At 70.7% G+C, this 90,655-nt stretch carries 82 protein-coding genes, 2 tRNA genes and 1 riboswitch (1 of these 85 only partly in view); of the genes, 48 read left to right on the top strand and 36 right to left on the bottom strand.

The genetic code is table 11. From position 1 onward, the window contains the following. The 3 genes from ACSC1Q_RS14135 to ACSC1Q_RS14145 form a co-directional block, all read left to right on the top strand. Nucleotides 1-750 carry the final stretch of an FtsX-like permease family protein gene (locus tag ACSC1Q_RS14135; RefSeq protein WP_436759146.1) on the top strand. The gene continues 1,293 nt to the left of window position 1, outside the view, so 750 of the gene's 2,043 nt are visible here — the last part of the coding sequence; its start codon lies off the left edge, out of view; the stop codon is at nucleotides 748-750. Nucleotides 751-970: 220 nt separating this feature from the next. Beyond that, on the top strand, nucleotides 971-1,489 hold the full coding sequence (locus ACSC1Q_RS14140; protein ID WP_436759147.1) for an RNA polymerase sigma factor: 519 nt from the start codon (nucleotides 971-973) through the stop codon (nucleotides 1,487-1,489). Continuing rightward, the gene (locus ACSC1Q_RS14145; RefSeq protein ID WP_436759148.1) at nucleotides 1,486-2,835 is read left to right on the top strand and encodes a hypothetical protein; all 1,350 of its coding nucleotides are present in this window, start codon (nucleotides 1,486-1,488) and stop codon (nucleotides 2,833-2,835) included. The genes ACSC1Q_RS14140 and ACSC1Q_RS14145 overlap by 4 nt, the downstream gene beginning before the upstream one ends. Nucleotides 2,836-3,037: 202 nt before the next feature. Here the strand turns inward: ACSC1Q_RS14145 and ACSC1Q_RS14150 are convergent, their stop codons facing one another. Continuing rightward, nucleotides 3,038-4,057 carry an LLM class F420-dependent oxidoreductase gene (locus ACSC1Q_RS14150; protein WP_436759149.1) on the bottom strand — a complete coding sequence of 340 codons (1,020 nt, stop codon included), beginning with the start codon at nucleotides 4,055-4,057 and terminating at the stop codon, nucleotides 3,038-3,040. 111 nt (nucleotides 4,058-4,168) lie between these two features. Between ACSC1Q_RS14150 and ACSC1Q_RS14155 the strand changes: the two genes are divergently transcribed. Then, entirely contained in the window at nucleotides 4,169-5,662 is a 1,494-nt protein-coding gene (locus ACSC1Q_RS14155; protein ID WP_436759150.1) for a sulfatase family protein, read from the top strand. On the opposite strand, the gene ACSC1Q_RS14160 is transcribed toward ACSC1Q_RS14155, so the two are convergent. Then, entirely contained in the window at nucleotides 5,591-6,346 is a 756-nt protein-coding gene (locus tag ACSC1Q_RS14160) for a FadR/GntR family transcriptional regulator (protein WP_436759151.1), read from the bottom strand. The genes ACSC1Q_RS14155 and ACSC1Q_RS14160 overlap by 72 nt on opposite strands. A gap of 70 nt (nucleotides 6,347-6,416) precedes the next feature. Between ACSC1Q_RS14160 and ACSC1Q_RS14165 the strand changes: the two genes are divergently transcribed. From ACSC1Q_RS14165 to ACSC1Q_RS14230, 14 genes are all read left to right on the top strand, one after another. Beyond that, nucleotides 6,417-7,316 (top strand): (Fe-S)-binding protein, encoded by a 900-nt coding sequence (locus ACSC1Q_RS14165; protein WP_436759152.1) that lies wholly within the window; start codon nucleotides 6,417-6,419, stop codon nucleotides 7,314-7,316. Beyond that, nucleotides 7,313-7,486, top strand: coding sequence for a hypothetical protein (locus ACSC1Q_RS14170; protein ID WP_436759153.1), 174 nt, complete (start codon nucleotides 7,313-7,315; stop codon nucleotides 7,484-7,486). The genes ACSC1Q_RS14165 and ACSC1Q_RS14170 overlap by 4 nt, the downstream gene beginning before the upstream one ends. Further along, nucleotides 7,483-8,889 carry a lactate utilization protein B gene (locus ACSC1Q_RS14175; RefSeq protein ID WP_436759154.1) on the top strand — a complete coding sequence of 469 codons (1,407 nt, stop codon included), beginning with the start codon at nucleotides 7,483-7,485 and terminating at the stop codon, nucleotides 8,887-8,889. The genes ACSC1Q_RS14170 and ACSC1Q_RS14175 overlap by 4 nt, the downstream gene beginning before the upstream one ends. Beyond that, nucleotides 8,886-9,581 carry a LutC/YkgG family protein gene (locus tag ACSC1Q_RS14180; protein WP_436759155.1) on the top strand — a complete coding sequence of 232 codons (696 nt, stop codon included), beginning with the start codon at nucleotides 8,886-8,888 and terminating at the stop codon, nucleotides 9,579-9,581. Before ACSC1Q_RS14175 ends, ACSC1Q_RS14180 begins: the two co-directional genes overlap by 4 nt. A 490-nt stretch (nucleotides 9,582-10,071) precedes the next feature. Beyond that, on the top strand, nucleotides 10,072-10,614 hold the full coding sequence (locus ACSC1Q_RS14185; protein ID WP_436759156.1) for a GNAT family N-acetyltransferase: 543 nt from the start codon (nucleotides 10,072-10,074) through the stop codon (nucleotides 10,612-10,614). Nucleotides 10,615-10,987: 373 nt separating this feature from the next. Then, nucleotides 10,988-11,815 carry a sirohydrochlorin chelatase gene (locus ACSC1Q_RS14190; RefSeq protein WP_436759157.1) on the top strand — a complete coding sequence of 276 codons (828 nt, stop codon included), beginning with the start codon at nucleotides 10,988-10,990 and terminating at the stop codon, nucleotides 11,813-11,815. Nucleotides 11,816-11,954: 139 nt separating this feature from the next. Continuing rightward, complete coding sequence (gene cobT, locus ACSC1Q_RS14195; protein WP_436759158.1) at nucleotides 11,955-13,058, top strand: nicotinate-nucleotide--dimethylbenzimidazole phosphoribosyltransferase; 1,104 nt, start codon at nucleotides 11,955-11,957, stop codon at nucleotides 13,056-13,058. Nucleotides 13,059-13,211: 153 nt separating this feature from the next. After that, the gene (gene cobA, locus ACSC1Q_RS14200) at nucleotides 13,212-14,444 is read left to right on the top strand and encodes a uroporphyrinogen-III C-methyltransferase (protein ID WP_436759159.1); all 1,233 of its coding nucleotides are present in this window, start codon (nucleotides 13,212-13,214) and stop codon (nucleotides 14,442-14,444) included. Nucleotides 14,445-14,566: 122 nt separating this feature from the next. After that, nucleotides 14,567-18,388 carry a dynamin family protein gene (locus tag ACSC1Q_RS14205; protein WP_436759160.1) on the top strand — a complete coding sequence of 1,274 codons (3,822 nt, stop codon included), beginning with the start codon at nucleotides 14,567-14,569 and terminating at the stop codon, nucleotides 18,386-18,388. Continuing rightward, nucleotides 18,385-20,025 (top strand): GTP-binding protein, encoded by a 1,641-nt coding sequence (locus tag ACSC1Q_RS14210; RefSeq protein ID WP_436759161.1) that lies wholly within the window; start codon nucleotides 18,385-18,387, stop codon nucleotides 20,023-20,025. The genes ACSC1Q_RS14205 and ACSC1Q_RS14210 overlap by 4 nt, the downstream gene beginning before the upstream one ends. A gap of 247 nt (nucleotides 20,026-20,272) precedes the next feature. After that, the gene (locus ACSC1Q_RS14215) at nucleotides 20,273-21,211 is read left to right on the top strand and encodes a single-stranded DNA-binding protein (protein ID WP_436759162.1); all 939 of its coding nucleotides are present in this window, start codon (nucleotides 20,273-20,275) and stop codon (nucleotides 21,209-21,211) included. Between the two features lie 820 nt (nucleotides 21,212-22,031). Then, nucleotides 22,032-23,288: a GGDEF domain-containing protein gene (locus ACSC1Q_RS14220; protein ID WP_436759163.1), complete on the top strand. Its 1,257-nt coding sequence runs from the start codon at nucleotides 22,032-22,034 to the stop codon at nucleotides 23,286-23,288. A 60-nt stretch (nucleotides 23,289-23,348) separates the two neighbouring features. Further along, nucleotides 23,349-25,013: an energy-dependent translational throttle protein EttA gene (ettA, locus tag ACSC1Q_RS14225; protein ID WP_436759164.1), complete on the top strand. Its 1,665-nt coding sequence runs from the start codon at nucleotides 23,349-23,351 to the stop codon at nucleotides 25,011-25,013. A 143-nt stretch (nucleotides 25,014-25,156) separates the two neighbouring features. Next, complete coding sequence (locus ACSC1Q_RS14230; protein WP_436759165.1) at nucleotides 25,157-25,597, top strand: acyl-CoA thioesterase; 441 nt, start codon at nucleotides 25,157-25,159, stop codon at nucleotides 25,595-25,597. Between the two features lie 272 nt (nucleotides 25,598-25,869). On the opposite strand, the gene ACSC1Q_RS14235 is transcribed toward ACSC1Q_RS14230, so the two are convergent. The 4 genes from ACSC1Q_RS14235 to ACSC1Q_RS14250 form a co-directional block, all read right to left on the bottom strand. Next, nucleotides 25,870-27,411, bottom strand: coding sequence for a glycoside hydrolase family 13 protein (locus ACSC1Q_RS14235; protein ID WP_436759166.1), 1,542 nt, complete (start codon nucleotides 27,409-27,411; stop codon nucleotides 25,870-25,872). A 200-nt stretch (nucleotides 27,412-27,611) separates the two neighbouring features. Further along, nucleotides 27,612-28,010 (bottom strand): globin, encoded by a 399-nt coding sequence (locus ACSC1Q_RS14240; protein ID WP_436759167.1) that lies wholly within the window; start codon nucleotides 28,008-28,010, stop codon nucleotides 27,612-27,614. Between the two features lie 19 nt (nucleotides 28,011-28,029). After that, a complete protein-coding gene (locus ACSC1Q_RS14245) occupies nucleotides 28,030-29,055 on the bottom strand; it encodes a mechanosensitive ion channel family protein (protein ID WP_436759168.1) in 1,026 nt (341 codons plus the stop codon). 513 nt (nucleotides 29,056-29,568) lie between these two features. Then, nucleotides 29,569-29,853 carry a hypothetical protein gene (locus ACSC1Q_RS14250; protein ID WP_436759169.1) on the bottom strand — a complete coding sequence of 95 codons (285 nt, stop codon included), beginning with the start codon at nucleotides 29,851-29,853 and terminating at the stop codon, nucleotides 29,569-29,571. A gap of 341 nt (nucleotides 29,854-30,194) precedes the next feature. Here ACSC1Q_RS14250 and ACSC1Q_RS14255 point away from each other — a divergent pair, with 341 nt between their 5' ends. Both ACSC1Q_RS14255 and ACSC1Q_RS14260 read left to right on the top strand, forming a co-directional pair. Beyond that, nucleotides 30,195-31,766, top strand: coding sequence for an NsdA family TPR-like regulatory protein (locus ACSC1Q_RS14255; protein ID WP_436759170.1), 1,572 nt, complete (start codon nucleotides 30,195-30,197; stop codon nucleotides 31,764-31,766). Then, nucleotides 31,763-32,257: a GNAT family N-acetyltransferase gene (locus ACSC1Q_RS14260; RefSeq protein ID WP_436759171.1), complete on the top strand. Its 495-nt coding sequence runs from the start codon at nucleotides 31,763-31,765 to the stop codon at nucleotides 32,255-32,257. Before ACSC1Q_RS14255 ends, ACSC1Q_RS14260 begins: the two co-directional genes overlap by 4 nt. Nucleotides 32,258-32,584: 327 nt before the next feature. Here the strand turns inward: ACSC1Q_RS14260 and ACSC1Q_RS14265 are convergent, their stop codons facing one another. Next, a complete protein-coding gene (locus tag ACSC1Q_RS14265; protein ID WP_436759172.1) occupies nucleotides 32,585-33,043 on the bottom strand; it encodes an NUDIX hydrolase in 459 nt (152 codons plus the stop codon). 166 nt (nucleotides 33,044-33,209) lie between these two features. On the opposite strand from ACSC1Q_RS14265, the gene purU reads away from it, so the two are divergent. Next, nucleotides 33,210-34,064: a formyltetrahydrofolate deformylase gene (gene purU, locus ACSC1Q_RS14270; RefSeq protein WP_436759173.1), complete on the top strand. Its 855-nt coding sequence runs from the start codon at nucleotides 33,210-33,212 to the stop codon at nucleotides 34,062-34,064. Nucleotides 34,065-34,238: 174 nt separating this feature from the next. Here the strand turns inward: purU and ACSC1Q_RS14275 are convergent, their stop codons facing one another. The 7 genes from ACSC1Q_RS14275 to ACSC1Q_RS14305 form a co-directional block, all read right to left on the bottom strand. Further along, complete coding sequence (locus tag ACSC1Q_RS14275) at nucleotides 34,239-34,370, bottom strand: hypothetical protein (protein ID WP_436759174.1); 132 nt, start codon at nucleotides 34,368-34,370, stop codon at nucleotides 34,239-34,241. A 16-nt stretch (nucleotides 34,371-34,386) separates the two neighbouring features. Then, nucleotides 34,387-35,760: a hypothetical protein gene (locus ACSC1Q_RS14280; RefSeq protein ID WP_436759175.1), complete on the bottom strand. Its 1,374-nt coding sequence runs from the start codon at nucleotides 35,758-35,760 to the stop codon at nucleotides 34,387-34,389. A gap of 201 nt (nucleotides 35,761-35,961) precedes the next feature. Then, nucleotides 35,962-36,102, bottom strand: coding sequence for a hypothetical protein (locus ACSC1Q_RS14285; protein ID WP_436759176.1), 141 nt, complete (start codon nucleotides 36,100-36,102; stop codon nucleotides 35,962-35,964). 12 nt (nucleotides 36,103-36,114) lie between these two features. Continuing rightward, complete coding sequence (locus ACSC1Q_RS14290) at nucleotides 36,115-36,354, bottom strand: hypothetical protein (RefSeq protein WP_436759177.1); 240 nt, start codon at nucleotides 36,352-36,354, stop codon at nucleotides 36,115-36,117. Nucleotides 36,355-36,761: 407 nt separating this feature from the next. Further along, the gene (locus tag ACSC1Q_RS14295) at nucleotides 36,762-37,109 is read right to left on the bottom strand and encodes a VOC family protein (protein ID WP_436759178.1); all 348 of its coding nucleotides are present in this window, start codon (nucleotides 37,107-37,109) and stop codon (nucleotides 36,762-36,764) included. A 74-nt stretch (nucleotides 37,110-37,183) separates the two neighbouring features. Next, nucleotides 37,184-37,987 (bottom strand): helix-turn-helix domain-containing protein, encoded by an 804-nt coding sequence (locus ACSC1Q_RS14300; protein WP_436759179.1) that lies wholly within the window; start codon nucleotides 37,985-37,987, stop codon nucleotides 37,184-37,186. A gap of 211 nt (nucleotides 37,988-38,198) precedes the next feature. Then, on the bottom strand, nucleotides 38,199-40,271 hold the full coding sequence (locus ACSC1Q_RS14305) for a prolyl oligopeptidase family serine peptidase (RefSeq protein ID WP_436759180.1): 2,073 nt from the start codon (nucleotides 40,269-40,271) through the stop codon (nucleotides 38,199-38,201). A 318-nt stretch (nucleotides 40,272-40,589) separates the two neighbouring features. Here ACSC1Q_RS14305 and ACSC1Q_RS14310 point away from each other — a divergent pair, with 318 nt between their 5' ends. The 3 genes from ACSC1Q_RS14310 to ACSC1Q_RS14320 all read left to right on the top strand — a co-directional run bounded on the left by ACSC1Q_RS14310 (nucleotide 40,590) and on the right by ACSC1Q_RS14320 (nucleotide 42,543). After that, complete coding sequence (locus tag ACSC1Q_RS14310; RefSeq protein WP_329084484.1) at nucleotides 40,590-41,099, top strand: HNH endonuclease; 510 nt, start codon at nucleotides 40,590-40,592, stop codon at nucleotides 41,097-41,099. A 333-nt stretch (nucleotides 41,100-41,432) separates the two neighbouring features. Continuing rightward, the gene (locus tag ACSC1Q_RS14315; protein ID WP_436759181.1) at nucleotides 41,433-42,254 is read left to right on the top strand and encodes a GNAT family N-acetyltransferase; all 822 of its coding nucleotides are present in this window, start codon (nucleotides 41,433-41,435) and stop codon (nucleotides 42,252-42,254) included. 70 nt (nucleotides 42,255-42,324) lie between these two features. Beyond that, nucleotides 42,325-42,543 carry an FmdB family zinc ribbon protein gene (locus ACSC1Q_RS14320; protein ID WP_436759182.1) on the top strand — a complete coding sequence of 73 codons (219 nt, stop codon included), beginning with the start codon at nucleotides 42,325-42,327 and terminating at the stop codon, nucleotides 42,541-42,543. 137 nt (nucleotides 42,544-42,680) lie between these two features. Here ACSC1Q_RS14320 and ACSC1Q_RS14325 read toward each other — a convergent pair whose 3' ends face one another. From ACSC1Q_RS14325 to ACSC1Q_RS14335, 3 genes are all read right to left on the bottom strand, one after another. Continuing rightward, complete coding sequence (locus tag ACSC1Q_RS14325) at nucleotides 42,681-43,163, bottom strand: helix-turn-helix transcriptional regulator (protein WP_436759183.1); 483 nt, start codon at nucleotides 43,161-43,163, stop codon at nucleotides 42,681-42,683. A gap of 81 nt (nucleotides 43,164-43,244) precedes the next feature. Continuing rightward, entirely contained in the window at nucleotides 43,245-45,083 is a 1,839-nt protein-coding gene (gene ilvD, locus ACSC1Q_RS14330; protein ID WP_436759184.1) for a dihydroxy-acid dehydratase, read from the bottom strand. 469 nt (nucleotides 45,084-45,552) lie between these two features. Next, a complete protein-coding gene (locus tag ACSC1Q_RS14335; protein ID WP_436759185.1) occupies nucleotides 45,553-46,194 on the bottom strand; it encodes a nuclease-related domain-containing protein in 642 nt (213 codons plus the stop codon). 337 nt (nucleotides 46,195-46,531) lie between these two features. Here ACSC1Q_RS14335 and ACSC1Q_RS14340 point away from each other — a divergent pair, with 337 nt between their 5' ends. The 4 genes from ACSC1Q_RS14340 (at nucleotide 46,532) to ACSC1Q_RS14355 (ending at nucleotide 49,369) form a co-directional block, all read left to right on the top strand. Further along, the gene (locus ACSC1Q_RS14340; RefSeq protein WP_436759186.1) at nucleotides 46,532-47,953 is read left to right on the top strand and encodes an amidase; all 1,422 of its coding nucleotides are present in this window, start codon (nucleotides 46,532-46,534) and stop codon (nucleotides 47,951-47,953) included. Between the two features lie 39 nt (nucleotides 47,954-47,992). Next, on the top strand, nucleotides 47,993-48,292 hold the full coding sequence (locus ACSC1Q_RS14345) for a hypothetical protein (RefSeq protein ID WP_436759187.1): 300 nt from the start codon (nucleotides 47,993-47,995) through the stop codon (nucleotides 48,290-48,292). Between the two features lie 48 nt (nucleotides 48,293-48,340). Beyond that, complete coding sequence (locus ACSC1Q_RS14350; protein WP_436759188.1) at nucleotides 48,341-48,703, top strand: TPM domain-containing protein; 363 nt, start codon at nucleotides 48,341-48,343, stop codon at nucleotides 48,701-48,703. An 81-nt stretch (nucleotides 48,704-48,784) separates the two neighbouring features. Beyond that, nucleotides 48,785-49,369, top strand: a complete 585-nt coding sequence (locus ACSC1Q_RS14355; RefSeq protein WP_436759189.1) for a Pycsar system effector family protein — start codon at nucleotides 48,785-48,787, stop codon at nucleotides 49,367-49,369. A gap of 25 nt (nucleotides 49,370-49,394) precedes the next feature. On the opposite strand, the gene ACSC1Q_RS14360 is transcribed toward ACSC1Q_RS14355, so the two are convergent. Together ACSC1Q_RS14360 and pepN are read right to left on the bottom strand one after the other, a co-directional pair. Then, nucleotides 49,395-50,354, bottom strand: a complete 960-nt coding sequence (locus ACSC1Q_RS14360) for a hypothetical protein (protein WP_436759190.1) — start codon at nucleotides 50,352-50,354, stop codon at nucleotides 49,395-49,397. Between the two features lie 192 nt (nucleotides 50,355-50,546). Beyond that, the gene (gene pepN / locus ACSC1Q_RS14365; protein WP_436759191.1) at nucleotides 50,547-53,114 is read right to left on the bottom strand and encodes an aminopeptidase N; all 2,568 of its coding nucleotides are present in this window, start codon (nucleotides 53,112-53,114) and stop codon (nucleotides 50,547-50,549) included. A 223-nt stretch (nucleotides 53,115-53,337) separates the two neighbouring features. On the opposite strand from pepN, the gene ACSC1Q_RS14370 reads away from it, so the two are divergent. Both ACSC1Q_RS14370 and ACSC1Q_RS14375 read left to right on the top strand, forming a co-directional pair. Next, nucleotides 53,338-53,958 (top strand): mycothiol-dependent nitroreductase Rv2466c family protein, encoded by a 621-nt coding sequence (locus ACSC1Q_RS14370; protein ID WP_436759192.1) that lies wholly within the window; start codon nucleotides 53,338-53,340, stop codon nucleotides 53,956-53,958. A 141-nt stretch (nucleotides 53,959-54,099) separates the two neighbouring features. Next, entirely contained in the window at nucleotides 54,100-55,509 is a 1,410-nt protein-coding gene (locus tag ACSC1Q_RS14375; RefSeq protein ID WP_436759193.1) for an aldehyde dehydrogenase family protein, read from the top strand. Nucleotides 55,510-55,597: 88 nt separating this feature from the next. Here the strand turns inward: ACSC1Q_RS14375 and def are convergent, their stop codons facing one another. Beyond that, nucleotides 55,598-56,086: a peptide deformylase gene (gene def / locus ACSC1Q_RS14380; RefSeq protein ID WP_436759194.1), complete on the bottom strand. Its 489-nt coding sequence runs from the start codon at nucleotides 56,084-56,086 to the stop codon at nucleotides 55,598-55,600. Nucleotides 56,087-56,184: 98 nt separating this feature from the next. On the opposite strand from def, the gene ACSC1Q_RS14385 reads away from it, so the two are divergent. Next, entirely contained in the window at nucleotides 56,185-56,652 is a 468-nt protein-coding gene (locus tag ACSC1Q_RS14385) for a ribose-5-phosphate isomerase (RefSeq protein ID WP_436759195.1), read from the top strand. 11 nt (nucleotides 56,653-56,663) lie between these two features. Here the strand turns inward: ACSC1Q_RS14385 and ACSC1Q_RS14390 are convergent, their stop codons facing one another. After that, complete coding sequence (locus tag ACSC1Q_RS14390; protein ID WP_436759196.1) at nucleotides 56,664-56,861, bottom strand: hypothetical protein; 198 nt, start codon at nucleotides 56,859-56,861, stop codon at nucleotides 56,664-56,666. Between the two features lie 65 nt (nucleotides 56,862-56,926). Further along, complete coding sequence (locus ACSC1Q_RS14395; RefSeq protein WP_436759197.1) at nucleotides 56,927-58,156, bottom strand: GNAT family N-acetyltransferase; 1,230 nt, start codon at nucleotides 58,154-58,156, stop codon at nucleotides 56,927-56,929. 119 nt (nucleotides 58,157-58,275) lie between these two features. Between ACSC1Q_RS14395 and ACSC1Q_RS14400 the strand changes: the two genes are divergently transcribed. Then, nucleotides 58,276-59,391 carry a PP2C family protein-serine/threonine phosphatase gene (locus ACSC1Q_RS14400; protein ID WP_436759198.1) on the top strand — a complete coding sequence of 372 codons (1,116 nt, stop codon included), beginning with the start codon at nucleotides 58,276-58,278 and terminating at the stop codon, nucleotides 59,389-59,391. Between the two features lie 33 nt (nucleotides 59,392-59,424). On the opposite strand, the gene ACSC1Q_RS14405 is transcribed toward ACSC1Q_RS14400, so the two are convergent. Further along, nucleotides 59,425-60,030 (bottom strand): LuxR C-terminal-related transcriptional regulator, encoded by a 606-nt coding sequence (locus ACSC1Q_RS14405; RefSeq protein WP_436759199.1) that lies wholly within the window; start codon nucleotides 60,028-60,030, stop codon nucleotides 59,425-59,427. A 212-nt stretch (nucleotides 60,031-60,242) separates the two neighbouring features. On the opposite strand from ACSC1Q_RS14405, the gene ACSC1Q_RS14410 reads away from it, so the two are divergent. Together ACSC1Q_RS14410 and ACSC1Q_RS14415 are read left to right on the top strand one after the other, a co-directional pair. Then, the gene (locus ACSC1Q_RS14410) at nucleotides 60,243-61,550 is read left to right on the top strand and encodes a M50 family metallopeptidase (RefSeq protein WP_436759200.1); all 1,308 of its coding nucleotides are present in this window, start codon (nucleotides 60,243-60,245) and stop codon (nucleotides 61,548-61,550) included. 93 nt (nucleotides 61,551-61,643) lie between these two features. Then, nucleotides 61,644-62,165, top strand: coding sequence for a MarR family winged helix-turn-helix transcriptional regulator (locus ACSC1Q_RS14415; protein WP_436759201.1), 522 nt, complete (start codon nucleotides 61,644-61,646; stop codon nucleotides 62,163-62,165). A gap of 285 nt (nucleotides 62,166-62,450) precedes the next feature. Here ACSC1Q_RS14415 and ACSC1Q_RS14420 read toward each other — a convergent pair whose 3' ends face one another. Further along, nucleotides 62,451-62,957 carry a DinB family protein gene (locus ACSC1Q_RS14420; RefSeq protein ID WP_436759202.1) on the bottom strand — a complete coding sequence of 169 codons (507 nt, stop codon included), beginning with the start codon at nucleotides 62,955-62,957 and terminating at the stop codon, nucleotides 62,451-62,453. 751 nt (nucleotides 62,958-63,708) lie between these two features. On the opposite strand from ACSC1Q_RS14420, the gene ACSC1Q_RS14425 reads away from it, so the two are divergent. From ACSC1Q_RS14425 to ACSC1Q_RS14440, 4 genes are all read left to right on the top strand, one after another. Beyond that, a complete protein-coding gene (locus tag ACSC1Q_RS14425; RefSeq protein ID WP_436759203.1) occupies nucleotides 63,709-64,827 on the top strand; it encodes an FAD-dependent oxidoreductase in 1,119 nt (372 codons plus the stop codon). Nucleotides 64,828-64,861: 34 nt separating this feature from the next. After that, complete coding sequence (locus tag ACSC1Q_RS14430) at nucleotides 64,862-65,815, top strand: L,D-transpeptidase family protein (RefSeq protein ID WP_436759204.1); 954 nt, start codon at nucleotides 64,862-64,864, stop codon at nucleotides 65,813-65,815. Between the two features lie 276 nt (nucleotides 65,816-66,091). Beyond that, on the top strand, nucleotides 66,092-66,424 hold the full coding sequence (locus ACSC1Q_RS14435) for a hypothetical protein (protein WP_436759205.1): 333 nt from the start codon (nucleotides 66,092-66,094) through the stop codon (nucleotides 66,422-66,424). Between the two features lie 111 nt (nucleotides 66,425-66,535). Further along, nucleotides 66,536-68,134, top strand: a complete 1,599-nt coding sequence (locus ACSC1Q_RS14440; RefSeq protein WP_436759206.1) for a BTAD domain-containing putative transcriptional regulator — start codon at nucleotides 66,536-66,538, stop codon at nucleotides 68,132-68,134. Nucleotides 68,135-68,238: 104 nt separating this feature from the next. On the opposite strand, the gene ACSC1Q_RS14445 is transcribed toward ACSC1Q_RS14440, so the two are convergent. The 4 genes from ACSC1Q_RS14445 to ACSC1Q_RS14460 all read right to left on the bottom strand — a co-directional run bounded on the left by ACSC1Q_RS14445 (nucleotide 68,239) and on the right by ACSC1Q_RS14460 (nucleotide 72,022). Beyond that, nucleotides 68,239-69,216, bottom strand: coding sequence for a coiled-coil domain-containing protein (locus tag ACSC1Q_RS14445; RefSeq protein WP_436759207.1), 978 nt, complete (start codon nucleotides 69,214-69,216; stop codon nucleotides 68,239-68,241). Nucleotides 69,217-69,219: 3 nt separating this feature from the next. Then, nucleotides 69,220-69,356: riboswitch (cyclic di-AMP (ydaO/yuaA leader) on the bottom strand. Nucleotides 69,357-69,428: 72 nt separating this feature from the next. After that, the gene (gene galT / locus ACSC1Q_RS14450) at nucleotides 69,429-70,508 is read right to left on the bottom strand and encodes a galactose-1-phosphate uridylyltransferase (protein WP_436759208.1); all 1,080 of its coding nucleotides are present in this window, start codon (nucleotides 70,506-70,508) and stop codon (nucleotides 69,429-69,431) included. Continuing rightward, nucleotides 70,505-71,305 carry a DeoR/GlpR family DNA-binding transcription regulator gene (locus ACSC1Q_RS14455; protein WP_436759209.1) on the bottom strand — a complete coding sequence of 267 codons (801 nt, stop codon included), beginning with the start codon at nucleotides 71,303-71,305 and terminating at the stop codon, nucleotides 70,505-70,507. The genes galT and ACSC1Q_RS14455 overlap by 4 nt, the downstream gene beginning before the upstream one ends. 120 nt (nucleotides 71,306-71,425) lie before the next feature. Continuing rightward, the gene (locus ACSC1Q_RS14460; protein ID WP_436759210.1) at nucleotides 71,426-72,022 is read right to left on the bottom strand and encodes an HD domain-containing protein; all 597 of its coding nucleotides are present in this window, start codon (nucleotides 72,020-72,022) and stop codon (nucleotides 71,426-71,428) included. Between the two features lie 223 nt (nucleotides 72,023-72,245). Between ACSC1Q_RS14460 and ACSC1Q_RS43355 the strand changes: the two genes are divergently transcribed. Continuing rightward, nucleotides 72,246-72,317 (top strand): 50S ribosomal protein bL37, encoded by a 72-nt coding sequence (locus ACSC1Q_RS43355; RefSeq protein ID WP_389916033.1) that lies wholly within the window; start codon nucleotides 72,246-72,248, stop codon nucleotides 72,315-72,317. A 67-nt stretch (nucleotides 72,318-72,384) separates the two neighbouring features. Here ACSC1Q_RS43355 and ACSC1Q_RS14465 read toward each other — a convergent pair whose 3' ends face one another. Then, on the bottom strand, nucleotides 72,385-72,993 hold the full coding sequence (locus tag ACSC1Q_RS14465) for a TIGR03086 family metal-binding protein (protein ID WP_436759211.1): 609 nt from the start codon (nucleotides 72,991-72,993) through the stop codon (nucleotides 72,385-72,387). A gap of 211 nt (nucleotides 72,994-73,204) precedes the next feature. On the opposite strand from ACSC1Q_RS14465, the gene ACSC1Q_RS14470 reads away from it, so the two are divergent. Beyond that, entirely contained in the window at nucleotides 73,205-74,749 is a 1,545-nt protein-coding gene (locus ACSC1Q_RS14470) for a choice-of-anchor I family protein (RefSeq protein WP_436759212.1), read from the top strand. 294 nt (nucleotides 74,750-75,043) lie between these two features. On the opposite strand, the gene ACSC1Q_RS14475 is transcribed toward ACSC1Q_RS14470, so the two are convergent. From ACSC1Q_RS14475 to ACSC1Q_RS14485, 3 genes are all read right to left on the bottom strand, one after another. Further along, nucleotides 75,044-76,717 carry an ATP-binding SpoIIE family protein phosphatase gene (locus ACSC1Q_RS14475; protein WP_436759213.1) on the bottom strand — a complete coding sequence of 558 codons (1,674 nt, stop codon included), beginning with the start codon at nucleotides 76,715-76,717 and terminating at the stop codon, nucleotides 75,044-75,046. A gap of 44 nt (nucleotides 76,718-76,761) precedes the next feature. Then, on the bottom strand, nucleotides 76,762-78,348 hold the full coding sequence (locus ACSC1Q_RS14480; RefSeq protein ID WP_436759214.1) for a phytoene desaturase family protein: 1,587 nt from the start codon (nucleotides 78,346-78,348) through the stop codon (nucleotides 76,762-76,764). Between the two features lie 104 nt (nucleotides 78,349-78,452). Next, nucleotides 78,453-78,923 (bottom strand): TetR/AcrR family transcriptional regulator, encoded by a 471-nt coding sequence (locus ACSC1Q_RS14485; protein WP_436759215.1) that lies wholly within the window; start codon nucleotides 78,921-78,923, stop codon nucleotides 78,453-78,455. Between the two features lie 83 nt (nucleotides 78,924-79,006). On the opposite strand from ACSC1Q_RS14485, the gene ACSC1Q_RS14490 reads away from it, so the two are divergent. Further along, nucleotides 79,007-79,231: a hypothetical protein gene (locus ACSC1Q_RS14490; RefSeq protein ID WP_436759216.1), complete on the top strand. Its 225-nt coding sequence runs from the start codon at nucleotides 79,007-79,009 to the stop codon at nucleotides 79,229-79,231. Between the two features lie 23 nt (nucleotides 79,232-79,254). On the opposite strand, the gene ACSC1Q_RS14495 is transcribed toward ACSC1Q_RS14490, so the two are convergent. The 3 genes from ACSC1Q_RS14495 to ACSC1Q_RS14505 all read right to left on the bottom strand — a co-directional run bounded on the left by ACSC1Q_RS14495 (nucleotide 79,255) and on the right by ACSC1Q_RS14505 (nucleotide 80,569). Further along, a complete protein-coding gene (locus tag ACSC1Q_RS14495; protein ID WP_436759217.1) occupies nucleotides 79,255-79,665 on the bottom strand; it encodes a VOC family protein in 411 nt (136 codons plus the stop codon). A gap of 81 nt (nucleotides 79,666-79,746) precedes the next feature. Further along, nucleotides 79,747-80,106, bottom strand: coding sequence for a helix-turn-helix domain-containing protein (locus ACSC1Q_RS14500; RefSeq protein WP_436759225.1), 360 nt, complete (start codon nucleotides 80,104-80,106; stop codon nucleotides 79,747-79,749). 392 nt (nucleotides 80,107-80,498) lie between these two features. Continuing rightward, a tRNA-Gly gene (locus ACSC1Q_RS14505) sits at nucleotides 80,499-80,569 on the bottom strand. 89 nt (nucleotides 80,570-80,658) lie between these two features. On the opposite strand from ACSC1Q_RS14505, the gene ACSC1Q_RS14510 reads away from it, so the two are divergent. Further along, nucleotides 80,659-80,732 (top strand) — tRNA-Pro (locus tag ACSC1Q_RS14510). Between the two features lie 197 nt (nucleotides 80,733-80,929). Here ACSC1Q_RS14510 and ACSC1Q_RS14515 read toward each other — a convergent pair. Next, the gene (locus ACSC1Q_RS14515; protein WP_436759218.1) at nucleotides 80,930-81,439 is read right to left on the bottom strand and encodes an ATP-binding protein; all 510 of its coding nucleotides are present in this window, start codon (nucleotides 81,437-81,439) and stop codon (nucleotides 80,930-80,932) included. Nucleotides 81,440-81,682: 243 nt separating this feature from the next. Between ACSC1Q_RS14515 and ACSC1Q_RS14520 the strand changes: the two genes are divergently transcribed. The 6 genes from ACSC1Q_RS14520 to ACSC1Q_RS14545 all read left to right on the top strand — a co-directional run bounded on the left by ACSC1Q_RS14520 (nucleotide 81,683) and on the right by ACSC1Q_RS14545 (nucleotide 90,238). Further along, nucleotides 81,683-82,549, top strand: a complete 867-nt coding sequence (locus ACSC1Q_RS14520; protein ID WP_436759219.1) for a Sco1979 family transcriptional regulator — start codon at nucleotides 81,683-81,685, stop codon at nucleotides 82,547-82,549. Nucleotides 82,550-82,758: 209 nt separating this feature from the next. After that, on the top strand, nucleotides 82,759-84,138 hold the full coding sequence (tig, locus tag ACSC1Q_RS14525) for a trigger factor (RefSeq protein WP_436759220.1): 1,380 nt from the start codon (nucleotides 82,759-82,761) through the stop codon (nucleotides 84,136-84,138). Nucleotides 84,139-84,680: 542 nt separating this feature from the next. Next, complete coding sequence (locus ACSC1Q_RS14530) at nucleotides 84,681-85,325, top strand: ClpP family protease (protein ID WP_386161284.1); 645 nt, start codon at nucleotides 84,681-84,683, stop codon at nucleotides 85,323-85,325. An 11-nt stretch (nucleotides 85,326-85,336) separates the two neighbouring features. Next, nucleotides 85,337-85,981, top strand: a complete 645-nt coding sequence (locus ACSC1Q_RS14535) for an ATP-dependent Clp protease proteolytic subunit (protein WP_326642780.1) — start codon at nucleotides 85,337-85,339, stop codon at nucleotides 85,979-85,981. 192 nt (nucleotides 85,982-86,173) lie between these two features. Then, entirely contained in the window at nucleotides 86,174-87,454 is a 1,281-nt protein-coding gene (gene clpX / locus ACSC1Q_RS14540) for an ATP-dependent Clp protease ATP-binding subunit ClpX (RefSeq protein ID WP_329084422.1), read from the top strand. Between the two features lie 156 nt (nucleotides 87,455-87,610). Then, nucleotides 87,611-90,238 carry a valine--tRNA ligase gene (locus tag ACSC1Q_RS14545; RefSeq protein ID WP_436759221.1) on the top strand — a complete coding sequence of 876 codons (2,628 nt, stop codon included), beginning with the start codon at nucleotides 87,611-87,613 and terminating at the stop codon, nucleotides 90,236-90,238. Nucleotides 90,239-90,655: the final 417 nt, after the last annotated feature.

Here is a 90,655-nt window from a genome sequence, read left to right on the forward strand (position 1 = left end):
GTCGTGTTCGACGGCCCACGGGCGGAACTGCGCCTGGCCGTGCCCTCCGCGCGGGCGTCCGAGGTCACCGCCGAGGTACGCGAGCGTCTGTCCGCGGCGGACGTCCGGGCGGTGGTCGGTCTCGTGTCGAGGGGCGGGAGAGAGGGCGGCACCGATGGTGACACCGGCGACGGTGACGGTGGCCACAAGGTGATCATCGTCTCCGTGGGCCGAGCCGGCACCGTCGCCCCCGGCTCGGGTTCGGGTTCCGAGGGGCCGGTGGACGTGGCGGCCCTCGATCGGGCGCGTACCGCCCTGGAGGGATTGGTGCCCGGACACGGGGCGACCTCGGCCGCCGACGACGACCGGCTCTCCGCCCAGATCCTCGACGACGTCGGCACCGGTACGGTCATCGTGCTCGTGGTCTCGTTCCTGGTGGCGATCGCCGGCGCCGGGATCACCGCCGCCTCCTCGGTCCTCGACCGCAGGCAGACCTACGCGCTGCTCCGCCTGGCCGGTACGCCACTGGAGGTCCTGGACGCCGCCCGCCGGGCGGAGACCCTCATACCGCTGACGGTCATGGGAGGCGGCACCATCGCGGCCGGCGTCTTCTGCGCCCTGCCGTTCGCCGCCGTCGCGATGAACGTCACGGGCGCGGTCATCCTGCTGGTCTGCGTCGCGCTCGGATTCGCCGGGGTGATCGGCGCGGGAGCGGCGAGCGCTCCGCTCCTGCGTTCCGTCACCGCCAACCCGGCCCCCCGGCCGGACTGAGAACCGGTACGACGGCCCGGATCGGGACGTGGTACCGGGTGAACGCCGTACGAGGCGAACGTCGTACCGGGTGATGGAGGCGAGGGGGCGGGAGGGCCGGACCGGGCGGGAAGGGGAGAGGGGCCGGACCGGCCGGGGCGGGTGGGGTGAGAAAACGGGGCGCACCGGATAATTTTTTCCCCGGCCGGTGATCGGGGGGCCGGGAAAGGCACTCCTTGGTGTGGATGATCCAGAAGCGCGATTCACCGCGCTGTACGACCGGCACTACCGCAGCGTGCTCGGCTACACGCTGCTGCGCGCGGAGCGGCAGGCGGCCGAGGACATCGCGAGCGAGACGTTCCTGATCGCCTGGCGGCAGCTGGAGCGGCTGCCGGAGACACCGCTGCCCTGGCTGCTCGGCGTCGCCCGCAACCTGCTGCGCGGGCAGCGGCGTTCCGGGCTGCGACGGCAGGCACTGGTGGAGCGGCTGGCGGAGCTGTCCTCGGCGGGCGACACGACCGAGCGGGTCGCCGAGCAGGTCGCCGAACGCGAGGCGGCTCTCGCGGCGCTCGCCGGGCTGTCCGAGCCGGACGCCGAGGCGGTGATCCTGGCCAGCTGGTACGGCCTGGCTCCGGCAGACGCCGCCAAGCTCGCGGGCTGCTCGGCCAGGGCCTTCACCGTCCGCCTGTATCGCGCCCGCCGCCGCCTGTCCCAGGCACTCGACCTCACCCCGGCCACCACCCTGCAGGAGCAGCCTTGAACGACGTCGACGAACGTGTCCGCGCGCTGCGCCCGGACGCACTCACCGAGGACGCCTACCGGCGGCGCCGCGCCGCCGACCTCGCCCGTGCCTTCGCGACGGCCGTGTCCCGGTCCGGTCATGAGTCCGGTCACGCCTCCGATCCCGTGTCCGGTCACGGATCTGACCCCGTGTCCGATGTCGTGTCCGGTCACGCGTCCGATCCCGTGTCCCTCCGTGTGTCCACCGGCGCCCCCCGCCCCCTGTCCCGCCCCCGTCTCACCCCCGGGGTCGTACTGACCGGCGCCCTCGTCGGGCTGGCCGCCGCAGTGACGGTGCCCGCCGTCATGACGGGGACGGTCGGGCTGCGGGGGCCGGGCGGGGGCCGGACCGCGGCGATCGCCTCCCAGTACCCGGCCCAGGACCCGGTCTCGGCCTCCCAGGCCCCGGGCCCGGTTTCGGCCTCTCAGGCTCCTGCCTCGGCCTCCCCGGACCCGGCCTCGAACACCTCTCCGGACCCTGTCTCGGGTACCTCCCCCGTACCGTCCTCCAAGTCCGAGGTACGGCCCCCCGAGACCTCCGGCTCCCTCCCGGCGGCGACGCCCGGCACGCCGGTGGTCACGCTCGACGCCCGGTCGTTCCTGCTGGCGGGCGCGGAGACGGCGGCGCGCGAGACCTCCCCGGAAGGCCGGTACTGGTTCGAGCGCACCAGGACCTTCGAACCCGTCGGATCCGGCGCGACCGCCGCCCACACCGACGAGTCCTGGTACGACGGCCGGGCCGGGCGGACCGTGTCCAACCAGGATGTCGAGATCACCTTCGCGACAGAGGCCGCGAAGGCGGCGTGGAAGGCCAAGGGGTCCCCGGCACTGTGGCCCGGGCCGCGTACCGATGACTTCTCCCGGCTCTCGCTGAGGTGGCGGGTCGGGAGCGAGACGCTGACCCTGGACGAGGTGCGGGACCTGCCCGGCGACGCCGGGGAGCTGGAACGGTGGCTCCGCTCGGCACACCGGGACGGGCCGTTCCCGGCCTTCGCCTTCGCCGCCGCGCGTTACCTGCTCGCCTCACCGGCGAGCCCGGCCACGCGGGCCGCGACGCTACGCGTTCTCGCGGCCCAGCCCGGGATCGTCCTGGAGAAGGACGTCCTCGACCCGCTCGGGCGCCTCGGCTCCGCCGTCACCACGGCCGACGGCCACCACACCCTGGTCGTCGACGAGTCGGGGTCGCGCCTGCTGGCCTTCGCCTACACGGGCCCGGACGAGAGGCCCCGTACCGGCGACCGTTCCGTGCACGTCCCCTTCCGCGAGGGCCTCAGGATCGCGTACGAGGACTCCGGCTGGGTCGGGAAGGTCGGCGTCCGGAGGTGACGGCCGCTCCGCCGCGCCGCGCCGGGAAATCGACCGGTAAGCCGGACGGCAAACCGACCGGGGTACCGACCGGGAAGCCGACCGTGGTACCGGCCGGGAAGCCGGTCGGGGTATCGGACGGAAACCGGTCGGGGAGCCGTCGCACCGGCCGGACGGTCTTCGTGCGAGGACACGGGCAGGAGAGGCATCACCCGGGACAGGATCAGCCCAGGACCAGGTCCCGGATGGTCTTCAGGGAGGCCTCGTCGCGCGGTCCCATGACCAGGAGGTTGCTCACCGGGCTGTCGCGCCACAGCTGCAGGCGCTCGCGGATGCGGCCCACCGGGCCGACCAGGGAGATGCCGTCGGCCAGCTCGTCGGGGATCGCGTTGAACGCCTCGTCCCTGCGTCCGGCCAGGTAGAGGGCCTGGATCTCCTCGGCGGCCTCGGCGTAGCCCATCCTGCCGATGATGTCGGCGTGGAAGTTGCGGCTCTTGGCCCCCATGCCGCCGATGTAGAGGGTCAGCATCATCTTCACCCCGTCCAGCGCCGCCCTGACGTCGTCGGTGATCACGGTCATCACCATCGCGGCGATGTCGAAGCCGGGACCGGCCCCGGCGAGAGAGGGGCCGTACATCCGCCCGATCTTCTCGGGGAACACGAACAGCGGCAGCCAGCCGTCGGCGATCTCGGCGGCGAGCGCGACGTTCTTCGGGCCCTCCGCGCCGAGGTAGAGGGGGATCTCGGCGCGCAGCGGGCGGGTGATCAGCTTCAGCGGCTTGCCGAGGTTCGCGCCTCCGGGGTAGGGGAGGGGGTAGTGCTCGCCGTCGCTCGTCACCGGCTCCTCGCGGCGCAACACCTTGCGCATGATCTCGACGTACTCGCGGGTGCGGGCGAGCGGCTTGGGGAACGGCGTCCCGTACCAGCCCTCGACGACCTGGGGCCCCGACGCGCCGATGCCGAGCAGCAGCCGTCCGCCGGTGAGATGATCGAGCGTCATCGCGGTCATCGCGGTCGCCGCCGGGGTTCTGGCGGAGATCTGCACCACGGATGTGCCCAGTTTGATGCGAGACGTCCGCGCGCCGTACCAGGCCAGAGGGGTGAAGGCGTCGCTACCGTAGGCTTCCGCGGTCCACACGGACTCATACCCCAGCCGTTCCGCGGTCTGGACGAGTTCGGTGGCGTCGTCGGCGTTCCGCTGCCAGTAGCCGAGGTTCAGGCCGAGCTTCAGGTCGGTGCTCACGGGGGTCTCCTCGCGACGTGACGCCGGACAGGCCTCGCAATTAGAACACGTTCTACATTGGTCGGTCGAGTGTGAGGTGTCGAAATTCGGTCTCCCGGGAAGCGTGCACTTGTGCTCAACGCCGCTCGCAAACTCCTCTCCCTGATGTCGCTCCTCGCCCTCGCCGCGATGGGAACGATCCCGGCCGTGGCGCACGCGCAGGGGCGGCCCAACGTCGTCCTGATCCTCGTTGACGATCTTGACGCGGGCGATCTGCAGAAATTTCCCAACATCTGGAACCTGCTCGCCCGGGGAGGCACCAGCTTCGACAGGTTCTTCGTGCCCAACTCCTGGTGCTGCCCCTCGCGCGCGTCGATCATGCGGTGTCAGTACGTGCACAGCCACGGCGTGTACACCAACACCGCCCCCGAGGGAGGATTCACCAAGTACTACACATCGGGTCTGGAACGCTCCAATATCGCGACATGGATGAAGTCGGCCGGATATCGCACCGGACTGATGGGCAAATACCTCAACCACTATCCCGGCGGCACCACCTCCGCCACCCACGTGCCTCCGGGCTGGGACGAGTGGGACGTGCCGGTGCGCAGGCTGTACGAGGAGTACGGCTACACGCTCAACGAGAACGGCATGCTGCGCGACTACGGCTTCGCGCCGCAGGACTATCTGACCGACGTGCTCAGCGCGAAGGCCGGGGCGTTCGTCTCCCAGCCCAGCCAGGACCCGTTCTTCCTCTATCTCGCCCCGGTCGCCCCGCACAACCCGGCCAACTACGCCCCCCGCCACCAGGCCGCCTTCGCCGGGGTGGTGGCCCCGCGCACCCCGTCCTTCAACCAGCCCGACGTCGGCGCCGAGCCGCTCTGGCTCAGGTCGCTCCCGCCGCTCGACGCCGCGAAGATCCGCAGAATCGACCGGCACTACCGGGACCGGCTCCGGGCGATGCTCGGGGTGGACGACATGGTGGGCGCCCTCGTCGAGTCTCTCAGGGCCTCCGGCAAGCTGGATGAAACGTATATCTTTTTCGCTTCCGATAACGGGTTCCACCTGGGCCAGCACCGGCTCGCCCAGGGCAAGACCACGCCCTTCGACGAGGCGATCAAGGTGCCGCTGCTGGTCAGGGGGCCCGGTATACAGGCGGGCCGCGTCGTCGGGGACATGGCCGCGAGCATCGACCTCGCCCCGACGTTCGCCCAGCTCGCCGGGGCCGCGCTCCCCGACTTCGCCGAGGGCCGCTCCCTGCTGCCGCTGCTGCGGGGAGAGACGCCGCCCTCGTGGCGCCAGAACGTGCTGCTGGAGTTCTACCGCCCGACCAGTCCCGGCTCGGCCCGCCAGACCCCGGTCCCGGCGTACCAGGGGATGCGGACCGCCCAGCACACCTTCGTCCGCTACTCCACCGGCGAGTACCAGGTCTACGACCTCGTCAGGGATCCCTACCAGCTCCACAACCTCGCCGCGGAGACCCCGCTCCCCGTGATCGCCGAGTTCAACCGGCAGCTCGACGCGCTGGTCTCCTGCTCGGGCGCCACCTGCCGCTCAGCCGACTCGGTCAGACCGCCCCTGCTGCCTTTCAAGCCCCTCGTCGTCCTCAGCCCGTGGGGCACGTGAGATGCCGGGATAGGCCCGCCGCAGGTGGTCCTCGACGGCGGCCGAGGCCCCCGCCGCGTCCCCGGTGGCGACGGCCCGGTGGATGCGGCGGTGGTCGTCCATGAGCCCGGCCGTGCCGCCGAGGCGCCCGACCGCCTCGACCGCGTAGCGCCGGAGCGAGTCGCGCAGGGAGAGCATCATTGCGGTGGTCAGCCTGTTGCCCGACGCCTCGGCGATGGCCACGTGGAAGGCCGTGTCGTGCTCGACGAACTCCTCGGCCGTCGTCGTGGCGTCCATGCGCTCCAGCGCGGCGGTGAGGGCCGACAGGTCGGCCCCGTGGGCGGCGGCGTGCGCGGCCGACCACTTCTCGATCATCAGCCGGGCGTCGACGACCTCCTCCAGTGACAGGTTCGACAGTCCGAGATGGAGCCTCAGCAGGTCGCTCAGGGCCTCGGCGGGCCTGGAGATGAGGAAGGCCCCCGCGTCCGGGCCCCGCCCGACCTGCGACGACACCACTCCCAGGGTCTCCAGCACCCGCATCGCCTCACGTACCGACGACCGGCTCACCCGCAGCTGCTCGGCGAGCTGCCGTTCGCCGGGCAGGCGGTCGCCGACCCGGAGCCCGTCACCCGCGATGCGCCGCTCGATCTGGGCGATCACGTCCTCGAACGCCCGGGTGCGCCGGACCGGCTGCCAACCGCTCAAGAGGGCCTCCTCTTGTGGGGGAATGTGGTCAGACCATACTGTGGTCTGACCATTGAAAGGAAGGAGTGCCGTGCGCGTCGCCCTCTTCATCACCTGCGTGAACGACACACTGTTTCCCGGCACCGGGCGGGCGGTCGTCACGCTGCTGCGCCGCCTCGGATGTGACGTCGAGTTCCCCCGGGCGCAGACCTGCTGCGGCCAGATGCACGTCAACACGGGATACCCCGAGGAGGGCACGCGGCTCGCGCGGCACTTCGTGGACGTCTTCGCCGGGTACGACGCGGTCGTCGCGCCGTCGGGATCGTGCGCCGCGATGGTCCGCGAGCAGTACCCGCGGCTCGCCCGCGCATCCGCTTCTCGTACGTCCGCCACCCGCACGTCCGCCGCTCCTGTAATGGCCGGGTCCGGGACCCCCGGGGGCCTGATCGCCGGGACCGCTGAGACCGCTGAGACCGCTGAGACCGCTGAGACCGCTGAGACCGCCGGGGCCGTCGAGGGCGTCGCGGCGGGAGACGCGCCCGGTTCCCTCGCCGCCGAGGTGGCCGAGCTGGTGCCCAAGGTCTACGACCTCTCCGAGTTCCTCGTCGACGTCCTCGGTGTCACCGACGTCGGCGCCTACTTCCCGCACCGGGTGACCTACCACCCGACCTGTCACTCGATGCGCATCCTCCGGGTGGGGGACCGGCCCACCCGGCTGCTGGAGCAGGTCAGGGGGCTGGAGCTGGTCCCGCTCCCAGGAGCCGACGAGTGCTGCGGCTTCGGCGGCACCTTCTCGGTGAAGAACCCGGCGATCTCCGCGGCCATGTGCGCCGATAAGGTGCACAACGTCGCGACCACCGGCGCCGAGGTGCTGTGCGCCGCCGACAACTCCTGCCTGATGCACATCGGCGGCGCCCTGAAGCGCCAGCGCACCGGCGTGCGGATCATGCATCTCGCCGAGATCCTCGCCACCACGGAGGCCACCCGATGAGCGCCCCGGCCGTCGCCGAGAGGGCGGTCGGCGAGAAGACCGTCGCCGAGGGGGCCGCCGACCGGCGGGTCGTTGACGGGAGAGCCGTCGGCGGGCAGGCCGTCGGCGGGAGAGGCGCCGCCGAGAGGGCCGTTGCCGGAAGGACTCACGAGAGGATGGCCCGCCGGTGAGCGGCACGTTCCTGGGCATGCCCGCCTTCCCGGCGAACGCCGCGGCCGCCGTGCAGGACTCGCAGCTCAGATACAACCTCCGCAAGGCCACCCACACGATCCGCGGCAAGCGGGCCTCCGTGGTCGGCGAGCTGCCCGACTGGGCCGAGCTCCGCCGGGCGGGCAAGGAGATCAAGGACCACACCCTGCGCAACCTGGAGCGCTACCTCCTCCGGATGGAGGAGGCCGTCACCGCGGCGGGCGGCCACGTCCACTGGGCGGCCGACGCGGAGGAGGCCAACAGGATCGTCGCCGACCTGGTCAAGGCCACCGGCGAGACCAGCGTGGTCAAGGTCAAGTCGATGGCCACCCAGGAGATCGGCCTCAACGAGGCCCTCCTGGAGGAGGGCGTCACGGCGTACGAGACCGACCTGGCCGAGCTGATCGTCCAGCTCGGGGACGACTGGCCCTCGCACATCCTGGTCCCGGCGATCCACCGCAACCGCTCGGAGATCCGCGAGATCTTCCAGGACAAGATGGCCGACTGGGGCCGCGCGGCGCCCGAGGGCCTGACCGACGAGCCCCGGGCCCTCGCCGAGGCCGCCAGGCTCCACCTGCGCGAGCGCTTCCTGTCGACCAAGGTCGCGATCTCCGGCGCCAACTTCATGATCGCCGAGACCGGCACGCTGGTGGTGCTGGAGTCCGAGGGCAACGGGCGGATGTGTCTCACCCTGCCCGAGACGCTGATCAGCGTGGTCGGCATCGAGAAGCTGCTGCCGAGCTGGCGGGACCTGGAGGTCTTCCTCCAGCTGCTGCCCAGGAGCTCCACCGGCGAGCGGATGAACCCCTACACGTCCACCTGGACGGGCGCGGTCGAGGGCCAGGAGTTCCACCTGGTGCTGCTCGACAACGGCCGCACGAACGTGCTGGCCGACGAGGTGGGCCGCCAGGCGCTGCGCTGCATCCGCTGCTCCGCCTGCCTCAACGTCTGCCCGGTCTACGAGCGCGCCGGAGGCCACGCGTACGGCTCGGTCTACCCGGGCCCGATCGGCGCGATCCTCACCCCGCAGCTGCGCGGGACCGCCTCGGAGCTGGACGCCTCGCTGCCGTACGCCTCGACCCTCTGCGGCGCCTGCTTCGACGCCTGCCCGGTCGCGATCGACATCCCCGAGGTCCTGGTCCACCTGCGCGGCAAGGTCCGCCACGCGCGTGCCGAGCGTATGGGCATGCGCGCCGCCGGGTGGGTGTTCAACCGTCCCTCGCGGCTGGGACGAGCCCAGCGGCTCGGCGGGCGCCTGCGCAGGTTCGTTCCGGGGCGCCTGCCGGGGCCGTTGTCGGCGTGGACCGACACCCGCGACATTCCCGACATCCCCGCCGAGTCCTTCCGCGACTGGTGGAACCGTACCGACGGAGGTGCCCGATGACCGCAGGAGCGACCACCCCCGCGCCCGGCCCCGGGCACCCGTCCGGCGCGGGTGCCTCCGCCGGTACGGGCGGCGGCCCCGGTGCGGGAAGCAGGGAACGGATCCTGTCGAGGATCCGCTCCGCCGTGGCCGGAGCGCCCGAGGTCGAGATCACCCGTGCCTACCGCACGTCACCACCGGCCGATCCGGAGGGCACGGTGGAGTTGCTCGCCGAACGCGTGGCCGACTACCGGGCCGTCGTGCACGTGGTCGAGGAGACCGAGGTGGCCGCGACGATCGCGGCTGCGCTGGCCCGCCGAGGCGCCACCCGGCTGGTCGTCCCGGACGGCCTGCCACCGGAGTGGGCGCCGGACGCCCCGGTCACCGACGACCCCCCGCTGAGCGCGGCCGAGCTGGACGGGGCGGACGGGGTCGTCACCGGATGCGCGGTCGCCATCGCGGAGACCGGCACCATCGTGCTGGACGCCGGACCAGGCCAGGGACGGCGGGCGCTGACCCTGGTCCCCGACTACCACCTGTGCGTCGTACGGGCCGGGCAGATCGTGTCCGGTGTCCCCGAGGCCGTCGGCAGGCTCGACCCCTCCAGGCCGCTGACCTGGATCAGCGGCCCCTCCGCGACCAGCGACATCGAGCTGAACCGGGTGGAGGGCGTGCACGGCCCGCGCACCCTGGAGGTCGTCATCGTCCGCTGAGCCCAGGTCGCACCCGGCTTGAGCTCGGCCGTCGTTGCCGTCCACCTTCCTGCTGAGCCCGGCTTGAGCTCGCCACGGGCCTGGCGTGAGCCCGGCCTGAGTTCGACATGTGAGCCCGGCCTGAGCCCGACACAGGCCTGGTTTGAGGTCGGCCGTCGTTGCCGTCCGCTGGGTTCAAGCCGGGCCCGGCCAGGCGGTTCCGCTCCTCTGGATGCGGAAGACCGGCCGGCTGTGGAAGACCGGCCGGCCGTGGACGGCTGGTCGGACGCGGAAGATCAGCCGAGTGCGGAGAACCGGCCGCGCGCCTTCGCCGGATGTGGTTTTCCAGCCGTGCCCGCCCGGGATGAGACGAAGATCCGGGCTTGCGCGGGCGGGGGCACTGGGATGAGGTTGGGCCACACATTTCCCGGCCTTCCCGGCCTTCCCGATTTTTCCCGCTTCCCGGCTTCCCCGCCTCCCGGCTTCCCCGCTTCCCCCGCAAGGAGGGCGCGTGTCCGCGTTCGCACCCGATCCGCCGATCCTGACCGGCCGGCTCGTGATCCGGCCCTTCAACCCCGGTGACACCGCCCGCGTCCGTTCGGTGATCAAGGCGCGTGCCAGGTTCCTGCCGCCCGGCGCGCCCGGTCATCCTTCGGGGGTCTCCCAGTGGCTCTCCCACGGCGTGCACGAGCTGCGCCGCTCCGGTCAGGGCGTACACCTGGCCATGGAGGCCGAGGGACTGGTCGTGGGGGCGATCAGCCTCTTCAAAACCCTCTGGGGCGCCGGGACCACCGAGGTCGGGTACGGGGTGCACCCGCTGCACCGGGGCCGGGGCTACGCCACCGAGGCCCTGCTCGGCGTGGCGCGCTGGGTGTTCGAGACGACCGAGATGCGCAGGATCGAGCTCCGCGCCGACCTGGCCAACACGGCTTCCCTCCGGGTCGCGGAGAAGGCCGGTTTCGTCAGGGAGGGCGTGCTGCGCGCCGCCGAGCTGGCGGAGGACGGCCCGCGAGACATCGTGGTGTTCGGGCTGTTGAGGGGAGATCTGTCCTGACACACGCTGGTTTTTCGCCTCACGGGCGCCGCGACGAAAGACGTCCCTGGTCGGAAGGGGTGAGCGGAGGGGACAGGGCGCGCGGAGCGTGAGACACCGGCGTGGCCGTGCTGGACGTCTCCCGCGAGCCCGGCTACCGTGCCAGGGCGTGTGATCGAGCCCGGCCACCGTGCCACGGAGTGTGACCCGGATGGCGCACCCGGTGAAGGAGACGCGTCCGCCGTCGCCGGCCCGATTCCCGTCCTCCGTCATACCCATGAGAGAAAAGACAGAATTTACCGATCCGTTACCTGTCCATGTAGTGCCGTTATCGGATATTGTCGCGAGTCGCCACTGCGTAACCCCAGGTCAAGGTCATTGGAGTCCTGTTTCCATGAAACCGCCGCTGCTGCTCATCGGGCAGGGCTCGCACGACGACAATGGATCTGCTGAATTCGGTAGGTTCGTCCATCGACTCCGCTGCCGCCTGGACCAGACGGCCGTGGAGGTCTCCGGCGGCTACATCGCCAGGGCCAGACCGCGTCTCAGCGACTCCGTCGCCTCGCTGGTCGCACGCGGGCACCACCGGATGGTGGCCCAGCCGATGAGCCTCACCGGAGACGTGTGGCTCGGCGCCGACATCCCCGCCGCGATGGCTCGCGAGCAGGAGAGGCATCCCATGCTGACCTGCGACTACGGCCGCCCCCTGGGATCCGACCCCCGCATCCTCGCGCTGCTCGCCGAGCGTCTGGCCGACGCGGCGGCCGAGGTCGCCAGCCTCCGGCTGGTCCCGGCGGCCGCCGGAGTGTTCGACGACGAGCCCGAGCACATCGAGATCGGCGAGACCGCCGTGGTCCTGGTCGGCGACGGCTCCACCAGCCCCGAGACGAACGCCGACGTGCACCGGGTCTCCCGCCTCTTCTGGGAGACCCACGCCCACGAGTACATGACCGTGGAGACGGCCTTCGTCTCCCTCACCCCGCCGGGTGTCCCCGGCGGCATCGAGCGCTGCCGCCGCCTCGGCGCCAAGCGTGTGATCGTCGTTCCCTACCTGCTGTTCGCCGGTGGCCTGCTCGACCGCGTCTGGGCGCAGGCCATGGCCTACGCCGCCGGCCACGCGAACCTGGACGTCCGCTGCGCCGACGTCATCGGTGACTGCGAGGGCCTGGCCGACGTGGTCATCGAGCGCTACGAGGAGGCGCTCAGCGGCATCGCCTGGTGATCCCCCGCGGTCGCCCTCCGGTGCCACCGGTGATCACGTACGGCCATGCGCGGCCTTTCGGGCGCGGTTCCCTCTGATGGGTCATGTGCGGCTTTTTGGTGCTTTTCCCGAAAAGCCGTTTCCAAGGGAGACTGATCACATGACCATCCTTGAGGAGACCATCGCGGCGATCCGTCCCGCGGACCCGGCGGCCGTCGCCGAGGCCCGTGCCCACCAGGACCGCCTGACCAAGCCCCGCGGCGCCCTGGGAGCCCTGGAGGACGTGGCGGTACGGCTGGCGGGGGCCGCGGCGGTCAGCCCGCCCCCACTCCCGGCCCCCGCGGCCCTGGCCATCTTCGCCGCTGACCACGGAGTCCACGCCAGGGGCGTGACCCCGTGGCCGCGGGAGGTCACCCTGCAGATGGTCGGCAACTTCCTCGCGGGCGGTGCCGTGGCCAACGCCTTCGCCGCCCAGGTCGGCGCCTCGGTGACGGTCGTCGACGTCGGCGTGGCCGCCGACCTCGACCCCGCGCCCGGCCTGACGATCAGCAAGGTCGCGTACGGCACGGCCGACCTGTCCCGGGGGCCGGCGATGACCCCCGAGCAGGCGGTCGCGGCCCTGGAGGCCGGGATGGCCGTGGCCCGCGACCTCGTCGAGGGGGGTGCCCGCTGCCTGGTCACCGGGGACATGGGCATCGCCAACACCACCGCCTCGGCCGCGCTGATCTGCGCGTTCACCGGTCACGACGCGGCCGTCGTGACCGGCAGGGGCACCGGTGTCGACGACGAGACCCTGGCGCGCAAGGTCGAGGTGGTCCGCGAGGCCCTCCGGGTGAACGGCCTGGAGCCCGCGTGGGACGGCGCCTCCAGGACTCTCGCCCCGGCCTCAGGGGTGTCCGCCCTGGAGACGCTGGCCGCGGTCGGCGGCCTGGAGCACGCGGCGATCGCCGGGTTCGTCCTCGCCGGGGCGGCTCTTCGCGTACCGGTCATCCTGGACGGTGTCATCGCGGGGGCGGCGGCGCTGGCGGCGGCGGCGCTCGCCCCCGACGTCGTCGACCACTGCGTGGCGGGACACCGCTCGGCCGAGCCCGGCCACGCGGTCGCCCTGGAGCACCTCGGGCTGCGCCCCCTGGTCGAGCTGGAACTCCGGCTCGGCGAGGGCACCGGCGGCCTGCTCGCCCACCCCCTCGTCTGCGCGGCCGTCAGGGTGATGCACGAGGTCGCGACCTTCGATTCCGCCGGTGTGACGGACAAGGAAGCCTGATCTAGGGAAGTCTTAAGCCCGCAGGTCGACAGCGGTCAGCCCTTCCTTGACAGCTGTTAACACGGGAGCAGCGAAGAGGGCGCCGTTAGCCGGTAGGTTTACCTCTTAGCACGCCATGCTTCACAATTCCTCGCGAACGGGAGATCTGTCGCCATGTCGCCCTACCTGCTTGGCTTGCGCCTCTCCGGGCGACGAGTGCTCGTCGTGGGTGGAGGGCGCGTCGCCCAGCGGCGGGTGCCGGCGCTGCTCGACGCGGGCGCCCTGGTCACCATCGTCTCGACGAGTGTCACGCACGCCCTCGACGACCTCATCGCGACCGGCCGGGTGACCTGGGAGACCAGGCGCTACCAGGTCGGCGACGTCGACGGGGCCTGGCTCGTGCAGGCCTGCACGAACGACCGCGCGGTGAACGCCGCGGTGGCCGCGGAGGCCGAGGCCAAGCGGATCTGGTGCGTACGCGCCGACGACAAGGACGCCTCGGCGGCCTGGACCCCGGCCAGCGGCAAGGTGGACGAGATCAGCGTGGCGATCACCGCGGGCGGCGATCCCCGCCGCGCCGCCGGGATCAGGGACGCCGTCGTCGGAGCCCTCAGGGACGGCACGGTCGACGCCAGGCGCAACCGCACCAAGCCGGTGGGCGTCGCCCTGGTCGGCGGCGGGCCCGGCGACCCCGGCCTGATCACGGTCCGCGGGCGGCAACTGCTGGCCCAGGCCGACGTGGTCGTCGCCGACCGCCTCGCCCCGCAGGCCCTGCTCGACGAGCTCTCCCCGGACGTCGAGCTGATCGACGCCGCGAAGATCCCCTACGGCCGCTACATGGCCCAGGAGAGGATCAACGAGCTGCTGGTCGAGCACGCCAGGCAGGGCAAGTTCGTGGTCCGGCTCAAGGGGGGCGACCCGTTCGTCTTCGGCCGCGGTGGCGAGGAGATGCTCGCCTGTGCCCGCGAGGGCATCCCGGTCATCGTGGTTCCCGGCATCACCAGCCCGGTCGCGGTGCCCGCCGCGGCCAACGTGCCCGTGACCCATCGCGGCGTGAGCCAGGAATTCCACGTGATCTCCGTACATGTTCCGCCGGGCGACGAGAGATCCACCGTCGACTGGCCCAATTTGGCCAGATCCGGCGGCACGCTGGTGCTTATGATGGCGGTCGAACGGATCGGAGCGATCGCCGAAACGCTGATCCATGACGGACGTTCGCCGGAAACTCCCGTAATGGTGGTACAGGACGGTACCCTTCCGACCCAACGCGCTCTGTACGCCACGCTGTCCACCGTGGCGGAGCGCGTGAGCGCGGCTGGGATTCGGCCACCTGCGATCGTGATCGTCGGCGATGTCGTGAAGGTCGGCCAGGAGGTCGAGATGGTTCGAGCGGAGCGAGTACCGTGAAATCGGCGTCCAACAGGCCCCCTCACTCGGGTGGTGGCCGAGACCCTCGCCTTGCCGGCACCCCCCAGGAGCCACCCGACGACGCCTCGTCGGATGACAAGGAATCCCCCGGCGAGCAGACGGTGACCTTCGGCGCCATCCGCGCCGACGACGACGCGGCCTCCATCCGCGCGCGCGGCCAGTCCCCCGGGCCCCAGCCCGGGACGGCCGCTCCCGGAGCGGCCGGCGGTCCCACCTCGCCTCGGGGCAGGGCGGCGGGCCCCGCGCCCCAAGGTGGCGTGACCGGTCCCGCCACGCCTCCGGGCAGGACGGCGGCCACGCCCCCGGGCAGGACGGCGGGCCCCGCCGGGCCGGGCCGTCCCGCCGGTTCGGCTGGTTCGGCTGGTTCGGCGCCCCAGGCCGGGGCGAGCGATCCTGCCTCCCCGCCCGCCTCCGAGGAGGCGATGGCGGCCTTCCGCGCCGCCGCCGCCGCTGCCCAAGCCAAGATCGAAGCCATCACCACTTCCCGTGAGGCGGCCGCCAACCCCGCCGCCCCGCGTGTCCAGGGTGCCCGTCCGGCGGGCCCGTCCCGAGGCGGCCCCGCCGTAACCCCGCCCGCGGCTCCCCAGGGCGCTCCCGGCTCCCGTGGGGGAAGCCCGGCTCCCGGTCAGGGCGCTCCCGGCTCCCGTGGGGGGAGTCCGGGCGCGGCTTTCGGCCAGGGCGCTCCCGTTTCTCGCGGGGGCGGCCCCGTCGCGGCTCCCGGCCACGTTTCTCCCGCCTCCCCGAACGTCTCCCGCCCGGGTGCCCCCGTCCCGCCGGGCGTTCCTCGCACCCCCGGCCCCGCCGCGCTTCCCCCCGCCGCTCCCGATGCTCCCGGCGCCTCCCGGGGAGGCGCTCCCGGCTCTCGCGGGGGCAACCCCGGTGCGGCGCCCGGTCAGGGCGCTCCCGGGTATCCGCACGCCTCCCGTGGGGGCGCTCCCGGCTCGCCCGGTGCCGTTCCCGGTCCCGGTGCCCCCACCCCCCGAGGTGTCCCGGCCCCGCCGGGCGCGCCCCGTGGGGGCGGCCCCACCGCTTATCCGGGCGTTCCCCGAGGGCAGGGCACTCCCGGTCCTTCGGATCCTTCTCGCGGGGACACCGCTCCCGGTGCTCCCGGCGCGCTCTTCCGTCCGGGTGCCCCCGTCCCGCCGAGCACTCCTCGCACCCCCGGCCCCGCCGCGCCTTCATCCGGCGCTCCCGGCGCCTCCGCGGCCCCGGCCGCCGCCCCCGGCGCGGCTTTCCGCCCGGGCGCCCCTGTCCCTCCGAGCGCTCCCCGGGACGGGGACGTCGCCGACACCGCTCCCGGCGCGATTTTCCGCCCGGGCGCTCCCGTCCCCCCGAGTCCCCGTACAGGTGGCCCCGCCACGCCCCCGCCCGGCGGCTCCGGGCGTGGGACTCCGGGTCCCACCCCTCGGGAAGCCCCCGGTCCCGCCGCCGGGGAAGGCGCCGACGCCTCCCGTACGGCGGACGAGGTTCTTCCCCCCCGGCGCGGGAGCGGCGCACCCGGCGGTGAGGACGAGCGGTCCCGCGCCGAAGGCGCTCCGCCCCTTCGCGCGAGCAGGACCGCCGAGGAGCGGGAGCGATCCGAGAAGGACGCGGAACGGGACGAGGTCGTCGTCATCCTCGGCACGACTCCCGAGGAGCCACGCGACGGCTCCGGGGGCGGCGCGGAAAGTGACGGCAGCCCCGGCCGCGTCGAGCCCGAGGTCGAGCCCGAGCGGCCCCTGACCGACGGCGAGGACGGTGAGCCCCGCGCGGGCGGTGAGGCCGCCGGCACCACGCGGGCCGACGACGTTTCCCGGGCCGATGCCGGGAGCGCCGACGGTGTCCGGAGCGACGGCCGTGACGATCTCGCGCCCCAGGACGAGCCCGCCGAGATCGACGACGATGGCAGGACCCGCCTCGCCGCCGACCCCAGTGACACCGAGACCGATGGCACCGAGCCCGGCGACAAGACCCCGCGGGCCGTCGAGACCGACGACGTGTCCCGGCGCGACACCGGCCCCACCGGGATCGGTGACGACGCCGAGAGCGGTGACGAGGTCCGGCGCGACGCCGATGCCGCGGACACCGACGGCACCGTCGCCGCCCCCGCGAGCGACGCCGGGACGACGGGCCGGAGCGAAGACAGGGACGAGAGCGACGACGAGGCCGCCGCCGTAGCCCAGGACGAGACCGGGACCGCCGACGACGCGGAGGACGAGGGCGAGGACGGCGCGGGGGCGCCGGGTGGCCGGACGAAGGAGACCCCGCTTCCCGAGGCCGTCTCCGAGGCGCTGAGCAGCGCGCTCACCGCCGTACGCACCGGTGTCACCGACCTCAGCTTCGGCCTGGACCTTCCCGGCGCGGACGAGGCCAGGCGGGTCCAGAGCGAGATCCTGGCCCAGCTCGACGACTACGTGATCCCTCGTGTCCACACCAGCACCGCGCCCGCGCTCGTCGTGGTCGCGGGCTCCACCGGCGCGGGCAAGTCCACGCTCCTCAACACCCTGGCCAACGCCAAGGTCAGCGCGACAGGCGTACGCCGTCCGACGACCGGGACGCCCGTGCTGGCCTGCCACCCCGACGATCACGAGTGGTTCGCCGAGGGTGAGCTGCTCGGCAGCCTCCGGCGGCTCAGTGAGCCCGATCCCGAGGGCGCCTCCGGAGGACTCGTGCTCGTCTCCACCGAGCGTCTTCCCCCCGGCGTGGCCCTGCTCGACACCCCCGACATCGACTCGGTCGTCGAGGAGCACCACGAGATCGCCCACCGCATGCTCGACGCGGCCGATCTGTGGATCTTCGTCACCACCGCCGCCCGGTACGCCGACGCTCCGGCCTGGCGGCTGCTCCGCCTGGCCAAGGAGCGCGGAGCCCGGCTGGCAATCGTGCTCTCCCGGGTCCCGCCCAGGTCCCAAGAGGTGATCAGCAAGCACTTCGTCAGGATGCTCACCGAGTACGGCCTCGGCGAGGTCGACCGGTTCGTCATCAACGAGAGCAAGGTCACCGACGGGATGCTCCCCGACAACGAGGTGAGCGAGCTGCGTCTCTGGCTGACCGAGCTGTCGGTCGACGACCGGCGCCGCGCGCAGGCCGTACGGGCGACCCTGGACGGGGTGCTGAACAGCTTCCGCACCCGTGTCCCCGCGCTGGCCAAGCAATTGGAGATCCAGGTCGCCTTCCGGAGGGACCTCCGAGGTGACGTGGACGGCGCCTACGCCCGCGTGCTGGCCGAGATCGACAAGAGCACCGGCGACGGTTCGCTGCTCAGGGGCGAGGTGCTCGCCCGCTGGCAGGACTTCGCCGGGTCCGGCGACCTCATGCGTACCCTCCACCTGCGCAGGCCGAGCCGCTTCGGCGGCAAGGCGAGCCAGCAGGCGCCCGAGCGGCTCAGCGGCCTGAAGTCCGCGCTGCGGGCGGGGCTGGAGTCGGTGGTCGTCTCGGCGGCGCACCGGGCCGCGGAGGAGACCTCCTCGCGCTGGCTGAACCGTCCGGGCGCGCAGGAGGCCCTGGCGTCGGCACCCGGTCTCGGCCGCGCGTCCGACGAGCTCCTGCGCAGGACCGGCCGGACCATCGCGGCCTGGCAGGAGCACATCATCGAGCTGATACGCACCGAGGGGGTGACCAAGCGGTCGGTGGCCAGGGTGATCTCGTTCGACGTCGAGTCCCTGTCGCTGATCCTCACCATCGGGCTGCTCGGTTACGGCTCCTCCGACGCGCAGAACGGCACCGGGGCGCTACCGCAGCGGCTGGTGCACGCGCTGCTCGGCGCGGAGTCGCTGCGCAACATCGGGGTGAAGGCCCGGAGCGATCTCCGGGCCCGGATCGGCATGCTCTTCGACGACGAGATGGCGCGCTACACCCAGGCTCTCGACGGTGCGGGCATACCTGACGAATCCGCCGCCACCCGCCTTTACCAGGCAACGTACAACCTTGAGGTCGCCCGATGAGTGTTGGCACCACCCAGTCAGGCCAGGGTCTCGGCAGCCGGCTCGCCGCGCTGGCCCGGATCGTGGAACTGGGGCCGGGCAGGGTCGACCCCAAGCTCCTCACCGACTCGGGCCAGCTGTTGCTGCGCGCCGGTGACAGGCTCAAGCTCTCCTCCGACCACACCGTGGTCGCCCTCGCGGGGGGTACGGGAAGCGGCAAGTCGACGCTGTTCAACTCGATCTCCGGCCTGGAACTGTCGCCGACGGGGGTACGCCGCCCGACCACGGCCCGTACGCACGCCTGCGTCTGGGGCCTGGACGGCGCCGGGCCGCTGCTCGACTGGTTGCAGATCCAGTGGCGGCACCGCTTCGCGCGGGCCAGCGCCCTGGACCGGGGCGAGAGCCAGCTCCACGGGCTGATCCTGCTCGACCTGCCCGACCACGACTCCATCCGGGCGCTGACCGACACCGAGGCCGACCGGCTGATCCAGGTCGCCGACCTCGTCGTGTGGGTGCTCGACCCGCAGAAGTACGCCGACGCCTCCACGCACCGGCGCTACGTGACCGACCTGGCCGGGCACGAGGCGGTGACGATCTTCGTGCTCAACCAGGCCGACCGGCTCGACCAGGAGGAGCTGGCCGAGTGCGTCGCGGACCTGGACGGCCTGCTCCGCCGCGAGGGGGTCGAGCATCCCGTGATCGTCACCACCTCGGCGATCATGGGCAGGGGCGTCGACAACCTCAAGGGCGTCCTCGCCGAGACCGTTTCCAAGCGCAGGGCCGCCACCCAGCGGCTGGAGGCCGACCTCGGCCGGCTGACGCTCCGCCTCACGAAGATCATGCCCGTCGACGGCGCGTCCGCTCCGCCCTCCTCCATCGACGACGCCCGCAGGATCGGCCTCACCGACGCCCTCTGCGACGCGGTCGGCGTTCCCGCGGTCGGCGAGGCGATGGAGAACGTGTACGCCGCGAGGTCCGGCGAGTGGGTCGGCTGGCCCTACACCCGCTGGGCCGCCAAGCTCCGTCACGACCCGCTGAGCAACCTGCGTCTGGGCGATCTGCGGGACGAGATCCACGGCCTGACCGGCGGCTCGGTCAGCGCGCAGCCCGCCGAGGTGGACACCGCCGTCCAGGCGCTCACCGACGGCCTGAGCGCGGGCATGCACGAGGCGTGGCAGAACGGGATCAGGGACGCCGCGCGCTCCCGCTCCTCACAGCTGCCGGAGGTGCTCTCCGAGGAACTGTCGGAGGTCGCGCCGCGGCTGGACAGGGTTCCGGGCTGGTGGCGGCTGCTCCTGGCCTGGCAGTACTTCCTGGTCCTGCTCTTCGTCGCGGGCCTGGCCTGGGTCGGTACGGCTCTCACCTACGGCGTGTTCGGCGCGGGGAGCCCGCCGGAGGGGCTGGAGATGTTCGGCGACGCCGCCTCGCTGCCCTGGGTCGGATTGATGATCTTCTCCGTCCTGGGACTCGGCCTGCTCACCGCGATGGCCAGCCGCAACTTCGTCGTGCTCGGCGCGGGCAACGAGCGTGACGCGCTGGAACGCGAGATGCGCCGCAGGGTCGCCGGGGTCGCCGAGAGCATGGTGATCGAGCCGGTGGAGAAGGAGCTGACTCGCTATAACGAGTTCTACTCGGCCATGCGGGGCCTGCGGGGCTGATCCGTTTTCTTCTCCTCGCCCAGCGGCGAGTGAGGCCGGTTCTCCTCGCTCGGACTCGCTCGGACTCGCTCGGGCTCATTCGGGCTCATTCGGACTCGCTCGAAATGAGTGAAGCCGGGTTGTCCACAGTTTTCGCGCGTCCTCGGGCTTGTCCACAGAGCGCGATTCGGTAATCCGGGCGTGGGGTGGGCCGGGCCATCGTGTCTTCCATGCCGCCGGCACTCGGCCGGCTCTCATGGGAGGCACGATGAACGACATCTACGTCACGCTGACCGGTAACGTCGCGGCCCCGCCGCGCCAGCACACCTTCCCCGACGGTTCCCGGGTGACCTCACTCAAGATCGCTTCAACGAACCGTTACTTCGATCGCGAGAACCAGCAGTGGCGCAACGGCGAGACGACCTATTTCGGCGTCCGCTGCTTTCGCGGGCTGGCCGACAACGTCGCGCAGTCGGTCCATCTGGGCCAGCCGGTCGTGGTCCAGGGACGGCTGCGGATCCGCGAGTTCGCCCACGAGGGGGAGCGCCGCTTCATGCCCGAGGTGGAGGCCAACTCGCTCGGTCACGACCTGCGCTGGGGGCTCGGGAGCTTCACCAAGCCGCAGCGCGGCGGGCCGGTCGCGGCTCTCGGCAGCGCGGAGCGGATCGAGCTCGACAGGGAGACCTCCGACTGGGCGATGAGCGGTGGCGCCCCCGTCGCGGCCGGGGCCACCGGCGCCCTGTCCCTGCTGAAGACCGGCTTCGACGACCTGAGGGCCGGCCCCGACGGTGAGACGTCCGTGCCGCGCGAGACGGAGACGGAGATCACGCCGGGCGGTGAGGCCGCCGAAGACGGTGTGATGCTCGGGGACGTCACCCATCTCGGAGACATCATCGATCTCCGAGACACCATCGACCCCCGAGAGGACGCCGATCCCGGAGAGGTCGCCCAAGTGCCGCCGCGCGGGGCGGATCGCGAGCCTGCCCGGCAGGATCACCAGCCTGCCGGGAAGGAGCCGGTGGAGGGGGAGACCACGGCGAGGCGTGGAAGGGGTGGGAGGAGCACGACGAGGCGGCAGGACGCGACGGGGACGACAAGCTCGGGCACGGAGGCCGAGACGGCCGGGGGTGTGCCGGATGCGGTGAGGATCCACCCGGACGCGAGCGACGAGACGCCCTGGCCGACGCGGGAGAGTCTGGCGGCCTGAGCCGCTTTCCGCTGGGAGGTCCGGGCCGCGGGCCTCCCAGCGGAGCCGGTGTTCAGAGCCGTGCGAGGGCGGGTGGCCGCGAGCCGGAGGAAGACCGGGAGGGCTGACACCCGACTCGAAGGGCTGGGAGGAAGACTCGGAGCGCCGGGAGAAAGGAAAGTGGGCCGGAGGGAGACACGGAAGGCTGGGCGGGAGGCGAGGGGGCTGGATTCTTGAGGAAGGCGCGCGGAGCCAGGCGGGAGGCGAAGCGGGCTGGAAGGGCAGGACGGGCGCAGGGAAGCGAGACGGAGGGCACGGGGAGACCGAGGAGCGGAACGCGGAAAGACCGGGGAGCGGAACGCGGAAAGGCGGAGAAACGGGGGGTGGGAAACCTGGGGTGGGGTGGGAAACGTGGGAGTGTTGGGAAGCCGGGGGCGGGGGTTTCACATGGGGAGAGCGTCTGACGGAGCAGGGGCCTCGCGGAGAGGGGGCCTGGTGCGGGCTGAGTGAGGGGGCATCGGCCGGACGCGGTCGGTGTCTCGCCGCGGCAGCGCGGTGACGCCGAGATAACCGGCCGATGGTCTTGCCCGTGTCAGATGCCGAGACACCTGTTAGGTCCAGGTCACGCCCCGCAGCATGGCTTGCTCCTTTCCCACACGGCCCGCTCGCGAGCGAGCGGTTTCCAAGACGTGAGTCAACCGGTGGGCTGACTCACTCTGTCAAAGGTAGCGGTTACCATCGCGCGTCGCACACTCCGCAACTATTGTGTTACACATCGTTAGTCGGAGAGGGGGACGACATGGCGGCTCCCAGTCACACGTCGGTCAAACCGCGCGACGGCATGACACCCTTGGTCGATCGGTGGCCCCTGCTGGGGCAGCGTCGCCCGCTGGTCGGCTACCTCTGCGGGATAGTAGCGCTGGATCTCGCCGCGATCGCGTTTTTCTCGATAACCGGTGTTTTCCGCTGGTCCGATGTGCTGACCTTCACCGCGCTGATGGCGTGCGGGGCCGTGTGCATCGAGGCGACCCGGAGACTCGGCATGCCCGCGGGCGTCTACCGTGATCTGCTTTCCGCCTGGTGGCTGCCCGCCGCACTGCTCCTCCCGCCCCTCTACGCGCTCCTGGCACCCATCCCGCTCCAGTTCCTGTTACAGAAGCGGGTGCGCGCGACGGTGGTCTACCGGCGGGTCGTCAGCTCCGCGGCGATCGGCCTGGCCGGTTGCGCGGCCTCCCTGCTCTTCCACGCCGTGGTCGGCGACCTGAACGCGCTGACCAGGGGCGAGGGAGGGCCGATCCTCGTGGCCATCGGCTGCGCGGTCCTGTTCACGGTGATCAACACCGCGCTGATCGCCGTCGCCGCGCACACCGCCGACCCCGACAGCCGCTGGCGGGAGGTCCTTTGGAACCGGGAGAACCTGCTCCTCGACGTCGTCGAGCTCTGTCTCGGCGTCCTCGTCTCCATCACCTGCGGGCTCAACCTGGCCCTGCTGGTCCTGGCGCTGCCCCCGGTGGTGCTGCTGCAGCGCAGCCTGCTGCACGCCCAGCTCCAGGCGGCGGCCCGCACCGATCTCAAGACAGGTTTGCTGAACGCCGCGGCCTGGCAGCGGGAGGCCGACACTGAGATCGTCAGGGCGCGCCGCACGGGGGAGACGCTCGCGCTGCTGATCGTCGACATCGATCATTTCAAGAGGGTCAACGACACCTACGGCCACCTGATCGGCGATCAGGTGCTCGTCGGGGTGGCCGACACGATCCGCAGCCAGCTGCGCGACTACGACGTGGTGGGCCGGTTCGGCGGCGAGGAGTTCGTCGTCCTGCTGCCCAGGGCCGACGTGACCGAGGCCCGCAGGGTCGCCGAGCGGCTGCGCTCCCGGGTGGGGCGGATGGCGGTTCCCGCCGACGAGAACATGATCACCGTGACCATCTCGGTCGGTGTCGCGATCATGAGTGTGCACGGAGACGACCTGATCGAGCTGCTCGCCGCGGCCGACCTCGCTCTTTACCGGGCGAAGGAGCTCGGCCGCGACCAGATCTGCCTGCCCGCCACCGTCGTGCCCCCGGCCCGCAGGCCGGGATCCGAGGCCGCTCCCGGCTGAACTCCCAAGCCCTGTCCCGGGCCGCCCATAGCTGAACTCCCCAGGCCCTAAACTAAAGGCATGCCGGAGTACATCTACACACTGCAGCGCGTGCGCAAGGCGCACGGCGACAAGGTCGTCCTCGACGACGTGACGCTGTCGTTCCTGCCGGGCGCCAAGATCGGTGTCCTGGGCCCCAACGGCACCGGAAAGTCGACGCTGCTGAAGATGATGGCGGGCCTGGAGCAGCCGTCCAACGGCGACGCCCGGCTCATGCCCGGCTTCACCGTCGGCATGCTCCAGCAGGAGCCCCCCCTCAACGAATCCAAGACCGTCCTCGGCAACGTCGAAGAGGGTGTCGCCGAGACCAAGGCGATGCTCGACCGCTTCAACGAGATCGCCGAGCTGATGGCCACCGACTACAGCGACGAGCTCCTCAACGAGATGGGCAAGCTCCAGGACGCCCTCGACCACCGCAACGGCTGGGATCTCGACAGCCAGCTGGAGCAGGCGATGGACGCCCTCCGCTGCCCCCCGCCGGAGTCCGAGGTCACCCAGCTCTCCGGTGGTGAGCGCCGCCGGGTCGCCCTCTGCAAGCTGCTCCTGGAGCAGCCCGACCTGCTGCTGCTCGACGAGCCCACCAACCACCTCGACGCCGAGAGTGTCCAGTGGCTTGAGTCGCACCTGGAGAAATACCCGGGCACCGTCCTGGCCGTCACCCACGACCGCTACTTCCTGGACAACGTGGCCAACTGGATCCTGGAGCTCGACCGGGGCCGCTGCCACCCCTACGAGGGCAACTACTCCACCTACCTGGAGGCCAAGGCGGCGCGGCTCAAGCTTGAGGGCCAGAAGGACGCCAAGCGCAAGAAGCGCCTGGAGGAGGAGCTGGTGTGGGTCCGCTCCAACGCCAGGGCCCGCCAGACCAAGAGCCGGGCGCGTCTGGAGCGCTACGAGGAGATGGCCGCCGAGGCCGACAAGCACCGCAAGCTCGACTTCGAGGAGATCCAGATCCCGCCGGGCCCGCGCCTGGGGACCACGGTCATCCGGTCCGAGAAGCTCACCAAGGGCTTCGAGGAGCGGGTCCTGATGGAGAGCCTCTCCTTCGACCTCCCGCGTAACGGCATCGTCGGCATCATCGGCCCGAACGGTGTCGGAAAGACGACCCTGTTCCGCATGATCACCGGCAGTGAGACGCCCGACAGCGGCGAGATCGTCATCGGCGACACCGTCAAGCTCTCCTACGCCGACCAGAGCCGGGGCGGGATCGATCCGAAGAAGAACGTCTGGGAGGTCGTCTCCGACGGGCTCGACTACATCAAGGTCGGCCAGGTCGAGATGCCGTCCCGCGCCTACATCGCGGCGTTCGGGTTCAAGGGCCCGGACCAGCAGAAGAAGGCGGGCATCCTGTCCGGCGGAGAGCGCAACCGGCTCAACCTGGCGCTCACCCTCAAGCAGGGCGGTAACGTGCTGCTGCTCGACGAGCCCACCAACGACCTCGACACCGAGACGCTCTCCAGCCTGGAGAACGCGTTGCTGGAGTTCCCGGGCTGCGCGGTCATCACCTCGCACGACCGGTGGTTCCTCGACCGCATCGCCACCCACATCCTCGCCTGGGAAGAGGGCTCGAACTGGTTCTGGTTCGAGGGCAACTACGCCGACTACGAGAAGAACAAGATCGAGCGCCTGGGCGCCGACGCGGCCCGGCCGCACCGCGTCACCTACCGCAAGCTCACCCGCGACTGATCCCGGTCCCGGAGACCGGTCCGGTCTCCGGCCCGGGCCCGCCCGCGACGGGCGCGGTCCCGGCCGGAAGTGACCGGCGCGCTTGACGAGCCCCCGATGCCCCGCCGTGCGGCGGGCACCGGGGGCTCGCTACGGTTCTGGGTGTGTTTGGACAGAGAATCGCGGACGGCGTCGGCCGTGGTCACCGGCATGTGTTCCCCAGGGCCGTCAGGTTCGCCGACATCGACTCGCTGGGACACGTCAACAACGTGCGGTTCCTCGACTATCTGGAGGACGCGCGGCTGGCGCTGTTCCATGTCGACCCCCACCGCGAGGGCAACGAGCCGTTCAAGGGGCTAGTGGTCGCCCGGCACGAGATCGACTACCTGCGTCCCCTCACCTTCCGCCCCGATCCGGTCCGGGTGGAGTCATGGGTGACGGAGATCCGGCCGGTGCGTTTCACCCTCGCGTACGAGATCCGCGACGATGAGGAGATCTTCGTCAAGGCCCGCTCGGTGCTCGTGGCCTACGACGTGGCGAGGGCCTCCCCGCGACGGTTCGACCAGGATGAGCTCGCCTATCTGAGCAGGTTCGCCGACGCCTGAGAGACCGGGGAGCGGGGGCCGGGGGCGGGGTCGCGGAGGCGGGCGCCGTCCGCCGGTGAAGCACCCGCCCGGTCCTCCGCGCGGAACGGCTCGCGGAACCGTCGCCACCTCCGTGGCGCGTCCGCCTGTCCACCCATGACGCGTCCGCCCCGCCTGCCCGCTCGCGTCGTGCCCGTCTGTCCGGTACGCGGCACCTCCCGCCCGTGGCGCGTTCGCCTGTCCGGTGGGGGCTTGCCCCGCCCGTCATGGGGGGGCGGGGCGCACCGGGAGTCTCAGGCGCCGGGGGTGTACAGCCAGGCCGCGGTGTCCGGCAGGAGCAGGTGACCGTCCACCGGGGCGCTGCCGATCAGGACGCGCTCGTGCGGAGGCAGCTGCACCGGCTCGGAGCCGCAGTTGATGACGCAGGTCAGGGGACCCCGGCTGAAAATGAGGGCGTCCTCGGGGGCGTCCAGCCAGGTGATCTCGTCGGGCAGCGTGCCGCGCAGCTCGCGGCGGGCGCGCAGGGCCTCCTGGTAGAAGCTCAGCGTCGAGCCGGGATCGTTCGACTGGCGCTCGGCGGAGAGCACGACCCACTCGACCGGCTGGGGCAGCCAGGGGCGTGTCCCCTCGGGTGAGAAGCCGTACGGCTCGGCCACGCCGGACCAGGGGAGGGGGACCCGGCAGCCGTCGCGGCCGGGCAGCTCTCCCTTGGAACGGGCGAAGATGGGGTCCTGACGAGCCTCCGGGGGAAGATCCTTCACCTCGGGGAGGCCCAGTTCCTCCCCCTGGTAGAGATATGCCGAACCCGGTAGGGCGAGCATGGCGAGCAGGGCCGCACGGGCCCGGGAGAGGCCCGTCGTGGAGTTGGTGAGGCCGTTGCCGTACCGGGTCACGTGGCGGACCACGTCGTGGTTGGAAAGCACCCAGGTCGGAGCGGTCACGGCGGCCAGCGTGTCATCGATGATCTTCTTGAACGCGGGCCCGGACCAGGGCGCCTCCAGCCAGGCGAAGTTGAAGCTCTGGTGCAGCTCGTCGGGGCGGACGTACAGCGCGAGATCCTCGGCGGAGTCGGTCCAGACCTCGCCGATCGCCATCCGCTCGCCCTCGTAGGAGTCGAGCACCTTGCGCCAGTCGCGGTAGACCTCGTGCACCTCAGGCCGCCCCCAGATCGGCGACTCGGCCTTGAACGCCTGGCCCTCCGGCGGGGTGTCCGGCAGCCCCTCGGCCTTGTACAGGCCCATCGCCACGTCGATCCTGAACCCGTCCACCCCCCGGTCGAGCCAGAAGCGCAGCACGTCCAGGAACTCGGAGTGCACCTCGGGGTTGCGCCAGTTGAAGTCGGGCTGCTCCGGTGCGAAGAGGTGGAGATACCACTGCCCGTCGGGCGTCTTGCTCCAGGCCGGGCCGCTGAAGGTCGACTGCCAGTTGTTGGGCGGCAGGTCCCCGCCGTCGCGGAAGACGTAACGGTCGCGTCCCTCGCCCCGCAGCGCGGCCTGGAACCACTCGTGGGCGGAGGAGCTGTGGTTCGGGACGATGTCGACGATCACCCGCAGCCCGAGCCGGTGCGCCTCGGAGACGAGTTCGTCGAAGTCGGCGAGCGTGCCGAAGAGCGGGTCGACGTCGCGGTAGTCGGCCACGTCGTAGCCGCCGTCGGCCATGGGAGAGCGGTAGAAGGGGGTCAGCCAGATCGCGTCCACGCCGAGTTCGGCGAGGTACGGCAGGCGCTGCCTGATGCCGGGCAGGTCGCCGACGCCGTCTCCGGAGGCGTCGGCGAAGCTGCGAACGTAGATCTCGTAGACGACGGCGTCACGCCACCAGGGGGTTTCCATGTGCATGGGTTGCCCCCGCTCGGTGGTGTTTATGCGTCGCGGCCCCGGGCCGTGCGGTGTTTGTGCGCCGGGGACGTTGACACGCGCCGGTCCGCGCGTCATGATCCCCGGCCACGTTGTGACGCCGGGGACCTTGGTCATGCGGGGTGGTCCCCGCCTCCGGGGCCCTGACCGGGCCGTGGTTCACGAGCCGGTCGAGAAGCGGTTCACGCGTCGGGGGCGTTGACCATGCTGTGCGCCGCGTACACGAGATAGTCCCAGAGACGCTTCTCCAGGTCGTCGGGGAGCTCCAGGGAGAGCACCGCGTCGTGCATCAGCCGGAGCCAGGCGTCGCGCTCGGCCGAGCGGATGACGAACGGGTTGTGCCGCATCCGCAGCCGGGGGTGGCCGCGCTGCGTGCTGTAGGTGTTTGGACCCCCCCAGTATTGGACGAGGAACAGGCGGAGCCGCTCCTCGGCGCCTTCGAGGTCGTCCTCGGGGTACAGCGGCAGCAGGATCGGATCGGCCGCCACCCCCTGGTAGAAGTGGTGCACCAGACGCCTGAAGGCCTCCTCGCCGCCGACGGCGTCGTAGAAGGACTGGGATTCCTCGGGGGTAGCGGACACGGCTCCAGCCTAATTGACGTCAGGCGGCGATCGTGATGTCGGCCCGGTCGAGGGCGGCCTTGATCCGCAGGCGGAGCTCGCGGGCGACCTCCGCCTGCCGGGAGGGGATGGTCTTGGCGCTGACCCGGAAGATGATGGCGGTGTCGGAGATCTGCTCGATGCCCCAGACCTGCGGCTCCTCGACGATGATCGAGTCACGGAAGGCGGGTTCGTTCCACATCTCGTCGGCGACCTCCTTGAGCAGGTCGCGGACCACCGGGATCTCGGAGGCGTAGGCCACCGGCACGTCGACCGTGGCGCGCGACCAGCCCTGCGACTCGTTGCCGACCCGGGTGATCGTGCCGTTGCGGATGTACCAGACCCGGCCGTCGGCGTCGCGCAGGCGGGTGATGCGCAGGGTGACCGCCTCCACGGTGCCGATCGCGGCGCCCGCGTCGATCACGTCGCCCACGCCGTACTGGTCCTCCAGGAGCATGAACATGCCGGCGATGAAGTCCTTGACGAGCTCCTGGGCGCCGAAGCCGATCGCCACGCCCAGGATGCCGACGCTGGTCAGCAGGGGGGCGATGGGAACGGAGAGGCGTTCGAGGACGGTCAGCACGGCGGTGCCCAGGATGATGATCGAGGCGACGTGCCTGAGCACCGAGCCGATGGTCTCGGCCCGCTGCCTGCGCCGCTCGGCCACGATCGCGTCGAGGCCCTCGGGGGTGACCGTCTCCCTGCCGCGCAGCCGCCCCGCCAGGGACGCGCGCTCGGTGGACGCCCTGCGCACCACCCGGCCGATCAGCCGGTGCGCCACGTTGCGCAGGATCAGCGCGATGACCACGACCAGCGTGATGGCGATCAGGCCCGCGATCACGGGGGCCACCCAGTCGACGGCAGCGGGCACGAGCATCTTCACGAAGTCGCAGATTACCCCACCGCCGTTCCCGCACCCCTGTGTTAAGCCCGCGCTCATGTCGAGAAGGTTCTCGACGACGACTCCCGGACCTGAGGTCGAGGTGACGCTGGGGGCGGGGGTGGGCGTGGGGGAAAGCAGGAACACGGAGTGGATCCCTCTCGGATCGGATCGACCGGCGGACCGGATGAGTCGTGCGACCCATCCATATTGCCGATCGAACCGGCCTCCGTCACATCACGCCGGGGAAGACGGGGACATCCTGGTCTAGGGCCGCGGGGGCGGACCCGGATGCCCCGGTGACGGGACGACCCGGACGGGACACGCACCCGGAAGCGTGTCCCGTACCGTTCCCGAAAGGGATCCCTCCGGTCACCGCCCGGACGAGAGACCGGACGGCAGCCTGTGCTTTACAGCAGTTCGTGGACTCCGGCTCGCGGGAGCCTTCGCGTTCCGGCCGCGTTCCCGGCGTTCCCGGCGTTCCCGACATTTTCGGGAGGGGTTTCCGCGGGTGGGAGTTCGCGCGTGCCGGCCGGACGATTCGGAGCCGGCGGGGTGCCCAGCGTCCGAGGACGCTCCGCACCGGTCACCCCGCCGGCTCCGCCGAGCCGCGGCAGGCGCGGCACATCGGGCGGGTGAAGGCCCGCTGTGCCGCTCACCTCACTCTCCTACCGCGGCGAGTACGCGTGCGACCTTGGTCGCGGCACCGGCGGGATCCTCCGCCGTGTGCATTCGTTCACCCCAGGACCACCAGTAATACCAATCCCGATGGCTGGGGGTGGCCTGCGCCCGGCAGGTGACGTTCTCCGCCAGGCTGGTCGCCTTCGGATTGATCACGCGCACGAACGCACGGCCCGAGTGGGTCCGCACCACGCGGGCGTGCAGCCCGCGGCAGTCAAGCTCCGTCACCAGCCGCTCAAGGTGCCGGAAATCGTCTTCACCCACCTCGTCCCTCCTCGTGGTCTCGGCTTGCCGGCATCGAATCGTGTTCGTTCGATCACGCTTACGGTGCTGCTCGCCAAAGATGACTCACGGTGGCCCTACGGGTCAATTCGGGGAAAACCCAGTTCAGGGTGGGCGATATGCCAAGTAGGTTGAAAGAAACAGTCCCTCGGGGGACGATTCTTAGTCAGCGGCTTTATTAGCGCGTTCCGGATGAGTCAAACGTGGTCCATCATTCTCGGTAGGCGCAGTGCGACGGAAAGATCACACTGAGTCATAGGGAGAGAGGACCGGTCGGGACCAGTGTGCCAGCCAGCCCGGCTGGCCACGAGAGAGGGGCCGGTATGTCCGGCAGGCAGCACAGGGAGACAGAGTTAGCGCGGCAGGTCCGGGCCCGTGGCCTGGCCGCCGGGAAGTCCTCGGCGCAGATAGCCGAGGAAATCTACGAAAAGTGCAGTTCGCAATTCGGGACCACTCGCATTAAAGGTCACCGTCTCGCGCACGGAGTCGCTCTCGCGGACGTCATCGAGCAGATACGGGCGCTGTTCGAGCGCGACGGCAAGGCGGCCCCCGGCATCGGTGAGACGCTCCTGTCCGCGTACGAGAGCGGGCTGAAGCGGCCCGGCCCCGAATACCTGCACTACCTGTGCTCCGCCTACCGGGTCGAACCCGCCTCCCTCGGGTACGACGGCCCGTGCATCTGCGGCCACGGCCACAAGATGCCCGGTGTCGTCCGGGGGGATCTCCAGGACGGAAGACCCGACACTTCCCCTGGTCCGCGTGAGCTGCTGATCCAGCCGATCGGCTTCGATCATTCCGCGGACGGGGGTGAGGAGGACGAGAACGTGCTACGGAGGACGCTTTTACAACTCCTGGGCGGCGGCGCCATCGCACTGGACGGGCAGGTGCTCGGATCGGTGGAGAGCATGCGCAGGAGGATGGACGACACGCTGGTCTCGGCCACCGTCTCGCCCGCGATGCTCGACCAGTGGGAGGAGTCCACGATCGGCCTCGGCCGCCAGTACGCGAACACCGCCCCGCTCAGGCTACTGTGCGACGTGATGCTCGAATTCGCCGCGGTGCGCAAGGCCATGGAGCGGCGCCAGCCGGTCGACCTGCAGGAACGATTGTGCCGCATGGCGGCGCAGCTCGCCGGTCTGAGCGGCATGATCATGGTCAACCTCGGTGACCACCGGCTCGCCCGGTCCTTCTTCAGGACCGGCAGGACCGCGGCGGACGAGACCGGCGACCGGGCGCTGAGGGCGTGGGTCACGGCCAGGGAGGCCCTGGTCCCGCTCTACTACGGCGATCCGCGCGAGGCGCTCAACCTCGCCAAGAAGAGCCGTGACCTGGCCGGGCAGACGCCCTGCGCGGCCCAGGCGATGGCCCCGGTGGTCGAGGCCCGAGCGCTCGCGATGATGTCGGGCTCGGGCAAGAAGGAGGTGGTCGACCAGGCGAAGCGGGCGCTGTCGAGGGCGAGGGCGGCCTTCTCCCAGATGGCCGCCGCGGACCAGGACGACTCGACCTTCGGCTACACCGAGCGCCAGCTCTACTTCCACCAGGGAGACGCGCTGGTCAAGCTCGGGCAGGCGATGGAGGCCGACCTCATCCTGGAACAGGCGCTCACCAAGTACGGCCCGACCGACTGGCTCGACCCGACCTTCATCAGATTCGACCGGGCCCAGTGCAAGATCCTTGAGGGTGACGTGGACGAGGCGCTGGAGATCGCCCAGCGTACGGTCTCGGGTCTCGACGAGGCCTGCCGGCCCGACATCCTCATGCAACGCGCCCACGAGGTGGGCAAACAGGTCGAGGTGAAGGCCCCCGGCCATCCCAAGCTCAAGACCTACATGGAATCGCTGCGCAGCCGCAGCGCGTCGACGGAGGATCCGGTGGCCGACAGGAGTGGCAGTTGAAGCCGAGGCTTCGGCGTTATCGCTGGTCCGACCTCGAAGCCGTCTGGGCACTCCACCAGATATGCCTCGCCCAGGTCGGTCTCGCGCCGGGAGACGGTGTCTACTACGAGGACGACTTCCCGAGGATCCACGAGATCTATCTCGCCGACCGGGGTGAGTTCCTCGTGGGGGAGATGCCCGACGGGCGCGTCGCCACGATGGGCGGTCTCCGTCGCGTCGACGACCAGACCGCCGAGATGTGCCGCATGCGGGTCCATCCGGAGTTCCAGCGTCGCGGTTTCGGTGCCCAGATGGTCCTCGCACTGGAGGCTCGGGCTCTGGAACTCGGCTATGTACGCCTTCGTGGTGACACCACCCTGAATCAGCTCGCGGCGATGGAGCTCTATCGCAAGTTCGGATGGCGCGAGATTCGCCGGGAAGAGCGAGGGGGATCTGTGGTGATTTACGGAGAAAAGGACCTGGTAGCCGCTATGTCCTCTTTAACTAAATGATCTGAAATTTAGGCTGCTTTACCGATGAGTGTTGCTTATTTCGAAAACGTGAGAATAATTGTTCTTCGTACCTACCGCTATTCTCTGGTGAGTGCGATGAAAAAGATCATTGTCCACAAAACCGGCGTGTCCAGGCTCGGCGGCGTCGCCAGCGCCATCCACAAGGGATGAGATTCTTTCCGGCCGGAAGAATCGCCCTCTGACGGCAGGCGGTCCTCGATCTCGCGGATCGGGGGCCGTGCGGGCCTTTTGCGCCCGCTCATTCGGCCGCCCCCGTGTATTCGGTCCCGGCCGTGCCCTCGGTCCCGATCGGGGCCGGTGGCCGGGTCACCCCAGCCGGGTGATCCGGGAGACGACCTCCGGCAGGTCCGGAGGCTCCAGGAAGTCGGGGAGATCGGCCATCTCCGCCGGTGAGAACCAGCCGGACCCCAGATAGGTGATGTTCTCCTCCGCGGTGAAGGCCCCCGCGCCCACCTCGGGGGTGCCCCCGAACCTGGCCAGATAGAACCGCTCGGTCTTGACGTAGTGGACGCCGATCCAGCGGAAATCCCGGCGTACCGGCACCCACCGGTCCAGCACCGCCTCGCCCGGCAGGCCCGTCTCCTCGGTGAGCTCGCGCCGCGCGGCGGCGAGGGGGGTCTCACCCGGGTCGATCCCGCCGCCCGGCGGCTCCCACAGGCTCCGGCCGCCGGAGGGGTCGCGCCAGTGCATGAGCAGCACCCGGCCGGAGCCGTCCACACAGATCACCCGGGCCGCGGGCCTGTCGTTCGGCTGAGGGTCGTCCATGGGCCAGGGACGCTACCAGCCGCCGGGGCCGGGCCTCCGGCGACCTTGGCGGCTCCCGGCCCGCCACGTGCCGGACCGCCGGGTGTGGCGGGGGGATTCGCTGTACTCTGCCCACGTCAGGTGGAAGCATCGTACGATCCGACCTCTCAAGCTCAAGGGTGAAGGCATGAGTTCCAGGGCCGAGTTTGTGTTGACGCTGTCCTGCCCGGACCGTCCCGGTGTGGTGGCCGCGGTCTCCGGCCTCCTGGCCGGGCGGGGATGCAACATCATCGAGAGCCAGCAGTTCGGTGACGTCGTGTCCGAGCGGTTCTTCATGCGGGTGCAGTTCGCCTCGGCGCTGCCCGACGGGGAGCTGCGCGAGGCCTTCGCCGCGCTCGCCCCCGAGTTCGGCATGGACTTCAAGCTGCGGGAGGTCTCCGTCAAGCCGCGCGTGCTGGTGATGGTCAGCAAGTTCGGCCACTGCCTGAACGACCTCCTCTACCGGACGCGCTCCGGCCTGCTCGACATCGAGATCGTCGCGGTCGTCTCCAACCACCCGGACCTGCGGCCGCTGACCCAGTCGTACGGCATCGACTATCACCACCTGCCGGTCACCTCCGAGACCAAGCCCAGGCAGGAGCAGGAGATCCTGACCCTGGTCGACCACTACCGGGCCGATCTGGTGGTGCTCGCCCGCTACATGCAGGTGCTGTCGGAGGACCTCTGCGTGAAGCTCGCGGGCAACGTGATCAACATTCACCACTCGTTCCTGCCGTCGTTCAAGGGCGCCAAGCCGTACCACCAGGCGCACTCCCGCGGCGTGAAGCTGATCGGCGCGACCGCGCACTACGTGACCGCCGACCTCGACGAGGGCCCGATCATCGAGCAGGAGGTCGCCCGGGTCAACCACACCCACTCCGCGGAGGACCTCGCCGCCATCGGCCGCGACGTCGAGTGCCAGGCCCTGGCGCGCGCCGTCCGCTGGCACACCCAGCAGCGTGTCCTGCTCGACGGCCACAAGACGATCGTCTTTCCCCGCTAGCGCGCCGGTCGAGCGGCGCGTGCCGTTCGGCGGCTGCGAGACGGTCGTCTTTCGTACGCGGCACGTCCAGCGGCCGCGCGTCGACGAGGGATCCCGGCGCGGAGCCCGCCGACGGTTCGAGTGCGTACAGGGTGCCGGGCGGGCCGAGGATCGTGGTGTCATATCCTCCGCCGGTCAGCTCGTACGCCAGGCGGACCCCCGGATGCCGAAGTCACGCATCTTGACCCCGCCAGGCGCGTCGGCGTCGGTCAGGTGCCTGACCACCGCGACCTCGAAGCCGTCGTCGCCGAGGAAGACGTTTCCCACCCGGCCACCGGGATCCTCACGCGCCCACCTCCCCGTCGCCGAGCGGGCGGTCGTGCCGCGGACCTCCGGCCGATCCCTCGGAGGCCGACCTCTCCGTGGCCGCCTTCCTCGCCGATTCTCGGTCCGTGGCCGGTTCCCGGGGCGTGGCCGGTTCCGATTCTGCGGCCGATGCCGGAGCCGGTCCGTGCCCGGCGGGGTTGTCGGCGGCCGGTTCACGCCCGGCCACCCCGGCGACCGTCACGCTGCCGGTCTCGGGGGAGACCGCGGTGTCGTCGGCCGGATCCCAGTCGGCCGGATCCCACCAGGGCGCGGGCGCCTCCTCCCGGTCCTGGGGTTCTCCGGTCTCCGGGGGCGCGGGAGGTTGCCGCTCGCCGGCCGTCTCCACCGAGCGGATCGCGCCGTGGAGCCGTTCCAGCAGGTCGGGCGGCATGCTGCCGACCATGTCGATGAGCTCGGCCACCCGGGGGTCGGTCTCCCCGGTCTCCGGGGTCTCCTCGCCGGTGAGGGTGAGCGTGCGCAGGTGGAGCATCTCGTCGATCTCCGTGGAGTCGAACAGGGGGTCGGGGCTCTCCGGCGCGATGTCCGGGTGGTCGTAGAGGATGATCGGCGAGGAGAGCACGACGTCCCGGTGGCCGGGCTCGCCCACGAGTACCGGCCAGGTGCGCTCGTTGCGGCAGGTCTGCACGGCGGGCCGCGCCCATTCCGGCGGGTCGAGCAGGGAGACGAAGGCCCCGGCGGTCACCGCGATGATCAGGTGCGCCGAGACCAGCGAGTGCCGCAGCGCCTGCTCGCGCGGCGCGCCCAGCGGTCGCCAGTCATCGGTGTTCTCCACCCGGGCGCGCAACTTGACCAGGCCGTACGGTCCGGGCATCAGCTCGGCGGAGATCCTGAGCGCGGCGTGCAGCGGCAGGTGCTCGGAGACGAGACGCCCTATCACCTCCCCGGACGGCGCCACGATCGGCTCGACCACGCGGTCTCCGGGAATACGCACCTCGATCACCCGCTCGGGGGCGCCGAGGAGGCCGGCGATGGGGAGTGTCACCTCCGCCTCCCGCTCGGTCGCCTCGTCGAAGGTGAGATAGGTCCGGTGGCCGTTCCGCAGCTGCTGGACCGGCCAGTAGCCGTCGTCCTCGGCGCGCTCGACGCCGCGCGTCCTGACGTGCAGGAAACGCAGGTTCAGGTGCGCCACGGCGTACGTGGCCCCTTCGAGGAGGCATTCGGTCACGCTGGCCGGATGTTCGGCGGTCGCGGTGAACCCCGGTGGTACGAGCACCCCGAACTGCCAGCGCACCTGGTTCTTGGCCGACGAGGCGCGGTAGGGGTAGAGGAGGTAGCCCTCGTACAGCACCGCGTCCGCCACCCGCCGCGCGATGTCCATCGGAACGCTCATCGCCGGGTCTCCTTGAGCAGTAGTTCCGGGGTCTCGTCCCAGGTCGCCAGGGCGCGCCGGGACTCGAACCCGCTGAGTTCCCGCAACGTGTCGCGGCGCGGCCACAGCCGGGATCACCCTCGGCGTGACGCACATCTCGCGACCCCGGCGGCTCCTGTCCCGGTAGGCGAAGTCGCGGTGCTCGGGGTTCTGGAAGCTTCCTCAGCGGTCTAGCGGCACCCGCCCGCGGCCGGGCAGCGCCCGGCGGCAGAAGTCGAACGGGTCGTCGTGCGTGGGCACGACCCGCTTCACGAACCCGACGTGGCGCGTCAGCCGGGTCGGGGAGCCGGTGGACGGCCGCACCGGCGCGGCCGTTCACCGGTCCACCCCTCGCCCGGGCGTGCCGAGCCGGTCGCGGAAGACGTGGGCCGGCTCCCACGGCGGGTGGCCGGTGGCCGTGGCCCGGGCGGCACACGCGACGCGTTCCGCGTCACCCGCCAGGGCGTGCCCGGCGTGGTTTCGTCGTACGGAGGCCGCGACGACCGCCGCCTCCGTGACCGGTGTGACGACCGGTGGCGAAGGAGGCGTTGTTCGCGTACTCGGTGTGCCAGGCATGTCGACGCTCCGTATTTTTCACGGTAGTCGTCACATTACGATTGGCCGTTTCAGGCCCGACACCCTCGGCTCGACAATCAACGGCAAAGCTCTGATCATTGACGTAACCTTCCCGTCCAGATCATGCGAGCTCCGAGGCGTTCCCGCCGGTCGCGGGAAGGATGGCGGGATGGGCGCGGGTCCGGGTCGGGGCCCGTCACGGCGCGCGCTGGGACGAGGTGGTCGCGGCGGCCGAGACCCGGACGAATCCTCCGGAACCCCGGGGCCGCCTCTCCGGGATTCACCGTCCCGTGCCCCTCCGGAACCATCCCTCCGGGACAGCCACGTTGGAGCCACCCCTCCGGACCCCCTCCGGAACCACTGCTCCGGAACCGCCGCGTTGGAACCCGGGTGCGACGGTCGCCGGGTCAGGGGCGGTACGTGCCGAAGTACCAGTCGTTGCCCTCCGGATCCTTGCAGGCGTAATCCCGCGAGCCGTAGTCCTGGTCGGCCAGCCCCCTGGTGATCTCCGCCCCGGCCGTGACGGCCCCGGCGTGGTGGGCGTCGGGGTCGTCCACGACGACGTAGATCCCCGGCCCGCCAGGCTCGCCCGTACTGGTCATGATCATTCCGGTGCCGACGGTCAGCTCCCCGTGGCGGACGCCCCCGTCAGGGTCCGTGACGAGTTGGTGGACCTCGAAACCGAACGCCTGGACCAGCCAGTCGATGGCCTTGCCCGCGTCGCGGTAGCTGACCAGTGGATATACCGTTCGCATGTTCTCTCCTCCCGTGTGGTGACCACCACGATGTCACCGGCGGGAGTGATGGGGCTTGGAAAAATCTGACCTGATCACCCGAGGGCGGGCGAAGGCGGCACCAGCTCGCGGGGAGTGGCTCCGGCCATGGCCCGGAAATCGCGGTTCATGTGGGCCTGGTCGTAGTAACCGCAGGTGGCGGCGGTTTCGGCCAGGGACATGCCAGACCTCAGGCGGCTAGTGGCGTGCTCGAAGCGCAACACCCTGGCCACGACCTTCGGCGCCAGCCCGATCTGGTCGTGGAAGCGGGAGACCAGGTGCCGGTGGCTCCACCCCAGCTCGGCGGCGATCGAGGCCACCGACACCGTGCCGCGGGTGGCGACCAGGCGGCTCCACGCCCAGTCGACGCGCCGGTCCGGCCCCGGCGCCTCGGCGACGCGCCCGCTGAGCGCCTCGTCCAGCAGGGCGATCCGCGCGGCCATGCCGGGGGCCTCCGCCAGCCGCTCGACCGTGGCCGTGGCCCAGCCCCCGAGCACCTCCTCCAGCGAGACCATCCGGTTGGTCAGCTCCCGCATGGGCGTCCCGAGCAGCCGCCTCGCCCCGAGCGGTGTGAGGTTGACCTGCACCCCCTCGGCGACCCCGGCCGTGGTGGTGTCGACGTAGGTGTCGTGCAGGCCACCGGCGAACGAGGCCAGCCGCCGGACCCCCGCGGGCCCGCTCAGCGTGAGCGGCTCGCCGAACCCGAAGATCATGACGACCCCGGCGAACGGCGACTGCCGCCGGGGCGTGGGAGCGGCGCGACGCTCGGTGTAGGCCGACAGATGCGTGACATACGGCCGCAGGAAGGACCCCGGCTCGCTCTCCGTGAAGGTCAGGCCCTCGGCCGCCGCGTCGTCCACGCCCCGACCCTAGCCACCGCCACCGACAGTTCGCCGACCGGCCGCGAGGCCCACCCCGTCCGGTACGGCCATCGCGCCCCTCTCCCTCGATCTCCCTCGATCTCGCACGTCGCGCTCGAAGGCTCGGAAGGCTCGAAGGATCACGCGATGGCCGTCCTCGTCTCACGACGCCGGCCCGCCGCCGGGGAACCCGTACACCCTTCCCGGGTCCTCAGGAGGTGAGCCCGGTGTGGTAGGCGAGGAAGGTGAGCTGGTCGGAGGCGAGCTCGACGGTCTTGCTCACCGCGCGGGCCCCGTGACCGGCCTCCGCCTCGTTGCGGAGCAGGATCGGCCGCTCCGAGGCCTGGGCGTGCTGCAGGGCGGCGCACATCTTCCAGGCGTGCAGCGGATGGACCCGGGTGTCGGACTGGAAGACGGTGAACAGCGTCGCCGGGTAGGACAAGCCCTCCCGCACGTGGTGGTACGGGGAGTAGGAGTGCAGCCAGGCGAACTCGTCGGGCTTCTCGGCGGTGCCGTACTCGACGTTCCACGTCGCGCCCAGGCCGAACAGCTCGTAGCGGATCATGTCGAGCAGCGGCGCCGAGCAGACCACCGCGGCGTACAGCTCGGGGCGCTGGGTCAGGGCCGCGCCGACCAGCAGGCCGCCGTTGGAGCCGCCGGAGATGGCCAGCTGCGCGGCCGTGGTCACGCCGGTGGCGATCAGGTGCTCGGCCGCCGCGTGCAGGTCGTCGAAGACGTTCTGCTTGTGGGAGAGCATCCCGGCCCGGTGCCACTCCTCGCCCTGCTCGCCGCCCCCTCGCAGCTGGGCGATGGCGTACGTGCCGCCCGCCTCGACCCAGCTCAGGACGGACGCCGAGTAACCGGGGGTCATCGAGATGCCGAAGCCGCCGTAGCCGTACAGGACGGTGGGGCGCGGGCCCTCGGCGCCGGGGAGGGAGATCACCAGCATGTGGACCTCGCTGCCGTCGGCCGAGCGGTAGGTCACCTGCTCGGTTTTGACGGCCGGAACCTCGATGGCCCCGGGGGAGGCCGCCCAGAGCGTCGTCTCGCCGGTGCGGGCGTCGTAGCGCTGGATGCTCGGCGGCGTGGTGTTGTCGGTGTAGCCGAACCAGGCCTCGTGACCGCCCTCGGGGCGCTCGCTGATGCCGCCGATGGTGCCCAGCCCCGGGGTCGGCACCTCGCCGACGCGCTCGCCGGTGACCAGCTCGTGGACCGTGATCTCGCTGATCGCGTGGCGGGTCCAGCCGACGAGCATGACCGGCCGGTCGAGGCCGTCGAGGATCGCGAAGTCCGACAGCACGGCCTCGGGGTCCTGCGGGATCAGGTCGCGCCAGTTCTCGAACCGGGGGTCGGACGGGTCGGTCACGCAGACGCGGGCACGCGGGGCGTCCCGGTCGGTGAAGACGTACAGGCGGCCGTCGCGGCCGAAGTGCAGGGCGCTCTGGGCGTCGACGCCCTCTTGGACGACGACCAGGTCTGGCGAGGAGTGGGAGGACGCCTGGAGGTCGGCCACCCACAGGTCGTTGCGCGGCGCCGTACCCCTGGAGGCGGAGATCTGCAGCCAGCGGCCGTCGAGGGAGACCGCCACCCCGTAGTAGTTGGTCTTCTCCAGGCCCTCACCGAAGATCAGGACGTCCTCCTCGGTGGAGGTGCCGACCTTGTGCAGGTAGACCCGGCGGTGGTACTGCTCCTCACCCTCGGGCACCTCGGTGGCGGGCAGCCTGCGCACGTAGTAGAAGGCCTCGCCGCCGGGCAGCCACGCCACGGGGGAGTAGCGGCAGCGGTCGATCGGACCCTCGATCCGGTCGCCGTACGCGACGTCCATCAGGTAGAGGCTCGACTCCTCGTCACCGCCCACCGAGACCTGGTAGGCGAGCAGGCGGCCCTCCTTGTCGGGCTGCCAGGAGTCGAGGGTGGTCAACCCGGTCGGGTCGAGCGTCATCGGGTCGAGCAGCGCCCGCTCGGTGCCGCCGGGATCGACGGTGTAGAGGACGGCGTGCTCCTGCCCGGGGGTGCGCCGCATGAAGAACCGCCGCTCCCCGCGCCACGTCGGCGCGCCGATCGACCCCGAGCCGAGCAGCTCCGCGATCCGGGCCTTGAAACCCTCACGCCCAGGGAGGGCGTCCAGCCCGGTCTCCAGCAGCCTCTCCTGCCCCACCAGCCAGTCCTTCGTCGCCGGGTCGTCCGGGTCCTCAAGCCATCGATAGGGGTCGGGAACAGGCACACCGTGGAGCTCCTCGACGAGCTCGAGACGGCTGGCTGGAGGGTACGGCTGTCGCGTCATGGCAGGAACCCTACGACCTCCGGGCCGCGGGACGTGGTCATTGCGCGGGCGGCGTATCTGATCTGCGACGGGAGGAGTTAAGAACTGGTAATGCGGGCATAAAACGTACCAGGTGTCTCTCCAGTCATTTATGGGTGGCGAGAACCACGTTGAAACAGCCAAACTTGGTGAAGGACGGTGCCGTGGTGAGCATCCGCTGGGCCGTCCGGCGGAGGTCCTCGTGACGGAAGCGCCCGGGCCCCAGGAGGGGCCGCCAGCCGGGGCACGCATCGGCGTGCCCCCCCGATTGACGCGTCGTGCGGCGGGAGAGGCCCGCTGATGCGCCAGGTCCTGCTCTTGAACGCCACCTACGAACCCCTGACCACGCTCTCCCTGCACCGGGCCGTCGTGCTCGTGCTCAGGGAGAAGGCCGACGTCGTGCACCGTGACGGGCGGGGCGCCGTGTTCCGCTCGGCGAGCCGCACGCTCGACGTCCCCTCGGTGATCAGGCTTCGACGATATGTCCGGATCCCATACCGGTCGCGGATCCCGCTGACCCGGACCGCGCTGATGCGCCGGGACGACTACCGGTGCGCCTACTGCGGCCAGCGGGCGGAGACCATCGACCATGTCATCCCGCGTTCGCGAGGCGGCCCCCACACCTGGGAGAACTGCGTCGCGTCGTGCACGACGTGCAACCACAGAAAGGCCGACCGCATGCTGGAGGAGCTGGGGTGGACGCTCAACGTCGCCCCGGTGGTGCCACGCGGCGTCCACTGGCGGTTGATCGGCGCGCACATCGTCGGTGACCCCCAGTGGGCGCCCTACCTCGCGGAGAGCGCGGCCTGAGGGCCGGGACACCCGCGGGCCCGAGGGCCGGGATCCGCTGACAGGGCCGTCGCGGCCGCCTTCCCGAAGGCGGCCGCGACGGCCACGGCCGCCCTGCCCGCGCCGGGCAACTCGTCCCCGCGCTCCCCGCGTCAGGCGGTTCGTCCCCGCGCTCCCCACCCAGGCGGTTCGTCCCCGCGTTCACCGCTCGCGCACCTCCATCCGCGAACGCCCCCGCCCTGCCCACGTCAGGCGGCCCTGCCCCGCCCACCTCCGGCCGTGGCCGCCCTGCCCCGCCCGCGCGCCAGGCCCTGTCCGCTGGCGCGGAAGATCCACGATCGGCACAATCACCTCATGACATGGATCTTCACCTCCGATGTCGAGGCGTACACGGGTGTGGCGGAGCCCTGGCTGCTGCGGGACCCGGTTCGCAACACCGTCCCCCTCACGGTCCTGCGCGCCATACGCAACGGCCTGTGGGGCGATGACCCGCTGCTGGGGCGGCTGGAGCGCGACGGCCAGGTCGTGGCGGCGGCCATCCAGACTCCTCCCCACGCCCTCCTGCTCCCCGCGATCCCCGCCGACGTCGTGCCGGAGCTCGCCACCCAGCTGATCGAGGCGGAGAGGGTGATCTCCGGCGTGAGCGGCCCGCTCCCGCTGGCCGAGGCGTTCGCGGCCTCCTGGTGGCGGCCCGAGGCGGGGCGCCGTGCCGAGCGCCTCTACCGCCTGGACGCGCTCGCCTCCCCGGACCCCCTGCCGGGCGGGGCCTCCCGCGTCGCCGACGCCGCGGATCTCGATCTCCTGGTCCGGTGGAGCGAGGCGTTCCAGGCCGAGGCCGAAGGCGTCGCGCCCGTCGATCTGACCGCGCTGGTGGCGAGCCGGATCGCCAGGCGGGAGCTGGTCGTGTGGGAGGCGGGCGGGCGGCCCGTCGCGTTCGCCGGGGCCTCCGTGCCCCTCGGCGGGATGTCCCGGATCGGCCCGGTCTACACGCCCCCCGAGTCTCGCGGGAAGGGCTACGGCACCGCGGTCTCGCACGCGGTGAGCGCCAGGGTGGGTGCCGAGGGCGCCGCCGAGGCGCTGCTCTTCACCGACCTGTCCAACCCCACGGCCAACTCGATCTATCAGGCGATCGGCTATCGGCCGGTCAGCGACTACGCCTCCATCACCTTCGCGTGAGGAAGGCCGGTGACCACGCCTCCATCGTCTTCGCGTGAGCGATCCGGGCAACCTGGGTAACCTTGGGGGCATGCCCCGATACGACTTCCGCTGCCGCGCCTGCGGGTCCACCTTCGAGATCTCCCGACCGATGGCCCGCTCCGGCGAGCCCGCGCTCTGCCCCGACGGCCACGACGACACCGTCAAGCTGCTTTCCACGGTCGCCGTGACCGGCGGCTCCGCGGGCTCCTCCGCGCCCCAGCCCTCCGGCGGTGGCGGCGGGTGCTGCGGAGGCGGCTGCTGCGGCTAGGCGCCGCCATCGGAATCCCGGCGAGGAATCGTCGCGGCAGGAAATCCCCTCCGAGGTCTGCCACCCGGCCCGGCTAGCACCGCCGGGTGACAGATCGGACGAATCCCGCCGGCTCGCGAGGCCGGCGGGGGTGACGGTCAGGCGGCGCGCTTGCCCTGGAAGGGCAGGAACGCCTCGGCCCGGTGCGGGCGGGCCGGCACGAAGGTGGGCTCGGTGGCGATGATCCGGTCGAACCTGAACGCCCGGATCGCGCCGCGCAGGCGGCACATCCCGACGAGATACCAGTATTCGCGGTGGACCATGCAGGTCACCGGGTCGACGTCGCGGACGGTGACCCGGCCGGAGACGTCCTGGTAGTGGAGGCGGATGACGAGACCCGAGGTGATGGCGGTGGCGATCGTCCGGGCTCGGTCGGCGGTCGGGGCGGACATCGGCTCGGTGAGGGTCGCCAGGGTGGTGGCGACGATGTCGTCTTCGAGCTCCATCTGCTCGAAGGCGTGGCGCAGGCCGCTGCGGGCGGCGTTGGCCTGCGGACCCGACCCCAGATGCGCCATCGACAGGGCGAGGGCGGCGATCTCGGCGGTCGTCAGCGGGGCGGTGAGCTTCATGACATCAGCCATACCCTGATAATACGTCCGAGCACCGACATTTTTTCGAACTTCCTGTCGGGTAAGGCATCTCTACCCGACAGGAAGCCCAGGTCAGCGGGACAGCTGTGACAGGTCGCGCGAGGCGCCGGTCGAGGCGGAGGTCGTGAGCGCGGCGTACGCCTGGAGCGCGGCGCTCACCTGGCGCTGGCGGTCGCGCGGCCGGTAGCCGCCCAGGTCGGCGAGGAGCCTCTCGCGGCGGGCGGCCAGCTCGTCCTCGGCGACCTTCAGCTCGATCGAACGGCCGGGGATGTCGATCGCGACGAGATCGCCGTCCTCGACGAGGGCGATGGTGCCGCCCTCGGCCGCCTCGGGGGAGGCGTGGCCGATGGACAGCCCGCTCGTGCCGCCGGAGAAGCGGCCGTCGGTGACCAGCGCGCAGTCCTTGCCCAGCCCCTTGCCCTTGAGGAACGAGGTCGGGTAGAGCATCTCCTGCATGCCGGGCCCGCCCTTCGGCCCCTCATAGCGGATCACCACGACGTCGCCGGCCTTGACCTTGTTGTTGAGGATGCCCTCGACCGCGTCGTCCTGCGACTCGAAGACCACGGCCGGGCCCTCGAATTTCCAGATCGACTCGTCGACCCCGGCGGTCTTGACGATGCAGCCCTCGGTGGCGATGTTGCCGTACAGGACGGCGAGGCCGCCGTCGCGGGTGTAGGCGTGCTCGGAGTCGCGCACGCAGCCCTCGGCGCGGTCGAGGTCCAGCTCCTCCCAGCGGGCGCCCTGGGAGAAGGGCTTGATCGTGCGGGCGTTGCCGGGGGCCGCGTGCCACAGCTCCAGCGCCTCGGGCAGCACCTCGGGCGACCGGGGGTCCCAGTCGTCGAGATAGTCGCCCAGGGTGCCGCCGTTGACGGTGTACGCGTCGCGGTGGAGCAGGCCCGCCCGGTCGAGCTCGCCGAGGATCGCCGGGATGCCGCCCGCGCGGTGGACGTCCTCGACGTGGTACTTCGCCGTGGCGGGGGCGACCTTGCACAGGCAGGGCACCCGCAGCGAGATCTCGTTGATCTCCTTCAGCCCGAAGTCGACCTGGGCCTCGCGGGCCGCGGCCAGGATGTGCAGGATCGTGTTGGTGGAGCCGCCCATCGCCACGTCCAGCGCCATGGCGTTCTCGAACGCGTCCTTGGTCGCGATGGCGCGCGGCAGGACCGTCTCGTCGTCCTGCTCGTAGTGGCGCTTGGTGATCTCCACCAGCTGGCGCCCGGCGTCCTCGAACAGCTTCCTGCGCGCCTTGTGGGTGGCCAGGATCGTGCCGTTGCCCGGCAGCGCGAGGCCGATGGCCTCGGCGAGGCAGTTCATCGAGTTGGCGGTGAACATCCCGCTGCACGAACCGCAGGTGGGGCAGGCGTTCTCCTCCATCTCCAGCAGCTCGGCGTCGGAGACGGCGTCGTTGGCGGCGGCGATCATCGGGTCGATCAGGTCGAGCTTGCCGTTGGGGGTCTTGCCCGCCTCCATCGGCCCGCCGGAGACGAAGACCGTGGGGATGTTGAGCCTGAAGGCGGCGAGCAGCATGCCCGGGGTGATCTTGTCGCAGTTGGAGATGCAGATCAGCGCGTCGGCGCAGTGCGCGTTGACCATGTACTCGACCGCGTCGGCGATCAGCTCCCGGCTGGGCAGCGAGTAGAGCATGCCGCCGTGGCCCATCGCGATGCCGTCGTCGACCGCGATCGTGTTGAACTCGCGCGGGATCGCGCCCGCCTCGCGGATCGCGCCGGCGACGACGTCGCCGACCTCGCGGAGGTGGACGTGCCCGGGGACGAACTGGGTGAAGCTGTTGGCCACGGCGATGATCGGTTTCCCGAAGTCCTCACCCGCCACACCCGTCGCCCGGAGCAGGGCCCGGGCCCCGGCCATGTTCCTGCCGTGAGTGACCGTACGAGACCTGAGGGCGGGCATGAGGCTTCTCCCATCATCGAAACCGTGTCTACAAATGGTACGGCTACCGCCCGGTGCGTGAGACGCCTGTCCGCGACACGAGACGTCCGGTCCGTGACCACACGTTCCGCCGACACCGCACGAGCATGATCGGCGTACGGGACGGGAATGGGGCCGGAGGCGGCGAGGGGCGGTTCCGGGACGCCGACGGGGCACGGGGTGGGCACCGGGGCGGCGGCCGGCGGGCCCGATACGGGCCCAGGGTGTTCCCCGACACTACCGAAGGTCGCCGCGCCCGGCGAACCCGGGGCGGGCGCCGCCCGCGCGGGAGGAACGCGGGTGCACAAGGAGGGAACGCGGGTACGCGAGGAGGGGAGACGGGAGTCGCCGGGCCGGGGCGCCGGGCGGGGCGGACTCCCGTCGGTCCCGACGGGGGAAGCGGAGAGGGAAGGTGCGGTCGGGCGAAAACGGGCTCGCCGGACGGCCGGAATCAGTTCTCCGGATAGCGCGCGGGCAGAACCTGCTCGGCGGCCTCGAAGATCCTGTCGATCTCGGCGTCGGTGAGTGAGCGTTCGCGCTTGGTGATCCATTTACGGACACGACTGCCGTCGAAGACGTCGACCTCGCGGACGTTGAGGACCTTCCAGGGGATGGCCGGGCCGTAGATCGCCAGGGACGGCACGATCGTGACCTCGCGGCCCAGCTCGGCGCCGATCAGCTCTCCGGCCTGGGACGCCTCCCAGCGGGCCTCGTCGAGGCGGGGCTTCTGGTTGAACGGGCCGTGGAACAGCTTGCGGTGCGACTGGACGCGGACGGGCAGGCGCTTGTCCCACTTCTCGGAGTCGACCGCGTAGACGCCGGTGGGACCCACGACCAGATGGTCGATCTGGGCCTCGCTGCCGGGGATCGCGCGGGCGTGCAGGGTGCGGTAACCCCCGCGTTCCAGCCGTTTCAGCTGCATCTCCGTGCGCCGCTCCGCGACCGAGGCGCGCCGCCAGGCGGGCACCGACGAGTTGGAGCGGGCGCGCAGCACCGTGTCGACGATCGCGGCCACCACGGCGGCGGTGAGGCCCAGCGGCCAGCTGGCCAGCAGGACACCCGCGAGCACGCCCACGCCGACCGAGATGAGCACACGTCGGCGCAGATGGCGGTACTTCGGGTGGTCGAGCAGGCTGCGCAGCGAGGCGCGCTCGACAGGTGCGTACGTAGACGCTGGCGCGGCGGGTCGAGACGTCGGCCGATCTTCGGCCTGTCGGTCACTGACCCAAATCGGTGACGCATTGTTACCGTCTTCTGGTACCTGACCGGAATCCACGTAACTCACGGTAGCTGACGTCCTCGGGGGTGCCTAGTATTGCGTATCTCATACTTTTGTGACCGCCGTCACCCGCTTGGCACTGCTATGAACCGGGTACCTTAGAGGCTTTTCGCTCTGGATAACCGGGGGCTCTGCGCCTACTGTGCGGGGCGTGGCCCACATTCACGATCTTAACGCCCTGGAGCAGGCGGCGGCCGTGCGACGCGGGGAGATCTCGCCCGTCGAGATCACCGAGCACTACCTCGACCGGATCACCCGCCTGGACCCACAGGTCGGCGCCTACGTGACGGTGACCCCGGAACTCGCCCTGGAGCAGGCCCACAAGGTCGAGGCCCGGGTGCTCGCGGGGGAGGACTTCTCGCCCCTGGCCGGGGTGCCGATCCCGATCAAGGACCTCAACCTCGTCAAGGGCGTGCCGATCCGCTTCGGCTCGGCCACCTACGAGGACTTCGTCGCGCCGGTGGACGACAGCCTGGTCGAGCGCCTCGGGGAGGCCGGGACGATCATGCTCGGCAAGACCGCGACGCCCGAGTTCGGGCTGCCGTGCTACACCGAGACGTCCGTCTCCCCGCCCAGCCGTACCCCGTGGGACCTCTCCCGGTCGGCGGGAGGGTCCAGCGGCGGCGCGGCGGCGGCGGTCGCCGCGGGCCTGGCCCCCGCCGCGCAGGGCAGCGACGGCGCCGGGTCGATCCGCATCCCCGCCTCGGTCTGCGGGCTGTTCGGCCTCAAGCCCTCCCGGGGCAGGATCAGTTTCGCGCCGATCGTCCCCGACCTGGCGGGCCTGTCGACCAACGGCCCGATCACCAGGACCGTCGCCGACGCCGCCGCGCTGCTCGACGTGATGGCCCACCACAGCCCCGGCGACCTCTACCACGCCCCTCCGCCCGGGCTCGGTTCCTTCGGGGCGTACGCGGGCCGCGACCCCGGGCGCCTGCGGATCGCCCGCTACGCCGAGCCGCTGGTCCCCGGCGCCGTGCTGGACCCCGAGGTGCTCGCCGCCTACGAGCACGCCTCGGCGGAGCTGGCGGCGCTCGGGCACGAGGTGGTCGACATCGACCCGCCGTTCGGGCCCGAGCTGGTGCCGAGGTTCGTGACGCTCTGGTACGCCTTCTCCTGCATGCACCCGGTCGACCTGACCCGGCAGGACAGGCTCAGGCCGCTCACCGCCTGGCTGCGCGAGCGCGGCTTCGCCACCCCCGCCCCCGACTTCCTGCAGGCCCAGTCGGCGCTGCAGTTCGCCACCCGGGCGGGACTGCGGGCGGCCGACCCGTACGACGCGGTGCTCACCCCGACCCTGACGCAGCCGCCCCGGCCCGTGGGCTGGTTCGAGGACGTCGACGACCCCGAGGAGACCTTCGAGCGGATGAAGCGGTTCGCCGCCTTCCCCGCCGTCTACAACGTCAGCGGCCAGCCCGCGGTCAACCTCCCGCTGTACTGGAGCGCCGAGGGCCTCCCGATCGGGGTGACGCTGGCCGGGAGGTTCGGTGACGAGGGCACGCTGATCTCCGTGTCCTCGCAGATCGAGGCCGCCGGAGGGGGTTTCTGGGGCGGGCGCAGACCCGCCGTCTGGTAGCCCTCGACGGGGAGATCGGCGCCGGGTTACTTTTGAGGTGTGGACAGTGCGATCGAGGTCTTCGGCTTTCTCGTCGGAGTCTCCGGCGGCCTGTTCACGCTCATCGTCCTGCTCGTGACGATGCCCGCCAGAATGCGCGACAAGGCCGCGAGGAGCACCTCGGCGGGCGCGGTCTGGCTGGGCGGCCCGTCCGGCAGCGAGCGGGGGATCACCGGCTCCGCCCTCGTGCTGACCGAGCGGCGGCCGGCCGGGCCCCCGGCGCCGGAGGCCGACTGGGTCGCACTCGCGGAGACCTCCGAGCCCGGACGGCACAGCGGCGGGGCGTCGGCGGCCTGGTGAACCGGCCGACCGGTGGATCGCCCAACTGGTGAAGGCGAGGTGGCGGAGATGCTCACTCTGACCCCGGCCGAGGGGGACGACGTCCGCGGGGCCCTGCGCACCGCGGAGCGGAGTACCGGCCTGCGTTTCGCCGCCTATCTCGGGCCGGCGATCGGGCCGCGGCGGCACTTCTCCGAGCGGCTGCACGCCGCGCTGGGCACCGACGCCGACAGGGCCGTGCTCGTCTTCGTGGACCAGCGGGGGCGGGCGCTGGAGATCGTCACGGGTCCGCTGGCCAGGGAGTGGCTGCCCGACGCCGAGTGCCGGGTGGCCGCGACGTCGATGGCCGCGGTGCTCGGCCTGGGCGACCTGGTGGGCGGGGTGGTCACCGGGGTCCTGCTGCTCGCGGACCGGGCGTCGCGGCGCAGGTGATCCCGCGGTCCCGCCGGGTAAATGATCTTCCAGGCGGGCCGTTCGTGCGGAAAGAAGATGATTTTCCCGGATAATCGGCTCGTGCTGAAGATCGTGCGGGATACGCTGCCGGATCGATCCCGCAGGAGATCCACGGCGGAGCGGGAGCCCGGCATGATCCTCGACTACGTCCAGGCGACGCTCGCGGACGCCCGCCGGAGGGTCCGCAAGGAGAATGAGACGGCGGCCATCCTGCTGTTCACGACGGGGGCCGCCGCCGGCGCCGTCGCCGCCGGGCTGCTGAACGGCCACTGGAGACCCGGCGAGCTGTCCAGCAAGATCGAGTGGCTCTGGTGGACGAGCATGTTCTTCTGGCTGATGGGGCTCCTCGTCCTCGGCGCGGCCCTCTACCGCCGTACCGCGGGGCTCGCGGGCAGGGCCCTGGAGCGGCGCCGCTTCTATCCCGGGGGGTTCGCCGGCGAGACCCCGCCGGAGCCGGACCCCCGCCTGGGGTACAGGGTGGGCGCCCGCGACGCCGAGGCCAGGGTCGACCTGGTCGTCCTGGAGATCAGGAGGCTCAACGCCGTGGGGGACGCCAAGCAGCGTTACATCCGCCGGGGCGTCCTGCTCATGACGCTGTCCGTCGTCTGCTGCGCGCTGTCGCTGCTCGTCGACCGCTCGCTCTGAGCCTTTCCGTGCCGGTCCCGGAGGCTCAGGGCTGGAGCAGCTTCACCAGGTATGTGCTGATGTCCGCCAGCAGCGTCGAGGGCGTCACCGGGGCGCTCGCGACGGCGGAGAACAGGGCGGGAAGCCCCGGCAGCGGGAAGCCGTCGTCGGACGTCTCGCCGCCCACGCCGTTCTTGGCCAGCACGGTCCGGCTGCGCTCCCACGCCTCGGTGACCTCCTCGGGGGAGGGCACGCCGAACCCGTGGCCCACCGGGGCCGCGTGGCGCAACCGCACCAGCGGGGTCTCGGCGAAGGCCAGGGCCACCCGGGAGCGCAGCGCGAGGTCGTCGCGGAGGCCCGGGTCCACCCAGTCCATCGCGGTGCAGGGGTTGCGGCAGTCGGCGACGCAGGTGGCGAGCGCCCCGGCCACCTGGCTGTGCTGGCGGTCGAAGTAGGCGCGCCACCCCTCGGCCGGCTCCCCGGCCACCCGCAGGGTCCGGTTCACGGCCGACTGCTCGGCCCTCGTGTGGTCACAGTCGCGGTCGCCGATCACCCCGAACCTGCTGCCCGGCGCGGTGAGGCCCTCCGGCCAGCGCGCCGGGTCCCCGGCGCTGCCGAGCACCGGCTCGAAGGCGAGCAGCGGGAGATACTCGCTGGCGATGTGGACGGCGGCGACCATGGGGCTCAGCTCGCGGCGGTGCCACCTGACCGCGATGACCTCCAGCAGCAGCCCGTACGCGGGCCGCAGCGACTCCAGCGCGCCGCGCGGCTGCTCGCGGGGCGTCTGCGGCATCGTGCAGGCCCGCGCCCGGCGCCGTATGTCACTCGGCACGGCCCGTGCCTCGGCGGCGAAGTCCTCCGCGTCGAGCGAGAGCAGCCGCTGGCCGAACTCGCACGCCGCCTCGATGTCGCCCGCGTCCTTCACGACGCCCGAGGCGAGGGCTCCGACGTCGCCGAAGGCGTATCTGCGAGCCAGGGAGACGAGCAGGTCACGCGCCGATTCCACGTGATTACCCTCTCACGACCCACGAGCGGCAGGACTGTTGTCTAGGCAAAATGAGACGCGGGGCACTTCCCCCGCTTGATGACTATTTCTACCAGTGTTTTGCCAGAAACCACTCAAGGTTCACCCCGAACCGCTCAGATGCGGCGGCCGGTCCCCGCGAGGCCGGGAGCGGCCTCGCGGGGTGCGCCGGGCTCAGGCCGCCGAGGCGTCCTTGGCCTGGGCGCGCAGAGCGCGGCCGATGCTGTCGGCCCCTTCGAGCAGCAGGCGCCTGAGGGCGTGCGGCGGCTGGGTGGACGAGATGAGGTCCTGGGTCGCGGCGACCGTCTCGGGGGAGATGTTCAGCGCCGGGTAGCAGCCGTTCGCGAAGTTCTGGGCGCTGTCGGAGCTCCAGGTCGCCCAGATCCCGCTGACCTCCTCGAAGTACTTCGCCCCGTACGGCTCCAGCAGGTCCGGGTGGCGCGGGTCCATGAAACCGGCGAGCGTCGAGCGGAGCAGCGCGCCGCTCAGCTTGCCCTCGGTGATCGCGGCCCAGGCGTTCGCCTTGCCCTGGACCGTGGGGATCGCGGCGCGGCAGAGCGCGGCGGAGCGCTCGCCCGTCGCGGTGGCGTCGCGCAGCAGCTCCTGGGCGACGTCCTCCTCGCCGAGCAGGCCGCCGGAGACCAGGGCGCCGGTCAGCGTCCAGCGCAGGTCGGCGTCGACGGTGAGGCCTTCGAGCACCGTCTCGCCGTCCAGCAGCCCCTTCAGGAACGCCAGGTCCTCGGTGGAGGTGGCCACCGACGACAGCGCGTTCAGGTAGGCGAGCTGGTGGTCGGAGCCGGGCTCGGCCGCGGAGACCAGGCCGCGCAGCGCGGAGGCCAGCCGGGCCAGGCCCTGGGGGCGCCAGGCGGGGTCGGCGTACTGCTGGACGGCGAGCCGGGCCTGGCGGAGCACGGTCTGGGCGACCGTGATGTCCGCGACCGACTCGATGTTGGAGACGGCCAGGGTGAGGTAGTCGCGGGTGGACATCTCGGCGTCGCGGGTCATGTCCCAGGCGGCCGACCAGCACAGCGCGCGGGGCAGCGACTCGGTGAACCTGGCGATGCCGCCCTCGGTGATGGTCCGCAGCGACCGCTCGTCGAGCCTGACCTTGGCGTACGTCAGGTCGTCGTCGTTGATCAGGACCAGGTCCGGCTGGACCTCGCCGACCAGCTCGGAGACCGCGGTGCGCGCGCCGACGACGTCCAGCTCGACCCGCTTGACGCGGACCAGCTCGCCGTCCCGCAGGGAGTACAGGCCGATGGCGACGCGGTGCGAGCGCAGCGTCGGGTAGTCGGCCGGGGCCTCCTGGAGCACGTCGAACTCCAGGAAACGGCCCTCGGGGTCGACGGTGAACGATGGGCGCAGCGTGTTGACCCAGGAGGTCTCCAGCCACTCCTTCGACCAGGAGGACAGGTCGCGTCCCGAGGTGCGCTCCAGCGCGCCGAGCAGGTCCGCGAGCGTCGTGTTGCCCCAGGCGTGCTCGTCGAAGTAGTCGCGGACCCCGGCCAGGAAGTTGTCCAGCCCCACGTAGGCGACGAGCTGCTTGAGGACCGAGGCGCCCTTGGCGTACGTGATCCCGTCGAAGTTGACCTCGACCGCCTGCATGTCGACGATGTCGGCGGCGATCGGGTGGGTGGAGGGCAGCTGGTCCTGGCGGTAGGCCCAGGCCTTCTCGACGTTGGCGAAGGTCGTCCAGGCGCCCTGGCCCCAGCGGGTGGCCTCGGCCTGGCAGAGCACCGAGGCGTAGGTGGCGAACGACTCGTTCAGCCACAGGTCGTCCCACCAGCGCATGGTGACCAGGTCACCGAACCACATGTGCGCCATCTCGTGCAGGATCGTCTCGGCGCGGCGCTCGATCACCGCGTCCGTGACGCGCGAGCGGAAGACGTAGTCCTCCAGGAAGGTCACGCAGCCCGCGTTCTCCATCGCCCCGGCGTTGAACTCGGGGACGAAGAGCTGGTCGTACTTCCCGAACGGGTAGCGGACGCCGAAGATCTCGTGGAAGAAGTCGAAGCCCTGCCTGGTCACCTCGAAGAGGTTGTCGGCGTCGAGGTGCTCGGCGAGCGAGGCCCGGCAGTACAGGCCCAGCGGGATGCCGTCGTGCTCGGAGGTCACCTTGTGGTATGGGCCGGCGCACAGCGCGGTGATGTAGGTCGACATCACCGGGGAGGGCGGGAAGTGCCAGCGCCTGGCCTCCTGGATGGCCCCGTGCCTGCCCCGGTGCCCGGCCAGCTCCTCGGCCGCGTCGGGGGCCGCGTTGGAGACGACCTCCCAGTGGGACGGCGCGAGCACGGTCAGCTCGAAGGAGGCCTTGAGGTCGGGCTGGTCGAAGCACGCGTACATCCGGTGCGCGTCGGCCGTCTCGAACTGGCTGTGCAGGTAGACGCTCTTGTCCACCGGGTCGACGAAGCGGTGCAGGCCCTCGCCGGTGCGGCTGTAGGAGCAGTCGGCGTCCACCCGCAGCTCGTTGGTCTCGGCCAGGCCCGGCAGCGGCAGCCGCCCGGTCTCCACGTCGTAGCCGCTCACGTCCAGCTCGACGCCGTTGAGCACGGCCTTGCGCACCTTGGCGCCGGCCAGATCGACGAACGTCTCCGCACCCGGCCGGGTGCTGGTGAAGCGGACCGTGGTGACGCTCTCGAAGCGCTCCTCACCCTCGGTCAGGTCGAGCTCCACCGCATAGGACTGCACGCTGAGCAGCCGTGCGCGCTCGCGCGCCTCGTCACGGGTCAGATTGCCTGCCACTACCGCTCCCTCTTCACAACTTCCCCCGCTCCATTGCTAAGGGGTGACTGAATCCTGCCACGTAAGGGCGCGGACCGTCGCTTCGCATCAGCCTGCGGACTGATACCCGGATTCGAGAATAAAGAGGCATGTCAAGGTATTAATTCCCCCCTGAGGAATAGGGAACTCCGTCGTGCGGGTTGTCGCTACCGAAGCAGCCTCACGACCGGAAAGCCGGAAAAAAATGACTGAGCGAACCCCAGTGGATCTCTGGTTCGACCCCTTCTGCCCGTTCGCGTGGATGACCTCCCGCTGGTTGCTGGAGGTCGAGAAGGTGCGGTCGATCGAGCCGCGCTGGCACATCATGAGCCTGAACGTGCTGAACGAGGACAAGGACGTCCCGGAGAGCTACCGCGAACTGATCGCCAAGGCCATCGGCCCGGTCCGGGTGGTCGCCGCCGTGCAGGAGAAGTACGACTCCGAGACGGTCGGGCGCCTTTACACCGAGCTTGGCACCCGTTTCCACAACCAGGGCAAGAGCAAGGAGCTCGACACGCTCCGCGAGACCGTCGAGGAGGCCCTGGAGGCCGCCGGGCTGGACCGCGCGTTCGCCGACGCGATGGACTCGACGGAGTACGACGAGGCGGTGCGCGCCTCGCACAACGACGGCATCGACCGGGTCGGCCAGGAGGTCGGCACCCCGGTGATCTCCGTCGAGGGCGTCGCCTTCTTCGGCCCGGTCATCTCGCCCGCCCCCAAGGGCGAGGAGGCGGGCAAGCTCTGGGACGGCGTGCGCCTGGTGGCGGGCACCGACGGGTTCTTCGAGCTCAAGCGCTCCAGGACCCGGCAGCCGATCTTCGACTGATCCGTTCCTCCCGCCGCGCGCGACCGCGGCCGGGGCCAGGGGCCGGGCCACGCTGTGCTCCCGTACAACGATCACCGTTGTACGGGAGCCGCGTCCGGCTCTCCCTCGCGTAACAACGGCACGCACGCCAGGATGAGGGACATGCGTCACCTATACCTGGACGGAGCCTGGCGACCGTCCGCGTCGGCCGAGGGCATCGACGTGATCAATCCCGCGACCGAGGAGCTGATCGACAGGGTTCCCGCGGGAGCGGTCGCCGACGTCGAGGCCGCCGTGGCCGCCGCGCGCGCCGCCTTCCCCTCCTGGTCGGCGACGCCCCCCGCCGAGCGGGGCAGGATCCTCGCCGCGGCCGCGGACCTGATACGAGAGCGCTCCGACCAGATAGCCAGGATCATCGCCACGGACATGGGCGCCCCGTACGGCCTGGCGATGAGGGTGCAGACGCTGATGCCGGCCGGGGTGCTGGCCTCGTACGCCCAGCTGGCCGAGACCTACGACTTCGAGGGCGGGCAGGTCGGCAACTCCCGCGTCTTCAGGGAGCCGGTCGGGGTGGTCGCCGCCATCACCCCCTGGAACTACCCGCTCCACCAGGTCGTCTGCAAGGTGGGCGCCGCGCTCGCCGCGGGCTGCACGGTCGTGCTGAAGCCCAGCGAGGTGGCGCCGCTGGCGGCCTTCGCGCTCGCCGGCGTCCTCGACGAGGTCGGGCTGCCCGCCGGGGTCTTCAACATGGTCAGCGGATACGGCCCGGTGGTGGGCGAGGCCCTGGCCGCCCATCCGGGGGTGGACATGGTGTCGTTCACCGGCTCCACCCGGGCCGGGCGCCGGGTGGCCGCGCTCGCGGCCGAGACGATCAAGCGGGTGGCCCTGGAGCTCGGCGGCAAGTCCGCCAGCGTGATCCTGCCGGACGCCGACCTGCGGGCGGCCGTCAAGGCGACGGTGGCCAACGCATTCATCAACTCCGGCCAGACCTGTTCGGCGTGGACCCGCATGATCGTCCATCGCGACCGGTACGACGACGCCGTCCGTCTCGCCGTCGAGGCCGCGGGGAGATACACCGTCGGCGACCCCTTCGACGAGGCGACCAGGCTCGGCCCCCTCGTGTCCGCGGCCCAGCGCGACCGGGTCGTCCGCTACATCAACCGGGGCCAGGAGGAGGGCGCCCGGCTGGTCGCCGGAGGCACCGACCGGCCCCTGGAGCGCGGCTTCTACGTCGAGCCCACGGTGTTCGCCGGGGTGGAGCCGGGGATGGTGATCGAGCAGGAGGAGATCTTCGGCCCGGTCCTCACGATCATCCCCTACCTCCGGGGCGAGGACGAGGCGGTCACCATCGCCAACGGCACGCCGTACGGCCTGGCGGGCGCGGTGTGGGCGGGCAGCGAGCAGCGCGCGGTGGAGGTCGCCCGGCGGCTGCGCACCGGCCAGGTGGCGGTCAACGGCGGCCAGTTCAACCCGCGGGCGCCCTTCGGCGGCTACAAGCAGTCGGGCCTCGGCCGCGAGCTGGGCGAGTTCGGGCTTGAGGAGTATCTGGAGATCAAAGCCGTCCAGCTCTGAGGACCACGCCGGCCGCCGGGATCGGGCGGCGTCCCGCGGCGGGATCGCCATCGGCCCGCGCCGGGGGCCGCTCCGGCGGCCACCGGGATCAGGGGGCCTGGAGCAGGACCTTCCTGGCGGCGTCCCTGGCCAGCCTGTCCACGTAGAGCCTGCCGTCGAGGTGGTCGGTCTCGTGCTGGAAGCAGCGCGCCAGCGTGCCGCGGGCCCTGATCCGGATCGGCCGCCCCAGCCGGTCCAGGCCGCTCACGGTGACCCCCGCGGCCCGGGGCGTCCTGGCGTAGATCGGGGTGCCGGTCCCGCGGTCGGGGACGGACAGGCAGCCCTCCTCGTCGAGGACCTCGGCGTCGTCGTCCACGGTCAGCTCCGGGTTGATCACGTGGCCCTTGCGGTTGCTGCAGTCGTAGACGAAGATCCGCTTCGACACGCCGACCTGCGGACCGGCGAGGCCGACGCCCCGCGCGGCGTACATCACGGCGAACATCTCGTCGATCATGCGCCGCAGGTCGCGGTCGAAGTCGATGATCGGCTCGGCGGGCGTGCGCAGGACAGGGTCACCGACCACTCGGATGTCACGCATGTGGGGGCTCTCTCTGTAAGGGTTCCGTGAGCGTTGTGGCTATTACTCTAGCCGGGGGCCGGGTGGAGCCGCCCGCGTACACCTGCGAAACTGTGCGGGTGCGCGTCTACATCGGTGCCGACCATGCCGGCTATGAGCTCAAGAACCACGTCGTCTCCTGGCTGAAGGAGCACGGCCACGAGGTCGAGGACTGCGGTCCCTTCGTCTACGACGCGGAGGACGACTACCCGCCGTTCGTGCTGCGCGCGGCCGAGGGCGTCGTGGAGGACCCGGGCAGCCTGGGCGTCGTCATCGGCGGCTCGGGCAACGGCGAGCAGATCGCGGCCAACAAGGTGCGCGGCGTCCGCGCCGCCCTGGCCTGGAGCGAGGAGACCGCCAGGCTCGCCCGCGAGCACAACAACGCCAACGTCGTCAGCCTCGGCTCGCGGATGCACGAGCCGGAGGAGGCGATCCGGTTCGTCGAGACCTTCCTCGGCACCTCCTACTCCGGCGCCGAGCGGCACAACCGCAGGATCGCGCAGCTCACCTCGTACGAGACCATCGGCCAGCTCCCGCCGCTGCCGTAGCCCCGGGCCCGCTACCGGTTGCGCTCGCGGGGCGGGGCCTCCCCGCGCGGCGGTTCCTTGCGCGTCCCGTTGCGCGCGGGCTCCTTGCGGGGCGCCTCGTCGCGCAGGGGGCGGCGGTCCGCGGCCTCCTGCTGCTCCCGTGACGGGCGTGAGACGTCTCGCGCCCGCATCGCGGTGATCGCGGTGATCTGCAAGCTCTGCAGTGCCATGCCGGCCACCATAACCCGCGCTCGCCCGTCCCGGCGGCCGGGCGGGCCGCCGGATCGTCCGAGGATCAGAAGACCAGGCCTGCCCAGGGGGCCGGGTCCCACGACATGGCGGTGGACAGCTCCCGCAGGGCCCCCGCGCGCGACTCGCGTACCATCCCCGCCGCCAGCAGCGCCGCCAGCGGCCGCCCGCCCAGGTAGGCGGCGCCCAGCACGGAGACGGGCAGGGTCAGGTCGGCGGGGTCGTCGGAGGGCGCGCAGCGGGCGCCTGAGGTGTCGGCCGTCAGCCGCCAGCGGCGCGCGTTCCACGGGCACACGGTGTCCTCGACCTCGATCACCACGTCCACCGGCGCGCTGTAGCGGCGGGCGGCGAGGGCCCGGTCGACGTCCACGACGCGGACCCACAGGTCGTCCTGCCAGAACGCGCGGAGCCGGCGCGGCTCGGCGAGCAGGTGGATCAGCGGGTCGTCCGAGGGCCGGCCCTGGGCGAGGACGTGCGAGACCAGGTCGCGGTCCAGGACGTGCCGCCAGAGCAGCGCGTAGGCGGCGGGGTCGAGGCCGAACAGCTCGCCGAGCCGCAGCTCGCCGGCGGGAAGGTCGTGGTCGTCGAAGGCGGCCTTGATCCGGAAGAGGGCGTAACCGCGCGGGCCGCCGTCGTCCTCGGCGACCACCGCGCGCAGCGGGCCGGCGCCGCCCTGGTCGGACTCGTGGTCGGCCAGCACCGTCTCCCAGCGGGCGGGCGTGCGGGCGTACATCCCCGGGCGCCGCTCGAACGCCGACTCGTAGATCTTCTCGAAGGTGGACGTCGCCTCCGCGGGCCTGACGACGCGCAGCCTCAGGGCGGGGTCGGCCGGGGCGTGCCGGGTGAAGGCCGCGTTCGCCGTGGGGATCCGGAAGACCAGGGAGTCGGCGGCCCTGCCGTAGCCGTAGCGGCCGTAGATGGCGGCCTCGGCCGCGTAGAGCGCGGCGACGGCCTCGCCCCGCTCGTGCAGGTCGGACAGCTGGCGGGTCATCATCGAGGAGAGGATGCCCCGGCGGCGGTGCGAGGGCAGCACGCCGACCGCGGTGACGCCGCCGACCGGGATCGGCCCGCCGGGCACGGTCATGCTGAAGCTGTACGTCGCGGCGGTGCCCACCAGCAGGTCGCCGTCGAACACGCCGAGCGAGCGGTCGAACTCAAGGTTGCGCCTGAAGATCCCCTGCCGGTGTTCCGGGACGGCGACGCCGAACGCCTCCTCGTCCACGGTGTTCCAAGCGGACCATTCGGCTTCGCCGATCGGACGTAGGCTGAGAGTCATCTTCCAAACGGTAGTAGGGGACAAACGGCTCCGGCCATCTAATATCCCTGCTTAATGATCAAGGCGTTGGTCAAGTGGGCTGCCCAAAGGGGGGACGGCCGGATACAGTCGAGCGCATCATGAGTTCCCGTCCGGTGCCGCTGCTCCCTCCGGCGCTCCGCGCGTTCCTGGTCCGCGTCCCGCTTCTCGTGCCCATCGTGCGCTTCCTGCGGCGCGGCCCGCTGGCGCGCGACCGGAACCTGCTCATCACCCTGACCCTGCTCACGCTGCTGATCGGCGGGCTGGCCGCCAGGGTGTCCATGGAGTGGTTCTCCCCGGCGCTCATGATCCCCGTCACCCTCGTGGCGGGGCTCCAGCTCAGGCTGAACAGTCTCGTCAAGCTGCTGTGCGCGGTCGCGGCCTCCCTGGTCTACGTGGCCGTGGTGCGCGGGGTGGGACACATCGGTCCCGGCCTGCTGGTCACCTTCGTCTTCACCGCGGTGCTGGCCGCGCTGATGGCCCGCACCCGGGGCAAGCTCGGCGTGCAGGGCCTGCGGGGCGACGCGATGCTGCTGGAGTTGCGCGACCGTCTCAAGAGCCAGAGCGACCTGCCCCCGCTGTCCAAGGAGTGGGGCTCCAAGGTGGTGCTCAAGCAGGCCGGGGGCTCCTCCTTCGGCGGCGACTTCCTGGTCTCCATGCGCGAGGGCGACACGCTGGAGCTCGCCCTGGTCGACGTGTCGGGCAAGGGCGTCGACGCGGGCACCCGGGCGCTGCTGCTGTCGGGCACCTTCGGCGGGCTGCTCGGCTCGGTCGACGACTTCCTGCCCGCCTGCAACACCTACCTGCACCGCCAGCGCGAGGCCGAGGGCTTCGTCACCGCGGTCCACCTCCGGCTCAACCTCGTGACGGGCGAGTACGTCATCACCTCGGCCGGTCACCCCCCGGTGGTCAAGTTCGAGTCGGGCACCGGGACGTGGCGGGTCTCCCCGGCGAAGGGCGTCGTCCTCGGCGTCGTGCCCGACCTGCACTGCGAGGCCGACCAGGGGATGCTGCGCAAGGGCGACGCGCTCATGCTCTACACCGACGGCCTGATCGAGCAGCCGGGGCGCGACATCGACGCCGGCCTCGACCGCCTGCTGGGGGAGGCCGAGCGCCTGATGCCCTCGGGGTTCCGCGACGGCGCCCGCAACCTGGTCGCCTCCATGTCGTCGGGCCACAACGACGACTGCGCCCTCATCCTCATCTGGCGCCCCTGAGATCCGGGCCCAGAGCCACCCGGTAATCCGGGCTCAGAGCCACCCGGACTCGTCGGCGATGCGTACGGCGTCGAGACGGTTGCGCGCCTGCGTCTTGCACATGATCCGCGACAGGTGGTTGCGGACCGTTCCCACGGAGAGGAACAGCTGGTCGGCGATCTCGCCGGACTTGGCCCCCTGCGCGACCAGCCGGAGCACGTCGAGCTCCCTGCGGGTCAGGGGGTTCTCCGCCGACCTCAGGGCCGCCACCGCGAGCTCGGAGTCGACCGCGCGCCGACCGGCCGCCACCTGGCGTACGCCGTGGGCCAGCTGCTCGGGGCCGACCTCCAGGCTCATGAAACCGAGCGCGTGGGCGGCGAAGGCCCGGCGGACCTGGCCGGGGCTGGGGTCGCGCGCCAGCAGGAGGACCCGGCAGGCGGGAGCCTCCTCGTGCAGCCGGATCGCGGTGGTGAAACCGCAGATGTCCGGCAGGTCGAGACCGATGACCGCGGTCTCCGGCGCGTGCCGCAGGACGGCGGGAAGCACGTCCTGCCCGGCTGCCACGTCGGCCACCACCCTCATGTCGTTCTCGTTGTCCAGCGTCGCCACCAGCCCGCGCCGGACCAGGGGAAGATGCTCGGCAACCAGGATCCCGATCAAAACGCTCCTATCTCTCGCCCTCACCCTCGTCAAAGAGTGTTCGTGCGATCGCTGAATGTCAACGGAGTGCCTCTAATCGGCCAAGGGCTCCCAAATGCCCCGATCGGGGGAGCGGCCGGAAATGCCGCTTTTCGCGGCGGCGTGCGAGCCGGATACTTGGGCTAACCTCTTATGGGGCATTGTCGGTGATACCGCGATGGGGGTATGAACCTGTGAGCTGGCTCTCCGTGGTCGGGGTCGTCGTCTTCCTCGTGGGACTGATGGTGTCGATCGGGTTGCACGAGATCGGCCACCTGGTGCCGGCCAAGCTGTTCGGCGTCAAGGTCACCCAGTACATGGTCGGGTTCGGCCCGACGATGTGGTCGCGCCGCAAGGGCGACACCGAGTACGGCATCAAGTGGCTCCCGCTCGGCGGCTACATCCGCATGATCGGCATGCTGCCGCCCCGGCCCACCGATGCCCCGGGCAAGGTGCGCTCGGTCTCCACGGGCCCCTGGCAGGGCCTGATCGAGAACGCGCGCGACGTGGCCCTGGAGGACGTGCGGCCGGGCGACGAGGACCGGGTGTTCTACCGCAAGCCCTGGTGGCAGAAGGTCATCATCATGTCCGGCGGCCCGGCGATGAACTTCGTGCTGGCGTTCATCCTGTTCGGCGTCGTGCTCATGGGATTCGGCGTCCCCACCCAGAAGACCGAGATCGCCTCGATCCCGCAGTGCGTGAAGACCGCCGCCGACTACGCCAAGAACCCCGAGTGCACCGCGGCCGACAGGCCGAGCCCGGCCAGCACGGCGGGGCTGCGGCCGGGAGACGTCATCGTGTCCGTGGCGGGCAGGCCCGCCGCGAGCTGGGACGCCGCGACGCGGGCCATCCGCGACCACGGCGCGGGCCCGATCGCGATCGGCATCAGGCGGGCCGGTCAGGAGCTGACCGTGAACGCCGCTCTCATCGCCCAGGACCGCGAGTCGCTGGACGAGCCGGGCAAGATCGAAAAGGGTGTCGGATATCTCGGGGTGAGCCCGAAGATCGTCATCGAGCAGCAGAGCCTCGGCGCCGTGGCCGCGCACATGGGGGACCTCACCTCCGCCACCGCGGCCTCGCTGCTCAGGTTCCCCGAGAAGATGGTGGGCGTCTGGCACGCCGCCTTCTCCGGGGACGAGCGCGACAGGAACGGCCCGATCGGTGTCATCGGCGTCAGCCGCATCGGCGGTGAGATCGCCGCCGCCGCGATCCCGCTGGAAAACAAGATCGTCGTCTTCATCAACCTGCTCGCGGGCTTCAACCTGGCGATCGGCCTGTTCAACCTGATCCCGCTGCTCCCCCTGGACGGCGGCCACGTCGCGGGCGGCCTGTGGGAGGGGATCAAGCGCGGCTTCGCCCGCGTCGCCCGCCGCCCCGCGCCGGGACACGTCGACATCGCCAAGGCGCTCCCGCTCACCTACGCGATCGCCTTCCTGATGATCATCATGGCGGGCCTGCTGATGTACGCCGACCTGGTCAACCCGGTCCGGCTGTCCGGCTGACCGTCTTCCGCCCCGGTGTCCCGCACGGGCCGTCGTACCGCGCGTGGGGCCGGGAGAGGCGGCGCGCATGCCCGCAGGGGTTAGGGTGACGCCGTGAACGAGGGAACGCCTGGAGCGGTGATCGACGTGGCCCTGTTCCGGTTACGCCGGATCTGGTCGCGGCCACTGCGCGCGCGCAAGGCCGGGGAGCCGCAGCGGCCGGTGCACATGTCGAACGTGATGGTCGTGCACGCCGTGCACAAGCTGAGCCTGGACGTGTCCGAGGTGACCGTGGGCGCCGTCGCCGAGCAACTGGGCGTCGATCCCTCCACGGCGAGCAGGCTGGTCAACGACGCGGCCGGCGCGGGGTTCGTGGAGCGCGAGGAGTCGGCCGTGGACGCCAGGCGGGCCCGGCTCGTGCTGAGCGAGCGGGGCCGCCGCGTGCTGGAGGTGGTGGTCCGCCACCGGCGCACCTACCTGGACGGCCTGATGGCCGACTGGGACGAGCCGGACCGCGAGATCTTCGCCCGGCTTCTCGACCGTTTCGCCGAGGCCGCCATCGCCCGCCCGGCGAACCTGGCCAACCTCGACCGGATGATCGCCGAAACACTCGTGGAGACCTCCGCCTCAGGCTGACCGGCCCGCCCCATCGGCCGGACCGTCCTTCGCGGGACCTGCCGGTTCTGCGGCTGACCGGTTTGCCGCCGGGATCGGACCGTCCTTCGCGGGACCTGTCGGTTCTGCGGCTGGCCGGCCTGTCGCCGCGACCGGACCGTCCTTCGCGGGAGCCGTCGGCTCTCCGCGCGTGCCCGCCCCGGTGGACGCGTACCGTCGCCCGTTCATCTCGGTGGAGGCGTCGCCGGGCGGGGGGGTACGCGGCCTGCCTCACCCCGGGAGAGGCAGGTGTCCCGCCGGTCGGCGCTACTCGCCGGTGACCCCGTCGATCCGCTGGCGGATGATGTCGGCGTGGCCGTTGTGCCGGGCGTACTCCTCGATCATGTGGATGAGGATCCAGCGAAGTGAGACGTCATGGCCGTGGCGTTGCGTTTTTCCCACGGTGTCCGCGGACAGCCCGGCGGACAGCTCGCGCGCGTGCTCGACCTCTCCTCGCCAGCGGGCGAACGCCTGCTCCGCCGTGCTCGTCTCCAGGGTGTCGAAGTCGCCGTCGGGGTCGTCGTCGGAGTAGTAGAACGGGGCGGCGCCCTCGCCGTTGAGGATGTTGCGGAACCAGTTGCGCTCCACCTCGGCCATGTGGCGGACCAGGCCCAGCAGGGAGAGCGTGGACGGCTCGGCGGAACGCAGGCGAAGCCGCTCGTCCGAGAGTCCGGCGCACTTCACGGCCAGGGTCTCCCGGTGCCAGTCGAGCCAGGAGTGCAGCATGGTGCTCTCGTCGGCGATGAAGGGAGGGTCAACGCGTGTGTCGGTCATGACGCAATCCTGTCGGCGCGCGGGACCGCTGTCATACCCTTTTCCTCCCGTACGGCCGAGGGCTTTCCTCCTGTACGGCCGTGGGCGCCCGGCCTCTTCCTCCCGGCGGCCGTCGTGATCGACCGGCGTCCCGTCCGCCACCGGCGGGGGAGCCCCGGGTGGAGGCTCGGGCATAGTCCCGCGCCCCGGAGTCCCGCGCCCCGGAGTCCCGCGTGCTGGAGTCCCGTATGCCGGAGTGCCGGGGGCACGTACGCGTCGGTATATGTCGGCACTACCCGCTGTTCAGCCACCACGTTCTACAACAAGTGAGACTCGCCCCCCTACCTGCCCTCAACAATCCCACCGAGGGCATATAGGCGAGTCCACAGAGCAAAGTAGACAATTCACCCCGCCGCGCCCCCGGCCGACCCGTTGTGACGCCCCGGGCTCGACTAAGGAGGTGTCAATATTCGCCCGGGTCGATCGGTGGATTGGTGATGAAAATCTGGCACGTGGCCAAAGGTTTGTCATCGGAGGATTCAGGTCGAGTGCGGCTTTTCCCCGTTCAATCCAGATTGTTTCCTCGGTCGGTAATGGTTTCCCATCGGCCCGCGGCGGATCCTCTCCCATTTCGTGTTCGCCGCCGTTCCGGGATTCACCACTGTCCCGATTTACTGTGGAGGGGTTTCGGTGTTCGTCGTGACGGCCTCCCCCGGCCGGTCACGCCGGAAAGTGATCGAGCTGGACGGATCCGGAGAGAAGGCGTTCCCAGGTGCGCGCGAATTCAGAGAAGATACTTGTCGTCGGGGCCGGGGTGAGCGGGTTGACCACTGCGTTGTGCCTGGCCAGGGAGGGGTTTCGCGTCACCGTCGTCGCGGAGCGATTCGCGCCCGACATCGTCTCGGTCGTCGCGGGCGCGCTGTGGGAGTGGCCGCCGGCGGTGTGCGGTTACCACCACGACCAGATCTCGCTCGCCCGCTCCAAGAACTGGTGCGTCACCTCGTACGGGATGTTCGAGAGGCTGGCCCGCGCGAAGGTTCCCGGGGTGGCCATGCGAAGGTCCAACTTCTATTTCAAGCACCCCGTCGAGGAGAGCCCGCACGATCTCCACAAGATGCGGGAGCTCGCGGGGAAGGTGCGCGGCTTCGTCCGCGACCGGTCGCTCGCCGAACGCAACGGCGTCAGCCCCGACTACGGCGTGGTCGACGCGTACTCGCACATGGCGCCCATGATCGACACCGACCAGTACATGGCGTGGCTGATGCGGCAGGTCAAGATCCACGGGGTGCGGGTCGAGCGGTACCGGGTCGAGGGACTGCTGGCCGAGCGCAGGGCCGAGCTCCTCGACCGCTTCGGCGCCGAGGTGATCGTCTGCTGCGCGGGTCTCGGCACCGCCGGGCTCCGCGGCATCGGCATGTACCCGCTGCGCGGCGCGCTGGTACGGGTCCGCAACGACGGGCTGCGCGGGCGCCGGATCCGCGAGGCCCACTGCGTCTCCCACGACGAGCAGAACAAGGACGAGCAGGACATCGTCTTCATCGTGCCGCGCAATCCGAGACTCCTCGTTCTCGGCGGACTGGCGGAGAAGGACGAGTGGGACACCGGAATAAACCTGGAGAACCACGCTCCCGTACGGGAGATGTACGAACGGTGCCTCGCCTTCATGCCCGCACTGCGACACGCCAGGCTGGATCCCGACGAGCCGGTACGGGTGGGGCTGCGGCCGTTCCGTAACGAGAACGTCTGCCTCGAATGGGACGACGAGGAAAAGGTCGTCTACAACTTCGCGCACGGCGGAGCCGGATTCAGCTTTTCCTGGGGATGCGCCCAGGAGGCCGTCGGCCTGGTGCGCGCGGCGATAGAGGATCGCGCGTACTCGTATTCCTTCTAACGGATTTCTCCCGAGAGCGGATAGGCGTCAAAAAATGCGGAGAACAATCACGTGCCTCCTGGTCGCTAACTCGGCCCTCGCGCTCACCGCGTGCCTGCCGTTCGGTGTCGCGAACACCGGTGTCGTGTCGTCGCGGGATACCGGGGCGCCCGTTCCCCTTCCCCGTGAGCGCCCTCCCGCGCCTCACGCCGGGCAGACCCCGCTGTCACGCTTTCCCCTCCTTCGCCCGGGCGACAGGGGAGCCCAGGTCCAGGAGGTCCACCGGCGCCTCGACCGGCTGGGGTTCGGGCCGGGAGAGGCCCGCGACGAGTACCGTCCCGCGCTGCGCGCGGCCGTGTGGGCCTTCCAGAAGGCGAACGGGCTGCCCCCCGCCGACCAGATCGACCCGCAGACCTGGCGGGCGCTCTCCCGCCCGGCGCGCCTCAAACCGCTGGTGTCGTACGGGGAGCCCACGAGGGTGGAGATCGACCTGCGCCGCCAGCTGCTCACCGCGTGGAAGGACGGCAGGCCCGAACTGGTCTCCCACATCTCGACAGGCAACGGCGAGCACTACTGCAAGAAGGGCCACTGCGGGGTCGCCGTCACGCCCACCGGCGACTTCCGCGCCTGGTTCCGGACGCCCGGATGGACGAGCGGGCCGCTGGGCGACCAGTTCTACACCATCTATTTCAACGAGGGCATCGGCTTCCACGGCTCGGAGCGGGTGCCACGGCACCCCGCGTCCCACGGGTGCATCCGGGTCCCGCTCCACAACGCCAAGGCGCTCTACGACATGACCCCGACGGGAACCCCGGTCTACGTCCGCCGTCCGGAGGCTCCCGGCCCGCCCGCCCGCGCCACGTCTCCCGATCGTGGCAGGTCTCCTGAGCGCCCGAGGTCCTCCGGGCGTCCCGCGGCTCCCGAGGCCCCCGTGCCCCCGGAATCCCGGAAGTCCCCGGAGTCTCCCGGCCTTCCCGGACAGGACGCGGACCGGCCGAAGACGCTCTGAGCCCGGCCGCCGGTCGGCGGGTCGGCGGGTCAGCGGGTCAGCGGCGAAACCCCAGGTCGGCGCGGACAGGATGAGTGCAGGAGTCGTGGACGGGCGCGTGCAGGAATCGTGCAGGACACCCGTCGATGCTGACGCGGGTGAAAAACTTCTCGATTCCCCCAGGGGCGCGGGCCATCGGCCCGCGCGGACGACGGGGCCACGCGCTGCTGGCGTTGTTCGCCATGCTCGCCTCCATCCTGGTGATCACGGGCGGCTCGCAGCGGCCCGCGTACCGCCGTGGGATTCCCCGCGAAGGAGAACCTGAACCGACGTGCCGCCAAGTCCCTCACCGCCCGCGTGGTGAAGGCGGACATGTACCTCAAGGGCCAGACCGTCAACGTGGTCTGCCAGGTCACCGGCGGCGCCGCCTACGGCTCCACGGTCTGGGACAAGACCACCGACGGTCTCTGGGTCGCCGACCACCATGTCAAGACCGGCTCGGACGGCTTCCTGTCCAACATGCCGCGCTGCGACAACGACCAGCCCTCGACGGAGGACGGCGGCCCGCCCGCCGGAAGCGGCGCCGCGCGGCCCCAACAGCGTGCACGTCACCGCGGTCTACGGAGGTAACCGGCTGCCGAACGTGATCCGATACTTCGGCTGAACCACTCAGGCGTGATGGCGGGGGCGAGCGATCGTCCCCGCTTTCACCGTTTTGTGGATCTTTGGGGTCGCGCCGGATTGGAGACTGCCCGGCGTGGAGTTTCTCATACTCGGGCCTCTCGAAATCGTGCACGGCGGGCGATCCGTCGCCCCAGCGCGGCCAAGGACAGGGCCTTTCTCGGTGAACTGCTCGCCCACCCCGGCAGGCTGATCACCAACGAGCACCTGGCCGACGTGCTCTGGCAGGACCGGCTTCCGGCGAACCCGGCGAACGCCGTCCAGGTGCGGGCCTCCCGGCTGCGCGCGGCACTCCGCTCCATCGCCCGCGAGGAGGTGGCCAAGCGGGTCCTGGTCAGCCGCTCCGGCGGGTACGAGCTGAACCTCGACCACGCCGGCACGGACGTCGCGCGCTTCGAGGAGACCCTCTCCCGAGGCTCCCTCGGTTCCCCCGGCTCCTCCGGTGACGTGTCCGCGTTGCGGGAGGGACTGTCGATCTGGCGGGGAAGGCCGTTCTCCGACGTGCCGCCGACCCCCTGTGTCGAGATCCAGGTGGCGCGGCCGGAGGAACTCAGGCTGTCGGCGATGGAGTCGTACGCGGACCTCTGCCTCGCCGAGGAGAACCTTCCGGCCACCCTGGTCGCCGAGCTCGCCGACGAGGTGGCGCGCAGCCCGCTCCGCGAGTCCCTGCAGTACCGGCTGGTCCGGGCCCTGCACGTGACCGGCAGGTCCGCCGAGGCGCTCACGGTCTACGAACGGCTCCGCAGGACCCTCGCCGACGAGCTCGGGACCGGCCCCCGGCCCGAACTCCGCCGCCTGCACCTGGAGATCGTCGCGGAGCACGGCACGGACACGGACACGGACACTTCGGGGTCTTCCGCGCCGGTGACCCTCACCCCCCTCCCGGAGCAGGGACACCAGGAGCAGGGACATCCGGAGCAGGGCCCCGGCGCCCGTGCCGATCCCGGGCGGGCCGCGCCATCCCGCCACGCCGCCGGTCCCGGGCGGGCCGCGCCGTCCCGCCACGCCGCCGGTCCCGGGCGGGTCGCGCCGTCCCGCCACGCCGCCGGTCCCGGGCGGGTCGCGCCGTCCCGCCACGCCGCCGGTCCCGGGCGGGTCGCGCCGTCCCGCCACGCCGCCGGTCCCGGGCGGGTCGCGCCGTCCCGCCGCAAGGTCTCCCCCCTCGCCGTGGCGGGCCTCGCCTGCCTGCTCGGGCTCGGCGGGGCAGGAGGGTACTGGCTGTTCCAGGACCGGGGGCGGCCCGGTGAAGGCGAATCCGTCACGAGCGGCGGCCCGCAGCAGGCGCCCAGTCCCGAACGGCCCATTCCCGGCGACAGCTCGCGGCTGGACGCCGACGTCACCTACCCCGACGGCAGCGAGGTCAAGGTGGGGGAGCGGTTCGTGAAGACCTGGAAGATCACCAACACCGGTTCGGTCCCCTGGCGCGCCCGCAGGCTGGCCCGCGAGCCGCTCCAGCCGGGAGCCGACGGGTGTGGCTCGCCGACCTCCACAGCGCTCCCCGACACCGACCCGGGGCAGCCGGCGGTGATCAGCGTGTCCGTCGAGGCCCGGTCGACGCCGGGAAGGTGCAAGGTCTACTGGAAGATGCTCGACGAGCAGGGAGTGCCCTTCATGCCGCACCTGTCGGGCATCTTCTTCGACGTGAACGTCGTTCCTTAGTGCCCGCGATCCTGACTCGCGACTTCACCGCCCGGTGACGCGTACAGCAATCGTGCGGGAAAAGTGCGGCGTCCCGGTCCAGGCTGCTTCTCGCCCACGGTGGCTCAGTACATCGAGATGTGCGGGTGGTCGAAGTGGTTGGCCGTGACGCCGCCGCGGTTGGACATGAAGTTCCAGCCGGAGCCGTGGTTGATGCGCTGGCGCCAGATCACGTACTTCACGCCGAGCCTGGCCTTGTTCTTGATGGCCCAGGCGGCGATCTCGTCGCCCAGCGCGTTGTTGGCGGCCGAGGGCATCGTGCCGCCGGTGCTCATCATGAAGTCGCAGGCGCGGCCCAGGGGGTGCTCGCCGCCGTCGTTGGCGGACCGGTAGCAGCCGACGGAGTACGGCAGGCTGAAGCGCCGCATGACGGCGTCGCGCATGATCCGGGTGCGGTCGGTGATGTTGTCGGCGCCGGTGGGCAGCTGCGGGGCCCAGCTGCCGTCGGAGCGGCGGCCGGAACCGGTGGGGGCGAGCCTGTCGAGCCTGTCCTTGACGTCGCGGATCACGTCCTCGGCCTTCTCGCGCTGGCTCTCCACCTCCTTGGCCTCGTCGCGGATCTCGTCGGTGAGCCTGGACGCCGTCTCCGACGCCTTCTTCCTGCGTTCGAGGCTGCCGGCGAAACCCTCCAGGTAGGCGCTCTGCTGGGCGGTGAGCTGCTCCATCACCGCGGCGGCGCCCATGTCGCCGGAGAACATCAGCGCGGGCAGCCCGCCGCTGCTGCTGGTCTGGTAGCGAAGCTGGACGATGGAGTCGACCTGCCTCTTGGCCTCGACGTAGGTCTCCTCGGCCTTGCCCAGGTTCTGCTTGGCGACGGCCTCGGCCTTCTGCGCCTTCCTGAGGGACTCGCGCTTGGCCGCGTAGGTCTCGATCAGCCCGTCGAGTTTCTTGCCGAGTTTGGCCAGTTCGGCACGGAGTTTGGCCTCGGTCGGCTTGGGTTCCGCGCTTCCCGCGGTGGGGGCACCGATGGTGAACGCCACGATCGAGCTCAGACAGAGGGCCAGAGCGGCATGCCGACGGAACGTGGGGGACGGGGCCGCCACGAACTCTCCTCTCCTTCCGCCTACCGGGTTAGCTGACGGGTTCGGGCTGGAGGAAGCCCTTCCACCGAAGTGGTCTCACCCCAGGTGCGGTGGTTCCCCGGTTCCCGGGCAAGGTGCCCGGGATTAGGCAAATCAGCGTTTACGGCCGATGTGGGAAGGATAGTAGTGGTAAACAGCAGGTCACGCGACCTCAAGACGAGACCGAGCGGTAATCAGTTCGTGATAACAGAGCGCAGAAGATGTGCTGTTCCCTCGGGGGACACGTCGTTCACGAAGGCGCCCATGGCCGACTCCGACCCCGCCAGGTATTTCAGCTTGTCCGGCGCGCGGCGGATGCTGAACAGCTCCATGTGCGCGTACGACAGGTCGCGGCCGGTGGAGACCGGTGCCTGGTGCCAGGCCGCGATGTACGGCATGGGCACCCCGAACAGCCCGTCGAGGCGGCGGAGCACGTCGGTGTAGAGGGGGCCGAACGCCGCGCGCTCCTCGGTCTCCAGCGCGACCAGGTCGGGGACCCGGCGGTGCGGGTAGAGATGCACCTCCACCGGCCAGCGCGCCGCGGCCGGGACGAACGCCGTCCAGTGCTCGTTCGAGCCCACCACCCGGACCCCGGCCTCCCGCTCCGCGGCCAGGACGTCGGCGAACAGGTCGCCGCCGGTCCGCTCCCGGTGGCGCCCGGCCGCCCCGAGGGTGAGCCTGGTGCGCGGGGTCACGTAGGGGTACGCGTAGATCTGGCCGTGCGGGTGGGCCAGCGTGATGCCGATCTCCGCCCCCCGGTTCTCGAAGCAGAACACCTGCTCCACGCCGGGCGTCGCCGACAGCTCCGCCGTACGGTCGACCCAGGCCTCCATGACCAGCTCGACCCGCTCGGGGGAGAGCCGCGAGAACGACGAGTCGTGCTCGGAGGTGAAGCAGACCACCTCGCACCTGCCGATCCCCGGACGGACCTCGCTCAGCCCGCCGATCTCCCGGTGCTCGCCCGGCTGGGCGGAGAACGACGGGAACCGGTTCTCGAAGACCACCACGTCGTAGTCGGAGGAGGGCACCTCGGTCAGGTTGCCGGGAGTGGAGGGACAGAGCGGGCACTCACTCGTCGGGGGCAGGAAGGTGCGGCCCTGGCGGTGCCCGGCCACCGCGATCCACTCCTCGGTGAGCGGGTCGTAGCGCAGCTCGGAGGCGGCGGGGCGGGGTGGCAGGTCACGCCGGTCGACGGCCCCGCGGTCGGCGTCGTCGCGCCGGTCGAAGTAGATGAGCTCCCGGCCGTCGGCCAGGTGGGTGATCGTGCGCTTCATCGGCCGGCGATCTCGCTCTCTCGCTGGGGTTCCGCGATGATCAGCTCGCCCACCGAGGCGGCGAGCTCCTCGCGGGCCTCCTCGGTCAGGCCGGAGTCGCTGACCACGATGTGGGCCTCGGCCAGCTGGGCGATCGTGCTGATGCCGACCGTGCCCCACTTGGTGTGGTCCGCGGTCACCACGAGGCGGTGCGCGGAGGCGACCAGCTCGCGGTCGGTCTCGGCCTCCATCAGGTTGGGGGTGGTGAACCCGGCGCGAGTGCTGATCCCGTGCACGCCGAGGAAGAGGGTGTCGACGTGGAGCCCGCGGATCGCCGAGACCGCGACCGGGCCGACCAGGGCGTCGGAGGGGGTGCGGACCCCGCCGGTCAGCACGACCGTGCGGTCGGCCCTGGGGGAGCGGTGGAAGACGTCGGCGATCCGGACCGAGTTGGTGATCACGGTCAGCTCGGGCACGTCGACCACGTGGTGGGCGAGCGTCCAGGTCGTGGTCCCCGCGGAGAGCGCGATCGCGGTGGCCGGCCGGACGAGCCTGGCGGCGTGCTGGGCGATCGTCTCCTTCTCCGCCTGCTGACGTGCCGACTTGGCGGCGAAGCCCGGCTCCTCGGTCGAGCCGGGCCCGGCGGCGGTGGCGCCGCCGTGGACCTTCTCCACCAGGCCGCGCTCGGAGAGCACCTCAAGATCGCGCCGGATCGTCATGTCCGACACGCCGAGCTCCCGGACGAGATCGGCGACCCTGACCCCGCCGCTACCGCGCACCCTCTCCAGGATCGCCTGCTGCCGCTGCTGGGCAAGCATGCCTCGCCCTCCTCGCTCCCCTTAATCCACCAGATTCCACCAAATTACCACGATAACCAGGCGGGATGTTGTTGAGTCCTGGTGGCTAACCACTCACAGTCGCTCAAGATGACCGGCCGCTCACAACCGCTCAAGCTCCGCCGCGACGTTCGCCCTCGCCGCCCCCTCCAGATCGGCGACGCGGAAGATCACCGGAAGGTCGAGCAGCGAGCGCAGCACGGCGGCCCGCCCGGCCCTGAACGCGTCGTCCGGCACGAAGCCGTACTCCTCGCGCACGGCCGCCGCGTAGCGGGCGTAGACCTCGGGGGACGAGCCCAGGATCGCCAGGTCCGCGTCGGACAGCACGGCCCCGTCCGCGTCGCCGGGCGCGGGGTCGTGCGTGACGGTCAGCCTGACCAGCCGGGCGACCGTCGCCACGGCCTCCGCCGGCAGCCCCATCTCCGGCAGCGCCCGCTCGGCCAGCCCCGCGCTCCGCTCCTCGTTGTCGCCGCGCCGGGGGTCGTAGACGGCGTCGTGGAACCAGGCCGCCAGCCGTACGAGGTCCGGATGCTCGGCGTGACCGGCGAGGGCGTCGACATGGGTGAGCACGGCCTCCAGGTGGGCGGTCGTGTGGTATCTGCGGTGCGGCTCGCCGTACCGGGTGATCAGTTCGCTGCCGAGGGGGTCGGCCCCGAGGCCGGCCAGGGATCGCCAGCGGGCCATCAGCTTCTCGCTCATGTGACGGAGCCTAGGACCCGGCCGGTGCCCGTATCGGAGGGGCGGGGAATGCCGGAGCCGGGCAAAGGCCGGGGAAACCCGGTCCACCGGAGCGGGACGGATCGCCGTCCGGGCCTTGTGTGACCGCCGTTCCGGGAGGAATGTGAAGGTCTGAGCCGGTGAGATCGAGTCCCGTGCGGTCCCCGGAGGAACCTCGGAGAACCTTGGGGAAGGGGTGGTCGGCATGGGCAGACGAGCGCGTAAGGCCAAGGCCCGCAGGAAGCGCAAGGCGAACCACGGCAAGCGGCCCGCCTAGCGGACCCGGACCTCCCCGCGTGAGCCGTGCGCGAGCGCCCGGGGGACGGAGAACAGGGGACGGACGGTCAGGCGCGGCGGCCCCAGGAGGCCAGCAGCCGGGTCTGCGCGTCGGTGTCGTCAGCGTCATCGGTGTCGTCGGCGTCTTCGGTGTCGTCGGAGGGCGCCTCCGGGGGCTCTCCGACGGCCGACGACTGCCGGTGACCGGGCTCCATGTGGCTGAACCAGGCGGCGCAGGCCTCGACCAGCTCGGGGTCGAGCCGCTCGTCGGCGCCGATGGCGCGGGCCAGGTCCCAGGTGTGGATGAGCGTGTCGGCGAACAGCTCGGTGACGTACTCCCGGCCGGGCACGTCGCCGAACGGCAGGTGGACGAGCCGGTCGAGGGCGTGGACGTCCGTCGCCGCCTGGACGGCGGGCACGGCCGAGGTGTCGAACGCCTTGATGGGGTCGTCGCCGAGCAGATCCCCCTCGAAGGCGTCGCCGACCTCCGCGGAGGTCCCCCCGGCGAGCAGCACGGGGGCCCACAGGTTCTCGCCGACCACGTGGTTGACCAGGGCGTGCACGTCCCAGTCGACGCACGGCGTCGGGTTGTCCCACTGGCCGGGGCCGACCCGGTGGACGAGGGCGCCGAAGTCGTCCAGCGCGCGCCGGTAAGCCTCGGGTATGTCGATGGTCATCATGCCCCTCCCGATGCCCTCCCGGGTTTCCTCCCGGCTCTCATCTTGACCGTAACCCCTGGGCAGCCAGTAGTCATCGCGTCAACGGACATGACCGGCATGCCCGGAGTGTCGATGGGGATCCGTCCGGGGTACATCAGACCGTGGGGCTTCATCCCGTGGTCATCTCGACGTCAGGGGGAAGTCACGATATTTCGTGACAATTCGTCTCATGCGCACCACGACTTTCACCCGCGCGGCCGCCGCGGCGGTCACCGGCCTGCTCCTTATGCCCGCCTCCGTGACGGCGGCCGCCGCCGAGTCCGGCCACGGCGGCGTCAAGCTGACCTTCCTCGGCCGCTACACCACCGGTACCGTCGCCGCCGGCGCCTCGGAGATCACCGCGTACGACGCCGCGACCCGCCGGGTCTTCGTGGTGAACGCGCAGGCCGGTACCGTCGACGTGCTCGACATCCGCGACCCGCGCAAGCCGCGCAAGGTCGCCACCCTGGCCACCCCCGGCGCCAACAGCGTCGCGGTGCGCCGCGGCCTGGTCGCCGTGGCCCAGCAGGCCGCGGTCAAGACCGACCCGGGCACCGTCGCCTTCTTCGACGCCCGGAGCGGGAGGAAGCTCAAGCAGGTGACCGTGGGCGCGCTGCCCGACATGGTGACCTTCACCCCGGACGGGAAGCGGGTGGTCGTGGCCAACGAGGGGGAGCCGACCTCCTACTGCGAGGGCGAGGTGGCCGACCCCGAGGGCTCGGTGAGCGTCGTCGACCTGAAGCGCTGGACGGTGCGGACCGCGGGGTTCGCGAAGTTCGACGCGGAGCGGCTGCGGGCCAGGGGAGTGCGGATCACCGGCCCCGGCGCCACCGCCGCCCGGGACCTGGAGCCGGAGTACGTCACCGTCGAGGGCGACACCGCCTACGTGACCCTCCAGGAGAACAACGCGCTCGCGATCGTCGACCTGGATCGGGCCGCGGTCCGCGACGTCGTCCCGCTGGGGCTGAAGGACTGGTCGAAGACCGGGTTCGACGCCTCGGACAAGGACGGGAAGATCGACATCAGGCCCCGCCCCGTGAAGGGCATGTACCAGCCCGACGCGATCGCGCACTTCCGCGACCGCGGGCGGACCTATCTGGTCACCGCGAACGAGGGCGACGGGCGCGACTGGGACTGCCACGCCGACGAGGTGAGGGTGAAGGACCTGAAGCTCGCGCTGCCCGACGCCGAGAACCTCAAGAAGGACACCGAGCTCGGCCGGCTGAACGTGGCCGTCGACTCTCCCAAGGACGCGAGCGGCGCCTACACCGAGCTGCACGCGTTCGGGGCCCGCTCGATCTCGATCAGGTCCACCTCGGGAGCGCTCGTCTGGGACTCCGGCGACCAGCTGGAGCGGCTCGTCGCCAAGGAGCTGCCCGGCGCCTTCAACGCCGACAACGAGGAGGACGACTCCTTCGACAGCCGCAGCGACAACAAGGGCCCCGAGCCCGAGGGCGTCGCGGTCGGCGAGGTGCGCGGCCGTACCTACGCCTTCGCCGGGCTGGAGCGGGTCGGCGGGATCGTCGCCTACGACCTGGGCGACCCGCGGGCGCCGCGCCTGGCCGGGTACGTCAACACCCGTGACCTGACCGGCTCGATCGAGGACGGCACCGCCGGGGACGTCGGCCCCGAGGGCGTGCTGTTCGTCCCCGCCGCCGACAGCCCCACCCGCCGCCCGCTCCTGGTGGTCGGCAACGAGATCAGCGGCACCACCGCCGTCTACGAGGTCCGCTGACCCCAGCGAAACCCCGCCCGCACGCCGAGCCCCCCACCGCGAGAACCCACGCGGCGGGGGGCTCCGCCGTCGTACGGGCTCGGTGCCGCGGGGCGTGCGACTTGGGGATACGGGCTCGGTGCCGCCGGAGGCGTGAAAGGGCCTGGCCGTACGGACCCCGATGACGTGCGAGGCGTGAAAGGCCCTGGCCGTACGGGTCCCCAAGACGCGGGCACGCCGCTCGAAAGTTACGGGCTCCGGTGACGCGGGAGGCGGCACCGGAGCCCGCACGACGGCCAGGGCGGGACCACCGGCCTAGGGCAGCCGCTGCTCGATCCAGACGATCTTGCCCTTCGGGGTGAGGCGGGACCCCCAGCGATGGGCGAGCCAGTTGATGAGATGCAGGCCGCGGCCGGTGTCGTTGGTGGTGGACGCCTCCCGCATGACCGGCTCGGACGCGGAGCTGTCGGACACCTCGCAGACCAGCGTGGGCCCGCGCAGCAGCCGCAGCTCGACCTCGCCCTGACCGTGCTCGACCGCGTTGGCGACCAGCTCGCTGACCATCAGCTCGGTGTTGTCGCAGAGCGAGGACAGCTCCCACTTGTCGAGCGTGGTCCGGACGAAACGGCGCGCCTGGGAGGCGGAACGGCGGTCGGAGGGCAGCGAGGTCTCGACGAACTCGTTCTCCGTCAGCTCCGACACCCTGGCCAGCAGGAGGGCGATGTCGTCACGCTCGTGGCCGGGCCGCTGGGCGCTGATCGTGAGGTCGCAGACCTCCTCCAGATCGTGGTCGGGGCCGGCGAGCAGGCCGCGCAGCGCGTTGATGCCCTCCTCGATGTCCCGGTTGCGGCTCTCCACCAGGCCGTCGGTGTAGAAGGCGAGCACGGTCCCGCCGGGAAGCGTGAACTCCCGCATCTCGGCCGGCTCGTTGCCGATGCCCAGGGGAAGCCCCGGCGGCAGCTCCAGCAGCTCGGTCTCGCCGCCGGGCCGTACCAGGATCGGCGGCACGTGCCCGGCGCAGGCCATCGCGCACCGCCGGGTGACCGGGTCGTAGGTGGCGTACACGCATGTGGCGATCTGGCTGGCGTCCAGGTCCTGGCTCATCAGGTTGAGCCGGAACAGCACGTCGGCCGGGCTCAGGTCCATGCTGGCCAGCGTGCGCGCGGCCGTGCGGAGCTGGCCCATGGTGGCGGCGGCCCTGATGCCGTGCCCCATCACGTCGCCGACGACGAGGGCGACCCGGCAGCCGGGCAGCGGGATCACGTCGTACCAGTCGCCGCCCACCCCGACCAGGTCGCTGGCCGGCAGGTAGCGGGAGGCGATCGTGAGACCCAGCGGCTGGGAGAGGTCGACGGGCAGCAGGCTGCTCTGCAGGGTGAGCGCGGTGCGGCGCTCGCGGTTGTAGAGCCGCGCGTTGTCGAGGCAGACGCCGGTCCTGGCCGCGAGCTCCTCGGCCAGGTTGACGTCCTGCTCGTCGAAGGGCTGGCTGGTGGGCCTGCGGGTGAAGATGACGAAGCCCAGCACCCGGCCGCGCGCCTTCAGCGGCACCACCAGGAACGAGCTGTCCTCCAGCACCTTCGACACCGAGTCGCGCTTCCAGAAACGCCCGATCTCCTCGGCGGTCCTGCGCCCCAGGCGGGGGTAGAGGATCGGGTTGCCGGTGGCCATGCACCGGGCGTAGGGGGTCCAGGCCTCGTAGACGGCCACCTCGTCTACGGGGAACGCCCTGGCGTACTCGCCGGGGGAGGGGTCGGCCACGCCGACCGCGATCCGCCGCACCAGCGCCGAGCCGTCGGTGGTCTCCTGGGGGAACTCCCCCTCGGTCACCAGCCGGTCCTGGACGAGGATGCCCGCCGCGTCCGCGAAGCGCGGCACGGCGACGTCCATCAGCTCCCTGCCGGTCTCGAACATGTCGAGCGTGCTGCCGATGCGCTTGCTGGCCGCGTTGAGCAGGGAGAGCTGCTCGTGCATGGATGCGGGACTGCCCATCCTGAACCCTGGCGTGGCTGGATTCTTGGTGACGAAACGGGACTTCACTCGCTCCACCGGGGTGCGGGAACCGGCGTCCACCAGGTTTCCAGTTCGAGGTCTTCTGCGATGGCGTTGGCGCCGTTGTATCCGGGCGCCGCGGAGACCGAGCCGCCCGGGTGGCTGCTGGCGCCGCAGAGGTAGAGGCCGTCGACGGGGGTACGGTACTGGCCCATCTCGGGGACCGGCCGGTTGCCGCCCAGCTGGGACGGCTCGTAGGCCCCGACATGGTGGCTGCCGCGCACCATGTTGACGCAGTGCCGCTCGATGTCGAGCGGTGTGAAGACCCGTTTCCCCAGGACGGCGCCGTTCGCCAGGTTGGGGGCGTACTCGGCCCACTCGGCGAGCAGCCGCTCCCCGACCTCCTCGCGCCGTGTGTCCCAGCTCGCCGGATCGCCGCCGAGGTCGTACGGGGCCCACGGCCACCAGAACGCCACGTGTTTGCCGTCCGGCGCGTACGAGGGGTCGAACAAAGAGGGGCACGCGCCGTTGCCGGCCAGCCGGTCGGGCAGTCGTCCCCGGTGGATCTGGTCGAAGGTGCGGCCGAGCTGCTCGCTGTCGTCGGCGCCGAGCACCACGAGGAAGGCCCGGTCCACGTCGGGCTCGAACTCGGCGGCCCGGTAGCGGGGCGCCTCGTCGAGCGCCAGGTGGAGGGTGACGAGGCTGTGCCCGGCCCACTTGTAGTCCTCGACCTTGGCCGCGATCTCCGCGCCGAAGTTCTCCGGGCCCGCCAGCCGCACGGTCTGCGGGGCGTCGACCGCGCTGGACACGAACCGGCGGGCGGTGAGCACGTCGCCGTTGGCGAGCCGCACCCCGGTGGCCCGCCCGTCGTCGACCAGGATCCGCTCGACGTGGGCGCCGGTGACCACGGTACCGCCGTGCTCCTCGACGACGGCCCGCAGCGCGCTCGCGACGTTGCCCGCGCCGCCCACGGGCACCCCGAGCCTGGCGATGCGCGACAGCAGCCGGGGGAAGAAGCTGCCGGTACCGGGCACGTTCTCGATGGAGATCGCGTGCAGGAAGGACTTGAACAGCACCCTGACCTGGTCGCTCTCGAAGTTCCTGTCGACGGCCTCGTACAGCGACAGCGGCATGTAGCTCAGCATGTCGCGGCCGAGGTCGCCCTTGAGGCGCTCGGCGATCACCGGCGGGGGCAGCGGTCTGGAGTACAGGAAGCCGTTCACCAGGTCCCTGGCCGCCTCGGCGTAGCGCTCGTAGAGCTCCAGCCAGCGCGCGGCGTCGGCCTTGGAGAACCGGGCGAAGGATTCCGCGGTGCGCTTGGGGTCGGTGTAGACCGTGATCGCCCGGCCGTCCCTGAAGACCGTGGCGTGCTGGGTCTCGGGGTAGACGTAGCGCAGGCCGTACCGCTGGAGCTCCAGGTCGGCGGGGACCGGGCCCTCCTCCAGGAAGTGGTAGCTGCTGTGGGTGTTGTGCCGGAACCCGGGCAGCGTGAGCTCCTGGGTGCTGCAACCACCGCCCGCGACGTCGTTGCGCTCGACGACCGCGACCGACAACCCCGCCTTCGCGAGGTAGGCGGCACAGGTGAGGCCGTTATGGCCCCCGCCCACGATGACGCCGTCGAACTCCGCCACTTTCCCTCCAGGGGGCCCTTTGACTACTGGTATGGAGGATTGTAAAGAATGATCTATATGCAAACCTCGTGTTTAACAGAGATTTGCCGATATTTCCAGACGAACTAGGACTTCGCGGCGCCGAGGTGGCGGAGCAGCCGCGCCAGCTGCTCCCCGTACCGCTCCCCGAACTCCTCGGACGCCGGGTCCTCCCCGCAGATCGCGCGGACCAGCTGGGGGAAGATCGCCCCGGCGTCGGCCGCGGCGAAGAGCGTCAGGAGCAGGTAGGCGGGGTCGAGGTCGGCGGGGAACTCGCCCTCCGCCTGCCGCCTGCGCATGTCCTCGACGTCGCCGCGCATGTCCTTCAGCGGCGCGGAGCCCTCCTCGCCGTCGTCCTGCAGCCCGTTCCAGATGAGGATCCTGGTGAGGTCGCGGTCGCGCACGGTCGCGGTGACATAGCCGCGCACCAGTTCGGGCAGCGAGGGCGGCGGCGACGTTTCGGCGAAGGTGCTCTCTCTGCTCTGCCACTCCGCGGTGAGGGCCTTGAGCAACCCTTCCTTTCCGCCGAAATAGTAAGAGATGAGCTGTTTGTTCACCCCTGCCCTGGTGGCTATCTCGCTGACCCTCGTGCCGGCGAATCCCTTGCCTGGCCCAGGGGCTGCGCCGCGCGGGGGTCGACGTGACGGTCTACGAGCGCGACCGCACCCCCTCCGACCGGCTTCAGGGCTACCGCGTCCACATCGACCCCGAGGGTTCCCGTGCCCTGCGCGACTGCCTGCCGCCCGAGCTGTGGGAGGCGTTCCTGGCCACCTCCGGCCGTGAGGCCCAGGACTTCCGCTTCCTCAGGACCTTCCTGCGCACCGCACAGCGCCTCCCGGCCCTGAGACGCAAGGCCTTCTCGTAAAGCCCGCTCACCGGCGCCGGACGCTAGGCCTTCGGCTGGGTGAAACGGAGGTGATTGCCGAAGGGGTCGCGAAGGCCGCAGTCGATCCCGTACGGGCGCTCGGTGGGCTCCTCGGTGAACTCGACGCCCAGGGCCAGCAGCGTCTCGTACGTCTTGCGGCAGTCGTCCGTGCTGAGGATGAGCTGGCCGCCCATCGCGCCCTTGGTCACCAGCTCGCGGACCTGCCGCGCCGTCTCCTCGGACATCATCGGGCCCCCCGGCTTCTCCAGCATGATCTGGCGCTCCGGCTGACCGGGGACGCTCACGGTCAGCCAGCGCATGACGCCCATGTCGACGTCGGCGTTGACCTCCAGGCCGAGCTTGCCGACGTAGAAGTCGAGTGCCTCGTCCTGGTCGAGGACGTATATCTGCGAGTGCGTGATGGAGTTGAACATGCGAGTCGCGCTACTGGGCGAGCCGGCCGAAAACTTATCCAAAACCGCTGAGTAGAGGGGTGGCACGAGCGGCGCGGACGGTCAGTCGCTCGGCCGCGTCCACGCCATCGTGAAGCACGTCGGCACGCCCACGGCCGTCGCCTCCCTGCGGTACGTCCTCGGTGACCGGCCGACGATGTCGCGGAACGCGCGGCTGAAGATCCCCGGGCTGCCGAAGCCGACCTGGAAGCAGATGTCCGTCACGCTGCGGTCGGTGTCCCGTAGCAGGGCCATCGCCCGCTCGACCCGGCGGCGCTGCAGGTAGCGGTGCGGCGTCTCGCCGAACGTGGCCCGGAAGGTACGCGTGAAGTGCGCCTCCGACACATGGGCGATCCTGGCCAGGGCCGGGACGTCCAGCGGCTGCGCGTACGCGCGGTCCATCGCGTCCCGTGCCCGGAGCATGCGTCGGTTGCTCTCCTCCACGGCACGGCTCACGACGCCATCACATCACGGTTCCGCCCGTCCGAGACGGACGATCAGGCCGAAAACCGGCCGGGAACCCCGTTGATCTCCGGTAGATCGGTAACACCTTGGCATCGGACGGCGGAACGGGCGCCGAAGGGGCGACGACCCGCGCGGGGCACTCCTCCACGCGGGCGGCGCCCGTCCACCGGCACGCGGGCGGGGACCGTGACCAGGTCATCGTTCGAAAGCCGGGGAAGGAATTCAAGAAAGTCCTGAAAACGGGCCCGAAAACCATCGGGCACGCAATGGGCACGGAAGTTCCCGAAGTTTTGGCGAAAGATGAAAGGCCAGGTCGCCGCATATGGGCTGACCTGGCCTTTCATCATCTGAGCGGACGACGGGAATCGAACCCGCGTAGCCAGTTTGGAAGACTGGGGCTCTACCATTGAGCTACGTCCGCGCGAGCCGGCGTCAGTCTGGTCTAGACTTCATCCGTTCGTCAGGGCGTAAGCGTACCGGAGTTCCGGAGCGTGCGCGCACTCGACTTACCGGGGTGTGGCGCAGTTTGGTAGCGCACCTGCTTTGGGAGCAGGGGGCCGCAGGTTCAAATCCTGTCACCCCGACGCACGCCGGGCATCGGTTCCGACCGATGCCCGGCTTCTTCGCGTGAGGGGCCAGGAGCGCCCGCGGGACATCGAGAGCCGACGCGCGGGCCGAGGGGCACCGTAAGCGACCGGTTCGGCCGCGCCGGAGACGTCGCGGTGAGGGCCGAAAGAGGGCCGAAAAGCGAACGGGACCGGAGAGTGAGCGCCGGAGAGGGTCAGCGACGAGGGCTGAAGAAGGCCCAGACGGCCTTGCCGCCGCAGTTGAGATGGTCCCAGCCCCACCCCTGGCTGTAGGTCTCCACGATGTAGAGGCCACGGCCGTTCTCCGAGATGAAGTCGGGCTCCTTGGGGGTCGGAACCTCGTCGCTCGGGTCCGTCACGGCCAGGAGCACGTGAGGGGAGAGGTGCACCAGGACGAGCGTGATCGGAGTGATCTCCATCTGACTGGGCGGACACAGCGCGTAACGGACCGCGTTGGTGACGAGTTCCGAAACCACTAGCGCTGCGTCATCGCTGAGCTCCGACAGTCCCCAGTCGTGGAACGTCGAGCGCGTCACGTCCCGGGCGGTCTTCACCGAGTCGGCCTGGCTGGGCAGGGGGCACGCGGTGGCGCCGGAGTGGTTGGCGTCCAGTAGCTCGTCAAAGCCCACCTGGCGGGTCGCCTGCAGGTAGTCGGCAGCCGATTTTGGCTCCTCCACCATCCTGCCGGTACCTCCCGCTGTCATCGTGAGTCTCCGTACCACTTGAGAGTTTTCAGAGCTTGTGCACCATAAGCCCAATATGCACTAAGCCATCATGGGTCACCGGAACGTCTGCTGCAAGACCCAAATGCACGTGCAGTTGCAGTGTGCAGCCGCATGGGCGGTTAGGACAACGACTTGGCGAATTGGGCAGGGAGTTGAGACCTTGTCATAGCGGCCGGAAGTAGTGACACTGTGTGCGCTGGCCCAAGTACAGAGGGAGGCGAAGTGACGCAGGTTCAACCGGGATCGGGTCCCACAGCTCTGCGTATCCTCTTAGGCTCCCAACTGCGTCGCCTGCGCGAGGCCAAGGGGCTCTCGCGAGAGGAGGCGGGCCATCTGATCCGCGGTTCCGAGTCCAAGATCAGCCGGATGGAGCTCGGCCGCGTGGGCCTGCGGGAACGCGACGTCGCGGACCTGCTCACCTTCTACGGGGTGGACGACGAGCACGCCCGGTCGGCGGTGATGGACCTGCTGCTGCGCGCCAACGAGCCCGGCTGGTGGCACCGCTTCAACGACCTGCTGCCCTCGTGGTTCCAGACGTACGTCGGCCTGGAGGAGGCGGCCTCCCGGATCCGCACCTACGAGGTGCAGTTCGTGCCCGGCCTGCTGCAGACGAAGGAGTACGCCAGGGCCGTCATCACCGCGGGGAGCGCGGGCATCGCGCCCGAGGAGATCGCCCGCCGCGTCGACCTGCGGATGCAGCGCCAGCAGGTCCTCGGGCGGCCCGACGGCCCGTTCTTCTGGGCCGTCATCGACGAGGCCGCGCTCCGGCGCCCCATCGGCGGCGCCGACGTCATGCGGGCCCAGCTGGAGCACCTGCTCGACCTCATGCGGCAGCCGAACATCACCATCCAGGTCATGCCCTTCAGCTTCGGCGGCCACAGCGCGGAGGGCGGGGCCTTCAGCGTGCTCCGCTTCAACGACAACGAGCTCCCCGACGTCGTCTACGTCGAGCAGCTGGCCAGTGCCCTCTACCTGGACAAGCGCGAGGACGTCGACCGCTACAGCGAGGTCATGGAGCGGTTGTGCGCGGTCAGCACCACGCCCGGGGAGACGAACGACATCCTGCGGCGGATCATCAAGGAGGACTGAGCGGCCGTTGGTCGCTCGATGGTGCCGCTCTGCCCTAGACTGGCCAGCGGCGCTGAACACCCGCCGCTGTGGAGCATGCCCTGATCTCGCGTGTCTCGACGGCTGTGCCAGGTGCCGCTCATGTGGGCGCGGCGCGCGAGCTTGCCGCGGTAGCCGTTACGACTTGACGCGCCCGCGATCACTCAAAGCTTGATCAAGGAGACGACCCCGTGAAGACCGCTGTGGAGGAGCTCAGCCCGACCCGGGTGAGGCTTACCGTCGAGGTGCCGTTCGAGGAGCTCGGCGAGAGCCTGCAGGCGGCGTACAAGAAGGTCGCGCAGCAGGTGCGCGTCCCCGGGTTCCGCCCCGGCAAGGTTCCGGCCCGCATCATCGAGCAGCGGTTCGGCCGCGCCGTGGTGCTGGAGGAGACCCTCAACGACGCGGTGCCCAAGCTGTACGGCCGGGCCGTCGACGAGAGCGAGATCTTCCCGGTCAGCCAGCCGGAGATCGAGGTCACCAAGATCGAGGACGGCCAGCAGGTCGAGTTCACCGCCGAGGTGGACGTCCGCCCCGGCTTCGACGTCCCCGACTACCAGGGCATCGAGGTGACCGTCCCGGTCTCCGAGGTCTCCGACAAGGACATCGACGAGCAGCTGGACGGCCTGCGCCAGCGCTTCGCCACCCTGACCGGCGTCGAGCGCCCCGCCGCCTCCGGCGACTTCGTCGTCATGGACCTGGCCGCCGCGATCGACGGCGTCAACATCGAGGAGCAGCAGGCCAACGACGTCTCCTACGAGGTCGGCGCCGGCTCGGTGCTGCAGGGCCTGGACGACGCCCTGATCGGCCTGTCCGCGGGCGAGACCAAGGAGTTCACCACCAACCTGGTCGGCGGCGAGAACGCCGGCGAGGAGTCCGTGGTCACCATCACCGTCAAGAGCGTCAAGGAGAAGGTCCTCCCCGAGCTGGACGACGAGTTCGCCCAGCTCGCCAGCGAGTTCGACACCCTTGACGAGCTCAAGGCGAGCATCAGCGAGACGGCCCGCCGCAACAAGCTGATCGACCAGGTCGTCCAAGCCCGCGAGAACGCCCTCGACGCCCTGCTCGACAAGATCGACATCCCGCTGCCCGAGAGCGCGCTCAAGGCCGAGGTCGACAACCGCAAGCACAACCTTGAGCACCAGATCGCCGACAGTGGCCTGAGCAAGGAGGCGTACTTCCGCCTCTACCAGACCACCGAGGAGGAGCGCCTCGCGGAGTTCGACGAGAGCGCCGCCAAGGCCCTCAAGACGGGCTTCGTCCTTGACAAGATCGTCAAGAGCGAGGACCTCGGCGTCAGCGAGCAGGAGCTGACCAACTTCGTGGTGCGCCGCGCCATGCAGATGAACGTCGCGCCCAACACGCTGGCCCAGCACCTGGCCGACAACGACCAGCTCACGCTGGCCATGGTCGAGATCGTCCGCGACAAGGCCAAGAGCGTCGTCGGCGACGCCGCCAAGGTGGTCGACGAGGCCGGCAACGAGGTCGACCTCAAGGCCATTTACACCGAGATCAACGGCGAGGAGGCCTCGGACGAGGCCGGTGAGACCGCCGAGGTCGAGGCCGCCAAGTAGTCCCCGGCAGAGCGGAGGCGCCGGGCTCGCCCGCGCCGCCTCCGCCGCCCGGCGCCCCCCGCCGCGTTCCGCGCGACGGGGGGCGTCTTCGGTTCCCGGGCCGGTGAGGCCGGTGAGCGTGTCCCGCCTCCCGGGCCGGTGAGGCCGGTGAGCACGTCTCCGGCTTCCGCGGCCTCCGCTTCCGGGCGGTGGGCGCGCCGCAGAGCGGCACCTGGGGGCCTCCGGTCCTTCGCCCGGCCTTCTGTCCCCTCTGGGACTTCGCTGGCTCCTGGGCCCTCTGAGAGCCGCCACCCCTCCCCTCGCGGCCGTACGGCCTCTTTTCACGGTCCCGCTTCGGACCTTCCGCGGCCGCGACACGCCGTACGGGCTCCGGCTCCGGAGCCTCGCGAGGGCACGCGGTGCGGGGTTCCGGACGTGGTGGTAAGGCGGTGGGCAGCATGCGCCGTCAGCGAACAGTGCGTTGAGGAGGCATGTCCGGTAGGTGACGCGCGTTAAGGTCACAAGCAAAGCCAATCGATTACGACGCATCGGAAGGTGACGCTGTGACCAGCCCGCCGACCTTCTACCAGCCGACCGGCTCCGGGCCCGAGTCGATGAGCCAGCCGAACGGCTCGTTCAGGCTCGAAGACCAGCTCTATCAGCGGCTGCTGCGTGAGCGCATCATCGTGCTGGGCACCCAGGTCAACGACGAGATCGCCAACCGGATCTGCGCCGAGCTCCTCCTGCTCGCCGCGGACGACTCGGAGCGCGATATCTGGCTCTACATCAACTCGCCAGGCGGTTCCGTGACCGCTGGTATGGCGATTTACGACATGATGGAATATGTCCCTAACGATGTGTGCACGGTCGCGATGGGTCTGGCCGCCTCCATGGGCCAGTTCCTCCTCTGCGCCGGCGAGCGGGGCAAGCGATACGCCCTGCCGCACGCCCGCATCATGATGCACCAGCCTTCCGGCGGCATCGGCGGCACCGCCGCCGACATCGCCATCCAGGCGGAGCAGATGCTCTACGTCAAGAAGACCCTCGCCGAGCGCATCGCGTTCCACACCGGTCAGAACATCGAGCAGATCGAGGCCGACTCCGACCGGGACCGCTGGTTCACGGCCGAGGAGGCCAAGAACTACGGCTTCATCGACCAGGTCGTGCGCAGCGCTCGACAGGTGCCCTCCACGGGCGCCGTCTCCTGAAGGGGCACAAGGTGAGTGAGTTGATCCGGCCGGGAGACATCAACGGCCGCTACGTTCTTCCGTCCTTCACCGAGCGCACGTCCTACGGCATGCGGGAGATGAACCCGTACGCCAAGCTCTTCGAGGACCGCATCATCTTCCTCGGCGTGCAGGTGGACGACGCGTCGGCCAACGACGTCATGGCGCAGTTGCTGACCCTGGAGTCGCTCGACCCCGACCGTGACATCAGCATCTACATCAACTCGCCGGGCGGTTCTTTCACCGCCATGACGGCGATCTACGACACGATGCAGTTCGTCCGGCCGGAGATCCAGACGGTCTGCCTGGGCCAGGCGGCCTCGGCGGCGGCGGTCCTGCTGGCCGGCGGCACGCCGGGCAAGCGCTTCGCCCTGCCGAACGCCCGCATGCTGATCCACCAGCCGTCCACCGAGGGCGGCGGCCAGGGAAGCGACATCGAGATCCAGGCGCGCGAGATCCTCAGGATGCGCGCGCAGATGGAGACGATCATCGCTCAGCACTCGGGCAGGGCGCCGGAGGCGGTCCGCAAGGACATCGAGCGGGACAAGATCCTTGACGCCGTCGAGGCCAAGGAGTACGGACTGATCGATGACATCATTCCGTCCCGCAAGAAGCTCGCGAAGGCCGTAGCCTCCTAACGAGGCATATCGCACCGGAACCGTGCCGAATCAGGCACGTTCCGGTGCGACTCGCCGCTAGGGGGCTCACTGAGGGCTCAGAAGACGGTAACGTCGAAACCTAAGCGGGATGACTTTTCGATCGGGTATCGGGCCGGTCGGAAGAAACGGACCGCGGCAGCCAGGGCGGTCCCACGCAAAGGAGTATCTGGGGTGGCACGCATCGGCGACGGGGGAGACCTGCTGAAGTGCTCTTTCTGTGGAAAGAGCCAGAAGCAAGTCAAGAAGCTCATCGCCGGACCCGGCGTATACATCTGCGACGAGTGCATCGACCTCTGCAACGAGATCATCGAGGAGGAGCTCAGCGAGTCCTCTGAGCTCAAATGGGACAGCCTTCCCAAGCCGAGGGAGATCTACGAATTCCTCGACGCCTACGTCATCGGTCAGGACCAGGCGAAGAAGGCTCTCTCCGTGGCGGTCTACAACCACTACAAGCGGGTGCAGTCCGGCGAGCGCGGACGTGACGACGGCATCGAGCTGTCCAAGTCCAACATCCTGCTCCTGGGCCCCACCGGTTCCGGCAAGACACTGCTCGCCCAGACGTTGGCGAAGATGCTGAACGTTCCGTTCGCCATCGCCGACGCCACCGCCCTGACGGAGGCGGGCTACGTGGGCGAGGACGTCGAGAACATACTGCTCAAGCTGATCCAGGCCGCTGACTACGACGTCAAGAAGGCCGAGACCGGCATCATCTACATCGACGAGGTCGACAAGATCGCTCGCAAGAGCGAGAACCCGTCGATCACCAGGGACGTCTCCGGCGAGGGCGTGCAGCAGGCCCTGCTGAAGATCCTGGAGGGCACGACCGCGAGCGTGCCGCCGCAGGGTGGCCGCAAGCACCCGCACCAGGAGTTCATCCAGATCGACACCACCAACGTGCTGTTCATCTGCGGTGGGGCCTTCGCCGGTCTCGAAAAGATCATCGAGTCCCGGGTCGGCCGCAAGGGGATCGGTTTCAACGCGATCATCCGCTCCAAGGAAGACATCGACGGCGCCGACATCTTCGAGAACGTCATGCCCGAGGACCTGCTGAAGTTCGGCATGATCCCCGAGTTCGTCGGCCGGCTCCCGGTCATCACGAGCGTCCACAACCTCGACCGTGAGGCGCTCATCCAGATCCTCACCGAGCCGCGCAACGCCCTCGTAAAGCAGTACCGCCGCCTGTTCGAGCTGGACAACGTCGAGCTTGAGTTCACCGACGACGCGCTGGAGGCCATCGCCGACCAGGCGATCCTGCGCGGCACCGGCGCCCGCGGCCTGCGGGCGATCCTGGAGGAGGTCCTCCTCTCGGTGATGTACGAGGTGCCGTCGCGGCAGGACGTGGCACGCGTGGTCATCACCCGCGAGTCGGTCCTGGAGCACGTCAACCCCACGCTCGTCCCGCGTGACCAGCTCAACAAGCAGCAGCGCCCGCCGCGCGAGAAGTCGGCGTAGAAGGCCCGCGCGAACCCACCTGGTTCGCACGATCGGCGCCCCCCGCGGGTTCTCCCGCGGGGGGCGCCGCCGTTTCCGGCCGTCCGGCGCCTGCCGGTGCTCGTCGACGGGGGATCATCTCGCCCAGCGGCGAAAGTCACGGGCAGAAGGGCCCTTATGGCGGTCCGTGGGACGGGGAACACGCGGACATCCCTAGACTTGGGCATCGTGACGACGCCAGAGCTGCCTACCCAGTACGCACCCGCCGACGTGGAGACCCGGAGCTACGAGCGCTGGGTATCGGAGGGACACTTCACCGCCGACCCGAGCAGCGAGCGCGAGCCGTACAGCATCGTCCTGCCCCCGCCGAACGTAACCGGTGTCCTGCACATCGGCCACGCCCTCGACCACTCCATCCAGGACGCGCTGACCCGCCGCGCCCGCATGCGCGGCCAGGAGACGCTCTGGCTGCCCGGCATGGACCACGCCGGCATCGCCACCCAGAACGTCGTCGAGCGCGAGATCGCCAAGGGCGGCCTGTCCCGGCACGACCTCGGCCGCGAGGCGTTCGTCGAGCGCGTCTGGCAGTGGAAGGAGGAGTCCGGGGGCCGGATCCTCGGCCAGATGAAGAAGCTGGGCGACGGTGTCGACTGGTCGCGTGAGCGCTTCACCATGGACCCGGGCCTCTCCAGGGCCGTCCAGACGATCTTCAAGAAGCTCTTCGACGACGGGCTCATCTACCGCGCCGAGCGCATCATCAACTGGTGCCCGCGCTGCCTCACCGCGCTGTCGGACATCGAGGTCGAACACAGCGAGGACGAGGGCGAGCTCGTCTCGATCCGCTACGGCGACGGTGACGACTCCATCGTGGTCGCGACCACCCGGGCCGAGACGATGCTCGGCGACACCGCCGTGGCCGTGCACCCCTCCGACGAGCGCTACGCGCACCTGATCGGCCGCGAGGTGGAGCTGCCGCTCACCGGGCGCCGCATCCCGATCGTCGCCGACGAGCACGTCGACCCCTCCTTCGGCACCGGAGCGGTCAAGGTCACCCCGGCACACGACCCGAACGACTTCGAGATCGGGCGGCGCCACTCGCTGCCGTCCATGACGATCATGGATGAGCGGGGAGTGGTCACCGCGCACGGCCCGTTCCAGGGTCTCGACCGCTTCGAGGCGAGGCCCGCGGTGGTGGCCGCGCTCCGCGCGGAGGGCCGGATCGTCGCGGAGAAGCGCCCCTACCTCCACTCGGTCGGGCACTGCTCGCGCTGCAAGACCGTGGTCGAGCCCCGGCTCTCGCTCCAGTGGTTCGTCAACGTCTCGCCCCTGGCGAAGGCGGCGGGCGACGCGGTCCGCGACGGCCGGACGAAGATCCACCCGCCGGAGCTGGCCAAGCGCTACTTCGACTGGGTCGACGACATGCACGACTGGTGCATCTCCCGGCAGCTGTGGTGGGGACATCGCATCCCGGTCTGGTACGGCCCGGACGGCGAGGTCGTCTGCGTCGGCCCCGACGAGGAGGCGCCCGCGGGCTACGTCCAGGACCCCGACGTCCTCGACACCTGGTTCTCCTCCGGCCTCTGGCCGTTCTCCACCCTCGGCTGGCCGGACAAGACACCGGAGCTGGCCAAGTTCTACCCGACCTCCGTCCTGGTGACCGGCTACGACATCCTGTTCTTCTGGGTGGCCCGGATGATGATGTTCGGCATCTACGCCATGGACGGCGAGCCGCCGTTCAGGACCGTGGCGCTGCACGGCATGGTCCGTGACCAGTACGGCAAGAAGATGTCGAAGTCGTTCGGCAATGTCGTCGACCCGCTCGACTGGATCGAGCGCTTCGGCGCCGACGCCACCCGCTTCACGCTGCTGCGCGGCGCCAACCCCGGCTCCGACGTGGCGATCAGCGAGGAGTGGGCCGGAGGCTCGCGCAACTTCTGCAACAAGATCTGGAACGCCACCCGCTTCGCCCTGATGAACGGCGCGGTGACGGGCGAGCTCCCGACCGAGGAGCTGACCGCCGCGGACCGCTGGATCCTCTCCCGGCTCCAGGAGATCGTCGCGTCGGTGGACACCGCGTTCGAGAGCTTCGAGTTCGCCAAGATCTCGGATCTGCTCTACCACTTCGCGTGGGACGAGGTCTGCGACTGGTACGTGGAGCTCGCCAAGATCCAGATCGCCTCCGGCCAGGAGCACACCCGGCTCGTGCTGGGACACGTCTTCGACTCGCTGCTCCGCCTGCTCCACCCCCTGGTGCCGTTCGTCACCGAGGAGTTGTGGCGTGCGGTCACCGGGCGCGAGTCGATCGTGGTCGCCCCCTGGCCGACGGTCCAGGAGTCGCTGCGCGACCCCTCTGCGGAGGCGGAGGTCCTCGCCGTGCAGGGACTGATCACCGAGGTGCGCAGGTTCCGTTCCGACCAGGGCCTCAAGCCGGGCCAGCGGGTCGCCGCGCGGCTCTCGCTCGCCGGTACGGCACTCGCCTCCCACGAGGGGGCGATCCGGTCGCTGCTCCGGCTCGACCAGCCGTCCGATTCGTTCGCCGCGACCGCGAGCCTCGACGTGGGCGGCATCGCCGTGGAGATCGACACGGCCGGGACGATCGACGTGGCGGCCGAGCGCAAGCGCCTGGAGAAGGACCTCGCGGTGGCGCGTAAGGAGGCGGCCCAGGTCGCCGCCAAGCTGGGCAACGAGCAGTTCATGGCCAAGGCACCCGACGACGTGGTGACCAAGGTGCGCTCCCGGGCCGCACAGGCCGATCAGGACATCGAGCGGTTGCTCGCCCAGCTGGCGTCGCTGCCGGCGGCATGAGCCGACCGGGCTTTCGATCCTGACAGGTGCGGACGGCTTGAAGAGCGGAAAGCTCGGCAGGCGCGGACCTGGCCTGAAGAGCGGGAAGAGGACGGCTCCGGACCGGCGGACGTCATGACGAGAACCCAGGGTCTCTTGACCCTGGGTTCTCGTGTTTGAGGGCTGGCGTCCCAGGGAAGACCTAGTTCTTACCGGGAAGTTGGCTATCACAGCCCCGAGGGACTGCTAGAGTTCTTCATGCAGGGCAACGTCCTGCACTCTCCTCCAAAAATCCCGGCAAATCGGGCGTGTCCGTACGATTGGACAACGACCGGATGTTGGAGTAAGTTAGAGGGGTTGCCCTGGAAACGAGGCGGCCGCAATCCTAACGGGTTCGGCGGGATCAAGTCGAGCATCGGAAATCCGACAGTTTGACAT

This window comes from Streptosporangium heterodermiicola, assembly GCF_051390675.1.
Lineage (GTDB): Bacteria > Actinomycetota > Actinomycetes > Streptosporangiales > Streptosporangiaceae > Streptosporangium.

What these genes read in the sequence shown, in the direction of transcription:
- ACSC1Q_RS14280 (WP_436759175.1), bottom strand. Translation starts at nt 35,760, where the DNA reads ATGAGCGTTCCGATGGACATCGCGCGGCGGGTGGCGGACGCGGTGCTG.
- ACSC1Q_RS14460 (WP_436759210.1), bottom strand. Translation starts at nt 72,022, where the DNA reads ATGAGCGAGAAGCTGATGGCCCGCTGGCGATCCCTGGCCGGCCTCGGG.
- ACSC1Q_RS14395 (WP_436759197.1), bottom strand. Translation starts at nt 58,156, where the DNA reads ATGACTCTCAGCCTACGTCCGATCGGCGAAGCCGAATGGTCCGCTTGG.
- ACSC1Q_RS14545 (WP_436759221.1), top strand. Translation starts at nt 87,611, where the DNA reads ATGGCGGTCCGTGGGACGGGGAACACGCGGACATCCCTAGACTTGGGC.
- cobT (WP_436759158.1), top strand. Translation starts at nt 11,955, where the DNA reads ATGACCATCCTTGAGGAGACCATCGCGGCGATCCGTCCCGCGGACCCG.
- ACSC1Q_RS14265 (WP_436759172.1), bottom strand. Translation starts at nt 33,043, where the DNA reads ATGGACGACCCTCAGCCGAACGACAGGCCCGCGGCCCGGGTGATCTGT.
- ACSC1Q_RS14310 (WP_329084484.1), top strand. Translation starts at nt 40,590, where the DNA reads ATGCGCCAGGTCCTGCTCTTGAACGCCACCTACGAACCCCTGACCACG.
- ACSC1Q_RS14515 (WP_436759218.1), bottom strand. Translation starts at nt 81,439, where the DNA reads ATGACAGCGGGAGGTACCGGCAGGATGGTGGAGGAGCCAAAATCGGCT.
- cobA (WP_436759159.1), top strand. Translation starts at nt 13,212, where the DNA reads ATGTCGCCCTACCTGCTTGGCTTGCGCCTCTCCGGGCGACGAGTGCTC.
- ACSC1Q_RS14305 (WP_436759180.1), bottom strand. Translation starts at nt 40,271, where the DNA reads ATGACGCGACAGCCGTACCCTCCAGCCAGCCGTCTCGAGCTCGTCGAG.
- ACSC1Q_RS14370 (WP_436759192.1), top strand. Translation starts at nt 53,338, where the DNA reads ATGACTGAGCGAACCCCAGTGGATCTCTGGTTCGACCCCTTCTGCCCG.
- ACSC1Q_RS14375 (WP_436759193.1), top strand. Translation starts at nt 54,100, where the DNA reads ATGCGTCACCTATACCTGGACGGAGCCTGGCGACCGTCCGCGTCGGCC.
- ACSC1Q_RS14400 (WP_436759198.1), top strand. Translation starts at nt 58,276, where the DNA reads ATGAGTTCCCGTCCGGTGCCGCTGCTCCCTCCGGCGCTCCGCGCGTTC.
- ACSC1Q_RS14465 (WP_436759211.1), bottom strand. Translation starts at nt 72,993, where the DNA reads ATGACCATCGACATACCCGAGGCTTACCGGCGCGCGCTGGACGACTTC.
- ACSC1Q_RS14455 (WP_436759209.1), bottom strand. Translation starts at nt 71,305, where the DNA reads ATGCTTGCCCAGCAGCGGCAGCAGGCGATCCTGGAGAGGGTGCGCGGT.
- ACSC1Q_RS14470 (WP_436759212.1), top strand. Translation starts at nt 73,205, where the DNA reads ATGCGCACCACGACTTTCACCCGCGCGGCCGCCGCGGCGGTCACCGGC.
- purU (WP_436759173.1), top strand. Translation starts at nt 33,210, where the DNA reads ATGAGTTCCAGGGCCGAGTTTGTGTTGACGCTGTCCTGCCCGGACCGT.
- ACSC1Q_RS14430 (WP_436759204.1), top strand. Translation starts at nt 64,862, where the DNA reads ATGCGGAGAACAATCACGTGCCTCCTGGTCGCTAACTCGGCCCTCGCG.
- ACSC1Q_RS14350 (WP_436759188.1), top strand. Translation starts at nt 48,341, where the DNA reads ATGCTCACTCTGACCCCGGCCGAGGGGGACGACGTCCGCGGGGCCCTG.
- ACSC1Q_RS14500 (WP_436759225.1), bottom strand. Translation starts at nt 80,106, where the DNA reads ATGCTCCGGGCACGGGACGCGATGGACCGCGCGTACGCGCAGCCGCTG.
- ACSC1Q_RS14295 (WP_436759178.1), bottom strand. Translation starts at nt 37,109, where the DNA reads ATGCGAACGGTATATCCACTGGTCAGCTACCGCGACGCGGGCAAGGCC.
- galT (WP_436759208.1), bottom strand. Translation starts at nt 70,508, where the DNA reads ATGAAGCGCACGATCACCCACCTGGCCGACGGCCGGGAGCTCATCTAC.
- ACSC1Q_RS14325 (WP_436759183.1), bottom strand. Translation starts at nt 43,163, where the DNA reads ATGGCTGATGTCATGAAGCTCACCGCCCCGCTGACGACCGCCGAGATC.
- ACSC1Q_RS14320 (WP_436759182.1), top strand. Translation starts at nt 42,325, where the DNA reads ATGCCCCGATACGACTTCCGCTGCCGCGCCTGCGGGTCCACCTTCGAG.
- def (WP_436759194.1), bottom strand. Translation starts at nt 56,086, where the DNA reads ATGCGTGACATCCGAGTGGTCGGTGACCCTGTCCTGCGCACGCCCGCC.
- ACSC1Q_RS14390 (WP_436759196.1), bottom strand. Translation starts at nt 56,861, where the DNA reads ATGGCACTGCAGAGCTTGCAGATCACCGCGATCACCGCGATGCGGGCG.
- ACSC1Q_RS14420 (WP_436759202.1), bottom strand. Translation starts at nt 62,957, where the DNA reads ATGACCGACACACGCGTTGACCCTCCCTTCATCGCCGACGAGAGCACC.
- ACSC1Q_RS14255 (WP_436759170.1), top strand. Translation starts at nt 30,195, where the DNA reads ATGTCCGGCAGGCAGCACAGGGAGACAGAGTTAGCGCGGCAGGTCCGG.
- ACSC1Q_RS14495 (WP_436759217.1), bottom strand. Translation starts at nt 79,665, where the DNA reads ATGTTCAACTCCATCACGCACTCGCAGATATACGTCCTCGACCAGGAC.
- ACSC1Q_RS14210 (WP_436759161.1), top strand. Translation starts at nt 18,385, where the DNA reads ATGAGTGTTGGCACCACCCAGTCAGGCCAGGGTCTCGGCAGCCGGCTC.
- ettA (WP_436759164.1), top strand. Translation starts at nt 23,349, where the DNA reads ATGCCGGAGTACATCTACACACTGCAGCGCGTGCGCAAGGCGCACGGC.
- ACSC1Q_RS14215 (WP_436759162.1), top strand. Translation starts at nt 20,273, where the DNA reads ATGAACGACATCTACGTCACGCTGACCGGTAACGTCGCGGCCCCGCCG.
- ACSC1Q_RS14290 (WP_436759177.1), bottom strand. Translation starts at nt 36,354, where the DNA reads ATGCCTGGCACACCGAGTACGCGAACAACGCCTCCTTCGCCACCGGTC.
- ACSC1Q_RS14220 (WP_436759163.1), top strand. Translation starts at nt 22,032, where the DNA reads ATGACACCCTTGGTCGATCGGTGGCCCCTGCTGGGGCAGCGTCGCCCG.
- ACSC1Q_RS14315 (WP_436759181.1), top strand. Translation starts at nt 41,433, where the DNA reads ATGACATGGATCTTCACCTCCGATGTCGAGGCGTACACGGGTGTGGCG.
- ACSC1Q_RS14170 (WP_436759153.1), top strand. Translation starts at nt 7,313, where the DNA reads ATGAGCGCCCCGGCCGTCGCCGAGAGGGCGGTCGGCGAGAAGACCGTC.
- ACSC1Q_RS14190 (WP_436759157.1), top strand. Translation starts at nt 10,988, where the DNA reads ATGAAACCGCCGCTGCTGCTCATCGGGCAGGGCTCGCACGACGACAAT.
- ilvD (WP_436759184.1), bottom strand. Translation starts at nt 45,083, where the DNA reads ATGCCCGCCCTCAGGTCTCGTACGGTCACTCACGGCAGGAACATGGCC.
- ACSC1Q_RS14235 (WP_436759166.1), bottom strand. Translation starts at nt 27,411, where the DNA reads ATGCACATGGAAACCCCCTGGTGGCGTGACGCCGTCGTCTACGAGATC.
- ACSC1Q_RS14475 (WP_436759213.1), bottom strand. Translation starts at nt 76,717, where the DNA reads ATGGGCAGTCCCGCATCCATGCACGAGCAGCTCTCCCTGCTCAACGCG.
- ACSC1Q_RS14180 (WP_436759155.1), top strand. Translation starts at nt 8,886, where the DNA reads ATGACCGCAGGAGCGACCACCCCCGCGCCCGGCCCCGGGCACCCGTCC.